The organism is Streptomyces sp. NPDC058525 (assembly GCF_042719495.1).
Lineage (GTDB): Bacteria > Actinomycetota > Actinomycetes > Streptomycetales > Streptomycetaceae > Streptomyces.
In genome coordinates, this window is record NZ_JBHXNP010000001.1 from 57,672 (window position 1) to 167,989 (window position 110,318).

At 72.9% G+C, this 110,318-nt stretch carries 104 protein-coding genes and 2 pseudogenes (2 of these 106 cut by a window edge); 52 read left to right on the top strand and 54 right to left on the bottom strand.

Annotated elements, in window-relative coordinates; translation table 11 throughout:
* From ACFWP3_RS00280 to ACFWP3_RS00290, 3 genes are all read left to right on the top strand, one after another.
* Positions 1-45: the final stretch of a DUF2252 domain-containing protein gene (locus ACFWP3_RS00280; RefSeq protein ID WP_384215155.1), read on the top strand. It extends 1,356 nt beyond the left edge of the window; 45 of the gene's 1,401 nt are visible here — the last part of the coding sequence; its start codon lies beyond the left edge, outside the window; the stop codon is at positions 43-45.
* A 152-nt stretch (positions 46-197) separates the two neighbouring features.
* Positions 198-1,013 carry a hypothetical protein gene (locus ACFWP3_RS00285; RefSeq protein ID WP_384215156.1) on the top strand — a complete coding sequence of 272 codons (816 nt, stop codon included), beginning with the start codon at positions 198-200 and terminating at the stop codon, positions 1,011-1,013.
* Positions 1,014-1,093: 80 nt separating this feature from the next.
* Positions 1,094-1,438, top strand: a complete 345-nt coding sequence (locus tag ACFWP3_RS00290; protein ID WP_384215157.1) for a rhodanese-like domain-containing protein — start codon at positions 1,094-1,096, stop codon at positions 1,436-1,438.
* 10 nt (positions 1,439-1,448) lie between these two features.
* Here ACFWP3_RS00290 and ACFWP3_RS00295 read toward each other — a convergent pair whose 3' ends face one another.
* The 6 genes from ACFWP3_RS00295 to paaA all read right to left on the bottom strand — a co-directional run bounded on the left by ACFWP3_RS00295 (position 1,449) and on the right by paaA (position 6,341).
* Positions 1,449-2,591, bottom strand: coding sequence for an acyl-CoA dehydrogenase family protein (locus tag ACFWP3_RS00295; protein WP_384215158.1), 1,143 nt, complete (start codon positions 2,589-2,591; stop codon positions 1,449-1,451).
* Positions 2,592-2,666: 75 nt separating this feature from the next.
* Complete coding sequence (gene paaE / locus ACFWP3_RS00300) at positions 2,667-3,767, bottom strand: 1,2-phenylacetyl-CoA epoxidase subunit PaaE (protein ID WP_384215159.1); 1,101 nt, start codon at positions 3,765-3,767, stop codon at positions 2,667-2,669.
* Complete coding sequence (gene paaD, locus ACFWP3_RS00305; RefSeq protein WP_384215160.1) at positions 3,768-4,274, bottom strand: 1,2-phenylacetyl-CoA epoxidase subunit PaaD; 507 nt, start codon at positions 4,272-4,274, stop codon at positions 3,768-3,770.
* Positions 4,268-5,029, bottom strand: a complete 762-nt coding sequence (paaC, locus tag ACFWP3_RS00310) for a 1,2-phenylacetyl-CoA epoxidase subunit PaaC (protein ID WP_384215161.1) — start codon at positions 5,027-5,029, stop codon at positions 4,268-4,270. The genes paaD and paaC overlap by 7 nt, the downstream gene beginning before the upstream one ends.
* Positions 5,026-5,310, bottom strand: a complete 285-nt coding sequence (gene paaB, locus ACFWP3_RS00315) for a 1,2-phenylacetyl-CoA epoxidase subunit PaaB (protein WP_030009045.1) — start codon at positions 5,308-5,310, stop codon at positions 5,026-5,028. The genes paaC and paaB overlap by 4 nt, the downstream gene beginning before the upstream one ends.
* Positions 5,307-6,341 carry a 1,2-phenylacetyl-CoA epoxidase subunit PaaA gene (paaA, locus tag ACFWP3_RS00320; RefSeq protein ID WP_384215162.1) on the bottom strand — a complete coding sequence of 345 codons (1,035 nt, stop codon included), beginning with the start codon at positions 6,339-6,341 and terminating at the stop codon, positions 5,307-5,309. Before paaA ends, paaB begins: the two co-directional genes overlap by 4 nt.
* A 147-nt stretch (positions 6,342-6,488) precedes the next feature.
* Between paaA and ACFWP3_RS00325 the strand changes: the two genes are divergently transcribed.
* The 3 genes from ACFWP3_RS00325 to ACFWP3_RS00335 all read left to right on the top strand — a co-directional run bounded on the left by ACFWP3_RS00325 (position 6,489) and on the right by ACFWP3_RS00335 (position 9,215).
* Complete coding sequence (locus ACFWP3_RS00325; protein WP_384215163.1) at positions 6,489-7,151, top strand: DUF5819 family protein; 663 nt, start codon at positions 6,489-6,491, stop codon at positions 7,149-7,151.
* A gap of 44 nt (positions 7,152-7,195) precedes the next feature.
* The gene (locus ACFWP3_RS00330) at positions 7,196-8,338 is read left to right on the top strand and encodes an HTTM domain-containing protein (protein ID WP_384215331.1); all 1,143 of its coding nucleotides are present in this window, start codon (positions 7,196-7,198) and stop codon (positions 8,336-8,338) included.
* A 106-nt stretch (positions 8,339-8,444) separates the two neighbouring features.
* The gene (locus ACFWP3_RS00335) at positions 8,445-9,215 is read left to right on the top strand and encodes a TrmH family RNA methyltransferase (RefSeq protein WP_384215164.1); all 771 of its coding nucleotides are present in this window, start codon (positions 8,445-8,447) and stop codon (positions 9,213-9,215) included.
* On the opposite strand, the pseudogene ACFWP3_RS00340 reads toward ACFWP3_RS00335, so the two are convergent.
* A pseudogene (locus ACFWP3_RS00340) lies at positions 9,171-10,052 on the bottom strand (hypothetical protein); the annotation flags it as partial. The gene ACFWP3_RS00335 and the pseudogene ACFWP3_RS00340 overlap by 45 nt on opposite strands.
* Positions 10,053-10,226: 174 nt before the next feature.
* Between ACFWP3_RS00340 and ACFWP3_RS00345 the strand changes: the two are divergent.
* Positions 10,227-10,883 (top strand): MerR family transcriptional regulator, encoded by a 657-nt coding sequence (locus ACFWP3_RS00345; protein WP_384215165.1) that lies wholly within the window; start codon positions 10,227-10,229, stop codon positions 10,881-10,883.
* Between the two features lie 47 nt (positions 10,884-10,930).
* Here ACFWP3_RS00345 and paaN read toward each other — a convergent pair whose 3' ends face one another.
* On the bottom strand, positions 10,931-12,613 hold the full coding sequence (gene paaN, locus ACFWP3_RS00350) for a phenylacetic acid degradation protein PaaN (RefSeq protein WP_384215166.1): 1,683 nt from the start codon (positions 12,611-12,613) through the stop codon (positions 10,931-10,933).
* A gap of 124 nt (positions 12,614-12,737) precedes the next feature.
* On the opposite strand from paaN, the gene ACFWP3_RS00355 reads away from it, so the two are divergent.
* From ACFWP3_RS00355 to ACFWP3_RS00365, 3 genes are all read left to right on the top strand, one after another.
* Entirely contained in the window at positions 12,738-14,297 is a 1,560-nt protein-coding gene (locus ACFWP3_RS00355) for a 3-hydroxyacyl-CoA dehydrogenase (protein WP_384215167.1), read from the top strand.
* Entirely contained in the window at positions 14,294-14,881 is a 588-nt protein-coding gene (locus ACFWP3_RS00360; RefSeq protein WP_069921026.1) for a TetR/AcrR family transcriptional regulator, read from the top strand. Before ACFWP3_RS00355 ends, ACFWP3_RS00360 begins: the two co-directional genes overlap by 4 nt.
* 147 nt (positions 14,882-15,028) lie before the next feature.
* Positions 15,029-16,675 carry a hypothetical protein gene (locus tag ACFWP3_RS00365; RefSeq protein WP_384215168.1) on the top strand — a complete coding sequence of 549 codons (1,647 nt, stop codon included), beginning with the start codon at positions 15,029-15,031 and terminating at the stop codon, positions 16,673-16,675.
* Positions 16,676-16,755: 80 nt separating this feature from the next.
* Here the strand turns inward: ACFWP3_RS00365 and ACFWP3_RS00370 are convergent, their stop codons facing one another.
* Positions 16,756-17,325, bottom strand: a complete 570-nt coding sequence (locus ACFWP3_RS00370) for an Lrp/AsnC family transcriptional regulator (protein ID WP_384215169.1) — start codon at positions 17,323-17,325, stop codon at positions 16,756-16,758.
* A gap of 179 nt (positions 17,326-17,504) precedes the next feature.
* On the opposite strand from ACFWP3_RS00370, the gene pdhA (ACFWP3_RS00375) reads away from it, so the two are divergent.
* Genes pdhA (ACFWP3_RS00375) through ACFWP3_RS00385 form a run of 3 tightly spaced genes read left to right on the top strand, consistent with a single transcriptional unit; the run spans position 17,505 to position 21,015 of the window.
* A complete protein-coding gene (gene pdhA, locus ACFWP3_RS00375; RefSeq protein ID WP_384215170.1) occupies positions 17,505-18,641 on the top strand; it encodes a pyruvate dehydrogenase (acetyl-transferring) E1 component subunit alpha in 1,137 nt (378 codons plus the stop codon).
* A complete protein-coding gene (locus ACFWP3_RS00380) occupies positions 18,638-19,657 on the top strand; it encodes an alpha-ketoacid dehydrogenase subunit beta (RefSeq protein ID WP_384215171.1) in 1,020 nt (339 codons plus the stop codon). Before pdhA (ACFWP3_RS00375) ends, ACFWP3_RS00380 begins: the two co-directional genes overlap by 4 nt.
* The gene (locus ACFWP3_RS00385) at positions 19,657-21,015 is read left to right on the top strand and encodes a dihydrolipoamide acetyltransferase family protein (protein ID WP_384215172.1); all 1,359 of its coding nucleotides are present in this window, start codon (positions 19,657-19,659) and stop codon (positions 21,013-21,015) included. Before ACFWP3_RS00380 ends, ACFWP3_RS00385 begins: the two co-directional genes overlap by 1 nt.
* 88 nt (positions 21,016-21,103) lie before the next feature.
* On the opposite strand, the gene ACFWP3_RS00390 is transcribed toward ACFWP3_RS00385, so the two are convergent.
* The 10 genes from ACFWP3_RS00390 to ACFWP3_RS00435 form a co-directional block, all read right to left on the bottom strand.
* The gene (locus ACFWP3_RS00390; RefSeq protein WP_384215173.1) at positions 21,104-22,081 is read right to left on the bottom strand and encodes an NAD(P)H-quinone oxidoreductase; all 978 of its coding nucleotides are present in this window, start codon (positions 22,079-22,081) and stop codon (positions 21,104-21,106) included.
* Between the two features lie 28 nt (positions 22,082-22,109).
* Positions 22,110-23,210, bottom strand: a complete 1,101-nt coding sequence (locus ACFWP3_RS00395) for a potassium channel family protein (RefSeq protein WP_384215174.1) — start codon at positions 23,208-23,210, stop codon at positions 22,110-22,112.
* A complete protein-coding gene (locus ACFWP3_RS00400) occupies positions 23,198-24,523 on the bottom strand; it encodes a molybdopterin molybdotransferase MoeA (RefSeq protein ID WP_384215175.1) in 1,326 nt (441 codons plus the stop codon). The genes ACFWP3_RS00395 and ACFWP3_RS00400 overlap by 13 nt, the downstream gene beginning before the upstream one ends.
* Complete coding sequence (locus ACFWP3_RS00405; RefSeq protein ID WP_384215176.1) at positions 24,520-25,407, bottom strand: NTP transferase domain-containing protein; 888 nt, start codon at positions 25,405-25,407, stop codon at positions 24,520-24,522. The genes ACFWP3_RS00400 and ACFWP3_RS00405 overlap by 4 nt, the downstream gene beginning before the upstream one ends.
* A 176-nt stretch (positions 25,408-25,583) precedes the next feature.
* On the bottom strand, positions 25,584-26,123 hold the full coding sequence (locus tag ACFWP3_RS00410; RefSeq protein WP_384215177.1) for a bacterial proteasome activator family protein: 540 nt from the start codon (positions 26,121-26,123) through the stop codon (positions 25,584-25,586).
* Positions 26,124-26,221: 98 nt separating this feature from the next.
* On the bottom strand, positions 26,222-29,062 hold the full coding sequence (locus ACFWP3_RS00415; RefSeq protein WP_384215178.1) for an FtsX-like permease family protein: 2,841 nt from the start codon (positions 29,060-29,062) through the stop codon (positions 26,222-26,224).
* Positions 29,059-29,802 (bottom strand): ABC transporter ATP-binding protein, encoded by a 744-nt coding sequence (locus ACFWP3_RS00420; protein ID WP_384215179.1) that lies wholly within the window; start codon positions 29,800-29,802, stop codon positions 29,059-29,061. The genes ACFWP3_RS00415 and ACFWP3_RS00420 overlap by 4 nt, the downstream gene beginning before the upstream one ends.
* 21 nt (positions 29,803-29,823) lie before the next feature.
* Positions 29,824-30,480, bottom strand: a complete 657-nt coding sequence (locus ACFWP3_RS00425) for a PadR family transcriptional regulator (RefSeq protein ID WP_384215180.1) — start codon at positions 30,478-30,480, stop codon at positions 29,824-29,826.
* A 97-nt stretch (positions 30,481-30,577) separates the two neighbouring features.
* Complete coding sequence (locus tag ACFWP3_RS00430) at positions 30,578-31,087, bottom strand: hypothetical protein (RefSeq protein WP_384215181.1); 510 nt, start codon at positions 31,085-31,087, stop codon at positions 30,578-30,580.
* A 202-nt stretch (positions 31,088-31,289) separates the two neighbouring features.
* Positions 31,290-32,954, bottom strand: a complete 1,665-nt coding sequence (locus tag ACFWP3_RS00435) for a protein kinase (RefSeq protein ID WP_384215182.1) — start codon at positions 32,952-32,954, stop codon at positions 31,290-31,292.
* Positions 32,955-33,215: 261 nt separating this feature from the next.
* Here ACFWP3_RS00435 and ACFWP3_RS00440 point away from each other — a divergent pair, with 261 nt between their 5' ends.
* On the top strand, positions 33,216-34,763 hold the full coding sequence (locus ACFWP3_RS00440; RefSeq protein WP_384215183.1) for a protein kinase: 1,548 nt from the start codon (positions 33,216-33,218) through the stop codon (positions 34,761-34,763).
* Positions 34,764-34,885: 122 nt separating this feature from the next.
* Here ACFWP3_RS00440 and ACFWP3_RS00445 read toward each other — a convergent pair whose 3' ends face one another.
* The gene (locus tag ACFWP3_RS00445; RefSeq protein WP_384215184.1) at positions 34,886-35,302 is read right to left on the bottom strand and encodes a pyridoxamine 5'-phosphate oxidase family protein; all 417 of its coding nucleotides are present in this window, start codon (positions 35,300-35,302) and stop codon (positions 34,886-34,888) included.
* 153 nt (positions 35,303-35,455) lie between these two features.
* Complete coding sequence (locus ACFWP3_RS00450) at positions 35,456-36,118, bottom strand: response regulator (protein ID WP_384215185.1); 663 nt, start codon at positions 36,116-36,118, stop codon at positions 35,456-35,458.
* Between the two features lie 325 nt (positions 36,119-36,443).
* Here ACFWP3_RS00450 and pdhA (ACFWP3_RS00455) point away from each other — a divergent pair, with 325 nt between their 5' ends.
* The 6 genes from pdhA (ACFWP3_RS00455) (at position 36,444) to ACFWP3_RS00480 (ending at position 44,975) form a co-directional block, all read left to right on the top strand.
* The gene (gene pdhA / locus ACFWP3_RS00455) at positions 36,444-37,643 is read left to right on the top strand and encodes a pyruvate dehydrogenase (acetyl-transferring) E1 component subunit alpha (RefSeq protein ID WP_384215186.1); all 1,200 of its coding nucleotides are present in this window, start codon (positions 36,444-36,446) and stop codon (positions 37,641-37,643) included.
* Between the two features lie 5 nt (positions 37,644-37,648).
* On the top strand, positions 37,649-38,644 hold the full coding sequence (locus tag ACFWP3_RS00460; protein WP_384215187.1) for an alpha-ketoacid dehydrogenase subunit beta: 996 nt from the start codon (positions 37,649-37,651) through the stop codon (positions 38,642-38,644).
* A 12-nt stretch (positions 38,645-38,656) separates the two neighbouring features.
* Positions 38,657-40,105 (top strand): dihydrolipoamide acetyltransferase family protein, encoded by a 1,449-nt coding sequence (locus ACFWP3_RS00465; protein ID WP_384215188.1) that lies wholly within the window; start codon positions 38,657-38,659, stop codon positions 40,103-40,105.
* A gap of 152 nt (positions 40,106-40,257) precedes the next feature.
* A complete protein-coding gene (locus tag ACFWP3_RS00470) occupies positions 40,258-41,229 on the top strand; it encodes a GNAT family N-acetyltransferase (protein WP_384215189.1) in 972 nt (323 codons plus the stop codon).
* Positions 41,230-41,255: 26 nt separating this feature from the next.
* Positions 41,256-42,020 (top strand): hypothetical protein, encoded by a 765-nt coding sequence (locus ACFWP3_RS00475; RefSeq protein WP_384215190.1) that lies wholly within the window; start codon positions 41,256-41,258, stop codon positions 42,018-42,020.
* Between the two features lie 171 nt (positions 42,021-42,191).
* Entirely contained in the window at positions 42,192-44,975 is a 2,784-nt protein-coding gene (locus ACFWP3_RS00480; protein WP_384215191.1) for a PKD domain-containing protein, read from the top strand.
* 78 nt (positions 44,976-45,053) lie between these two features.
* Here ACFWP3_RS00480 and ACFWP3_RS00485 read toward each other — a convergent pair whose 3' ends face one another.
* On the bottom strand, positions 45,054-45,473 hold the full coding sequence (locus tag ACFWP3_RS00485) for a PPOX class F420-dependent oxidoreductase (protein ID WP_384215192.1): 420 nt from the start codon (positions 45,471-45,473) through the stop codon (positions 45,054-45,056).
* A gap of 160 nt (positions 45,474-45,633) precedes the next feature.
* Here ACFWP3_RS00485 and ACFWP3_RS00490 point away from each other — a divergent pair, with 160 nt between their 5' ends.
* Positions 45,634-46,014, top strand: a complete 381-nt coding sequence (locus ACFWP3_RS00490; RefSeq protein ID WP_384215193.1) for a hypothetical protein — start codon at positions 45,634-45,636, stop codon at positions 46,012-46,014.
* 6 nt (positions 46,015-46,020) lie between these two features.
* Here ACFWP3_RS00490 and ACFWP3_RS00495 read toward each other — a convergent pair whose 3' ends face one another.
* On the bottom strand, positions 46,021-46,434 hold the full coding sequence (locus ACFWP3_RS00495; RefSeq protein WP_384215194.1) for an ATP-binding protein: 414 nt from the start codon (positions 46,432-46,434) through the stop codon (positions 46,021-46,023).
* Positions 46,435-46,648: 214 nt separating this feature from the next.
* On the opposite strand from ACFWP3_RS00495, the gene ACFWP3_RS00500 reads away from it, so the two are divergent.
* The 4 genes from ACFWP3_RS00500 to ACFWP3_RS00515 all read left to right on the top strand — a co-directional run bounded on the left by ACFWP3_RS00500 (position 46,649) and on the right by ACFWP3_RS00515 (position 50,106).
* Complete coding sequence (locus ACFWP3_RS00500) at positions 46,649-47,530, top strand: helix-turn-helix domain-containing protein (protein ID WP_384215195.1); 882 nt, start codon at positions 46,649-46,651, stop codon at positions 47,528-47,530.
* A 2-nt stretch (positions 47,531-47,532) separates the two neighbouring features.
* Positions 47,533-47,706, top strand: a complete 174-nt coding sequence (locus tag ACFWP3_RS00505) for a DUF397 domain-containing protein (RefSeq protein WP_384215196.1) — start codon at positions 47,533-47,535, stop codon at positions 47,704-47,706.
* Positions 47,707-47,886: 180 nt separating this feature from the next.
* Positions 47,887-49,767, top strand: coding sequence for a C1 family peptidase (locus ACFWP3_RS00510; RefSeq protein WP_384215197.1), 1,881 nt, complete (start codon positions 47,887-47,889; stop codon positions 49,765-49,767).
* A gap of 15 nt (positions 49,768-49,782) precedes the next feature.
* Positions 49,783-50,106, top strand: a complete 324-nt coding sequence (locus tag ACFWP3_RS00515; protein ID WP_384215198.1) for a protease inhibitor I42 family protein — start codon at positions 49,783-49,785, stop codon at positions 50,104-50,106.
* Here the strand turns inward: ACFWP3_RS00515 and ACFWP3_RS00520 are convergent.
* The gene (locus ACFWP3_RS00520) at positions 50,099-51,274 is read right to left on the bottom strand and encodes a DUF418 domain-containing protein (RefSeq protein ID WP_384215199.1); all 1,176 of its coding nucleotides are present in this window, start codon (positions 51,272-51,274) and stop codon (positions 50,099-50,101) included. The two genes, ACFWP3_RS00515 and ACFWP3_RS00520, sit on opposite strands and share 8 nt — an antisense overlap.
* A 130-nt stretch (positions 51,275-51,404) precedes the next feature.
* On the opposite strand from ACFWP3_RS00520, the gene ACFWP3_RS00525 reads away from it, so the two are divergent.
* The 3 genes from ACFWP3_RS00525 to ACFWP3_RS00535 all read left to right on the top strand — a co-directional run bounded on the left by ACFWP3_RS00525 (position 51,405) and on the right by ACFWP3_RS00535 (position 54,478).
* Entirely contained in the window at positions 51,405-52,055 is a 651-nt protein-coding gene (locus tag ACFWP3_RS00525; RefSeq protein ID WP_384215200.1) for a GntR family transcriptional regulator, read from the top strand.
* Complete coding sequence (locus ACFWP3_RS00530) at positions 52,052-53,410, top strand: nitrate/nitrite transporter (protein WP_384215201.1); 1,359 nt, start codon at positions 52,052-52,054, stop codon at positions 53,408-53,410. Before ACFWP3_RS00525 ends, ACFWP3_RS00530 begins: the two co-directional genes overlap by 4 nt.
* A gap of 81 nt (positions 53,411-53,491) precedes the next feature.
* A complete protein-coding gene (locus ACFWP3_RS00535) occupies positions 53,492-54,478 on the top strand; it encodes a helix-turn-helix domain-containing protein (RefSeq protein ID WP_384215202.1) in 987 nt (328 codons plus the stop codon).
* 142 nt (positions 54,479-54,620) lie between these two features.
* Here the strand turns inward: ACFWP3_RS00535 and ACFWP3_RS00540 are convergent, their stop codons facing one another.
* Positions 54,621-55,445: a maleylpyruvate isomerase family mycothiol-dependent enzyme gene (locus ACFWP3_RS00540; RefSeq protein ID WP_384215203.1), complete on the bottom strand. Its 825-nt coding sequence runs from the start codon at positions 55,443-55,445 to the stop codon at positions 54,621-54,623.
* 156 nt (positions 55,446-55,601) lie between these two features.
* On the opposite strand from ACFWP3_RS00540, the gene ACFWP3_RS00545 reads away from it, so the two are divergent.
* The 4 genes from ACFWP3_RS00545 (at position 55,602) to ACFWP3_RS00560 (ending at position 59,790) form a co-directional block, all read left to right on the top strand.
* Positions 55,602-56,399: a carbon-nitrogen family hydrolase gene (locus ACFWP3_RS00545; RefSeq protein ID WP_384215204.1), complete on the top strand. Its 798-nt coding sequence runs from the start codon at positions 55,602-55,604 to the stop codon at positions 56,397-56,399.
* A gap of 169 nt (positions 56,400-56,568) precedes the next feature.
* Entirely contained in the window at positions 56,569-57,369 is an 801-nt protein-coding gene (locus tag ACFWP3_RS00550; RefSeq protein WP_384215205.1) for a hypothetical protein, read from the top strand.
* A gap of 28 nt (positions 57,370-57,397) precedes the next feature.
* Positions 57,398-57,919 carry a DUF4240 domain-containing protein gene (locus ACFWP3_RS00555; RefSeq protein WP_384215206.1) on the top strand — a complete coding sequence of 174 codons (522 nt, stop codon included), beginning with the start codon at positions 57,398-57,400 and terminating at the stop codon, positions 57,917-57,919.
* A 47-nt stretch (positions 57,920-57,966) separates the two neighbouring features.
* On the top strand, positions 57,967-59,790 hold the full coding sequence (locus ACFWP3_RS00560) for an NHL domain-containing thioredoxin family protein (RefSeq protein ID WP_384215207.1): 1,824 nt from the start codon (positions 57,967-57,969) through the stop codon (positions 59,788-59,790).
* Between the two features lie 22 nt (positions 59,791-59,812).
* Here the strand turns inward: ACFWP3_RS00560 and ACFWP3_RS00565 are convergent, their stop codons facing one another.
* The 3 genes from ACFWP3_RS00565 to ACFWP3_RS00575 form a co-directional block, all read right to left on the bottom strand.
* A complete protein-coding gene (locus ACFWP3_RS00565) occupies positions 59,813-61,105 on the bottom strand; it encodes a M18 family aminopeptidase (RefSeq protein WP_384215208.1) in 1,293 nt (430 codons plus the stop codon).
* A gap of 102 nt (positions 61,106-61,207) precedes the next feature.
* On the bottom strand, positions 61,208-61,939 hold the full coding sequence (locus ACFWP3_RS00570) for a hypothetical protein (protein ID WP_384215209.1): 732 nt from the start codon (positions 61,937-61,939) through the stop codon (positions 61,208-61,210).
* A gap of 103 nt (positions 61,940-62,042) precedes the next feature.
* Positions 62,043-63,869 carry an acyl-CoA dehydrogenase gene (locus tag ACFWP3_RS00575; protein ID WP_384215210.1) on the bottom strand — a complete coding sequence of 609 codons (1,827 nt, stop codon included), beginning with the start codon at positions 63,867-63,869 and terminating at the stop codon, positions 62,043-62,045.
* 272 nt (positions 63,870-64,141) lie between these two features.
* On the opposite strand from ACFWP3_RS00575, the gene ACFWP3_RS00580 reads away from it, so the two are divergent.
* Both ACFWP3_RS00580 and ACFWP3_RS00585 read left to right on the top strand, forming a co-directional pair.
* Positions 64,142-64,600, top strand: coding sequence for an SseB family protein (locus ACFWP3_RS00580; protein ID WP_384215211.1), 459 nt, complete (start codon positions 64,142-64,144; stop codon positions 64,598-64,600).
* A 144-nt stretch (positions 64,601-64,744) separates the two neighbouring features.
* Positions 64,745-65,728, top strand: a complete 984-nt coding sequence (locus tag ACFWP3_RS00585; RefSeq protein WP_384215212.1) for a pirin family protein — start codon at positions 64,745-64,747, stop codon at positions 65,726-65,728.
* Positions 65,729-65,999: 271 nt separating this feature from the next.
* Here the strand turns inward: ACFWP3_RS00585 and ACFWP3_RS00590 are convergent, their stop codons facing one another.
* Complete coding sequence (locus tag ACFWP3_RS00590) at positions 66,000-67,058, bottom strand: AI-2E family transporter (RefSeq protein ID WP_384215213.1); 1,059 nt, start codon at positions 67,056-67,058, stop codon at positions 66,000-66,002.
* 123 nt (positions 67,059-67,181) lie between these two features.
* On the opposite strand from ACFWP3_RS00590, the gene ACFWP3_RS00595 reads away from it, so the two are divergent.
* The gene (locus ACFWP3_RS00595) at positions 67,182-68,168 is read left to right on the top strand and encodes a hypothetical protein (protein ID WP_384215214.1); all 987 of its coding nucleotides are present in this window, start codon (positions 67,182-67,184) and stop codon (positions 68,166-68,168) included.
* A gap of 20 nt (positions 68,169-68,188) precedes the next feature.
* On the opposite strand, the gene ACFWP3_RS00600 is transcribed toward ACFWP3_RS00595, so the two are convergent.
* A complete protein-coding gene (locus ACFWP3_RS00600; RefSeq protein ID WP_384215215.1) occupies positions 68,189-70,336 on the bottom strand; it encodes a SpoIIE family protein phosphatase in 2,148 nt (715 codons plus the stop codon).
* A 159-nt stretch (positions 70,337-70,495) separates the two neighbouring features.
* Here ACFWP3_RS00600 and aspS point away from each other — a divergent pair, with 159 nt between their 5' ends.
* Positions 70,496-72,313, top strand: a complete 1,818-nt coding sequence (gene aspS / locus ACFWP3_RS00605; RefSeq protein ID WP_384215216.1) for an aspartate--tRNA ligase — start codon at positions 70,496-70,498, stop codon at positions 72,311-72,313.
* A gap of 62 nt (positions 72,314-72,375) precedes the next feature.
* On the opposite strand, the gene ACFWP3_RS00610 is transcribed toward aspS, so the two are convergent.
* The gene (locus ACFWP3_RS00610; protein WP_384215217.1) at positions 72,376-73,806 is read right to left on the bottom strand and encodes a VWA domain-containing protein; all 1,431 of its coding nucleotides are present in this window, start codon (positions 73,804-73,806) and stop codon (positions 72,376-72,378) included.
* 295 nt (positions 73,807-74,101) lie between these two features.
* Here ACFWP3_RS00610 and ACFWP3_RS00615 point away from each other — a divergent pair, with 295 nt between their 5' ends.
* Entirely contained in the window at positions 74,102-76,189 is a 2,088-nt protein-coding gene (locus ACFWP3_RS00615; RefSeq protein WP_384215218.1) for a PhoX family protein, read from the top strand.
* Positions 76,190-76,207: 18 nt separating this feature from the next.
* Here ACFWP3_RS00615 and ACFWP3_RS00620 read toward each other — a convergent pair whose 3' ends face one another.
* The 4 genes from ACFWP3_RS00620 to ACFWP3_RS00635 form a co-directional block, all read right to left on the bottom strand.
* Positions 76,208-77,506, bottom strand: a complete 1,299-nt coding sequence (locus ACFWP3_RS00620) for a sensor histidine kinase (protein WP_384215219.1) — start codon at positions 77,504-77,506, stop codon at positions 76,208-76,210.
* Positions 77,494-78,204 (bottom strand): hypothetical protein, encoded by a 711-nt coding sequence (locus ACFWP3_RS00625; RefSeq protein ID WP_384215220.1) that lies wholly within the window; start codon positions 78,202-78,204, stop codon positions 77,494-77,496. The genes ACFWP3_RS00620 and ACFWP3_RS00625 overlap by 13 nt, the downstream gene beginning before the upstream one ends.
* A gap of 98 nt (positions 78,205-78,302) precedes the next feature.
* On the bottom strand, positions 78,303-80,291 hold the full coding sequence (locus ACFWP3_RS00630) for an FUSC family protein (protein WP_384215221.1): 1,989 nt from the start codon (positions 80,289-80,291) through the stop codon (positions 78,303-78,305).
* Positions 80,292-80,372: 81 nt separating this feature from the next.
* Positions 80,373-81,200 carry a hypothetical protein gene (locus tag ACFWP3_RS00635; protein ID WP_384215222.1) on the bottom strand — a complete coding sequence of 276 codons (828 nt, stop codon included), beginning with the start codon at positions 81,198-81,200 and terminating at the stop codon, positions 80,373-80,375.
* A 110-nt stretch (positions 81,201-81,310) separates the two neighbouring features.
* Between ACFWP3_RS00635 and ACFWP3_RS00640 the strand changes: the two genes are divergently transcribed.
* The 5 genes from ACFWP3_RS00640 to ACFWP3_RS00660 all read left to right on the top strand — a co-directional run bounded on the left by ACFWP3_RS00640 (position 81,311) and on the right by ACFWP3_RS00660 (position 84,623).
* A complete protein-coding gene (locus ACFWP3_RS00640) occupies positions 81,311-81,790 on the top strand; it encodes an RrF2 family transcriptional regulator (protein WP_384215332.1) in 480 nt (159 codons plus the stop codon).
* Positions 81,791-81,881: 91 nt separating this feature from the next.
* Positions 81,882-82,280, top strand: a complete 399-nt coding sequence (locus tag ACFWP3_RS00645; RefSeq protein WP_384215223.1) for a RidA family protein — start codon at positions 81,882-81,884, stop codon at positions 82,278-82,280.
* A 98-nt stretch (positions 82,281-82,378) separates the two neighbouring features.
* On the top strand, positions 82,379-82,792 hold the full coding sequence (locus ACFWP3_RS00650) for a hypothetical protein (protein ID WP_384215224.1): 414 nt from the start codon (positions 82,379-82,381) through the stop codon (positions 82,790-82,792).
* On the top strand, positions 82,789-83,751 hold the full coding sequence (locus ACFWP3_RS00655) for an ATP-binding cassette domain-containing protein (RefSeq protein ID WP_384215333.1): 963 nt from the start codon (positions 82,789-82,791) through the stop codon (positions 83,749-83,751). Before ACFWP3_RS00650 ends, ACFWP3_RS00655 begins: the two co-directional genes overlap by 4 nt.
* Positions 83,752-83,810: 59 nt before the next feature.
* Positions 83,811-84,623 carry an ABC transporter permease gene (locus ACFWP3_RS00660; RefSeq protein WP_384215334.1) on the top strand — a complete coding sequence of 271 codons (813 nt, stop codon included), beginning with the start codon at positions 83,811-83,813 and terminating at the stop codon, positions 84,621-84,623.
* A 157-nt stretch (positions 84,624-84,780) separates the two neighbouring features.
* On the opposite strand, the gene ACFWP3_RS00665 is transcribed toward ACFWP3_RS00660, so the two are convergent.
* The 6 genes from ACFWP3_RS00665 to ACFWP3_RS00690 all read right to left on the bottom strand — a co-directional run bounded on the left by ACFWP3_RS00665 (position 84,781) and on the right by ACFWP3_RS00690 (position 89,323).
* On the bottom strand, positions 84,781-84,954 hold the full coding sequence (locus ACFWP3_RS00665) for a hypothetical protein (RefSeq protein ID WP_384215225.1): 174 nt from the start codon (positions 84,952-84,954) through the stop codon (positions 84,781-84,783).
* A gap of 64 nt (positions 84,955-85,018) precedes the next feature.
* Positions 85,019-85,384, bottom strand: coding sequence for a hypothetical protein (locus tag ACFWP3_RS00670; protein ID WP_384215226.1), 366 nt, complete (start codon positions 85,382-85,384; stop codon positions 85,019-85,021).
* Positions 85,385-85,485: 101 nt separating this feature from the next.
* A complete protein-coding gene (locus ACFWP3_RS00675; protein WP_384215227.1) occupies positions 85,486-86,154 on the bottom strand; it encodes a hypothetical protein in 669 nt (222 codons plus the stop codon).
* A gap of 201 nt (positions 86,155-86,355) precedes the next feature.
* Positions 86,356-86,601, bottom strand: a complete 246-nt coding sequence (locus ACFWP3_RS00680; protein ID WP_384215228.1) for a hypothetical protein — start codon at positions 86,599-86,601, stop codon at positions 86,356-86,358.
* Positions 86,602-86,789: 188 nt separating this feature from the next.
* The gene (gene pucL, locus ACFWP3_RS00685) at positions 86,790-87,707 is read right to left on the bottom strand and encodes a factor-independent urate hydroxylase (RefSeq protein ID WP_384215229.1); all 918 of its coding nucleotides are present in this window, start codon (positions 87,705-87,707) and stop codon (positions 86,790-86,792) included.
* A gap of 254 nt (positions 87,708-87,961) precedes the next feature.
* Complete coding sequence (locus ACFWP3_RS00690) at positions 87,962-89,323, bottom strand: aspartate aminotransferase family protein (RefSeq protein WP_384215230.1); 1,362 nt, start codon at positions 89,321-89,323, stop codon at positions 87,962-87,964.
* 329 nt (positions 89,324-89,652) lie between these two features.
* On the opposite strand from ACFWP3_RS00690, the gene ACFWP3_RS00695 reads away from it, so the two are divergent.
* Positions 89,653-90,078, top strand: coding sequence for an ATP-binding protein (locus ACFWP3_RS00695; RefSeq protein WP_384215231.1), 426 nt, complete (start codon positions 89,653-89,655; stop codon positions 90,076-90,078).
* On the opposite strand, the gene ACFWP3_RS00700 is transcribed toward ACFWP3_RS00695, so the two are convergent.
* Positions 90,075-90,938 carry a SigB/SigF/SigG family RNA polymerase sigma factor gene (locus ACFWP3_RS00700; RefSeq protein ID WP_384215232.1) on the bottom strand — a complete coding sequence of 288 codons (864 nt, stop codon included), beginning with the start codon at positions 90,936-90,938 and terminating at the stop codon, positions 90,075-90,077. The two genes, ACFWP3_RS00695 and ACFWP3_RS00700, sit on opposite strands and share 4 nt — an antisense overlap.
* A 285-nt stretch (positions 90,939-91,223) precedes the next feature.
* On the opposite strand from ACFWP3_RS00700, the gene ACFWP3_RS00705 reads away from it, so the two are divergent.
* Together ACFWP3_RS00705 and ACFWP3_RS00710 are read left to right on the top strand one after the other, a co-directional pair.
* On the top strand, positions 91,224-92,201 hold the full coding sequence (locus ACFWP3_RS00705) for an ATP-binding cassette domain-containing protein (RefSeq protein WP_384215233.1): 978 nt from the start codon (positions 91,224-91,226) through the stop codon (positions 92,199-92,201).
* Positions 92,198-93,013, top strand: coding sequence for an ABC transporter permease (locus ACFWP3_RS00710; protein ID WP_384215234.1), 816 nt, complete (start codon positions 92,198-92,200; stop codon positions 93,011-93,013). Before ACFWP3_RS00705 ends, ACFWP3_RS00710 begins: the two co-directional genes overlap by 4 nt.
* On the opposite strand, the gene ACFWP3_RS00715 is transcribed toward ACFWP3_RS00710, so the two are convergent.
* The 3 genes from ACFWP3_RS00715 to ACFWP3_RS00725 form a co-directional block, all read right to left on the bottom strand.
* Positions 92,997-96,272 carry a BTAD domain-containing putative transcriptional regulator gene (locus tag ACFWP3_RS00715; protein ID WP_384215235.1) on the bottom strand — a complete coding sequence of 1,092 codons (3,276 nt, stop codon included), beginning with the start codon at positions 96,270-96,272 and terminating at the stop codon, positions 92,997-92,999. The genes ACFWP3_RS00710 and ACFWP3_RS00715 overlap by 17 nt on opposite strands.
* Positions 96,273-96,323: 51 nt before the next feature.
* On the bottom strand, positions 96,324-96,701 hold the full coding sequence (locus tag ACFWP3_RS00720; RefSeq protein WP_384215236.1) for a hypothetical protein: 378 nt from the start codon (positions 96,699-96,701) through the stop codon (positions 96,324-96,326).
* A gap of 105 nt (positions 96,702-96,806) precedes the next feature.
* Entirely contained in the window at positions 96,807-97,010 is a 204-nt protein-coding gene (locus ACFWP3_RS00725; RefSeq protein ID WP_030011983.1) for a cold-shock protein, read from the bottom strand.
* A 471-nt stretch (positions 97,011-97,481) separates the two neighbouring features.
* Between ACFWP3_RS00725 and ACFWP3_RS00730 the strand changes: the two genes are divergently transcribed.
* On the top strand, positions 97,482-97,907 hold the full coding sequence (locus ACFWP3_RS00730; protein ID WP_384215237.1) for a hypothetical protein: 426 nt from the start codon (positions 97,482-97,484) through the stop codon (positions 97,905-97,907).
* A gap of 56 nt (positions 97,908-97,963) precedes the next feature.
* Here the strand turns inward: ACFWP3_RS00730 and ACFWP3_RS00735 are convergent, their stop codons facing one another.
* The 3 genes from ACFWP3_RS00735 to ACFWP3_RS00745 all read right to left on the bottom strand — a co-directional run bounded on the left by ACFWP3_RS00735 (position 97,964) and on the right by ACFWP3_RS00745 (position 101,332).
* Positions 97,964-99,352, bottom strand: a complete 1,389-nt coding sequence (locus ACFWP3_RS00735) for a chloride channel protein (protein ID WP_384215238.1) — start codon at positions 99,350-99,352, stop codon at positions 97,964-97,966.
* Positions 99,349-99,888, bottom strand: coding sequence for a potassium channel family protein (locus tag ACFWP3_RS00740; RefSeq protein WP_384215239.1), 540 nt, complete (start codon positions 99,886-99,888; stop codon positions 99,349-99,351). The genes ACFWP3_RS00735 and ACFWP3_RS00740 overlap by 4 nt, the downstream gene beginning before the upstream one ends.
* 142 nt (positions 99,889-100,030) lie before the next feature.
* The gene (locus tag ACFWP3_RS00745) at positions 100,031-101,332 is read right to left on the bottom strand and encodes a hypothetical protein (RefSeq protein ID WP_384215240.1); all 1,302 of its coding nucleotides are present in this window, start codon (positions 101,330-101,332) and stop codon (positions 100,031-100,033) included.
* Between the two features lie 214 nt (positions 101,333-101,546).
* Here ACFWP3_RS00745 and ACFWP3_RS00750 point away from each other — a divergent pair, with 214 nt between their 5' ends.
* Both ACFWP3_RS00750 and ACFWP3_RS00755 read left to right on the top strand, forming a co-directional pair.
* Positions 101,547-101,822, top strand: coding sequence for an isoamylase early set domain-containing protein (locus ACFWP3_RS00750; RefSeq protein ID WP_069920970.1), 276 nt, complete (start codon positions 101,547-101,549; stop codon positions 101,820-101,822).
* Positions 101,823-101,829: 7 nt separating this feature from the next.
* Positions 101,830-102,357, top strand: coding sequence for a SixA phosphatase family protein (locus tag ACFWP3_RS00755; protein ID WP_384215241.1), 528 nt, complete (start codon positions 101,830-101,832; stop codon positions 102,355-102,357).
* Between the two features lie 75 nt (positions 102,358-102,432).
* Here ACFWP3_RS00755 and ACFWP3_RS00760 read toward each other — a convergent pair whose 3' ends face one another.
* Positions 102,433-103,173: a PP2C family protein-serine/threonine phosphatase gene (locus tag ACFWP3_RS00760; RefSeq protein ID WP_384215242.1), complete on the bottom strand. Its 741-nt coding sequence runs from the start codon at positions 103,171-103,173 to the stop codon at positions 102,433-102,435.
* An 85-nt stretch (positions 103,174-103,258) separates the two neighbouring features.
* Between ACFWP3_RS00760 and ACFWP3_RS00765 the strand changes: the two genes are divergently transcribed.
* Entirely contained in the window at positions 103,259-103,558 is a 300-nt protein-coding gene (locus ACFWP3_RS00765; RefSeq protein WP_384215243.1) for a hypothetical protein, read from the top strand.
* A 381-nt stretch (positions 103,559-103,939) separates the two neighbouring features.
* Here ACFWP3_RS00765 and ACFWP3_RS00770 read toward each other — a convergent pair whose 3' ends face one another.
* From ACFWP3_RS00770 to ACFWP3_RS00780, 3 genes are all read right to left on the bottom strand, one after another.
* Positions 103,940-104,674 (bottom strand): response regulator, encoded by a 735-nt coding sequence (locus ACFWP3_RS00770; RefSeq protein ID WP_384215335.1) that lies wholly within the window; start codon positions 104,672-104,674, stop codon positions 103,940-103,942.
* Between the two features lie 543 nt (positions 104,675-105,217).
* A complete protein-coding gene (locus ACFWP3_RS00775; protein ID WP_384215244.1) occupies positions 105,218-106,420 on the bottom strand; it encodes an NAD(P)/FAD-dependent oxidoreductase in 1,203 nt (400 codons plus the stop codon).
* 125 nt (positions 106,421-106,545) lie between these two features.
* On the bottom strand, positions 106,546-107,490 hold the full coding sequence (locus ACFWP3_RS00780) for an RNA polymerase sigma-70 factor (protein ID WP_384215245.1): 945 nt from the start codon (positions 107,488-107,490) through the stop codon (positions 106,546-106,548).
* 65 nt (positions 107,491-107,555) lie between these two features.
* Between ACFWP3_RS00780 and ACFWP3_RS00785 the strand changes: the two are divergent.
* Positions 107,556-107,825, top strand: a pseudogene (locus ACFWP3_RS00785) (methyltransferase); the annotation flags it as partial.
* Between the two features lie 215 nt (positions 107,826-108,040).
* Entirely contained in the window at positions 108,041-108,253 is a 213-nt protein-coding gene (locus ACFWP3_RS00790) for a DUF4287 domain-containing protein (RefSeq protein WP_384215246.1), read from the top strand.
* Between the two features lie 14 nt (positions 108,254-108,267).
* Here the strand turns inward: ACFWP3_RS00790 and ACFWP3_RS00795 are convergent, their stop codons facing one another.
* The gene (locus ACFWP3_RS00795; RefSeq protein ID WP_384215247.1) at positions 108,268-109,104 is read right to left on the bottom strand and encodes an alpha/beta fold hydrolase; all 837 of its coding nucleotides are present in this window, start codon (positions 109,102-109,104) and stop codon (positions 108,268-108,270) included.
* Positions 109,105-109,247: 143 nt separating this feature from the next.
* Between ACFWP3_RS00795 and ACFWP3_RS00800 the strand changes: the two genes are divergently transcribed.
* Positions 109,248-110,099 (top strand): helix-turn-helix transcriptional regulator, encoded by an 852-nt coding sequence (locus tag ACFWP3_RS00800; protein WP_384215248.1) that lies wholly within the window; start codon positions 109,248-109,250, stop codon positions 110,097-110,099.
* Here the strand turns inward: ACFWP3_RS00800 and ACFWP3_RS00805 are convergent.
* Positions 110,083-110,318 carry the final stretch of an NADPH-dependent FMN reductase gene (locus ACFWP3_RS00805; RefSeq protein ID WP_384215249.1) on the bottom strand. It continues 268 nt past the right edge of the window, so 236 of the gene's 504 nt are visible here — the last part of the coding sequence; its start codon lies off the right edge, out of view; the stop codon is at positions 110,083-110,085. The genes ACFWP3_RS00800 and ACFWP3_RS00805 overlap by 17 nt on opposite strands.

Sequence of the window (110,318 nt, forward strand, 5' to 3'; positions counted from 1 at the left end):
GCGGCGGTGCGGGCCGGGCGGATCGCGGCGGAGTCCGGGGTCTGAGGGGTCCGGCCGGCGGAGGGGATCCCGGGGCCGCCCGTGCCGTGCGGCCCGCGCGGGATGCCGGTGGCCGGGGCGCGTGCGGGGGTGCCGGTGGCCGGGGCCCGTGCGGCCCGTGCGGGGGTGTCCGGGGCGGCGGGCCGTAGGCTGGCCGGGTGAGCGAGCAGACCGGACACACAGTTTCCGACGACGAACGCCCCGAGGCACGCCTCGAGCGGGCCGTGCGGGCCGCCGAGCAGGCGCTGATCGAGTTCGAGATCGCGGTGGAGACCTTCCGGGTCGAGGTGGAGAACTTCTCCCGCCTGCACCACCAGAAGCTCGGCCCGATGTACACGCGGCTCGACGAGCTCGAGGCGCTGATCGCCGAGGCGAAGGCGGCGCGCACCGGGGATCCGGAGGACGTCCGGCGGGCGCGGGAGGCGCGTGCGCTGGTCATGCCGATGCCCGGGGTGGACGAGCTGTTCCACGACTGGCTGGACTCGGACGGGATCTCCGACGACGCGGGCGCGATGCTCACCGAGCGGCCCGTGCGGCCGCCGGAGCGGGTGCGGCCCTCGGAGGAGGTACGCCGCCTCTACCGCGAGCTGGTCCGCCAGGCCCACCCGGACCTCGCGCAGGACGAGACCGAGCGGGCGCGCCGCGACGCCTTCATCGTGCGGGTCAACGCCGCGTACGGGCGGGGCGAGGAGCAGCTGCTGCGCGAGCTGGCCGAGGAGTGGGCGGCGGGTCCGGAGCCGGAGCGTGCGGAGCCGGAGGAGAGCGGGGAGCTGTACGCCCGGCTGGAGTGGCTGGCGCGCCGCAAGGAGCTGCTGTCGCTGGTGGCCAAGGAGCTGGAGGACAGCGCCATCGGGTCGATGCTGAGGATGGCGCCCGACGACCCGGACCGGCTGCTGGAGGAGATCGCGGAGCAGCTGTTGGCGCAGGTCTCCGAGCGCGAGGCGGAACTGGCCGAGGCGCTCGCCGAGGGCTGAGCCGGCGCCGGATCGTCGCCCTGCGGGGCGGGGGCGTCGGATAGGTTGGAATTCGGATCTGTGATGAGAGAAGGCGACGCATGAACTTCGGACCGCTTCCCTCGGTGGACGCCGCCGCGGTGCCCTCCGAAGGCTTTGTCCTGGACGTCCGCGAGGACGACGAATGGGCGGCCGGTCACGTCGAGGGTGCCCTGCACATCCCGATGAGCGATTTCGTGGCCCGCTTCGGCGAGCTGACCGAGTCCGTCGAGGACGGCCGCCGGGTGCACGTGATGTGCCGGGTCGGCGGGCGCTCCGCGCAGGTGACCCAGTACCTGGTGCGCCAGGGCATCGACGCCGTGAACATCGACGGCGGCATGCAGGCGTGGGACGGGGCCGGGCGCCCGATGGTGACCGACAACGGGAACCCGGCCTTCGTGCTGTAGCCCGTCCCCGTCAGGCCAGCGGATGGGCGGCCAGCAGGTCGCCCAGGGCCTCCTCGTGCGCGGCGGCCGGGCCGAGCTGGAGCTCCAGCTGCTTCGCCCACGCGTGGTACCGGTGCAGCGGGTAGTCGGTGTCGGCGCCGAAGCCGCCGTGCAGGTGCTGGGCGGTCTGCACGACCCGGCGTACGCCCTCGGAGGCCCAGATCTTTGCGACTGCGACGTCTCCGGTGCTCGGCAGCGGGCCGCCCGCGCCGCCGGTCGCGGCGTCCAGGCGCCAGGCGGCCTGCCAGAGGGTGACCTCCATGGCGCGCAGGTCGATGTAGCGGTCGGCGGCCTGGACGGCGACGGCCTGGAAGGTGGCCACCGGGAAGCCGAACTGTTCGCGCTTGCTCGTGTACTGGCTGGTCATGGTGAGGACGCCCTCGCCGAGGCCGAGGGCCAGGGCGCAGGTTCCGGTGGCCAGGACCTGGCGCAGCCGCTCCCAGGCCTCCGGGGCGTCGATGAGGTGCGCCGGGGCCACCCGTACGCCGTCCAGGGCGAGTTCGGCGAGCCGCTCCCCGTTGGTGGAGACCTGCTCGGCGAGGGCGAGGCCCTCGGCGGCGCGCGGGACGAGGGCGAGCACGGCTTCACCCTCGCCGGTGTGGGCCGGTACGGCGATCCAGTCGGCGCTGTGCGCCCAGGGGACGGCCGTCTGCGTGCCGTCCAGGATCCAGCCGTCGCCTTCGCGGCGGGCGGTGACGGCGAGTTCGGCCGGGTCGTGGCCGGAGCGCCCGTGGGCGGCGGCGGTCAGGACGATGCTGCCGCGTCCGGCGCCGGGCAGCAGGGCGGCGGCCAGTTCGGGGCTGCCGTGGGCCTGTACGGCCATGGCCGTGGCGCAGTGCTCCAGCAGCGGCACCCGGGCCAGTACCTTCGCGGCCTCGCGCAGCACCAGGCACAGGGCGATGGTGTCGAGGCCGGCCCCGCCGTGCTCCTCGGCGAGGACCAGGCTCAGCAGGTCGGATCCGGCGAGCCTGGCCCACAGCGGGCGGTCGAAGTCGTCGGCGACGGCCCCGGGGGTGAGCGCGGGGCTGGGCACCCCGTCGGGCGCGACGTCCGCGAAGACGGCCTTCGCCGCCTCGACGGCCGCCTGCTGCTCCTCGGTGAAGGTGAAGTCCACTGCCGGTCCTCCCGTTCTGGTCTGACGGTGCGTCAAGATAGAACAGGTTCTGGAAAATGGACAGGGCGGCCGGGGCTACCGGTCGAAGTCGATCTCCACTTCCTCCGTCACCGGGTGCGACTGGCAGGCCAGCACGAATCCGGCGTCGGTCTCTTCGGCCTCCAGGGCGAAGTTCCGGTCCATCCGGACCTCGCCCGCCACCACGAACGCCCGGCAGGTGCCGCACACTCCGCCCTTGCAGGCGTACGGGGCGTCCGCGCGGTTGCGGAGCACCGCGTCCAGCAGGGACTCCCCGTCGCGGACCGGCCAGGTGCCGGAACGGCCGTCGAGGCGTGCGGTGACCCGGCTGTCGGAGGGGGCCGGGGCCGCCGCGGCGCGGGCCGGCGCCGCGGTGTCCTCGACGTGGAAGATCTCCTCGTGCACCCGGGTCCGGGCGATGCCGAGCGCGCCCAGGGTCCGCTCCGCACCCTGCACCAGGCCGTACGGTCCGCACAGGAACCAGCCCGTCACCTCGGCCACCGGCAGCAGCGCGGGCAGCAGGGCCGCCAGCCGCTCCTCGTCGAGGCGACCGGAGGGCAGCCCGGCCTCCTGCTCCTCCCGCGAGAGGACCGTGACCAGCTGGAACCGTGCCGGATACCGGTCCTTGAGGTCGGCGACCTCCTCGAGGAACATCGTCGAGGCCGCCGTGCGGTCGCTGCGCACGAGGCAGAAGCGGGCGTCGGGGCGGGCGGCCAGCAGGCTCGCGGCGATCGAGAGCACCGGGGTGATCCCGCTGCCGCCGACGATCGCCGCGTAGTGCCCGGCGGCCGGGGCGGCGGCCGGGTCCAGCACGAACCGGCCGGCCGGGACCATCACGTCCAGCACGTCACCGGCGGCGATCTCCTTGTGCGCGAAGGTGGAGAACTCCCCGCCCTCCACCAGCCGCACGCCGACGCGCAGTTGCGCCGGGCCCGGGCCGTCGGGCGCCGGGGCCGGGGAGCAGATCGAGTAGGTGCGCCGGACCTCCTCGCCCTCGGGGGCCGTGCGGCGCAGGGTGAGGTGCTGGCCCGGGGCGTGCCGGTACTCCTCGCGCAGCTCCTGCGGGACCCGGAGGGTCAGCGCCACCGAGTCGTCGGTGAGCCGGTCGACCGCAGCCACCGTCAGCGGGTGGAACGCGCCGTGGCGGGGTGCGGCCATCTACAGCTCCTTGAAGTGGTCGAACGGTTCGCGGCAGGCGGTGCAGCGGCGCAGCGCCTTGCAGGCGGTGGAGGAGAACCGGCTGAGCAGCTCGGTGTCGGTGGACCCGCAGTTCGGGCAGCGGACCGACAGGGTCAGCGGGACCGGCCCGCCGGCCGCGTGCGGGCGCGGCGGGGCGATGCCGAACTCGGCCAGCTTGCGGCGGCCTTCGGCGCTGATGTCGTCGGTGGACCAGGCGGGGGCCAGCACGGTGGTCACCCGGACCTCGGGTATGCCGTGGCCGGTCAGGACCCGCTCGATGTCGGCGGACATGGCCTCGATGGCCGGGCAGCCGGTGTAGGTGGGGGTGAGGGTGACCTCGGCGCGGCCCTCCTCGTCCACCCGCACCCCGCGCACCACGCCGAGCTCGCCCAGGGTGAGCACGGGCAGCTCGGGATCGGGGACGGAGCCGGCCAGCTCGGCCAGTTCCGCCTCCAGGCGGGTCGTCCCGGCGTGGGCGGTCACCATGACGCCCCCGGGTGGCTGCGGTGCAGGTGCTGCATCTCGGCGAGCAGCCGGCCGAAGGGCTCGGTGTGCAGGCCCTGGCGTCCGGCTCCGGCCGCCCAGGCGCCGGTGCGCGGCCCCTCGGGCAGCGCGAGCCCGGCCCGCTCCAGGACGGCGGTGACCGCGGCCAGCCAACGCCCTTCCAGCGCGGCCCAGTCCAGGCCGCCGAGGCCGTCCACCGGCTGGAACATCTCGCCGGTGTACTTCCACAGGGCGTCCAGGCCGGCGCGCATGCGGGCCCGGCTCTCCTCGGTGCCGTCGCCGAGCCGCAGGGTCCACTGCTCGGCGTGGTCGCGGTGGTACGCGGTCTCCTTGACGGCCTTGGCCGCCAGCGGCGCGAACGGGCCGTCCCCGAGGGCCAGTTCCCCGTACAGCTCGTGCTGGTAGAAGGAGAAGAAGAGCTGGCGGGCGATGGTGTGGGCGAAGTCGCCGTTGGGCTGCTCGACCAGCTGGAGGTTGCGGAAGGCGCGCTCCTCGCGCAGGAAGGCAAGCTCGTCCTCGTCACCGGCCATGGTCAGCAGGAGGCGGGCCTGGCCGAGCAGGTCGAGGGCGATGTTGGCGAGCGCGACCTCCTCCTCCAGGACGGGGGCGTGGCCCGCCCATTCGCCGAGGCGGTGGGAGAGGATCAGGGCGTCGTCACCGAGGGCGAGGGCCGCCGCCGTGGTGGTGTCCGTGGTGTCAGCGGTGTGGGTGGTGTCGGTGGTGTCGGCGCCGGTCACAGGTGGCTCACTCCCTCCGGGATGTCGTAGAACGTCGGGTGCCGGTAGGGCTTGTCGGCGGACGGGGCGAAGAAGGGGTCGCGCTCGTCCGGCGAGGAGGCGGTGATCTCGGTGGAGGGGACCACCCAGATCGAGATGCCCTCACCGCGCCGGGTGTAGAGGTCGCGGGCGTTGCGCAGGGCCATCTCCGCGTCGGGGGCGTGCAGGCTTCCCGCGTGCGTGTGCGAGAGGCCGCGCCGCGATCGCACGAACACCTCCCACAGGGGCCAGTTCTGCGTCATACCCGTGCCTCCTCGTTCTTCGCGGCGTGTGCCGCCTGCTTCTCCGCATACGCCGCGGCCGCGTCGCGCACCCAGGCGCCGTCCTCGTGGGCCTTGCGCCGCTGGCTCAGGCGCTGTTCGTTGCACGGGCCGTTGCCCTTGAGCACGTTCCAGAACTCGGTCCAGTCGATGGCGCCGAAGTCGTGGTGCCCGCGCTCCTCGTTCCACTTCAGGTCCGGGTCGGGCAGCGTCAGGCCGAGGGACTCGGCCTGCGGGACGGCGATGTCCACGAACCGCTGGCGCAGCTCGTCGTTCGAGTGGCGCTTGATCCGCCAGGCCATCGACTGCGCCGAGTGCGCCGACTCGGCGTCCGGCGGGCCGAACATCATCAGCGAGGGCCACCACCAGCGGTCCACCGCGTCCTGCGCCATCGCGTGCTGGGCCTCGGTGCCCTTCGAGAGGGCCAGGAGCAGCTCGTACCCCTGGCGCTGGTGGAAGGACTCCTCCTTGCAGATCCGGACCATGGCGCGGGCGTAGGGCCCGTAGGAGCAGCGGCAGATCGGCACCTGGTTGGTGATCGCGGCGCCGTCCACCAGCCAGCCGATGGCGCCGACGTCCGCCCAGGTCAGGGTGGGGTAGTTGAAGATCGAGGAGTACTTCTGCCTGCCCGAGTGCAGCTTGTCGAGCAGCTCGTCGCGGCTGGTGCCCAGGGTCTCGGCGGCGCTGTACAGATACAGCCCGTGGCCGGCCTCGTCCTGCACCTTGGCCATCAGGATCGCCTTGCGGCGCAGCGAGGGCGCCCGGGTGATCCAGTTGGCCTCGGGCTGCATGCCGATGATCTCGGAGTGGGCGTGCTGGGCCATCTGGCGCACGAGCGAGGCGCGGTACTCCTCGGGCATCCAGTCGCGCGGCTCCACGCGCTCCTCCGCCGCGACCGCCGCGTCGAAGGCCGCCGCGAGCTGCGCCTCCAGGTCGGCGGTCATGCCTGCGCCGTCCGTCCCGTCCGTCCCCAGGGCCGTCTCCGGCCCCGTCTCCGGGGTCACTGCCACCATCCCGGTCCCCTGTCCGCGTTTGCCGGCCGTCCGTCCACTCGCCCGACCGACCGATCGTTCGGTTCATCCTCTTCAATGGTGGGTCGGCGGCCCGTAGGGTGTCAACCTCTGAGGTCAACCCTGTGGATGCCGGACGATCGGGGCGGGATGGATTCGAACGAGCGGGAGCCCGCCGCGGCAGCCGCCCCGCCCTCCCCCCGGGCGCCCGGAATCGCCGGTCTGTCCACCCCGTACCGGGTGCTCGTCGCGCTCGCCCTCGGGGCCGTGGGCGTGGCCGCCTGCACGCATCTCGCGCTGGTGTTCCTGCACGTCGCCCCGTCCAACACGGTCAGCAAGCAGCACGCGCGCACGGTCGACGCCTGGATCTATCCCGAGTTCGAACAGAACTGGAAGCTCTTCGCCCCCAACCCGCTCCAGCAGAACATCGCCGTGGAGGTGCGCGCGCAGGTGCGGACGGCCGCCGGCGAGCTGGTCACCACGGACTGGCGCAACCTGAGCGCCGAGGACGGCGAGGCCATCCGGCACAGCCTGCTGCCGAGCCACACCGAGCAGAACGAGCTCCGCCGGGCCTGGGACTTCTTCACCGGCTCCCACGACGAGGAGAACAAGCCGAACGGCGAGCGCGGCGAGCTGTCCGAGCAGTACCTGCTGCGGATCGCGGTGAACCGGGTCACCCCCGCCCACCCGGGCGGGAACATCCTGCGGGTCCAGCTGCGCTCGGCGACGACGGCCGTGGCCGCGCCGAAGTGGAGCGACGAGACCACCGACACCGAGACGTACTACCGGGAGCTGCCGTGGTGGACGGTGTGAGAACCCGCCTGGCGGACGCCCTGGCGAAGGTCACCGGCCAGGCCATGGGCCCGTACCAGAGCGCCGTGATCCGCATCGGCTTCGCCGGGACCTGGCTCTTCTTCCTGCTGCGCGAGTTCCCGCACCGCCACGAGCTGTACGGCCCGGACGGGCCGTGGAGCTTCGCGCTGGCGGAGCGGCTGATCGCCTCGAACGGGGCCTTCTCGGTCCTGATGTGGTCGGACTCGACGGTGTGGTTCGAGATCCTCTACGCGGTGGCCGTGCTGGCGAGCGTGGGGCTGCTGCTGGGCTGGCGGACGCGGGCCACGTCCGTGCTGTTCATGGTCGGGGTGCTCTCGCTGCAGAACCGCAGCGTGTTCATGGGCGACGGCGGGGACAACGTCATCCACCTGATGGCCGTCTACCTGGTGCTGACCCGGTGCGCGCAGGTGTGGTCCCTGGACGCGCGGCGGGCCCGGCTGCGGGGGACGGCCTCGGCGGGGGCCGCCGGGCCGGCGCTGTGGGCCGTACTGGGCGCGGTGCTGGCCTACGGGGCGGTGACCGGGCGGTTCAGCACCGGCTGGCTGGTGGCCTTCGCGGCGGTGTGGGTGGTCTGCGGGCTGTGGTGGCTGGTCGACCGGCACGACCCGGAGGGCGAGGGCCGCGCGACGCTGGACGTGCTGGCGAACCTGCTGCACAACGCCGGGATGCTGGTGATCATGGCGGAGGTGTGCCTGATCTACGCGACGGCGGGCTGGTACAAGATCCAGGGGTCGCGGTGGCAGGACGGGACGGCCCTGTACTACCCGCTGGGGCTGGACTACTTCACCCCGTGGCCGGGGCTGTCCGCGCTGCTGGCGAGCAGCGGGACGCTGGTGATGCTGCTGTCGTACGGGACGGTGGCGGTGCAGGTGGCGTTTCCGTTCACGGTGTTCAACCGGCGGATCAAGAACGCGCTGCTGGCCCTGATGATGCTGGAGCACGTGGGGATCGCGGTGCTGCTGGGGCTGCCGTTCTTCTCGCTGGCGATGATCGCCGCCGATGCGGTGTTCCTGCCGACGGGGTTCCTGGTGTGGCTCGGTGCGCGGGTCGCCTGGCGGCGCCGCCGGGCGGAGCCGGAGCCGGTGCCGGTGGTCGGGCCGCGGGGGCCTGCGCCTCAAACGCCGGCGGGGCTGAAGGGTGCGGGGGCCGGCGCCGCCGTCGAGTAGCCGTCGCGGATCGGGGCTCCGCGCGTCATGCCCCGGCGGGGCTGGGTGGGTGTCGGGGGGAGCGGGCGTGGGCGGGGAGTGGGGGACGGGGTCGTAGGGTCGGGGTATGAGTGTGGAGTGGGGAGTCGGGGAGGAGTGGCGGGAGGCTGTCGGGCGGGGGGATCTCGTGCTGTTGGACGGGTTCCACGCGCTGAAGCACGCGCTGCGCTTCGGGGCCGAGGTGCGCATCGCCGTCGCAGATGATCCCGGGGCCGTCCGGGCGCTCGCCGCCGAGCTGGCGCCGGACGTCGAGGCCGAGGTGGCCCGGCTGGTGCGGCCGGCGGAGCTCAAGGGGCTGCTGCCGCGGGTGCACCCCACCGGTGTCGCGGCCCTGGCCGTACGCCCCGACCGGGCGGCCGGCCTCGCGGCCCTGGGGCGCCTCCCGCGGCCCGCGCCCGTCGTCGTGCTCGACAACCCCCGCAACCTCGGCAACGTCGGAGCCGTGGTCCGCCTCGCCGCGGGCTTCGGCGCCACCGGCGTGGTCACCCGCGGCGACCTCGACCCCTGGCATCCGAACGTGGTCCGGGCCGGCGCCGGGCTGCACTACGCCACCACCGTCGAGCGGGTCACGCTCGACGGCCTGCCGCCCGGGCCGCTCTACGCGCTCGACCCGGAGGGCGAGGACATCCGTGCCCTCACCCTCCCGGACGACGCGCTGCTCGCCTTCGGCTCGGAGCGCCACGGCATCTCACCGGAGCTGCGGGCCCGGGCCGACCACCTGGTGTCCCTGCCGATGCGCCCGCAGGTCTCCAGCTACAACCTGGCCACCAGCGTGGCCATGACCCTCTTCCACTGGGGAGGGCCCGCGGCCGGCGAAGAGGGCGGCGAGCACTCCTAGGACGCCCCCGGCCAGGATGGCCGCGGCCGCGCCCAGCGTGGTCCCGTCCGGATGGACCAGCGCTTCGCCGCGCAGGGCCTGCCAGGTCACCAGGGCGAACGTGGCCGCGTAGACCGCGGACGCGACCAGGGTCAGGTGCAGCCGCACGCGTTCCCGGCGCAGCAGGGCGAAGCGGCCGGCGAGGGCGGCGAGGAGGAGGACGAACAGGGGGAGCAGCTGCAGCGCGTGCATGCCGAAGAAGTGCGGGATGCGCAGGTCGCCGCCGGTCGTCGACCAGCCGGTGAGCGGCATCGAGGGCCCGCCGTCCGGCACTCCCACACTGTGGGCGCCCTGCACGGGTGAGTCCTCGACCGCCAGCTGCGCCTTCGTGGGGGTGGCCATCAGGAAGCCGAGTCCGGCGCCGGTGAGGGCGAGGACGGTCGAGATCCGGATCGACCAGGTGGTGGCCCGGTCGACCACGCTGGTGCGGAACAGCAGCACGGCGATGACCAGCGTCGCCGTCCACAGGACCACGACGGTGTTCGCCATGGCGCTGTAGATCTGCTCGTCGAGGGGCGTCCGCTGGTTGAAGTGGCTCTGCCGCCCCCGGACCACCTGGACCGTCATCAGCAGCATCTCCAGCAGGCTCGTCACGGCGACGACCGTCCCGGCCCACCAGGCGAGCCTGCGCAGGCGCGGGCGGGCCGCGACGGCCAGCGAGATCATCCAGGCCAGGCTGAGGGAGTAGCCGGTGAAGGAGACGGCGAACTTGAAGGGCTTGGCCCAGATGGGCGCACCCACCAGCATCCGGTCGTCGACGGCGAGGCCCACCGCCGAGCCGACGGCCCACACCGCCATCACTGCGGCGAAGAGGGTCAGTGGGCGGTGCCAGGTACGTAACGCGGACAGTGAAGCGGACTTCGGCGCGGACATGAGCCCCCCTGAGTATGGATAGCGACGCTCGCCGCTATCTGATAGTCACACTATCTATGATGGGCGGGGAACGGGCAAGGAGAAACGAGTGAACACGCCATGCGCATCGGAGAGTTGAGCCGCCGTACCGGGGTCCCGGTACCGACGATCAAGTACTACGTCCGGGAGGGCCTGCTCCCGCCGGGCGAGCTGAGCAGCCCCAACCAGGCGAGCTACGACGACGGGCACGAGCGGCGGCTACGCCTGGTCCGGGCTCTGCTGGAGGTGGGCGGGCTGTCGGTGGCGGCCATCGGGGACGTCCTCGCGGCCATCGACGACAAGGAGCGGCCGGTGCACAAGCTGCTCGGCACCGCGGCCCATCGGCTGGTGCCCGAGTACGGCGGCGGCGCGCCGGACGACGCCGAGCGGGTGCTGGCCCGGGAGCGGGTGGTGCGGCTGATCGAGGAGCGCGGTTGGCGCGTGCCTGCCGATCATCCGGCCGCCGAGGCGCTGGTGGCGGCCCTGGCCTCGCTCGGGCGGGTGGGTCACGGCTCCTTCGCCGACGTGCTCGACGAGTACGCCGAGGCGGCGCAGCGGGTGGGCCGGGCCGATCTCGACTACACCGCGCGCCGCCGGCTGGACCGCGAGGGCCTGGTGGAGGCGGTGGTCGTCGGCACGGTGGTGGGCGACGCGATGTTCGCGGCCTTGCGCCGGATGGCCCAGACGGACGCCTCCTCCCGCATCTTCGCTCAGGAGTCGCGGGAGATCCAGGAGTAGCGGGAGGAGGGGGCGGTCCGCCCGGGCCGGGGCGCCGTGTCAGGCGGTTACGCCTGGCGGCGGACCTCCACCACGCGGAAGCGGTTGGAGACGAACGCGCCGTCGCACAGCGCCGCGTTCGCCGCCGGGTTGCCGCCCGAGCCGTGGAAGTCCGAGAAGGCCGCGGTCTGGTTGACGTAGACCCCGCCGGTCAGGTTCAGGGAGAGCTGCGCGGACTCCTCCAGGCAGACCTCCTCGATCGCCCGCTCGGTGTCGGCGGACGTCGTGTACGCGCCCACCGTCATCGCGCCCTTGTCGCGGACCGTGCGGCGCAGCAGCTCCAGGGCGTCCGCCGTGGAGTCCACGGCCACCGCGAAGGAGACCGGGCCGAAGCACTCCGAGAGGTACGCGGCCTCCGGGTCGGGCTTGGACGCGTCCAGCTTGACCATCACCGGGGTGCGGACCACCGCGTCCGGGAACTCCGGGTTGACGACCTCGCGGGAGGCCAGCGCGACCTCGCCCAGTGCGGCCGCCGCCTCCAGCCTCGCCTTGACGCCCGGGTTGACCAGGGCGCCGAGCAGGGCGTTGGCCCGCGCGTCGTCGCCCAGCAGGCCGCCGACCGAGGCCGCGAGGTCGGCCACGACCTCGTCGTACGTCTTGTGCCCGGCGTCCGTCGCGATGCCGTCGCGCGGGATCAGCAGGTTCTGCGGGGTGGTGCACATCTGGCCGCTGTACAGGGAGAGGGAGAACGCGAGGTTCGACAGCATGCCCTTGTAGTCGTCGGTGGAGTCCACGACCACGGTGTTGACGCCGGCCTTCTCCGTGTAGACCTGCGCCTGGCGGGCATTCGCCTCGAGCCAGTCGCCGAACTCCGTGGAGCCGGTGTAGTCGATCAGCTTGATCTCGGGGCGCAGCGCCAGGGCCTTGGCGATGCCCTCGCCCGGCCGCTCCACCGCCAGGGCCACCAGGTTCGGGTCGAACCCGGCCTCGGCGAGGACCTCGCGGGCCACCTGGACCGTGAGCGCCAGCGGGAGGACGGCCCGCGGGTGCGGCTTGACCAGCACCGCGTTGCCGGTGGCCAGGGAGGCGAACAGGCCCGGGTAGCCGTTCCAGGTGGGGAAGGTGTTGCAGCCGATCATCAGGGAGATGCCGCGCGGGACCGCCGTGAAGGTCTTGCCGAGGTCCAGCGGGTCCCGCTTGCCCTGCGGCTTCGACCAGTCGGCCCGCCCCGGGACCCGGGTCTGCTCCTCGTACGCGTAGGCCACCGCCTCCAGGCCGCGGTCCTGCGCGTGGGGGCCGCCCGCCTGGAACGCCATCATGAACGCCTGGCCGCTGGTGTGCATGACCGCGTGCGCGAACTCGTGCGTCCGGGCGCTGATCCGGGCCAGGATCTCGATGCAGACCAGGGCGCGCGCCTCGGGGCCCGCGTCGCGCCAGGCGGCCATGCCCGCCTTCATCGCGGGCAGCAGCACGTCCGGGTCCACGTGCGGATACTCGACGCCCAGCTCCGGGCCGTACGGGGAGACCTCGCCGCCGGTCCAGCCGTCGGTGCCGGGCTGCCCCAGGTCCAGCCGGGTGCCGCGGACGGCCTCGAAGGCGGCGAGCCCGTCGGCCGGGGCGGTTTCGCCGTACGCCTTGGGGTGTTCGGGGTGCGGGGACCAGTAGGCGCGGCTGCGGATAGCCGACAGGGCCTGGTCCAGGGTGGGCCGGTGCTTGGCGGACAGCTGGGGGACGGTGAGCTCGGCGGCCATCAGGGACCAACTCCTCGTTGAGCCGGGCGAAGGAGAGCAGACTGGAGTTAGAGTAACCGAACGATCGGTCGGGACAAGAGGGCCCGGCGGACCTGTGGACAAGTCGGTGCGGGAGGATCAGGACATGACAGCAATCGAGCGGTCCCGCACTGTGGCGGTCGTCGGCGCGGGCACCATGGGCCAGGGCATCGCCCAGGTCGCCCTTCTCGCAGGTCACCGCGTGCTGATCTACGACATCGACGCCGCGCTCGCCGCCGACGGCGTCGGCATGGTGCAGGACCGCGTCGAGCGGATGGCCGCCAAGGGCCGCCTGGATCGCGCCGAGGCCGAGGACGCGATCGGCCGGATCGCTCCGGCGGGCGCCCTCGCGGACCTCGCAGGGGCCGCCCTGGTCATCGAGGCGGTGGTCGAGAACGTCAGCGTCAAGCAGACGCTCTTCGCCGCACTCGAAGAGGTGGTTTCGCCGGACGCGCTGCTGGCCACCAACACCTCCTCCCTCTCCGTGACCGAGCTCGCCGCGGGCCTCGCGCACCCCGGCCGCTTCCTCGGCCTGCACTTCTTCAACCCGGCCCCGCTGCTCCCCCTCGTCGAGGTGATCAGCGGTTTCGCGACCGAGCCGGTCGCCGCCGAGCGCGCGTACCGCACCGTCCTGGGCTGGGGGAAGACGCCGGTCCGCTGCGCCGACACCCCCGGCTTCATCGTCAACCGGATCGCCCGCCCCTTCTACGCCGAGGCCTTCTCGGTATACGAGGAGCAGGGCGCCGACCCGGCCACCGTCGACGCCGTGCTCCGCGAGAGCGGCGGCTTCAAGATGGGCCCGTTCCAGCTGACCGACCTGATCGGCCAGGACGTGAACGAGGCCGTGACCCGCTCGGTGTGGGAGTCCTTCTTCCGCAGCCCCAAATTCACCCCCTCCCTCGCGCAGCGCCGGCTGGTCCAGTCGGGCCGCCTCGGCCGCAAAACGGGGCACGGCTGGTTCCCGTACGGTCCCGACGCCGGCGCGCCGCAGCCGCACACGGCCGCCCCCGAGGAGGCCCCGGCCAAGGTGACCGTGGTCGGCGACCTCGGGCCCGCGGCCGAGCTGGCCGACCTGTTCGAGGAGGCCGGGATCGCGGTCACCGCCACCGAGCACGGCGGCCCGTACATCCAGCTGCCCGGGGAGGGCCAGCTGGTGCTCGCGGACGGGAAGACCTCCGTCGAGTTCGCCGACGTCGTCTACTTCGACCTCGCGCTGGACTACCGGGGAGCCACCCGGATCGCGCTCTCCGCCAGCGAGGACACGAGCGAGCGGACCCTCGCCGAGGCTGTCGGCCTGTTCCAGAAGCTCGGCAAGAAGGTCTCCGTCATCGGCGACGTCCCCGGCATGATCGTCGCCCGCACGGTCGCGATGCTGATCGACCTGACGGCCGACGCCGTCGCCCGCGGGGTGGCCACAGCCGAGGACATCGACACGGCGATGCGCCTGGGCGTCAACTACCCGCTGGGCCCGTCCGAATGGCACGAGCGCCTGGGCCGCGATTGGGCCTACGACCTGCTGCACCACCTCGACGAGCGCTGTCCCGGCGGCCGGTACGCGCCCTCGCTGGCGCTGTTCCGGCTGGGCTACGCCGCGGACGCGGACGCGGTGGAAGAGGAAGCGGAGTACGCCGCAGGCGAGGACGACACGACGGGGGAGAGCGCGTGACGACGGCGAAACGGGACACCTACACCCCCGAGACCCTGCTGTCGGTCGCCGTCCAGGTCTTCAACGAGCGCGGCTACGACGGCACCTCGATGGAGCACCTGTCCAAGGCCGCCGGCATCTCGAAGTCCTCGATCTACCACCACGTGGCCGGCAAGGAGGAGCTGCTGCGCCGGGCCGTGAGCCGCGCCCTCGACGGGCTCTTCGCCGTCCTGGAGGAGCCCGGCGCGGTCCGGGGGCGGGCGGTCGAGCGCGTCGAGTACGTCACGCGCCGCACGGTGGAGGTGCTCGTCGGCGAGCTGCCGTACGTGACCCTGCTGCTGCGCGTGCGCGGCAACACGCGGACCGAGCGCTGGGCCCTGGAGCGCCGCCGCGAGTTCGACCACCAGGTCGCGGACCTCCTCAAGGCGGCCGCCGCCGACGGGGACCTGCGGGCGGACGTGGACATCCGGCTCGCCACCCGCCTCCTGTTCGGGATGGTGAACTCCCTGGTGGAGTGGTACCGCCCGCACCCGGGCACGGGACCCGACCAACTCGCCGACGCGGTGGTGCACATGGCCCTCGACGGGCTGCGGACGGTCCGCTGACCGCCATGCGGGACCCCGCTGACCGGCCATCAGGGGGCTCTGTAATCTGAGCGGGATTCGATCTGGAGCGCGTTCAAGCCAACGCGTTCAGGACAGTTGTGCTCAGAAACGAATAACGGGGGAGGGCCGGTGCACAGTCGCCGTCTCATGGTTTCTGCTGCCGCCATCGCCGCGGCCGGCATCGCGTTCCTGCCGGGGGCGGCCCAGGCCGCGGATCCGTCCGCGCCCGCCGTCCACCGGGCGGCGAAGGGCCCGGACCTGAAGCAGGCCGCCGTGCCGAAGGCCAAGACCTTCACGAGCGCCGCCGACAAGACCGTCCGGAAGGGGGACTCCGCCGCGGCCCGGGCGGAGGGTGCCGTCACCGGCAATCCGGACCTGAAGATCGCTCTGACCGCGACGAACACCACCGCGCGCGGCATCCACCTGGAAACCGTCATCACCAGCGTGGACGCGAAGCTGAGCGTCGTCATCAACTGGGGCGACGGCGTCCTGGAGCGGATCCCCGCGGGCGGCTCCGTCACGCTGGAGAACCACCACGTCTACGAGAAGCCCGGCGCGTACGAGATCTCGGTCGGCGTGGACGACCCGGCGAACAAGGTCTACCGCGAGAACGAGGTCACGATCACGACCCTGGGCTCCGAGTTCACCCCGCACGACCCCACGCGCCTGCTGGACACCCGGGACGGCTTCCGCGCGCCGAAGGCCAAGGTCGCCCCGCGGAGCAGTGCCCGGGTGCAGGTCAGCGGGTACGGCTGGATCCCGGAGAAGGTCACCGCCGTGGCCCTCAACGTGACCGTCACCAACACCACGAGCGGCGGGCACATCACCGCCCACCCCTCGGGCACCCACCGGCCGGACGCCTCGAACGTGAACTTCGAGGCCGGACAGACCGTCCCGAACCTGGTCATCGTGCCGGTCGGCGAGGACGGTTACGTGGAGCTGTTCAACGGCGGCTGGGAGTCGGTCGACCTGATCGCCGACATCACCGGCTACTTCACGCAGACGGCGGCCAACGGCTACACGCCGATGGCCCCGTCCCGCTTCGTCGACACCCGTTCGGGCCTCGGCAGCGCCAAGGGCCAGGTCCCCGGCCAGACCGGTTTCGCCACGCAGATCGCCGGCCTGCGCGGGGTGCCTCAGAACGCCAAGGCCGTGGCGCTCAACGTGACGGTGACCAACCCGAAGGAAGCCGGCCACCTGGTCGTCTACCCGAGCGGCGGCCGGATCCCGCTCGCGTCCAGCGTGAACTTCACCGCCGGCCAGACGGTCGCCAACTCGGTGATCGTGCCGGTCGGCCCCGACGGGACGATCGGCATCCGCAACAGCGCCTGGGCCGGGACCGACGTCGTGGTGGACGTCGTCGGCCACTACAGCCCCGAGGGCAAGGGCGCCCTCATGTCCTCCCTGCCGGTGCGCTGGCTGGACACGCGCGACCCCGACGGCGCGTTCGGCCGGATGGATGCCCGCAGCTACCTGGCCGTCCAGCTGGCCGGCTGGGAGCCGGGTGACACCGGCGTGTCCGGTTTCGTGCTGAACACCACCGTCACCGACACGGCCGGCGACGGCTTCCTGTCGGTGGCCCCGGACCCGAACTCGCCGGAGCAGTACGAGAACGGCACCCAGGTCCGGCCCGAGCGGCCCACGTCCTCCGCCCTGAACTGGACGAAGGGCAAGACCGTCGCGAACCTGGTGCAGGCCACGTCGGGCCCGCACGGCATCGTCGACTTCTGGAACCAGGGCTGGGAGGAGACCGACCTCGTCGTCGACCTCTTCGGCTACTACGACACCCAGTGATCCTGGGATAGCCGGCCTCGCGCGCAGCGCCCCGGGACAGGGCTTCCGAGCCCGTCCCGGGGCGCTGTCACGCGTACGGCCTACTCCTCGGTGAGCGCCGGGGGTCCGGACGGGCCCGGGCCCGGATCCAGCAGGTCCGTTTCCTCGAACACCAGCAGGGTGCGCGTGGACAGCACCTCCGGGATGGACTGGAGGCGGGTCAGGACCAGCTCGCGCAGGGTCCGGTTGTCCGGCGTGTGGACCAGCAGGAGGACGTCGAAGTCCCCGCTGACCAGGGCGATGTGCGCGGCCCCCGGCAGCTCGCGGAGCTTCTCGCGGACCGTCCGCCAGGAGTTCTGGACGATCTTCAGGGTGATGTAGGCGGAGGCGCCCTGACCGGCCCGTTCGTGGTTGACGCGGGCCGTGAACCCCCGGATCACCCCGTCGTCGATGAGCCGGTTGATGCGGGCGTAGGCGTTGGCGCGGGACACGTGGACCTGTTCGGCGACCGAGCGTATCGACGCGCGGCCGTCCGCCTGGAGCAGCCGCATGATCGACCGGTCGATCGGGTCCAGGGGGCGGGGCGGAACGGAAGGTACCGGTGGGACTCCGGGGGTGGCCCCCGGCGGGACCGCCGCGGCACCCGCTCCGGCCATTTGTTCATCCGGCATTGCCCGATGCCTCCCTCTCCTGGACGTCCTGCATCCATCCCAGGGCCCCGGCGCCAGTTTGTCCACAGCCTGGAGCCGCCTGTAGCCAAATTGCGCGGACAACCGAACAATCGGTAGGTGAGGCGCCTCACACCCGAGCCGTCGCCCTGCCCGCTTCCCACGAGGAGGTGTACGCCGCCATGACGGTCCAAGAGCTGCCCGGTGCCGGTGCGTCCCACCGACCCACCCCGCCGCCCGCCTGGAGGCCCCGTACGGACGCCGCTCCGCTGCTCCCGGACGCCGAGCCCTACCGGGTCCTCGGCACGCCGGCGGCGGACCGGCTCGACCCCGCGCTGATGCGCCGCTGCTACGCCGAGCTGGTGCGCGGCCGCCGCTACAACGCGCAGGCCACCGCGCTGACCAAGCAGGGGCGGCTCGCCGTCTACCCGTCCACCGTCGGCCAGGAGGCCTGCGAGATCGCGGCCGCCCTCGTCCTCGAGGACCAGGACTGGCTCTTCCCGAGCTACCGCGACACCCTGGCGGCCGTGGCCCGCGGACTGGACCCCGTACAGGCCCTGACCCTCCTGCGCGGCGACTGGCACACCGGATACGACCCGCGCGAGCACCGGATCGCCCCGCTGTGCACCCCGCTCGCCACCCAGCTGCCGCACGCGGTGGGACTGGCGCACGCGGCCCGGCTGCGCGGCGACGACGTCGTGGCCCTGGCCATGGTCGGCGACGGCGGCACCAGCGAGGGCGACTTCCACGAGGCCCTGAACTTCGCCGCCGTCTGGCAGGCACCGGTCGTCTTCCTCGTGCAGAACAACGGCTTCGCGATATCCGTTCCGCTCGCCAAGCAGACCGCCGCCCCGACGCTGGCCCACAAGGCCGTGGGCTACGGGATGCCCGGCCGGCTGGTCGACGGCAACGACGTGGCCGCCATGCACGAGGTGCTCACCGAGGCCGTCCGGCGGGCCCGGGCCGGCGGCGGTCCGACCCTGATCGAGGCCGTCACCTACCGGATGGAGGCCCACACGAACGCCGACGACGCCACCCGCTACCGCGGCGACGCCGAGGTCGAGGCCTGGAAGGCGCACGACCCGGTCGAGCTGCTGGAGCGCGAGCTGACCGCGCGCGGGATCCTCGACGAGGCGGGCATCCAGGAGGCGCGCGACGCGGCGGAGACGATGGCCGCCTCGCTGCGCGAGGGGATGAACGCGGACCCGGTGCTGGACCCGATGGACCTCTTCGCGCACGTCTACGCGGAGCAGACCGGCAGGCTGCGCGAACAGGCCGCCCTGCTGCGCGCCGAGCTGGACGCGGAGGGAGACGCATGACCACGGTGGCGGCGAAGGCGGCCAAGGCGGGGGCCAAGCCCGCGACGATGGCGCAGGCCCTGACGCGCGCGATGCGCGACGCGATGGCCGAGGACCCGACGGTCCACGTCATGGGGGAGGACGTCGGCACGCTCGGCGGGGTCTTCCGGATCACGGACGGGCTGGCGAAGGAGTTCGGCGAGGACCGCTGTACGGACACCCCGCTCGCGGAGGCCGGGATCCTGGGCGCGGCGGTCGGCATGGCCATGTACGGGCTGCGGCCCGTCGTGGAGATGCAGTTCGACGCGTTCGCCTACCCGGCCTTCGAGCAGCTGATCTCGCACGTGGCCAAGATGCGCAACCGCACGCGCGGCGCGATGCCGCTGCCGATCACCATCCGGGTGCCGTACGGCGGCGGGATCGGCGGGGTGGAGCACCACTGCGACTCCTCCGAGGCGTACTACGTGGCCACGCCCGGCCTGCACGTGGTGACCCCGGCGACGGTCGAGGACGCGTACGGGCTGCTGCGCGCGTCCATCGCGAGCGACGACCCGGTGGTCTTCCTGGAGCCCAAGCGGCTTTACTGGTCGAAGGCGGACTGGTCGCCGCAGGCTCCGGCGGCGGTGCCGGGGATCGGCAAGGCCCTGGTCCGGCGGACGGGCACGAGCGCGACGCTGATCACCTACGGGCCTTCGCTGCCCGTGTGCCTGGAGGCGGCCGAGGCGGCCCGCGAGGAGGGCTGGGACCTGGAGGTCGTGGACCTGCGCTCGCTGGTCCCCTTCGACGAGGACACGGTCGTGGCGTCCGTACGCCGGACCGGGCGCGCGGTGGTCGTCCACGAGGCCGCGGGCTTCGGCGGACCGGGCGCGGAGATCGCCGCCCGGGTGACGGAGCGCTGCTTCCACCACCTGGAGGCGCCGGTGCTGCGGGTGACGGGCTTCGACATCCCCTACCCGCCGCCGATGCTGGAGAAGCACCACCTGCCGGGAGTGGACCGGATCCTGGACGCCGTCGCCCGCCTGCAGTGGGAGAACTGATGCCGCAGGTCATGGAATTCAAGCTGCCGGATCTCGGCGAGGGCCTGACGGAGGCCGAGATCGTGCGCTGGCTGGTGGCGGTGGGCGATGTCGTCGCCGTCGACCAGCCGGTCGTCGAGGTCGAGACGGCCAAGGCGATGGTGGAGGTGCCCTGCCCGTACGGGGGCGTGGTCACGGCCCGCTTCGGCGAGGAGGGGCAGGAGCTCCCGGTCGGGGCCCCGCTGATCACCGTGGCGGTGGGTGCGCAGTCGGTGCCCTCCGGGGCCGTGGCGGCTCCGGAGCCAGGAGCCGAGGGTTCCGGCAATGTGCCGCGGCCCCTGATCGGGTACGGCGCGGACGACTCGCGTCCGGCGCGTCGGCGACGGGTGCGACCCGTCACCGCCGCGGTCTCGGCGCCCGTCGCCACGGCTCCGGCGCCCGTCGCCACGGCTCCGGTGGCTCCCGCGGCTCCGGTGGCTCCGGTTCCGGTGGCTCCCGCCGGGCCGGTCGCCGTCATCTCGCCGCTGGTGCGCAAGCTGGCCAAGGACCACGGGGTCGACCTGCGCGCGCTGCACGGGTCGGGTCCCGAGGGCCTGATCCTGCGGGCGGACGTCGAAGCGGCGCTGGCCGCTCTGCGGGCGCCCGAGCCGGCCCGCGCCCCCGCCTCCGCCGCCGCGGCGGTGGCGGTGCAGGGCGAGCGGATCCCGCTCAAGGGGGTCCGCGGGGCGGTGGCCGAGAAGCTGTCGCGCAGCCGGCGGGAGATTCCGGACGCGACCTGCTGGGTCGACGCGGACGCCACCGAGCTGATGGCGGCCCGGGCGGCGATGAACGCCGTCGGCGGGCCCAAGATCTCGGTGCTCGCGCTGCTGGCGCGGATCTGCACGGCCGCGCTGGCCCGCCATCCGGAGCTCAACTCCACGGTGGACCTGGCGTCGGGCGAGATCGTCCGGCTGCCGGCCGTGCACCTGGGCTTCGCCGCGCAGACCGAGCGCGGCCTGATGGTCCCGGTGGTCCGGGACGCGCAGGGCCGGAGCCCCGAGTCGCTGTCGGCGGAGTTCGCCCGGCTGACGGAGCTGGCGCGGGCCGGGAAGCTGGCTCCGGCGGACCTGACGGGCGGGACGTTCACCCTGAACAACTACGGGGTGTTCGGGGTCGACGGCTCCACGCCGATCATCAACCACCCGGAGGCGGCGATGCTCGGGGTCGGCCGGATCATCGCCAAGCCGTGGGTGCACGGCGGGGAGCTGGCCGTCCGTCAGGTCGTGCAGCTGTCGCTGACGTTCGACCACCGGGTCTGCGACGGGGGCACGGCGGGCGGGTTCCTCCGCTACGTGGCCGACTGCGTCGAGTCCCCGGCGGTCCTGCTGCGCAGCCTGTAGCCGTCCGGCGGGGGAGAGGCTGCTTCGCGGCCCCTCCCCCGCCCCGCTCCCCCCGGCCACCGCCGGGAGGTGCCCGCGGGAGCCGGGCTCAGACGGTGAGCAGGAGCTTGCCCACGTGGCTGCCCGACTCCAGGACCCGGTGGGCCTCGGCGGCCTGGGCGATCGGGAACGTCGCGTGCACCACCGGGTGCACGCGGCCCGCCGCGACCAGCGGCCACACGTGCTCCCGGACCGCCGCGATGATCGCCGCCTTCTCCTCCAGCGGACGCGCCCGCAGCGAGGTGGCGGTGATGGCGGCGCGCTTCGACAGCAGCGCGCCCAGGTTCAGTTCGGCCTTCACCCCGCCTTGGAGGCCGATGACGGCCAGCCGGCCGTTCACCGCGAGGGCGTCCACGTTCCGGGAGAGGTACTTGGCGCCCATGATGTCCAGGATGACGTCCGCGCCGGCTCCGCCCGTCGCCGCCCGCAGCTCGGCCACGAAGTCCTGCTCGCGGTAGTCGATCAGGATGTCGGCGCCGAGCTCCTTGCAGCGGGCCAGCTTCTCGGGGCCGCCGGCCGTCACCGCGACCGTCGCGCCCACCGCCTTCGCCAGCTGGACGGCCATCGTCCCGATCCCGCTGGCTCCGCCGTGCACCAGCAGGGTCTCGCCGGGCCGCAGGCCCGCCACCATGAACACGTTCGACCACACGGTCGCGACGACCTCGGGCAGCGCGGCCGCCGTCACCAGGTCCACGCCCGCCGGTACGGGCAGCAGCTGGCCCACCGGCACGGCCACCTTCTGCGCGTACCCGCCGCCCGCCAGCAGGGCGCACACCTCGTCGCCCACCGACCAGCCCGACACCCCCGGCCCCACCGCCGAGATCCGGCCGGAGCACTCCAGGCCGGGGTGGCGCGAGGCACCGGGCGGTGGATCGTAGAAGCCCTGGCGCTGGAGGACGTCGGCACGGTTCACGGCGCTCGCCGCGACCTCGACGAGGACCTCGCCCTCGCCCGCCACCGGATCGGGTACATCGCTCCACACCAGGGCCTCGGGGCCGCCCGGCTGCTCGATCGTGATCGCATGCATGGCCCGGAGGCTACGCGATCCGGGGCCTCTAGTCAGGAGACGGCAGCGTCACCGGCGGTGAAGTCGGCGGAGCCGCCCGGACGATGGTGATGAGACGGTCCGTCAGCTGGATCGGGCTCGCGTGCGGATCGTGGTACGGAAGCAGCCGGTGGCCGCGCAGCACGCTCACGACCAGGTCCTCCGTCTCGCGCACCGATTTGCCGACCTCGGACCGGTTGGCGGGCCGCTCGATGATGTCGAGGCCGCTGCCCTGCTGGATCAGGTCCTCCATCACGGTTCCCGCGCTCGGGCTGAGGACCGACAGGCCCAGCAGCCGGCCCGCCGCGCTCGCGCTCGTGATGACCGCGTCCGCGCCCGACTGGCGCAGCAGCGGGGCGTTCTCCTCCTCGCGCACCGCCGCGACGATCTTCGCGCCCCGGTTGAGCTGCCGCGCCGTCAGCGTGACCAGTACCGCAGTGTCGTCGCGCTGTGTGGCGATGATGATCCGCCGGGCCTTCTGCACTTCGGCCCGCAGCAGCACGTCGGAGCGCGTGGCGTCGCCGACCACGCCGGTGAAGCCCTCGGCGTTGGCCGTGTCGATCACCTTGGCGCTCGGGTCGACGATGACGACCTGATCTCGGGAGAGGCCGGTGGCCAGCAGGGTCTGGAGGGCCGAGCGGCCCTTGGTGCCGAAGCCGACGACCACCGTGTGCTCGCGCAAGTTCTTCCTCCAGCGGCTCAGCCGCCACTCTTCCCTCGTGCGCTCCGTGAGCACTTCCAGGGTGGTGCCGACCAGGATGATCAGGAACAGGATGCGCAGCGGGGTGATCAGCAGGATGTTCACCAGCCGCGCGCTGTCGCTGTACGGGACGATGTCGCCGTAGCCGGTCGTCGACAGGGTCACGGTCGCGTAGTAGACGCAGTCGAGGAAGTCGACCGACTCGTTGGCGTTGTCGTGGTAGCCCTTGCGGTCCAGCCACACGATCATGACCGTCAGGAACAGCACGAACAGCGCCATCAGCAGGCGTTTGGCGACCTGTTGCAGCGGCTTCTCGACGATCCGCCGGGGGAGCTTGATGCGCCGGGAGACGAGTTTCTCGTCGGCGCCGCGGGCCATGGCGTCGCGGGCGTGGAGTTTCACGTGAAACATCCCCCGGAGGCCCACGGCAGGTCGAGGATCTCCAGCTCCTGCCCGGACCGCGCGCCGTGCGGCGGTACGACGGCCAGCGCGTCGGCGGCGGCCACGCCGCGCAGCATCGCGGGACCGTTGTAGCGCAGCGGCTGCGCGTGCTCGCCGCTCAGCAGGACCGGGACCAGCCGGGTGTCGTGCGGGTGGCCCGGTACCTCGCCCTGCACCGCGGCCGTGTAGCGGGGGCGCGGGCGGCGGCCGGCGAGGGCGCGCAGCAGCGGTTCGGCCAGCGTCAGCAGCCCGGAGACGGCGGCGAGCGGGTTCCCGGGCAGCCCCACCAGGTGCCGGCCCTCGCCCGGGGCGCCGATCCTGGCGAGCAGCATCGGATGGCCGGGGCGCACCGCGACGCCGTCGACCAGGAGTTCGGCTTCGGCGCGGGCCAGTACGGGGTGCACGTGGTCGACGGGGCCGGAGGCGGTGCCGCCGGTGGTGACGACGACATCGGCGTCGGAGGTGGTGACGGCCTTGAGCAGGGCCTCGGCGCCGGCGGGGTCGTCGCCGAGCCGGCGCGTGCCGATGACCTCGGCTCCCAGGCGGGTGAGCCACGGGCCGAGCATCGGGCTCAGCGCGTCCCGGATCAGCCCGTCCTGCGGGAGGCCCTCGGTCAGCAGCTCGTCGCCGAGCACCAGGATCTCCACGCGCGGGCGGGGCCGGGTGGTCAGCTCGTCGTACCCGGCGGCCGCGGCCAGGCCCAGCACGGCGGGGGTGACCAGCGATCCCGCGGGCAGCAGCAGGTCGCCGGAGCGGCACTCCTGGCCGCGCGGGCGGATGTCCTGGCCGGTGAGGACGCGCCGGTCCGCGAAGAGCTGGCTGCCGCTCTCGCGGCAGTGCTCGCTGCGCACGACGGCGGTGGTGTCGGCGGGGATCCGGGCTCCGGTGGCGATCCGTACGGCCTCGCCGTCCGCGAGCGGCTCGGGCCGGTCGGAGCCGGCGAGCACTCCCGCGCCGGCGCGGACGCTCCACGGGCCTGGACCGGCGACGGCCCAGCCGTCCATGGCGGAGGTGTCGAAGGACGGCAGGTCGGTCAGGGCTTCCAGGGGCGCGGCGAGCACCTCGCCGAGGGCGTCGGCCAGGGGGACCCGGTGGGTGCGGTCCGCCGTGCGCCGGGCGCCGCCCGCGCGGGCGGCCGTGTCCCGGGCCCGCGGCCAGGGGCAGGCGCGATGGCCGCCGCCGGGGCCGCCGCCCGGTCCGCCGCCCTCCGGGGTGCGGCTGACCAGGGCCAGGGCCTCGTCGAGGGCCTGTTCGGCGGGGGTCGCCGGGGTTGCGGGGGTCATCCGGAGCCGTTCTCTCGGGTGGCGTCGGGGGAGTCGGCGGAGTCGGCGGCCTTCGCCTCGGCGGCCCAGCGCAGCGCCAGATCGGCCGCCTTGCGGGAGGCCTCGGCGACGGCTTGGGCGGGGTCCGCCCCGGCGGCCTCGGCCCGCGCCGCCGCGTAGCCGACCAGGAAGGTGGTCAGCGGGGCGGCGGGACGGTCGACGCCGTGGGCGGCGTCACGGGCGAGGTCGAGCAGGGCCTTGACATCGACGGGGAGGTCGATGCCGAGCTCGGTCTTGACGGCGGTGATCCATTGGTCCAGCACGGTTCCATGCTCCCTGATCCGGGCCCGGGCTGCGGCGAGATCGTCCCAGGTGTCGCAGTCGAACGAGGCGAACGGCGGCGCCGCGACACGGGTGAGGTCCAGTTCGGCGGTGAGCGCGCGCAGCGGGAGCCCGGCGAGGCTGCCGTGTTCGGTGGCGAGGAGGGCCAGCTCGCGGCGGAGCGGCTCGCCGCGGTAGGCGGCGACGAGGGGCTGGTCCCGGCCGTCCGGGTCGCGCAGCAGGGCGCCCTCCTGCCCGCCGGGCGCGGTCAGCAGGTCCCGTACGGTCTGCCGGTCCAGGAAGGGCAGGTCGGCGGAGAGGACGAGGACCAGCTCGGCGGTGGTCTGCCGCAGTCCGGCGTCCAGCGCGGCCAGGGGGCCGCCGCCGGGCGGATCCTCCCTGGTCCAGCGCACCGGGCGGGCGGTGGGGCGGCGGCCGCCGACCACGATCGTGGTCGCGGCGTCGGCGCACGCGTCGAGGACGCGGTCGAGGAGGGGGCGGCCGCCGACGCTCAGGGCGGGCTTGTCTGCCCCGCCGAGGCGCCGCGCCGCGCCGCCGGCCAGGACGATGGCGTCGTAGCTCATGCCCTCGAGTATGCGGGGGGTGCGGCTCTGGCGGGGGGCGCCGTTTACCTGCGGCTTATGCGGGTCGAGGTCCAGGCCTCGGGGCTCCGCCCCGGACCCGCGCCGGCTGCCGCAGGGAGGTACCCGCGGGCGGGGCCGGAATCGCCCTTCGGGCATCCGGCCCCGCCTGCGGGGACTTACAGGTACGGGCCCGAGCGGATCGCTCCGTGGTGGCCGTCATCGTCGTCGTCGGTGGGGGCGCCCGCCGGGAGGGCGCGGCGCATCTGCTCGAGCTGGGCCCGCGCCGCCATCTGCTGCGCGAACAGGGCCGTCTGGATGCCGTGGAACAGGCCTTCCAGCCAGCCAACCAACTGCGCCTGTGCGATGCGCAGTTCTGCCTCCGAGGGGATGGCCTCCTCGGTGAACGGGAGGGACAGGCGCTCCAGTTCCTCCACGAGCTCGGGGGCCAGGCCGTCCTCCAGCTCCTTCACCGAGGCGGCATGGATGTCCTTGAGCCGGACCCGGCTCGCCTCGTCCAGAGGCGCGGCGCGTACCTCTTCCAGGAGTTGCTTGATCATGCTGCCGATGCGCATGACCTTGGCGGGCTGTTCGACCATCTCCGTCACCGGGACCTCGCGCGACTCGTCATCGGCGCCGCCGACCGCCATCCCGTCCTGTCCCACGATCAGGACGTGCGGGGGACTGTCCTGCGACCGTTCACTCCTCGGCATCTCCATGCCGTCATTCTCTCGCACACCTCCGTACTCACACGGTGTGCCCCCGTACAGGCGTGATCCAACCTGTACGGAGGCACGGGGTTACCGCGTGTGTCCGGCTAGCCGGCTGCGCGCCGGGCCAGTGCCCCGCTGGAGCGGGTGACCAGGGCCGCCAGCAGCGCGGCGCCCAGCGGGACCGCGACGAGCAGCAGGCCGAGGGTCTCCCACGGCACGGCGATCGGCACGTAGACCTCCTTGCTCGTGGAGCCCAGTACGAGCGAGTACCCATCCTCCAGGCGCTTGCGCATCTCGTGGGCCTCGGTGAGCCGGAGTCCGACCGCGGGCAGGATGCCCGCCACCGACCCCAGCACCACTCCCATCAGGGCGACCACGCCGCACTGGAAGCCGCTCAGCGTGCGCCGCACGCGCGGGGCGGCGCCGACGGCGGCCAGCGTCTTCAGGTCGGCCTCGGCGTCGGCCTGGGCCAGCCCGGTGGCGATGCCGGCGGCGCCGATGGTGACCAGGCCCGCGAAGATGGCCAGCGCGAGCATGATGACGGAGTTGTCGCCCTGGTAGCCCTGCTCGATCTTGAGCTCGGCGTCCACGCCCATCGTGTCGAAGAACCCGTCCAGCGCCTGGCGCTGCTCGCTGGTCGGCAGTCCGTCCAGGGCGAAGTACGAGCCGAAGGGGGCGGTGGTCAGACCGGCGGTCTTGGCCGCGGCCGGCGGCAGCAAGAGCTCGACGCCCCAGCCTTCGACGCCCTCGGGGGCCTGGTGCACGGCCAGCACCTTGTCCTCGCCCGGCTCGTCCTCACCCTTGCTGCGGGCGGCGTCGGCCGCCTCGTTGTCGGTGATGATCCGCAGGGTGACCTTGTCGTCCTTCACGTTCTGCTTCGAGAAGGAGACGGGCTTGCCCGCCTTCAGCGCGGCGACGGTGCCGGGGTCGGTGACGGCCAGCGCGGTCAGCAGCTTCTCGTCGGCGACGACCACCGAGTTCGGCGCGTAGTGGCCCGCGTACTGGCAGCGCCAGTCCTTGCGGAGCTCCTTGCGCTGCGCGTCGGTGAACTCGGTCGACCGGTTCGCCGGGTCGAAGAGCGGGCAGCGGTTCTCCTTGGGCTGGACGAGCTCGGCGCGCCCGCAGCCCGCTTCGGACGAGTACGAGTCGCAGCCGGGCCGGCCGACCACGACACGGTCCGCGTCGGCCCGTACGGACAGCGAGAACTCCTTGGACAGAGCCTCGCGCACGGCGGGCACTTCCTTGTGGGCGCTGTTGTCGGAGACGCTGATCAGGCCGTGCCGGCTGGGCAGTTCGGCGACGTACTCGTGCCGGTTCTGCAGGTCCTGGCTGTTCTGGTAGGTGGCCACCGCCACGGTGCCGGCCACGGCGGCCAGCACGGCCGCGACGGCGGGCGCCGTACGGCCCCGGTTGCGCACGGAGTCGCGCAGCGCGAGCCGCGGCGACAGCGGCAGCCAGCGGCCGATCCGCCCGAAGAGGCCGACCAGGACCGGGGTGAGGGCGACGACGCCGAGCTCGGCGAGGGCGCTGCCGCCGGCGACGACCAGGCTGCCCATGTCGGACACGGCCCCGTACAGGGCGATGGCGGCGCCGGCCGCGACGGCGATCAGGCCGATGACGGGCAGCACCCGGTTGGCGCGGCGCACGCCGCGGCGCCCGGTGAGCGAGGCCAGCACGGTCTGCCGGGAGGCCGTGATCGCGGGGGCGATGGCGGCCAGCAGGCCGGTCACGACCGCGAGCAGGGCGATGCCCAGCAGCTCCAGCGGCCGGACCTCGAACCCGCCCCAGCGCACCCCCATGTAGCCCTCGAGGAGCGGCCGCAGGGCGAGGGTGAGGGCGATGCCGATGGCGGTGCCGACGACGGCGGCCGCGGCGCCGATGACCAGGCCGCCGGAGAGCACGATGGCCCGGATGTGGCGGCGGTCGCCGCCGTTGGCGCCGACCAGTCCGAGCTGGCGGCGCGAGCGCCGGGCGCCGACCGCGAAGGCGGGTCCGGCGAGCAGGCAGATCTCCAGCATGGCCAGGCCCACGACGGTGGCCAGGACGGCCATTTCGGCGGCGTTGCCGTCGTCCATGCCGTACGGGTCCTTGGACTCCTGCGCGTACAGCGGCACATCGGAGTCGGCGGGCGGGTTCAGGCCCGCCGCGCGGGAGATGACCAGCAGGCCCTTGGCGTTGGCCTCCTTGACCATGTTCCACGTGAAACCATCGCCGCCGACCTTGACGAAGTACTTGCTGTCGGCCCGCACCCCGGGCACGTCGACGGCGCGCAGGGCCTTGTCGACGGGGGTGAGCAGGGTGTCCGGCCGGGCGATGACCTCGACCGCCCCCAGCGTGCTGGGCAGTTCGTAGGCGCCCACGATCCGGTACGAGAGGTCCGTGCCGCGCGGGGTGACGGTGGAGCCGACGAAGAAGCCGGACTGCTCCAGGAAGGCGGTGCTGGCGATGATCTCGCCGGCCTCGCGGGGCAGCCGGCCCCGGTCGAGGGTGATCCGCCCCTTCACCATCGGGTCGTCGGTGTCGACCTCCCGCAGGTCCGTGGTGAGCAGCCCGTGGGTGGTGCGGATCTTGGCCTGGCCGACGGTGTCCTTGACCACCTCGGCGCCGGCCGGGAGGGCCTTCAGCGGATCGGCCTGGTCGGCCTTCTCGCCCGGTACGTACTTCTCGTAGCCGCCGACCGGCGCGTAGCGGTCGCCCTTGGGGTTCTGGTAGATCGGCGCGTTGATCGGGGAGGCCCCGATCTCCGCGTCCGCGCCGCCCAGCCTGCGGTCGAGTTCCTGCGCGACGGTCAGTTCGGAGCTGCGCACGGTGAGGTCGACGGCGCTGACACCGACGATGGGCAGGGCGATCATCGCGAGGACGAGGATGCTGCGGCCCTTGGCGCGCCAGGCGTCGCGGCGGGCTATGCGGATGGCCGCGATCCAGGAGTGGTACCAGGAGATCACTGTGCGGCCTGCCCCGAGAGCAGGGAGTCGGCGTGGCTGCGCAGGGTCTCGTCGACGACGCTGCCGTCGCGCAGGAAGACGACGCGGTCGGCCCAGGCGGCGAACCGCGGTTCGTGCGTGACCAGGACCCCGGCCGCGCCCGCGTCGCAGCGGGAGCGCAGCAGGGCGAGGACGGACTCGCCGGTCTCGGAGTCGAGGGCGCCGGTGGGCTCGTCGGCGAGGACGAGGCGGCGGTCGCCGACGAGGGCGCGGGCGATGGCCACGCGCTGCTGCTGGCCGCCGGACATCTCGTCGGGGAAGCGGTCGGCGAGCTGGCCCAGGCCCATCTCCTCCAGCGCGGCGAGGGCGGAGACCCGGGCCTTGCGGGCGGAGACGCCGTCGAGTTCGCGGGGCAGGGCCACGTTCTCGGCGGCGGTCAGGGCGGGTATCAGGTTGTAGTCCTGGAAGACGTAGCCGATGCTGCGGCGGCGCAGGGCGGCCAGCTGCTTGCGGTTCGCCGTGGTGATGTCGGTGCCCTCGACGACGACCCGGCCGCTGGTCGGGGTGTCGAGGCCGCCGGCCAGGGTGAGCAGCGTGGACTTGCCGGAGCCGGACGGGCCCATGACGGCGACGAGTTCGCCGGGGTGTACCGAGAGGTTGATCCCGCGCAGGGCGTGCACCTCGGTGGCGCCGCTGCCGTGGGTGCGTACGAGTTGGTCCAACTGGAGCACGGGCTGCTGGTTCTGACGCTGGTCAGGCATGAGAGGTCTCCGGACGGTGGTTCAGCCCCGCCGCGTGCGGGCGGTGTGGGGCCGGTTGGTGGTGGTCGGGGCGGGAGACTCGGCTCCGGCGGCGGCCTGGGGTGGCTGGGGCTCGGAGGCTCCCCCGTCGGCCGGCCGGGAGAGCCGGACGAGCCGGGCTTCGCAGTGGTCGAGCCAGCGGGCCTCGGCCTCGGTCTGGAAGATCAGCTGTTCCAGTACCAGCAGCCAGGCCACGTCGTCACGTTCGTGGGACTGTCCGCTCTCGACGGCGGCCAGCGCGGTGGCCTTGAGCCGGGTGTAGTCCTGCATCGCCTTGATCGTGGCGTGCCGCTGGGACTGGATGACGGCGCGGATGTCCACGCCGGGCGCGCCCACGGCCATGGCGAGCTTGATCGACAGCTCGTCGCGGGGCGGGTTGGTGCGGTCGACGGGGCGTTCGTACCACTGGCGCAGTTCGGCCCGTCCGTCATCGGTGATGGCGTAGAGCGTGTGCCCGGCGGTGTCCTCGCCGCCGGGGGCGACCAGTCCGTCGCGCTCCAGGCGGGCGAGGGTGGTGTACACCTGCCCGACGTTGAGCGGCCAGGTGGAGCCGGTCCGGGATTCGAACTCGGTGCGCAGCTGCGAGCCGTACCGAGGACCCCGTTCTAGCAGGGCGAGAAGCCCGTGGCGGATCGACATACCGAGTATGTATACCGAGTATGTTCACTCCCGGCAACCACCCCCGGGCGTACGCCGCCAGGGGGAGGCCGCTGCCGGTGTCGTACCCGCGGTGGGCCTACAGGCCCTTGCGCAGCCGCATGCCCAGGTAGCCCAGGCCGACTCCCATCAGGGCGAATCCGGTGCCCAGCGGCAGTATGTGGGCGGCCAGGTCGGCGGCCCGGTCGTTCGTTCCGGTGCCGATCGCGCCGACCACCGCGGTCGGGGTCGGCGCGACCCGCGGCGGCTCGGGGGGATCGGGGCGCTCGGGCCGTTCGGGACGCGGCCGTGCGGGGAGCAGGGGGCGGGAGGCCACCAGCATCTCCGGGTTGGCGGGCTCGGTGACGGGCCTGCCGGGCCGCGGCCGCCCGGCCCCGGCGGCGCTGCCGGCCAGCCCGTCGCGGGGCCGTTCCGGTGCGGCGTCGGGCGCCCCGGGGTGCGGCTCCCAGGCGCGCGGCGCGGGGGCGCGTGCGGCGGTGCCCGGGGCCGGTGCGAGGGCCAGGGCGTGTGCGGGGGCGAGGGAGGCGAGCGCGGCGGCGGCCAGTGCGGCGCAGGCCAGCAGGCGCGGCGGACGGAAGCCTTGGATCACGGGGTGCCCCTCCCGTCCCGCGGGGGTCCCCCGGACGCGGGGTCCGGGGAGGCCAGGATGTCTCGCTCAGATTTACATAGTGGGGCAAAACCGGCATCCCGGGCTCCTCATCGAGGTGCCCGGGATGCCGGTGTGTTGCGCGCGAGCTGCGCGGGGAGCTGCGCCGGGGGTGCGCCGGGAGCGGGGCGGCGGCGCGGTGGGATCAGCCCGGGTTGCCGCTGGACACGGTCAGCGTGTACTCCGTGCCCTCCTTCTCGATCTTGTCGTCGGGCTGCGGGCTCTGCTCCAGCACCATGTCCTGGCCGTACACGGCCTCGTCCTTGTAGACGATCTTGTACTTGCCGCCCGAGGCCTGGATGCACTCCTTCACGGAGAGCAGGTTCTTGTAGCGCAGGTCCGGCGCCTGGTACTTGCCCGCCTCGCTGTAGTGCTTCGTGGGCTCCTTGCACTTCTTCGGGTCGATCGTGCGCGTGGGGTCCGGCCCCTTGAACCCGGGCTTGGCGGACGCGGACGTCGAGGAGCCGGGCTTGGCCTCGTCGCCGCCGCCCTTCTCCTTGTCGCCGCTGTTCGCCACGATCACGGCGATCAGGCCGCCGACCGCCAGCAGGGCCACCGCGACCGCGCCCACGACCACCGGCCTGTTCCGCTTGCCGCCGTTCCCGGCCTGGGCCGCGGAGCCCGTCGGGGAGATCGTGTACGGCGGCGGGGTCGACGGCGCGTACTGCTGCTGCGGCGGGGGCGTGTGCGGGTACGCATAGCCGCCCTGGGCGTGCGCCTGCGGCTGCGGGGCGGGCGTGGGGGCGTACGGGGAGGGGGCGGGCGTGTGGGGCGCCTGGTACGGGTGCTGTAGCGATTGCTGAGGCGCCTGGAAGCCGGAGTCCACCGGCGGGAACACGGCCGAGGCCACGCCGGCGCCGCTGCCGCCGGTCGTGGCGCCCGGGACGATGGCCGGAGCACCGGTCTGGCCCGCCCCCAGGATGCGCGCGATCTCGTCACCCATGGCCGCGGCCGTGGGGAAGCGCTCGTTCGGGTTCTTCTTCAGGGCCCGCGCCACCAGCGCGTCCATCGCCGGGGTCACCGACCGGTTGATGGAGGACGGGGCGACCGGCTCCTCCTGCACGTGGGCGTACGCGATGGCCAGCGGCGAGTCCGCGTCGAAGGGGATCCGGCCGGTCAGCAGCTGGAACAGCATGATGCCGACCGAGTACAGGTCGGAGCGGGCGTCGACCGCGCGCCCCAGCGCCTGCTCGGGCGACAGGTACTGCGGGGTGCCGACGACCATGCCGGTCTGCGTCATCGAGGTGACCCCCGACTGCATGGCCCGGGCGATGCCGAAGTCCATCACCTTGACCACGCCGCGCTTGGTCATCATCACGTTGCCGGGCTTGATGTCGCGGTGGACCAGGCCCATCTCGTGGCTGGTCTCCAGCGCGGCCAGCACGTCGGCCGTCACCTTCAGCGCCTTGTCCGCGGGCATCGCCCCGTACTGCCGGATGTCCGCGTCGAGCACCGAGCCGAGCGGCTGCCCCTCCACGTACTCCATGACGATGTAGGGCATCACGCTGCCGTCGGCCGCGCCGGAGCCGGCGAACGTCACCTCGCCCTCGCCGGTGTCGAAGACCGAGACGATGTTCGTGTGCGACAGTTTGGCAACAGCCTGGGCCTCGCGGCGGAATCGCTCGCGGAAGGACTGCTCGCGGCCGAGATCGCTGTGCAGCGTCTTGATGGCGACCTGCCGGTCGAGCGCCGAGTCGTACGCGAGGTACACCGAGGCCATGCCTCCCGCACCCAGCAAGTCCCTTAGCTGGTAACGGCCACCGGCCAGAGAGCCGCCCGCGTACTGGCCCTGAGTGCCGTCCTGGCTCATGACTGTTGCTTCCCCTCGGGATGTGTCCCTACGCCTCTGGCTGAGCGCATGTCGCGCCCAGTCTGCCGGAGGGCAAGCACACGTCAAGCCAGGTGCCCGTTCCGTGACCACACGGCCACGGTCGCCCTTGTCCGAACGGTGACCGGTTCCGAGGCTGTAGCGTTCATCGGAGCACCAGGGCAGAGGACACCGCTGAGCGGCGGCCGATAGAGACGACGGCGAGGACTGATGGCACCCGAACCCGAGGGAAACGGCGCCGGGATGGCCGATGGTCCTGAGCACTGGGGCGCCGGCGGCCTGGTCGGAGACGGCCGGTACCGGCTGACCCACCGGCTCGGACGCGGCGGCATGGCCGAGGTGTTCGCCGCCGAGGACGTGCGCCTGGGGCGCACCGTCGCGGTGAAGCTGCTCCGCGCCGACCTCGCCGAAGACCCGGTCTCCAAGGCCCGTTTCACGCGCGAGGCGCAGTCCGTCGCCGGGCTCAACCACCACGCCGTCGTCGCCGTGTACGACTCGGGCGAGGACCGGGTCGGCCCGAACACCGTCCCGTACATCGTGATGGAGCTCGTCGAGGGCCGCACCATCCGCGACCTGCTGATCAGTGCCGAGGCCCCGGGCCCCGAGCAGGCCCTCATCATCACCTCGGGCGTGCTCGAGGCGCTCGCGTACTCGCACCAGCACGGAATCGTGCACCGCGACATCAAACCGGCGAACGTCATCATCACGGACACCGGTGCGGTGAAGGTGATGGACTTCGGCATCGCCCGTGCCCTGCACGGCGCCCAGTCGACGATGACCCAGACCGGCATGGTCATGGGCACCCCGCAGTACCTGTCGCCCGAGCAGGCCCTCGGCAAGGCCGTGGACCACCGCTCCGACCTGTACGCGACCGGCTGTCTGCTGTACGAACTGCTCGCGCTGCGGCCCCCGTTCACCGGCGAGACCCCGCTGTCGGTGGTCTACCAGCACGTGCAGGACGCGCCCGTGCCGCCCTCGCAGCTGCCGGAGGGGCGCCACCTCCCGCAGGAGCTCGACGGCCTGGTGATGCGGTCGCTGGCCAAGGACCCGGACGACCGGTTCCAGAGCGCCGAGGAGATGCGCGGGCTGGTCCAGTACGCGCTCCAGATGCTGCACGACCAGGGGCCGAACACCGGCACCTGGAATACCGGCCCGGTCACCATGGCGCTGCCGCACGGGCGGGGCGGGGCGGCGGCCACCACGGCCATGCCCGTGGGCGGCGGGAACGGCGGGCAGCCGAACTACTCCGCGCACGCCTCGACCTCGCAGTTCCAGCAGCCGATGGTGCCGCCGCTGAACCCCGACGACGGCTCGGCCTTCCCGGGCGGCGGCGGTGGCAACGGCCAGGGCGGCCACGGCGGCGGCTACGACGGCTACGAGGACCGCGGCGGGAGCCGCTGGAAGATGTGGCTGTTCGCGGTGCTCGCGATCATCGCGGTGGCCGGCGGTGTGGCGTACGCCGTGAACAGCGTGAGCGGCAAGGGCGGCGGCGGCAATCCGTCGACGCCCGTGACGAGCTCCTCCGGCCAGCCGAGCACGCAGAACACGCCGTCCCCGACGCCGTCGCAGCAGACCCAGGACAACACCCCCTCGCACAGCGAGCCCACGTACACCCCGAGCACCCGCCCGTCGCAGACCTACAAGCCGTCGCCCACGCCGTCGACCTCCCCCTCGACGTCCCCGTCGACCTCGCCCTCGACGTCGAAGAGCCCCTCTTCCAGCCCGTCGAAGAGCCCGTCCTCCTCGCCGTCCAAGCCGGTGGAGACGGGCGGAGGCCGCTCGGAGGAATGACCCGGGGCGCGACCCGCGCACGCGGACGGGCCCGGCGGAATCAATTCCGCCGGGCCCGTTCCCGTGTGGTCCGTTCCCGTGTGGTCCGCTCCCGTGTGTCCGTTCCCGTACCGGTCCCGGTATCAGAGCGCGTGCTGGAACTGCCGGTCCGGATTTCCGGCAAGGGCGTGCACGGTGACGAACTGCGGTTCGATCCGCATGTAGACCGGGTCGAAGACCGCCCCGTCGACGAAATGCGGACCCGGACCGAAAAGTTCCAGTTCCGCGTTGGTCGGTTCGACGATCTGTGCGGTTCCGGTGAACTGGACGGACCACAGCCGGGGGTCCCGGGAATTGAAGTTGTCGGCCCCGTAGGCGACCACGCTCCCGTTGCACGCCTGGTGGTAGCCGAAGCCGGAGTGCATTCTCAGGACGACCTTGCCGTCCACCACGATGTGGCGGGCGAGGGCGAGGAAGGGCAGCGCGCGCATGCTGGTGGCCACCCTGCCGTACGGCACCCGGCGCAGCAGTTCGATGGCGTGGAGTTCCTCTGGGGACATGCAGTCCACTCTCCGATACCGGCAATCGGTCGGAAAAGAGGAGCCCGCCCCGATGATCGGGGACGTTGGTCCCGAATGAAACCATGTGCCCCGTGGAATCATGCGACCACGGGGCGTCACCGTACGTCACCGGTCGCCCGGCGCCGGTTACCGTCAGTTGCGCTTCTCGGCCTGCAGTCGGGCAACGTACGCGGCGGCCTGCGAGCGGCGCTCCATGCCCAGCTTGGAGAGCAGGCTCGACACGTAGTTCTTGATCGTCTTCTCGGCCAGGTGCAGCCGCTCGCCGATGACGCGGTTGGTCAGGCCCTCGCCGATCAGGTCGAGGATCTTCCGCTCCTGCTCGGTGAGGTTGGAGAGGCGGTCGTCCCCCTTTCCGTTCTTGCCGTCGCGCAGCCGCTCCAGCACCCGCGCGGTGGCCACGGGGTCCAGCAGCGACTTGCCCGCCGCCACGTCCCGTACGGCGCTGAGCAGCTCATTGCCGCGGATCGCCTTGAGGACGTAGCCCGAGGCGCCGGCCATGATCGCATCGAACAGCGCCTCGTCGTCGGCGAACGAGGTCAGCATCAGGCACTTGATGTCCTCGTTCTGGGAGCGCACCTCGCGGCACACCTCGACGCCGCTGCCGTCGGGCAGGCGGACGTCGAGGACGGCGACGTCGGGGCGGGTGGCCGGAATGCGGACCAGGGCGTCGGCGGCCGTGCCGGCCTCGCCGACGATCTCGATGTCCTCTTCGACCGACAACAGCTCATGGACACCCCGGCGTACCACTTCGTGGTCGTCCAGGAGGAATACCTTGATTTTTCCGTCTTCGCGCACGAAGTCAGTTTCACACACTCACCCCTTCCCTGCCGGAGTTACCCGGGATAACGTGCCGTTGTTCCCGGCCCCTGCAAGGCTGTGACCAGTGGTTGTTCCCGCGCCGGCGGATTTACTTGGAAATCCAAGCAAAATCCCAGGTCAAACGGGGTTTCGCAGATATGCGGCGCACTGGGTAACGTGCATTGCGCAGGGCACTCGCCGGGGCACCTGTCACGCCTGAATCCCGTACGCAGCGCGCACCCACCCCGTGCGCGGGTACAGGTTCAGGTGAGCCGCACTGGACCCCGGAGAACCCGGGTGCCGGACCGACGGAGGAGCACACGTGACCGTGGAGAGCACTGCCGCGCGCAAGCCGCGACGCAGCAGCGGCACCAAGCGGGCGGCAGGAGCGGCCAACGCCGCCAAGCCCGCCGCTGCCACCGCGCAGACGCAGAACGCCGAACCTCAGCTCGTACAGCTGCTGACGCCCGAAGGGGACAGGGTCGACAACGCGGAGAACGCGGAGTTCGCCCCCTTCGTCGCCGACATCACCACCGAGGACCTGCGCGGGCTCTACCGCGACATGGTCATGACCCGCCGATTCGACGGGGAGGCGACCGCCCTGCAGCGCCAGGGCGAGCTGGGCCTGTGGGCCTCGCTGCTCGGGCAGGAGGCCGCCCAGATCGGCTCCGGCCGCGCCCTGAACGACGAGGACTACGTCTTCCCGACCTACCGCGAGCACGGCGTGGCCTGGTGCCGCGGGGTCGACCCGACCAACCTGCTCGGCATGTTCCGCGGTGTGAACCACGGTGGCTGGGACCCCACCACCAACAACTTCCACCTCTACACGATCGTCATCGGCTCGCAGACGCTCCACGCGACCGGCTACGCGATGGGCGTGGCCAAGGACGGCGCGGACTCCGCGGTCATCGCCTACTTCGGCGACGGCGCGTCCAGCCAGGGCGACGTGATGGAGGCCTTCAACTTCTCCGCCGTCTACAACTCGCCCGTGGTGTTCTTCTGCCAGAACAACCAGTGGGCGATCTCCGAGCCGACCGAGCGCCAGATGCGCGTGCCGCTCTACCAGCGCGCGCAGGGCTTCGGCTTCCCGGGCGTCCGTGTCGACGGCAACGACGTCCTCGCCTGCCTCGCGGTCACCCGCTGGGCCCTGGACCGGGCCCGTCGGGGAGAGGGCCCGACCCTGGTCGAGGCGTTCACGTACCGGATGGGCGCGCACACCACCTCCGACGACCCGACCAAGTACCGCCGGGACGAGGAGACCGTGGCCTGGGAGGCCAAGGACCCGATCCTGCGCCTGAAGGCCCACCTGCTGGCCACCGGCGGCGCCGACGAGGCCTTCTTCGAGGGCCTGGAGGCGGAGAGCGAGGCGCTGGGCAAGCGGGTGCGCGAGGTCGTGCGCGCCATGCCCGACCCGGACACCATGGCGATCTTCGAGAACGTCTACGCGGACGGGCACGCGCTCGTCGACGAGGAGCGCGCGCAGTTCGCCGCCTACCTCGCGTCCTTCGAGGGTGGGGAGTGACCACCATGGCCATCGAGACCGCGACACTCAAAAGCATGTCGATCGCGAAGGCGCTCAACGAGTCGCTGCGCAAGGCCCTGGAGACGGACCCCAAGGTCCTGATCATGGGTGAGGACGTCGGCAAGCTGGGCGGCGTCTTCCGGATCACCGACGGACTGCAGAAGGACTTCGGCGAGGAGCGGGTCATCGACACCCCGCTCGCCGAGTCGGGCATCGTCGGCACGGCCATCGGCCTCGCGCTGCGCGGCTACCGGCCGGTCGTCGAGATCCAGTTCGACGGGTTCGTGTTCCCGGCGTACGACCAGATCGTCACGCAGCTCGCCAAGATGCACGCGCGCGCCCTGGGCAAGATCAAGATGCCGGTCGTCATCCGCATCCCGTACGCGGGCGGCATCGGCGCGGTCGAGCACCACAGCGAGTCCCCGGAGGCGCTCTTCGCGCACGTCCCGGGCCTCAAGGTGGTCTCCCCGTCCAACGCGAGCGACGCCTACTGGATGCTCCAGCAGGCCATCCTCAGCGACGACCCGGTGATCTTCTTCGAGCCGAAGCGCCGCTACTGGGACAAGGGCGAGGTCGACACCGAGGCCATCCCGTACCAGCTGCACAAGGCGCGCGTGGCCCGCGAGGGCTCCGACCTCACCCTGGCCGCCTACGGTCCGATGGTGAAGGTCTGCCTGGAGGCGGCGGCCGCGGCCGCCGAGGAGGGCAAGTCGGTGGAGGTCGTCGACCTGCGGTCGATGTCCCCGGTCGACTTCGACGGGATCCAGGCCTCGGTGGAGAAGACCCGCCGGCTCGTGGTCGTCCACGAGGCGCCGGTGTTCCTGGGCGTGGGCGCGGAGATCGCGGCCCGCATCACGGAGCGGTGCTTCTACCACCTGGAGGCGCCGGTCCTGCGCGTGGGCGGCTTCCACGCCCCTTACCCGCCGGCCCGCCTGGAGGACGAGTACCTGCCGGGCCTGGACAGGGTGCTCGACGCCGTCGACCGCTCGCTGGCGTTCTGAGGAGCCACGTTCATGACGATCCGCGAATTCAAGATGCCCGACGTGGGCGAGGGCCTCACCGAGGCCGAGATCCTCAAGTGGTACGTCCAGCCGGGTGACACGGTCACCGACGGCCAGGTCGTCTGCGAGGTGGAGACCGCCAAGGCCGCCGTGGAACTGCCGATCCCGTTCGACGGTGTCGTGCACGCGCTCCTCTTCGAGGAGGGCACCACGGTCGACGTCGGCCAGGTGATCATCTCGGTGCAGACCGGCCCGGCCGAGGCCGCCGAGGCCCCGGTCCAGGAGGCGGCCCCGGCCGCCGCGGCGGAGGAGGCGGCCCCCGCGGCGCGCCAGCCCGTCCTGGTCGGCTACGGCGTCTCCACCGCCTCGACCAAGCGCCGCCCGCGCAAGGCCCCGGCGGGCGCGCCCGCGCAGAACGGCACCGCTCCGGCGGCTGCCGCGGCTCCGGCGGCTCCGACGGTTCCCGCCCCCGCGGCCCCGGCGGCTCCGGCCGCCCCGGCCGTGAACGGCAACGGCAACGGGCACGCGGCCGCCGAGCGCCCGCTGGCCAAGCCGCCGGTGCGCAAGCTGGCCAAGGACCTCGGCATCGACCTGGCCGCCGTCGTCCCCACCGGCGACGGCGGGGTCGTGACCCGGGAGGACGTCCACGCGGCGGCCGCCGCGGCGATCGCCCCGCAGGCCGCTCCGGCCCCGGTGGCGGCGCAGGCCCCGGCTCCGGCCGTGACCGCCGCGGCCCCGGCCCCGGCCGTCCCGGCCTCGGCCCGGGAGACCCGGATCCCGGTCAAGGGCGTCCGCAAGGTCACCGCCCAGGCGATGGTCGGCTCCGCCTTCACCGCGCCGCACGTCACCGAGTTCATCACGCTCGACGTGACCCGCACGATGAAGCTGGTCCAGGAGCTCAAGGACGACCCGGACCTGGCGGGACTGCGGATCAACCCGCTGCTCCTCATCGCCAAGGCGGTGCTGATCGCCATCCGCCGCAACCCGGACGTCAACGCGTCCTGGGACGAGGCGGCCCAGGAGATCGTGCTCAAGCACTACGTCAACCTGGGCATCGCGGCGGCCACCCCCCGCGGGCTGATCGTCCCGAACATCAAGGACGCCCACGCCAAGTCGCTCGGCGAGCTGTCGACGTCCCTGTCCGAGCTGGTCGCCACGGCCCGCGAGGGCAAGACCTCCCCGGCCGACATGCAGAACGGCACCATCACCATCACCAACGTCGGCGTCTTCGGCGTCGACACCGGTACGCCGATCCTGAACCCGGGCGAGTCCGCGATCCTCGCGGTCGGCGCGATCAAGCTCCAGCCGTGGGTCCACAAGGGCAAGGTGAAGCCCCGCCAGGTCACCACCCTGGCGCTGTCGTTCGACCACCGGCTCATCGACGGCGAGCTCGGCTCCAAGTTCCTCGCGGACATCGCGGCGGTCCTGGAGCACCCCCGCCGCCTGATCACCTGGGCGTGACCGGGTAGTCGACACACCCCGCCGCGCGCGGGCAGCCGGTCCCCCGCCGCGTGCGGGGGACCGGCTCCCGCGTATCCGGGACCGATGGCGGAGAGACCGACCGCGGCCCGAAACCCCTGGCCGGAGCGGTGTTGCGGTGTGATCATCGGTCCATGCTCCTCCGCTCTGTCACCGCAGACCCCGCCGACCTCGACCGCGCCGTCGCCTACCCGGCCGACGCCCCCGTCTCCCCGGTCGCCGCCCTGACCGCCGAACGCGTCCGCGAGGAACTCGCCGAGAACCGCTGCCGCCCCGAATGGACCTGGATCGCCGAGGACGAGGACGGCCGGATCCTGGCCCGCGCCCTGTGGTGGGGCCGCGCCGACAGCGAGCGGCCCGTCGCCCTCGACTGCCTCCAGGTCCACGAGGACGTCCCGGACCCGGCCGCCGTCGCCGCCGCGCTCCTGGAGGCCGGCCGCACCGCCTTCGGCGCGCACCCCGGCTACAACCTGTCCCTGCCCCGCGACTGGCGCGCGGACCCGGCCCTCGCCGCGGCCGTGGCCTGGCGACGGGAGGCCGCCCGGCGCGCCGGTCTGACGAGCGAGATCGAGCGCCTGCGCTACGAGTGGACCCTCCCCCAGCTACCGCCGGGGGTACCCCCGGCCGCCGTGATCGCCGAGCCCACCGGCCGGCTCGTCTTCCGCGAGGGCACCGACGAGGAGTTCCTCGACGTGTTCGGCCGGCTCTCGCGCGGCAGCCTCGACGTGAACACCCGGCAGGAGCTGGCCGGCATGACCGAGGAGGAGTTCGCCCGCGAGGACTTCGCGTTCTACTCCGACTGCCCCGGCGAACGCTCCTGGTGGCGCCTCGCCCACCTGCCCGACGGCACGCTCGCCGGGATGGCCATCCCCTCGGCCACGCCCTACCACCGCAACGTGGGCTACCTGGGCGTCGTACCGGAACAGCGCGGCCGGGGCCTGATCGACGAGATCCTGGCCGAGATCACCCGCTTCCACGCCGCCGCGGGCGCCGAGCGCATCACCGCGACCACCGACACCGTCAACGTCCCGATGGCCGCCGCCTTCGACCGGGCCGGATACGAGGTGACGGAGATCCGCCTGGTCCTGGAAGCCCCGTCACGCTGACGGGACGGACCCGGTAGCCTCCCGGCGTGCCGATAGCCGAGTTGCAGGTGTATTCCGTCGAGGAGGCCGACGTCACGGGCGGCGTGTGCCTGGTCCGCTGCGTCGGCGGGGTGGCGCGGGCCGGCCAGGTCTACGCCGTGGGCGAGCTGCGCCTCGTCCTGCGCCGCATCGAGCGGTACGGCCGCCCCGTCGGCTTCTTCGACGCCGGACACGTCGCGAAGGTCCACCTCACGGGCGCCGTGGTCGCGCTGCTCAGCCGGGGCCAGGTGCTGACCTCGGTCCCGCCGGACGGGCACTCGCTGGACGCGCTCGAGGAGTGGCTGGCCACCGGCCCGCCACTGGGCGACGAGCCCCGTCCGCGGGCGCTGCGCAGCCTGGCGGTGGGGTGGATGCAGGACGAGACGGTGCCGGAGGCCGTCCGGCTGCGGTGGGGCCGGGTGGCGCTGGCCGCGACCTACCGCTGCGCGGAGGCCGAGGGGACGGCCGGGCCGGCCCGCGGGGCCGAGCCTGCGGCCGTACGGGGCTACCTGATCCGGGAGTTCGGCCCGGACCGCGGCGGCGACCCGGCGGCCCTGTGCCGGGAGCTGCTGGAACTGATCGACCTGACCCCGGAGCGGGCGGCCGAGGAGGCCCGCACTTGGCGCGACCTGCCGCGCCCGCGGATCGTGCACCTGCGCACCATCAAGATCCTGATCACCCGGATGGCCCTCGTACGCCCGTACCTGGCGGACGGCGATCCCGTGGCGGAGACGGTCGACGCGTGGGTGGCGGTGCGGCCGCGGCTGCCGTAGGGCGGGGCGCCAAAGGGGGTGACATCGGGTTTCGGCCAATGGATGATGATCCTGGTCATCGCGGGTTTGCGTGCGCCCGACTGCCACTGGGGGAAACAGACGTCTACCAGTCGTGCGGCGCCGCGCCCGCAATGGCCGGAAATGACCTCTTCGATGAAGGAAACCCTTCTGGTGCGTCCCACTCGCGCGACGACCCTGCTGACCGCAGGCCTCGTCACTCTCCTCGGTGTTCCGGCCGGCGCCGCGGCCGCCGCCGAGACCCCGGTCTCCCTCTACGTGAACAACCAGGACGGCTCGAACTGCTCCGACGCCGGGGCGGGTACGCAGGCCGCCCCGTACTGCACGGTCTCGGCCGCGGCCAAGGCCGTCGCGCCGGGCCAGACGGTCCGCATCAAGCCGGGCAAGGCGTACACCGAGGCCGTCACCATCACCCGCTCCGGCGAGCCCGGCAAGCCGATCAGCTTCGTGTCCGACGTACAAGGGGACCAGAACCCGGCGCTTCTGAGCTCGGGCAAGGGCCCGGTCGTGATCAGCGGCGCCTCCCATGTGGTGCTGCGCAACCTGCACTTCGGCACCGGAATCCGGATCAACGGCTCCCACGGGGTGGAGGTGGACCGCGTCCAGACCAGGAGGACGCCCGCCGCCGCCTCCGTGCGGATCGGCGAGGGAAGCACGGACGTCCGCCTCACCCGCAGCCTGTTCGCCGGCGTCCGGATCGACGGCGGGGCCCGGAACACGGTGCTCGGCCGCAACGAGATCTCGGGCGCGACCGTCCCGGCGGTCGCCGCGGTGGACGCACCCGGCACGGTCGTCACCAACAACACGGTCTACGGGTCCTGCGCGGCGAGCCTGTCGGTCACGGGGGGCACGACCGGAGCCGCGCTCTTCAACAACGTGATCTGGACCGCGGGCGGCGCCGCCGAGTGCACGGCCGCCGCCGATCCGCGCAACGCCGTCCTGGTGTCGCAGAGCGCCACGCAGGGCATCCGCGCCGACTACAACCTCGTCGTCGGCAACAAGAACACGGCCGACCCGGTGCCCTACAGCTGGTCCGGCACCACGTACAAGGACCTCGCGTCCTTCCGGGCCGCCACCGGCCAGGGCGCGCACGACATCCTCACCCCGACGTCCGACGACGTCCACCTGGGTGAGGGCTCCCCCGTCATCGACTCCGCCGACGCGACGGCGCCGGGTGTGCCGCCCACCGACTTCGAGGGCCTGCCGGCCCTGGACGACCCGCACACGCCCAACTCCGGGAAGAACGGCGGCTACCTCGACCGCGGTGCCTACGAGGTCCACGACGAGATGACCGCGACCTGGATGACGGTCGACCAGCCCTGGGCACCGGTCGGGACCGAGGTCGGGTTCCAGGCGGTGTCGGACAGCCGCTGGCCCACCACGATGAGCTACCGCGTCGACTTCGGCGACGGCTCGGCGCCGGTCGACACCCGGCAGGGCGACGGCCTGAACGGTGCGGCCAAGCACGTCTACGGCACGCCGGGCGACTACGTCGTGAAGGTGACGGCGGTCAGCGTCTCGGGCCGGACCGCCACCACGCAGAAGACGGTCAAGGCGACCCCGGCGGGCCCCGGCACGGCCACCTTCACCGCGACGCAGGTCCTGCCGCCCGCGGGTGACACGCAGGAGCACGTCCCTCCGCTGACCTACGAGTTCGACGCCTCGGCGTCGGTGACGACGTGGCCGGTGGAGAACATGGAAGTGGACTTCGGCGAAGGCTGGTCCTCGAACCACGGGGCCACGACCGTCGCCCGGCGCACCTACGAGAAGCCGGGCGAGTACAAGGTGAAGGTCAAGCTCGTCGACACCAAGGGCGGCACCGCCACGGCCACCCAGACCGTGCGGGTGGACTACGCGCCGTCCGGCTACGTGGCCGTCACCCCCTACCGCTTGCAGGACACCCGCGGCTGGGGCGGCGGCGGCGCCCTGAAGGGCGGCGAACCCACCGTCGTCGGCATGCCGCTGGACCTCAAGACGGGGAACTCGACCGCGGCCGGCATGGCCGCGGTGGTCCTCAACGTCACCCTCACCGACGCCTCGCAGGACACGCACCTCACCGTGTCGCCGAACCGCGAGGACCGTCCGACCACGTCGAACGTCAACGTCCGCAAGGGCGGCACCTCGTCGAACACGGTGACCGTCCCCGTCAACGACATCGGCTGGGTGTGGATGCGGCTCAACTCCGGCCAGGCCCACATGATCGTGGACCTCGTCGGCTACTACCGGCCCAACGCGGGCGAGAAGTTCAGCCCCGTCACCCCGGCCCGCCTCTCCGACACCCGTACCTCGGGCGGCGCGCTGGGCTCCGGCGCCACCCGGACCGTCAAGGTCGCGGGCGTCGGCGGCATCCCGGCCGACGCCAAGGCCGTCGCGCTGAACCTGACCGGTACCGGGGCGACGACGGACACGCACGTCATCGCCTACCCGGACCCGGCCAACCGTCCGACGACCTCGAACCTGAACCCCGAGCCGGGCAAGGACAAGTCCAACCAGGCCATCGTCCCCGTCGGGCCGGACGGGACGATCACCCTCTACAACAACGCCGGTTCCACGCACCTGGTCGTCGACGCGGTCGGCTTCTACGGCAAGGCCGGCAAGACCCTGTTCACCCCGGTCCCGGCCAAGCGCCTCGCCGACACCCGCACCACGGGCAAGGTCGCGCCCGGCGCGACCACGACCGTGGCGGGCCTGCCGGCCGGCGCGGTCGGCGCGGTGCTGAACGTGACCGCGACCGACACCACCGGTCCGGGCTTCCTGACCGTCCACGGGTTCGGTACGCCGCGCACGGACGCGAGCAGCCTCAACACGCTGCCCGGCCTGACCGTCCCGAACCACGTCACGACCCCGGTCGGGGACGGCAAGGTCAGCGTCTTCAACAGCTGGGGCGGCAGCAACCACGTGATCGCCGACCTGCTCGGCTACTTCACCCAGGGCTAGCCGGCCGTACCGGCGCCACACACCGGAGCCCCGGCCCCGCACCCGCGAGGCCGGGGCTCCGGTGCGTTTCCCGGCGCCTCAGCCGTCGGCGCGCGCCGCGTTGCCGAGGACCCTGGTCGGGGTGACGCGGACGACCACGCGGACCGCGTCGGCCGGGGCGTCCTGGTACTCCTTGCCGGCGCCCGGGCCGAGGTACTCCTCCGCGATGCGGACGGCGACCGCGCGGCCGGCGTCCTCGGCGATGGTGGCCGTGCCGCGGATCTCGGCGTAGAGGAAGGGGTTGGCCAGGTCGAAGACCGTCAGGCCGACCCGCCCGTCGCGGGCGATGTTGCGCTCCTTGCGGCGGCCCTGCTCGGTGGAGATCAGCAGATCGCCGCCGTCGCGGGACACCCAGACCACGGAACTCTGCGGGCTCCCGTCGGGGTTGATGGTCGACAGGACGGCGGGATGCGGCGCGTCCAGCAGTCCGCGCACGGTCTCGTTCAGTTCAGCAGTCATGCCGCTCACGCTAGTTGGCGGTGTTCCTATCCGCTCGCCGACTACACGAAGTCGAGGCGCGGCTACGTCGCATCCGCCGCGTCGGGAACATTGCCCACCCTTCGGGGGCACTGTCACTCTTGCGTGGACATGCCAATCCCGTCCATCGGAGGGACCCCCCATGCACAGACGCAAGGCCGCCGCCGCCCTGGCGACCCTAGCCCTGACCGCGACCGGCCTGTTCTCCGTATCCACCGGCACGGCCCAGGCCGCCGCCCTGGCCTGTAACGACACCGCCCGGAACTACGTGACCGACGAGGTCAACAGCTGGCCGCACGCCTCGGTGGCCGTGACCACGTCGAACTGCTACGACATCAACGTCAGGCCCAACGCGGGGACGAAGGTGCGCACCTGCTTCTTCCCGTCCAGCGCTCCCTCCTACTGCAACGGCTGGCGCTGGCTCAACGGCGGGGTCTGGGGGCTGGCCGCGACCGACGTGAAGGACGGGACGAAGTTCTACCTGGAATTCGACCGGTACTCCACCGGCCGCGTCTCCTACTGACCGACCTCAGGGGTGGGGTGCTGTTTCCCGGACCGCCAGTTCGGCCCAGACGGTCTTGCCGACGACGCGGTCGCAGGCGCCCCACCGCTGCGAGAGTGTGCTCACGATCTGCAACCCCCGCCCGTACTGCTCGTCGCCCCCCGCCGTTCGCAGTTCGGGCCGCCGCTCTCCCTTCGGATCAGTGACCGCGATGCGGAGCACTGCTCCGGAGAGCCCCACCTCGACCCGGAGGTACCGGTCCCACACGGAGCCGTGCAGCAACGCGTTGGTGGTCAACTCGCTGGTCAGCAGCGCCAGGTCGGCGGCCAATTGGGGTTGCCCCCACGCCACGGCCAGCCATGCGGCCCGCCGCCGGGCGGCGGGTACCGAGTCCTGCCGGGGCGGGTAGTTCCGTACGTCGTACCGGATGGGTTCGACCATGTCCGTGCACCTCCTGTGAGGGCGGTGGCTCTGCCGACACTGGGCGCAGGTCGGTGCCTTCCGCCAACTCCCCTTGTTGGGTAAGCGGTTACGTACACACCGTAGCGAGTTGATTTCTCGGGCAGCAATCGAACGGGCCAGAAATTTCTACCGCTGAGTTGATTGGAGGTTGCCCGTACGAGCACACTGGGGCGCACCAGGGAGGGAGAACGGGATGCCGAACAGGGACCCGGACCGTGGAATCTCGGTGTCCACCGTCCTCGGGCGGAGGCTCGGCGGCGAGTTGCTCCGCCTGCGGGAGGGGTGTGGGCTTCGCCAATCGCATGCCGCCGAAGCGCTCACCGCGTCTGTGGCCAAAGTGGCGAAGATGGAGCGGGGACTCGTCCCCATGCGCGACCCGGACGTGCGCGCCCTGTGTCACCTCTACGGAGTGGACGACGAGGGCGTGATCGGTGGGCTGTTCCACTTGGCGCGCCTGGACCGTGAGCGGCGCAAGGCGCGAGGCTGGTGGCGTCACGATCCTGACGTGGGAAGTCTCGCCGAGTACATCGCCATGGAGGATGTAGCCACCCAGGTCCGTACGTGGCAGATGGCGCTGATCCCCGGCTTGCTTCAGACCGCCGACTACGTCCGGGCAATGTGCGTCGTGTCCGAGACTTGGCGAGAGCCGGACGAGATCGAACCCATCGTGACGGTACGCATGAAGCGCCAGGTCAGGCTGTCAGGAGAAACGCCTCTGCGTTTTCACGCCGTCATTTCGGAGGCGGCACTCCGGCAGGAGATCGGGGGCCCCGCCGTGATGCGCGGCCAGCTCGACCACCTGATCGAGGCAGCGGAACTCCCTCATATCCATGTGCAGGTACTGCCGTTCCGGACGGGCGCTCATCCTGGACTCTCCGGCGCGTTCAGCGTCATCTCCTTTGCCGAGCCCGGCGCGGTGGACGTCGGCTACAACGAGAGCATCTCGTCTACCGTGTGGGTGGAGGCCAAGGAGGGAACTGCTGTCTACACCCGGACGTTCGACCGGCTCGCCCGACTGAGCCTCGCACCGCGTGACTCCGTGAACTTGATCGCCAGTATCAGCAAGGGGTTGTGAGTATGCCGGAGTTCGACTTCGTGAAGTCCACGCACAGCGGTCAGGATATGAACGAGTGCGTCGAGGTGGCCACCAACGTGGTGGGGACGGTGGCCGTCCGGGACAGCAAGCAGACGGCCGGCCCGGTCATCCAGGTCACCGACACCGCGTGGGCGGCCTTCGCCGAGGCGCAGTAACGGCCGGGATCACCGCCTCCGGCGCCACGCCGCCCGGATCAGGCAGTGAGAGCTGCCGGCGCAGCGCCCGGCGAGCCCCCTCGTGCCACCGCGCGACCTTGCCGCCCCCCTTGACGGGGCCCGGGCGCGGGGAGACGCTCCCACGTCGGGGATCCGCACGGGTGCAGCTGGGGGGCCGCCATGCCGGAGGAATCTGTCCAGACCGCGGGGGAGTTGCGGGCACGGCTCGCGGAGCGCGGGGCGCGGTGGTCGGTCCTGGAGCACCTGGCCGACGAGGAGCCCGTGCCGCGGCCCTCGCTCGGTCTGGAGCCCGGGGTGAACCTGACCCCCGCCGAGGCCGTCCGCGGCGTCGACCTGCGGGCGCTCATCGGGCACGAGAGCGGCAATCCGCACCTCAGCCGGCGCCGGGCCGCCCACGGGCTGCTGCCCGGCACGCGGGCGGGCGCGCGGCCGGCCGCCGTCGACTGGCGCGGCCGCTGGGGCCGGACCTGGATCACCAAGGTGAAGGACCAGAACCCGTGCGGCTCCTGCTGGGCCTTCGGCGCGGCCGGCCTGGTGGAGTCCATGGCCCGCATCGAGCACTGCGTGTGGGCGGAGCGCTCGGAGGGCGACGTCCACGACGGGCTCAGGTTCAGCTGCGGGCAGGGCAGCAACCCCGAGACGGCCCTGGACTGGATCAGGACCAACGGCGGGCTCGCCGACCCGGCCTGCTGGCCGTACAGCATCCCGCCCGCGGGGCTGCCCGCCGCCCGGCGGGAGGCCTGGCGCGCCGAGTACACGCCCAGCTGGGACCGTTCGGGCCGGACCGTCCGCATCACCGACTACGTCCGCCTCGGCGATGTCGAGCAGCAGAAGGTCTGGCTGGACACCGTCGGCCCGCTGACCGCCTGCTTCGACGTGTACGACGACTTCTTCGCCCTCGGCGCCGGGGTGTACCACCGCACGAGCGACCGGCTCGCGGGCGGCCACTGCGTGCTGGTCGTCGGGTACGACGACGCGGCCGGCTGCTGGCTGTTCAAGAACTCCTGGGGCACCGGCTACCACGTCGGCGGCTACGGCCGGATCGCCTACGGCGAGGTCAACATCGACTACTGGGCCAAGTGCGGCCTGCGCGGCACCAACATCGACCCGTGGAGCAAGCGCCGCCTGCACACCGGCAGCGTCTACGAGAGCGGCAACGGCCGTGCCCACCGCAACTTCGAGCTGCTCGCGCGGGCCGGCGGCGGCCGCCTCCAGCACTGGTGGCGCGAGGGCGACGCCCCCTTCGCGTGGACCCGCGCCGGCACCTTCGCGAACGACGCCTCCGGCCCGCCCGCGTTCACCGGCACCACCTACAACCGGAACATGGAGTCCCTGCACGTGACCACCGGCGGCCGGCTGCGCCACTGGTACTACGAGCAGTCCGCCGGCGTCTGGCGCGACGGCGGCGCGTTCGGCCCGGGCGACGCGTCCGTCGGCTCGACCCCGGCCTTCATCCAGAGCGACTACGGCAGGCCGGGCAACTTCGAGGTGGTCGTGCGGACCGCGGACGGCCGCCTGAACCACTGGTGGCGGATCAACGGCGCACCCTGGACCTGGAACGACGGCGGCCGCTTCGCCTCCGGCATCGCCCACTACGGCCCCGCCCTCGTCCAGACCCGCTCCCGCCGCCTCGACCTCGTCGCCGCCCGCGACGACGGCGCGATGCAGCTGTGGTGGCGGGACGACGCGAACGGCTTCGTCTGGCGGGCCGGCGAGGTCTTCGGCGCCGGGGCGGCCTCCGCGCCCTGCCTGATCGAGGCCCAGTACGGGGCCGTGGACGAGGACACCGCCGGGAACTACGAGCTGTGCGTGGCCGTTGCCGACGGGCGCGTCGAGCACTGGTGGCGGGGCAACGCGAGCGGCTCGGGATGGCGCCGCAGCGCGGTCTTCGGGCACGACGTCCGGGCCGTCACCGGGATGCTCCAGGGCAGTTTCGGGTTCAACCTGGAAGTGATCGTCCTGCGCACCGACCGTCTGCTCCAGCACTACTGGCGGGACGGGGACGGCTGGCACGAGGGCGCGGTGATCGGCCCCGGCTGAGAGGACCTGACGCGCGTGGAGGTACGGAGCGTCGTGCTGAGCCCCGGTGAGACGTACGAGCTGCGGCTGACCGGGCGCGGGGCGCGCGGCTATGTGTGGACCTGGCAGGTCACCGGGGACGCGGACGTGGTGGCGGTGTCGGCGGCGCAGGCGCCTCCGGGCGGTCCGGCGGGGCCGGGGGAAGGCCCGGTCCCGGGGGCGGCGGTGGAGCGCGCGTACGCCGTACGGGGCCTTCCCCCGGGCGGCGGCCGGGCCCGGATCCGCTTCGCGCAGATCCGGCCGCCCTACCCGGACGAGGCCCCGTACGACGAGTTCGTGCTGGAGGTGCGGGTCACCTGAGCACGAACCGCTGTACGGACTCCAGCGGACCCCGGTCGAAGCGGCGCAGCCACAGCCACGACCCGGCGGCGAGGGTCAGCCCGACGCCCGCCCACAGCCCCATCACCCACCAGGGGCCGGTCCCGGCGAATTCGGCGGCCAGCCCCAGCCCGAAGCCGTAGCAGAGCAGCATGCACAGCAGGTTCTGGGCGACGTAGCAGGTCAGGGCGGTGCGGCCGATGGAGCCGAGGGCGGTGGTGACGGGCCGCGGGATCCACAGCCGGTCCAGGGCGATGCCGATCAGGCCCATGTAGCCGACGGCGAGGAGCGGCGCGGCCCCGTAGCGGCCCAGGAGGAAGAAGGCGTCGCCGCCGAGGGCGGTCGCGGCGTTCAGGGGCAGCCCCAGGCCCAGGCCCCAGGCGGCCATCCGGGCCCGGATGCGGCGGCCCGCGCCGGTGTCGGTGAAGGCGCCCGCGCGGTGCAGCCGGACGCCGAGCAGGAAGAGGAACACGAGCAGGGCGAAGGAGAAGACGGGCTCGATGCGCAGGACGGCCAGGTTCTCCAGCCGGAAGGCGATCTGCTCGCCGTAGCTGCCTCGCGCGTACAGCTCGACGGCGGCCGGGTCGGGCCCCTTCGACGGGCCGCCCGCGGTGCTCAGGGCGGCGAGCGTCAGCAGGGCGAGCAGGGCCAGGTGCACGGCGGCGGCCGTCCACATCGCGCGCCGGCGGACCTTCTCGGAGCGGGCGAGCAGCCAGGCGACGAGGAGGGCGGTGACGGCGTACCCCATCAGCACGTCCCAGGCGAAGACCAGCACGAAGTGCACGGTGCCCTCGACGAAGAGGAACGCGGCGCGCCGCGGGTATCGGCCGGGCCACGGCTCGCCGCGGCGGGCGGCGGAGTCGTACTGGATGGCCAGGCCCACCCCGAACAGGACCGTCAGCAGGGCCAGGAACTTGCCGTCCGCCAGGAAGCGGAAGACGCTCTCGGCGATGTTCGCGACCGTGGGGTCGGCGACGGGATCCGGGGTGGTCAGCCCGCCCTGGAGCACGGCCCACTCGGAGCCGGGCGAGGCGAAGATCCACACGTTGGTCATGAGCGTGCCGAGGATGGCGGCGCCGCGCAGGACGTCGAGGAGGGGGAGCCGGGCGGAGGTACGGCTCACCGGGACGGTGGTCAGGGTGTCGGCCATGGATCCAGCGTCCCGGCGTACGGGGCCCGTTGCGTCGTGCCGGTGGACGAACCCGGGCTACATCCTTCGATGCAGTCTCGGATGCCGAGACGCGACAAGGCTGTACGCATCATGTATCTATGCTGTGCGCATGTCAGCACCCGCTCCCGCGGCGCCCGCCGCCGACCGCGTCTACCGGCACATCAAACAAGGCGTCCTCGACCGCCGGTACGAGGGCGGCACGCTCCTCACCGAGGGCGAGGTCGCCGAGGCCGTCGGCGTCTCCCGCACACCGGTGCGCGAGGCACTGCTGCGCCTGGAGACCGAGGGGCTGATCCGGCTCTACCCCAAGAAGGGCGCGCTGGTCCTGCCCGTGTCGGCGCAGGAGATCGCGGACGTGGTCGAAACCAGGCTGCTGGTCGAGGAGTTCACCGTACGGCGGGCCGTCCCCGCCCCGGCCGCGCTCCTCGAGCGGCTGGAGGAGCTGCTGCGCGCGCAGCAGCGGCACGCGGACAGCGGGGACCTGGCGGCCTTCGCGGCCGAGGACCGCTGCTTCCACGCCGAGATCGTCCGGCACGCGGGCAACCAGATCCTCTCCCGCCTCTACGACCAGCTGCGCGACCGGCAGCTGCGGATGGGCGTCGCGGTGATGCACGCGCACCCGGACCGGGTCGCGCAGAACCTCGTCGAGCACCGCGAGGTCCTGGAGGCGCTGCGGGCCGGCGACGCCGAGCGTGCGGCGGCCTGCGTACGGGCGCACCTGGGCCGGGTCGGAACCCTGATGCGCGGGGACGCCCGGTGAGCGCGCTCGATCCTCCCGGCGGGCGGAAGGCCGTCGCCGTCTGGTCCATAGGCGTCGCCGTCTACTTCGTGGCGGTGATCTTCCGTACCAGCCTGGGCGTCGCCGGACTCGATGCCGCCGACCGCTTCCACGTCAACGCCTCGGCGCTGGCGACCTTCTCGCTGCTCCAGCTGCTGGTGTACGCGGGGATGCAGATACCGGTGGGGCTGATGGTGGACCGGCTCGGCACCAAGCGGGTGCTGACGCTCGGAGCCGTCCTGTTCACCGCCGGACAGCTCGGCTTCGCGCTGTCCCCCTCGTACGAGATGGCGCTGGCGGCCCGGGCCCTGCTGGGCTGCGGCGACGCCATGACCTTCATCTCCGTGCTGCGGCTCGGCACCCGGTGGTTCCCGGCCCGGCGAGGGCCGCTGATGGCGCAGCTGGCCGGGCTGGTCGGCATGGCCGGCAACCTCGTCTCCACGCTGGTCCTCGCGCCCGTCCTGCACGGGGTCGGCTGGGTGCCGGCCTTCGCCGGGAGCGCGGTGGCGGGGCTGGTCGTCCTGGTCCCGCTGGTGCTGTTCCTGCGCGACCACCCCGAGGGGCACGCGGCGCCGCCGGCCGCCCGGGGCGCGGGCGGGGGCTTCGTACGCCGCCAGATCCGCGACTCGTGGAGCGAACCGGGCACCAGGCTCGGCCTGTGGGTGCACTTCACCACCCAGTTCCCGGCGATGGTGTTCCTGCTGCTGTGGGGCATGCCCTTCCTGGTCGAGGCGCAGGGGCTGTCCCGGACCACCGCGGGCGGCCTGCTCACGCTGGTGGTCGCCTCCAACATGGCGCTCGGCCTGGTCTACGGCCAGGTCGTCGGCCGCCGGCAGTCCGCGCGGATACCGCTCGCGCTGGGCACGGTGGGCCTGACCGCGCTGCTCTGGGCCGCGGTCCTGGTCTACCCGGGCGACCGGGCCCCGATGTGGCTGCTGATCACCCTGTGCCTGGTGCTGGGCTCCTGCGGACCGGCGTCGATGATCGGCTTCGACTTCGCCCGCCCGGCGAACCCGGCGGACCGTCAGGGCACCGCCTCCGGAATCACCAACATGGGCGGTTTCATCGCCTCGATGACCACTCTGCTGGCCGTGGGCATCCTGCTGGACGCCACCGGCGACAACTACCGCATCGCGTTCTCCACGGTGTTCGCCGTGGAGGCGCTCGGCCTCAGCCAGATCCTGCGGCTGCGCGGCCGGGCCCTGTCGCGCGAAGCCGCGAGCGCCCGCGCCGTGATCGCGGCGCCGCAGCCCGCGCAGCCCCCGCAGCCCCTGCAACCGGATCAGCCCGCTCGGGCGTGTCCCCTTCCGGAGCCGTCGGGGCGCAGGTCACCGTAGGTCCGCCGCCCGCGCCCGCGGGCACCGCGCAGCGCGTACCGCGTACCGGGCATGTGCACTGCCAGAGGGGGTTCTGCCGGAATGTGGACCAGTGTGTCCGCCGACGCCGTGCCGGCGGCTGACCGGTTCGAGTGGTTCCACGACCTCGTCGCCTCCGCCCTGATCCCGACGGCCCTCAGGATCGAGCGGTCCACCGACTTCCGGGCCGAGGCGGCGATGCTGGACCTCGGCGCGGTCCAGGTGTCCGCCTTCGCCCATTCGCCGCTGAGCTCGCGCCGCACCCCCGCCCTGATCCGCCGCGGGGACCCGGAGCAGTACCAGCTGGCGCTGATCACCGGCGGCCGGTGGTGGATGTCCCACCAGGGCGGCGACGAGGAGATCGACGTCGGCGACATGATCCTCTGGGACACCTCCCGCCCCCAGCAGACCGTCGCCCACCCCGGGGACGGCCAGAACCGGTCGATCATCCTGCACCTGCCGAAGGACGCCCTGCCCCTGCGGTCCGGCAGGGTCGACCGGCTGCTCGGCCGGCGCATCGCCGCGGACAGCGGCATGGCGGCCGTCCTGGCCCGGTTCGTCTCCTCGCTCGGCGAGCACGGCTCCCAGTGCGAGCCGCAGGAGCTGCGCCGGCTGGGGTCCGTGGCCGCAGATCTGGCCGCGGCCTGCCTCGCCCAGCGGCTCGACGCGTACGGGGAGCTCCCCGCCGAGGCCCGCGCACGGGCCCTGCGCGAGCGGATCGACGCGTTCGTCGAGCACCACCTCGGCGATCCGGAACTCACCCCGGCACTGATCGCCGCCGCGCACGGCATCTCCGTACGGAGCCTGCACGCGCTGCTGCGCGAGCGGGGCGAGAGCATCTCGGCCGCCGTCCGGCGCCGCCGCCTGGAGCGCGCCCGCGCCGACCTGGCCCGCCCGGGGCCGGCCGCCCGGCCCGTCCACGAGATCGCGGCCCGGTGGTGCTTCACCAGCGCCCCGGCCTTCAGCCGCGCCTTCCGCGCGGCGTACGGGCTCAGCCCCACCGAGTTCCGGCAGTCGGCCGCGCGCGGGGCCGACGGCGCGGCTCGCTGAATCCTGCGCCCCGGGCGGGGCGAACCCCCGTCCCTCCCCGCCCGGACGCGCTGGGCGAGGTCGACACTATGGACGGGCGGCGGCGGGCCGTGTGCCGTGCGCGCAGAATCCCTTGATCTTGCGCGCAGACGGGGCTACGGGGCTACGGGGTCACCGCGAACCCGGCCAGGATGGCCTCGGCCAGCTTCGCGTCGCCCTCCACCTTCACCCGGTCGGCGACGGCGTGCGCCCGGACCCGGCCCGCGGCGAGGCGTACGTACGTCTCCCAGTCCAGCGTGAGCGTCACGGCCGGACCCAGCGACGGGGCCTTGTCCACGGTCCCCCGCCCGTCCGCGTCCACCCGCACCGTCCGCATGAACTCCAGCGCACCGTGCACGTCGATGACCACCGCGGAGTTCGCCGGCGCCCCCGCCTGCTTCGCGACCACCTTCGGCAGCCCGGCGAGCAGCAGGTCCCGTGCCACGTACGCGCCCGGCGAGTCCCAGTTCCCCGGCACGCCCAGCGCCGCCCGCAGGTCCTGCTCGTGGACCCACACGTCGAACGCCCGCAGCCGCAGCGCCTGCTCCAGCGTCACCTGGTCGCCCAGCGGCCCCCGCACCATCGTGTCCGGATCCCGCTTCTCGTTGCGCAGCTGCCGCGAGCGCCGGATGACGGTGTATTCGAGCTCCGAGGTCATCTCCGGCGCGGTGTGGTGGCGCCGCACGTCGACCTGCACCTCCATGTACCGGCTGAACTCGTCCACCACGTGCCGCAGGTCGCGGGCCACGGTGTGGATGGGCCGGGGGTCTCCGAGCTGCTCGCATTCGATGCCGATGATGTGTGACACGACGTCACGGACCGACCATCCCGGGCACGGCGTCGCCCGGTTCCACTCGCCCTCCGCCAACGGAAGGACCAGCTCGGATATCGCCTCGATGGAGTGCGTCCACGCGTCGGCATAGGGCTGAAGGCTGGGATGGACGGTCAACGGGACCCCTCGCGGTGCTGTTCAGTGGCGCGTTCTGGAAGCTCTGGACGTCAGACTCGGTTTCCAAAACTACGCTGCCGGTGAGCACCCCGGCAGTGCTTTCGTGTGACGATCGTGGGCCCGAGTTGACGGCCGGAAGGCCAGGACGGTGGTAATGTGCGCGCCTCGCTGATTCAAATCGCAGTGAACGAGGGCGAGTCGGTGGATTCCCGGCGCGCCCGTGTGGCCGAACTCGTACGGGAACAGGCCGACGCCGACCTCGTCGTCCTTCCCGAACTGTGGACGGTCGGCGCCTTCGCCTACGAGCGGTTCGAGACCGAGGCGGAACCGCTGGACGGCCCCACCTACGCGGCCATGGCCGGGGCCGCCCGCGATGCCGGGGTCTGGCTGCACGCCGGCTCGGTCGTGGAGCGGGCCGGCGACGGCTCGCTGTACAACACCACCCTCGTCCTCTCCCCGCAGGGCGAGCTGGCCGCCACCTACCGGAAGATCCACCGGTTCGGCTTCGACCAGGGCGAAGCCGTGCTGATGGCGCCCGGCGACTCCCTGACCACGGTGGAGCTCCCGGAACAGACCCTCGGCATCGCCACCTGCTACGACCTGCGCTTCCCCGAACTGTTCCGCGGCCTGGTCGACGCCGGGGCCACCACGATGGTCGTCGCGGCCGGCTGGCCCGCACGGCGCCGCTCACACTGGACGCTGCTGAGCCGGGCGCGCGCGGTCGAGGACCAGTCGTACGTCCTCGCGTGCGGGCTGGCCGGCACCCACGCGGGCGTCGAACAAGCGGGACACAGCCTGGTGGTGGACCCCTGGGGCGAGGTCCTGGCCGAGGCGGGCCCCGGCGAGGACGTCCTCACCGTCGACCTCGACCCGGCCAAGGTCCCCGACACCCGCGCCCAGTTCCCGGCCCTCAAGGACCGCGTGCTGGGGCTGCGCCCACCGGCCGGCAGCTGACCGCGGACCGCGAACCGCCGACGACCGTCCCGCCCGGGAGGCCGCCACCGCCCTACCCGTCCTCGCGCTCCTTCTCGGCCATCCGGATCACGCACACCGCCACCGCGACCTGCAGCGCCGCGTCGGCGTCCTTTCATGGGCTGATCCGTGCGCGCGATAGGTTGCCCCCATGCCCCTCCTCTACGTCACCGACCTGGCCTACCCGGCGCGTGGCCGCCGCTACGGCGACGAGGACACCTTCCTCACCGCCCGGCTGCGCGAGCAGTTCCCGCTGGCCCTGTGCCATCCGCTCGACGCGGAACGCCTGATGCCCGGCTTCGACGCCGTCGTCGTCCGCAACAGCGGGCCGGTGCTGCACTACCAGGAGGCCTACGACTCCTTCCGCGCCGCCGCGCTCGCCTCCGGCACCCGGGTGTACAACCCGCTCTCGGGCCGCGGCGACATGGCGGGCAAGCAGTACCTGCTCGACCTCACGGCCGCCGGGTACCCGGTCATCCCGACGATCGACGACCCGGCGCGGCTGGCCGAGCTGCCGCAGGTCCCCTCGTACGCGGTCAAGCCCAAGCAGGGCGCCGACTCCATAGGCCTGACCTTCACCGCGGAACCGTCCGGCCCGGCGGGCGAGATCCTCATCCAGCCGCGCATCGACTTCGCGTACGAGGTGTCCTTCTACTTCGTCGACGACGCCTTCCAGTACGCCCTGTACGCCCCGGACCCGGACCGCCGCTGGGAGCTGCGGCCCTACGAACCCACCGGCGCGGACCTGGCGTTCGCCCGCGCCTTCGTCGAGTGGAACACCCTCGACCACGGCATCCAGCGCGTGGACGCCTGCCGGGCGCCGTCCGGCGAACTCCTCCTCGTCGAACTGGAGGACCTGAACCCGTACCTGTCCCTCGACCTGCTCCCGCCCGCGGTCCGGGACGCGTTCGTCACATCACTCACGGGATCTCTCCACTCCTTCCTCACCTGATGTCAGACCCGGGTGCGAGGCTCTGTCCATGGACAAGCAGACGTTCTGGAAGCTGATCGGCACGGCCCGCGCGGAGGCGGCGCAGGACCTGGTGGCGGAGCGTGCGGCGGCGTTGCTCGCACGGCTCCCGGAGGCGGAGATAGCCGGGGCCCAGCAGGTGCTGTGGGACCTGCTGGCGGAGTCCTACCGCAGCCCCCTCTGGGCCGCGGCCTACGTGATCAACGGCGGCTGCTCGGACGACGGCTTCGACTACTTCCGCGGCTGGCTCCTCACCCAGGGCCAGGAGGCCTTCGAGGCGGCCCTGGCCGACCCCGACTCGCTGGCCGCGCACCCGGCGGTCCGCGAGGCCGCGCGGGAGGGCCTGGAGCTGGCCGACGAGGAGGCCCTGTCCATCGCCTGGACCGCCTACGAGACGGCCACGGGCCGCGAGCTCCCGGCGGACTCCTTCACGATCAGCTACCCGCCCCTGGACCCGGCCTGGGACTTCGACTTCGACGACACCGCCGAAACCACCTCCCGCCTCCCCCGCCTGAGCGCCCTCTTCGACTAGCCCCACCACCGCCGGGGCGGCGCCGGGCGGGGTGGCACCCTTGAGCCATGAACTCTGCCGCGTCCGCACCCCGACGTGCCCGTGTCCGTGCCCCCGAGCTGATCGGCAAGGGAGGCTGGCTGAACACCGGTGGCAAGCAATACACCCTCGCCGACCTGCGCGGGCGCATTGTGATCTTGGATTTTTGGACCTTCTGCTGCATCAACTGCCTGCACGTCCTCGACGAGCTGCGCGAGCTGGAGGAGAAGCACCGCGACACCGTCGTGATCATCGGGGTGCACTCGCCGAAGTTCGTGCACGAGGCCGACCACGCCGCCGTCGTCGACGCCGTCGAGCGGTACGAGGTGCACCACCCCGTGCTGGACGATCCGGAGCTGGCGACCTGGAAGCAGTACGCGGTCCGGGCCTGGCCCACGCTCGTCGTGATCGACCCCGAGGGGTACGTCGTCGCGCAGCACGCCGGTGAGGGGCACGCGCACGCCATCGAGCGGCTCGTCGAGGAGCTGGAGGCCGCGCACGAGGCCAAGGGGACGCTGCGGCGCGGGGACGGGCCGTACGTGGCTCCCGAGCCCGTCGCCGGGGCCCTGCGGTTCCCGGGGAAGGCGCTGGTGCTGCCCGGCGGCACCTTCCTGGTGTCCGACTCGACCCGGCACCAGCTCGTGGAGCTGGCCGCCGACGCGGAGAGCGTCGTACGGCGCTTCGGGAGCGGCGAGCGCGGGTTCACGGCCGGGAGCTTCAGCGAGCCGCAGGGTCTGGCGCTGCTGCCCGACGGGCGGGTCGTCGTCGCCGACACCGTCAACCACGCCCTGCGCGTCCTCGACCCGCGGAGCGGGGCCGTGGAGACCGTGGCCGGCACCGGCCGGCAGTGGTGGCAGGGCTCGGCCGCCTCCGGGCCCGCGCTCGAGGTGGACCTGTCCTCGCCGTGGGACGTGGCCTGGTGGCAGGACAAGGTCTGGATCGCCATGGCGGGCGTGCACCAGCTGTGGACCTGGGACCCGGCCGAGGGGACCGTCGAGGTCGCCGCCGGGACCACCAACGAAGGGCTGCACGACGGGCCGGCCGCCGAGGCCTGGTTCGCCCAGCCCTCCGGGCTCGCGGCCGCCGGGGACCGGCTGTGGGTCGCCGACTCCGAGACGAGCGCGCTCAGGTACGTGCAGGACACCCCCGACGGGTACGTCGTCACGACCGCCGTCGGGACCGGCCTGTTCGACTTCGGGCACCGGGACGGGGCCGCCGGCCAGGCGCTGCTCCAGCACCCGCTCGGGGTCACCGCCCTGCCCGACGGCTCGGTCGCCGTGTGCGACACGTACAACCACGCGCTGCGCCGCTACGACCCCGCCTCCGGCGAGGTCTCCACGCTCGCCACCGACTTGCGCGAGCCCAGCGCCGCCGTGCTGGCCGGCGAGGACATCGTGGTCGTCGAGTCCGCCCGGCACCGGCTGACCCGGCTGCGGCTCCCGGAGGACGCGGTACGGGTGGACGCGGTGGCCCACCGCACGCAGCGCGCCGCCACCGACGTGGCGCCCGGCACGCTCCGCCTCGACGTGGTGTTCCAGGCTCCCGCCGGGCAGAAGCTCGACACCCGCTACGGGCCGTCGACCCGGCTGCTGGTCTCCTCGACCCCGCCCGAGCTGCTCACGGCGGGCGAGGGCGCCGACACCGACCTGTTCCGGGAGCTGGCGCTGAACCCGGAGGTCACCGAGGGCGTGCTGCACGTCTCCGCGATGGCGGCGTCCTGCGACGACGCCCCTGACAACGAGTACCCGGCCTGCCACGTCCACCAGCAGGACTGGGGCGTGCCCGTCCGCGTCACCGCCGACGGGGTCGCCCGGCTGCCCCTCGTCCTCGCCGGGATGGACGACGAGGGGTAGCGCGCGCCGCCTTCCTGGGGGGTCAGCCCTCCAGGAAGGCCACCAAGGCGTTGGCGAGCAGGTACGGGTCGTCGGCGCCGCACAGCTCGCGGGCGCTGTGCATCGAGAGGATCGCGACGCCGATGTCGACGGTCTGGATGCCGTGGCGGGCCGCCGTGATCGGGCCGATCGTCGTGCCGCAGGGCATGGAGTTGTTGGAGACGAAGGTCTGCCACGGCACCCCGGCCCGCTCGCAGGCGCTCGCGAACACCGCGCGCCCGCTGCCGTCCGTCGCGTACCGCTGGTTGACGTTGACCTTCAGGATGGGGCCGCCGTTGGCCCGCGGGTGGTGCGTCGGGTCGTGCCGCTCACCGTAGTTGGGGTGCACGGCGTGGCCGGTGTCGGAGGACAGGCAGATGGTGCCGGCGAAGGCCCGCGCGCGGTCCTCGTACGAGCCGCCGCGGGCGAAGACTGAACGTTCCAGCACATTGCCCAGCAGCGGTCCGTCCGCGCCGGTGTCCGACTGCGAGCCGTTCTCCTCGTGGTCGAAGGCGGCCAGCACAGGGATGTAGTCCAGCTTCCCGGCGGTGGAGACGGCCGCCAGCGCCGCGACGCCCGCGTGCACCGACAGCAGGTTGTCCATGCGCGGTCCGGCCAGCAGTTCGCGGTCGCGGCCGAGGTAGGCGGGCGGTTCGATCGAGTGGACCATCAGGTCCCAGCCGGCCACCGAGCCCTGTTCCAGGCCCTCTTCCTCCTCCAGGAAGGCGATCAGGTCGCCCTCCTGGACGTCGCCCAGGCCCCAGATCGGCTGCATGTGCCGCTGCTTGTCGAGCTTGAGCCCGTCGGTGTTCACCGACCGGTCGAGGTGCACGGCGAGTTGGGGTACGCGCAGCAGTGCGCGGTCCACGTTCACCAGGCGCTCGGAGCCGTCGCGCAGGGTCAGCCGCCCGGCCAGGCCGAGGTCGCGGTCGAGCCAGGTGTTGAGCAGGGTCCCGCCGTAGATCTCGACGGCGATCTGCCGCCAGCCCTGGGAGCCGGTGTCCGGCAGCGGCTTGACCCGCAGGTTGGGGGAGTCGGTGTGCGCGCCGATGATCCGGAAGGGGGTGTGGGCGCTCGCGCCCTCCGGGACGAACCAGGCGATGAGCGCGCCGCCGCGGAGCACGAACTTGCCCCCGGTGCCCGCGTCCCAGGCGTCCGTTTCCGACAACTGGCTGAAGCCTGCCTTCTCCAGCCGCTCGGCCGCGTTGGCCACGGCGTGGTACGGCGACGGACTGGCCGTCAAAAAGGTCATCAGATCGTCGGTGTGGCCGCGGTCGAAGCGGGCGGGAGAGCTCATGTGGTTCACCTTAACGACGGTCGTGTACGCCATGGCCGGACTGCGGCGGATAGCCGAGGGACCCGGGACCGCGGGGTGGGTGATCTGCGGTCCCGGCGGTTCTCAGCCCGGCGGACGCTCGAATCGGCGCTGCAGCTGTCTGCGCTCGCCCCGGCGGATGCGCGGGAGCATCTCCGGGGTCTGCGCGGAGCGCTGCGCGCGTCTCTTGCGTCCGGCGCAGAAGATACAGCCCTCACCGGGCGGCGCGTCGGGGTCGATGGGTGCCCCGGGGTGTTCGGAGCATCCGGAGGCATTGCGCGGCCGGGACAGTTCGCGGGCGACGATGAAGGCGCGGTGCAGGTCGTCGGCGATGCGGACGAAGTCCTCCGCGGGCGAGGACAGGGCGAGGTGGAAGCGCTGGTCCTCGACCGTGCGCAGGTGGGCGCGGAGCGTTTCGAGGGTGTACGGGCCCTCCGGCACGGGGTAGCCGAGGCGCCGCTGCTCGGCCGCGGGCGCGGGGCCGGCGGGCCGGCCGCCCTGGAGCCGCCGTCCGAGCCGGCGCCGGTCGTTGCAGATGAGGCAGCGGCCCCAGCCGTCGGGGGCCTCGGGGTCGAGGGCGCCGTTGGGGTGTTCGGGGCAGCCGGTGTAGCTCTTGGCGGGGGCCAGGCCGGCGGCGGTCTGGAAGGCCACGTACAGCGCGTCGGCGATGCCGTCGTACTCGGCGGGGTGCGCGCCGTCGTACAGCTCGCGGAGGTGGTCGCCGAGGCTGCCCAGGCTCGCCTGCAGCTCCTTGAGGGCGTACGGCCGCCCGGTCGGGACGGAGTACCCCCTGCTGTGCTGCTCCTGTGGACTCATACGTATGAGCGTCCCATGAACGACCGACAACGGAAGAACGTGCTGGTAAGCGAGCGGCCGGGCCCCCGTGGAAGGGGACCCGGCCGGTGGTGCGCGGGATCGGCTAGAACGCGGCCTCGTCGAGCTCCATCAGGGAGTTGTCGACGCTCTCGGCGAGCGAGCGGGCGACCGAGACGCCGGGCAGGACCTGCGACGCGAAGAACTTCGCGGCGGCGATCTTGCCGGTGTAGAAGGCCACGTCCTTGGCGGAGGCGGTGGCGAGCTTCTCGGCGGCCACGGCCGCGCCCTTGAGCAGCAGGTATCCGACGACGACGTCGCCGGAGGCCATGAGCAGGCGGGTGGTGTTCTGGCCGACCTTGTAGATGTTCTTGACGTCCTCGCCGGTGGCGGTGAGGTCGACGATCATCTGGCCGACGATGGCCTCGAGGTCGACGGCGGCCTTGGCGAGCGCGTCGCGGGCGCCGGCCAGCTCCTCGCCGCCGACGGCCTCGGCCAGGAACTTCTTGATCGTCTCGGAGAGGACGTTCAGGGAGGCGCCCTGGTCGCGGACGATCTTGCGGAAGAAGAAGTCCTGGCCCTGGATCGCCGTGGTGCCCTCGTAGAGGGTGTCGATCTTGGCGTCCCGGATGTACTGCTCGATCGGGTATTCCTGGAGGTAACCGGAACCGCCGAAGGTCTGCAGCGACTGGGCGAGCTGCTCGTAGGACTTCTCCGAGCCGTAGCCCTTGACGATCGGCAGGAGCAGGTCGTTCAGGCCGATCTCGGCGGAGGCGTCCTCGCCGGCGGACTGCTTGAGCTGGATCGCGTCCTGGACGGAGGCGGTGTACAGCACGAGGGCGCGCATGCCCTCGGCGTACGCCTTCTGCGTCATGAGCGAGCGGCGCACGTCGGGGTGGTGCGTGATGGTGACCTTGGGCGCGGTCTTGTCCATGAAGTTGGCCAGGTCCGGGCCCTGCACGCGCTCCTTGGCGTACTCCAGCGCGTTGAGGTAGCCGGTGGAGAGGGTGGCGATGGCCTTCGTGCCGACCATCATCCGGGCGAACTCGATGATCATGAACATCTGGCGGATGCCGTCGTGCTTGTCGCCGATCAGCCAGCCCTTGGCGGGGTGCTGGTCGCCGAAGGTCATCTCGCACGTGTTGGAGGCCTTGAGGCCCATCTTGTGCTCGACGTTCGTGGCGTAGACGCCGTTGCGCTCGCCCAGCTCGCCGGTCTCCCAGTCGAAGTGGAACTTCGGAACGAGGAAGAGCGACAGGCCCTTGGTGCCCGGGCCGTGGCCCTCGGGGCGGGCGAGGACGTAGTGGAGGATGTTCTCCTCCATGTCGTGCTCACCGGACGTGATGAACCGCTTCACGCCCTCGATGTGCCAGGAGCCGTCGGCCTGCTGGATCGCCTTGGTGCGGCCGGCGCCGACGTCCGAGCCGGCGTCCGGCTCGGTGAGGACCATGGTGGAGCCCCAGCGCTTCTCGACGGCGAGCTGCGCGACCTTCTTCTGCGCCTCGTTGCCCTCTTCGAAGAGGATGCCGGCGAAGGCCGGGCCGGAGGAGTACATCCAGATGGCCGGGTTCGAGCCGAGCAGCAGCTCCGCGTACGCCCATATGAGTGAACGGGGCGAGGTGGTGCCGCCGATCTCCTCGGGCAGGCCCAGGCGCCAGTACTCCGAGTCCATGAAGGCTTCGTAGCTCTTCTTGAAGGAGGCCGGGACCGGCGCGGTGTTGGTGGCCGGGTCGAAGACCGGCGGGTTGCGGTCGGCGTCCTCGAAGGAGGCGGCCAGCTCGTTCTCGGCGAGGCGGGTGAGCTCGGAGAGGACGCTCTTGGCGGTCTCGGTGTCCATCTCCTCGAACGGACCGGTGCCGTACAGCTTGTCGCGGCCGAGCACCTCGAAGAGGTTGAACTCGATGTCGCGGAGATTCGACTTGTAGTGCCCCATGGCGACGGCTCCGTTAAGGCTCGGGGAGACAGGTTCCTCGTACATACCAATCGGTAACGTCATGATGCTACCCGTCGGTAATAAGAATCAACCCTTCTGGGACGACTGTGACCAGGGTCAAGCGGGAAGCGCTCGACGATCACTGGAGCGGGGTCCGGCCGTCCTCCGCTCCGGAGCCCTGGGCGGCCCCGCGGCACCCCGGGACGCGGTCCGCGGTCCGCTGGCCGGAACTCGGCGGCCCGGCGGGCCTCCGCCTCGGTAGGCTTCGCCCCATGTACGGCTACGACCAGACCCCGGGCGCCCAGCAGCAGTACGCCCCGCAGCAGCCCCCGCAGGGCTACGCGCAGCAGCCGCCGCTGTACCCGGAGCCGTCCCCGCCCTCCCTCGCGGACGCGGTCCGGGCCTTCACCACCGGGTCGCTGTCCGCCGAGGACTTCCAGCAGATCTTCGCCACCTCGAAGGTCTACTGCCCGCGCGGCGAGACCCCGGGCTTCCTGGCACTGCACAACACGCAGCAGCCGGTCATCCCGATGTTCACCACGCTCAAGGAGCTGCGCCGGTACGCGGGCAAGGAGTCCAAGTACTTCGTGATCACCGGGGCCGAGGTGATCGACCTGCTGCCGACCGGCTACGGCTTCGTCCTCGACATGGAGGGCGACCACCGGATGGTCTTCGACGCGAAGGCCGTCGAGCAGATGGTCGACTTCGCGATGCGCCGGATGTATGGCTAGACGCCATTGCCGCGCAGACGGCTGGATGCCAGGTCAGAGCACCTGAAGGCCCCGGGGGAATGCCCCCGGGGCCTTCTCTGTTCTGTGGGGTGTGGCAGAAAGTTCGAGTTTCAACTAAACTCGACGCAGAAGGAGGTCCTGACCATGCCCGCAGTGACTGTTGAGAACCCGTTGACGCTCCCGCGCGTGGCCGAGCCGACCGCGGTCGTCCCGCGCAAGGTGCTGGCCGTCACCACCGCTCCCGGTGGGTTCGAGGGCGAGGGATTCCCGGTGCGCCGCGCGTTCGCGGGGATCAACTACCAGTACCTCGACCCGTTCATCATGATGGACCAGATGGGCGAGGTGGAGTACGCCCCGGGCGAGCCCAAGGGCACCCCGTGGCACCCGCACCGCGGCTTCGAGACCGTCACCTACCTGATCGACGGAACCTTCGTCCACCAGGACAGCAACGGCGGCGGCGGAGTCATCAACGGCGGCGACACGCAGTGGATGACCGCCGGGGCGGGCCTGCTGCACATCGAGGCCCCGCCGGAGTCCCTCGTCGTGTCCGGCGGGCTGTTCCACGGCCTCCAGCTGTGGGTCAACCTCCCGGCGTCCGACAAGATGATGCCCCCGCGCTACCAGGACATCGGCGGCGGCCAGGTGCAGCTGCTGACCACCCCGGACGGCGGCTCCCTGCTCCGCGTGATCGCGGGCGAGCTCGACGGCAACGCGGGCCCGGGCATCACCCACACCCCGATCACGATGATCCACGCGACCATCACCCCGGGCGCGCAGATCACCCTGCCGTGGCGCGAGGACTTCAACGCCCTGGCGTACGTCCTGGCCGGGCGCGGCTCGGTCGGCGAGGAGCGCCGGCCGCTGCACACCGGGCAGACGGCCGTCTTCGGCGAGGGCGGCTCGCTCACGGTGCGGGCGGACGAGTCCCAGGACTCCAACGCCCCGGCCCTCGAGGTGGTCCTCCTCGGCGGGCGCCCGATCCGCGAACCGATGGCGCACTACGGGCCGTTCGTCATGAACAGCCGGCACGAGCTCCAGCAGGCCTTCGACGACTTCCAGGCCGGCCGACTCGGCACCATCCCGACCACCGCCCGCGAGCGGACCAAGTCCGCGGAGCAGCACTCCTAGGCCCCGTCCCGGGACCCGACGGCCCCACCGCCTCCCCTTGGGCGGTGGGCCCTTCGCGCGCCGGGCCTTCGCGCGCCGGGCCTGTCGGGCCGCCGCACCTTCGCGGCCGGGCGCGCGGGCTTCCCGCGATGCGCCCTTGCCCGGGCGTGCGGGGCACTTGCGACGAGCCCCTGCCCACGGCGCGCGGGCTTGCTGCGACGTGCCCTTGGGGCGGCTGGCGCGACTCGATCGTCTACGGCGTCCTGAAGGAGGAACACCGGCCCGCCCTGGCCTAGGCCGGCTCCGCGGGCCCGGCCGGCTCCGCGTACCGGGCGCGCAGCTCCGAGACCACCCCGAAGGCGGCCGCGGTCAGCGGGACGGCGAGCAGCATCCCCAGGATCCCGGCGACGCTCGCCCCCGCGGTGATGGCCAGCATGACCACGGCCGGGTGCATCTGCACCGTCCGGCTCTGCACCATCGGCTGGAGCACGTACCCCTCGATCATCTGCACCGCCAGCACCAGGCCGAGCGCCCACAGGCCGATGATCCAGCCCCGGTCGGCGAGGGCGACGAGCACCGCCACCGCGCCCGACAGGAAGGCGCCGAGGTACGGGATGTAGGCGGTCACGAACACCAGGGCCGCCAGGCCCAATGCGCCCGGTACGTCCAGCACCAGCAGCCCCGCGCCGATCAGCACCGCGTCGACCAGGGCCACGAGGGTGGTGCCGCGCATGAAGCCCTCGACGGCCTCGAAGGCGCGCCGCCCCATGGCCTCCATCAGGTCGCCCGAACGGGTCGGGACCAGCGAGCGCAGCGTCCCCACGGCCCGGTCGGAGTCGCGCAGGAAGAAGAAGATCAGCACCAGGGCCAGCAGGGCCGTGGCGATCATCGTGCCCACCACGCTCAGCCCCGCGACCACGCCCGAGGCGGCCGTGCCGCCGAACTTCGCGAGCAGGTCCTTGGAGTTCTCCGCGACGTCCTCGAGCGAGGTGCCGACCGCCCCGAAGTGCTCCGCGAGGCTCTGGCCGGCCCGCCGGAGAGCGTCGACGATCTGGTCGCCGGTCTCGACCAGCGCGAGGACGACGACGTACGAGGCCCCGCCGACGACGGCGACCACGGCGAGGCAGGTCAGGGCCGCCGCGAGCGAGCGGTTCACCTTCATGCCGACCAGCCGCCGGTGCACGGGCCCGAGCAGGGCCGTGCCGAGCACCGCGAGCAGCAGGGGGGTGACGACCGTACGGAACACCCCGCACAGCCAGACGACGACGGCGAGCACGGCGGTCGCGACGAGGACCACGGCGCACCAGGCGGCGAATCGCCGCACCGGCTCGGGCAGCAGGGGGGTCGGCACGCCGTCATCCAACCACGGCCATGTCCCGCCGTCTTGACGGAACGGCTGCGTCCGGTGGTGTGGCCGAGCCACAATCCGAGGAGACCCGTACGTCCGGCACGCCCAGGCCCCGAGGAGCAGTTGGTGTCGTCGCATGAAGTCGACGTAACGATCACTCCGCAGCAGGCGGCCCACGGGGTGATCCTCACGGTCACGCTCCCGACCGGGCCGGCCCGTCTGCGCATCCCGTCCGGCACCCGGGACGGCGACCTGGTCCGGGTGCGGGTCGGCAGCGACGAGGTGCCCGTACGGGTCAGCGTGTCGGCGCCCGCCCCGCCCCCGCCCGCGACGCCGGCCGCCCAGCCCCGGCCGGGCGGCGGCAACCCCTTCGCGACGCCGACCCCGACGCCGACCCCGTCACCGCAGGCCCGGCCCGGGGACGGCAACCCCTTCGCGACGCCGACCCCGACGCCGTCACCGCAGCCCCCGCCCGGCGGCGGCAACCCCTTCGCGGCGCGGACGCAGCAGATGCCGGCCCAGCCCGGTGGCGGCAACCCGTTCGCCGCGGCTCCGGTCCCGGCGCGCAGGGCCGGCGGCGGCAGGCGCGGGTCCGTGGGCTTCCTGGTGGCGGGCTTGATCATCGCGGCCGTGCTCGTCAGCCTCGTCGGGCCGGGCACCGGCGACAGCGGCGACGGCAAGGCGTCCGGCTCCGCGACGGCGAGCGAGTCATCCGGCCCCGAGCCCTCGTACTCGTCGTCCTACAGCCCCTCCTACAGCCCCTCCGGAGCCCCGGCCTCGCCCGGCTACACCGCCACGGCCGAGCCGGCCCCGGTCCCCGAGCCGACGGAGGAGGCCGCCCCCACCCCGTACGACAAGGGCACCTGCCTCAACGGCACCCTGCCCGACTCGACGACGGCGCAGCGCGTCGACGACGTGGAGGAGGTGCCCTGCTCGGCCGCCGACGCGCACTACCGGGTGATCGGAAGCATCCCGATGACCTCCGACATGGACCGCTGCGAGGACTATCCGAAGACGCAGTACGCCTTCTCCCACCGCTACACCCTCAACGGCGCCGTCATCAACCAGTACGTGTACTGCCTGGTCGGCCTCGGTTCCTACGCACGGGACTAGAGGCCCGCGGCGCGAACCCGTCAGGAGTCGGGCCGCTTCGAGCGCTCGTAGAGCTCGAACCAGATCGACTTGCCCTCGCCGCGCGGGTCCACGCCCCAGGCGTCGGCCAGCATCTCCGTCAGCAGCACCCCGCGGCCGCTGGAGGCCATCTCGCCCGGGTGCCGCTTGTGCGGGAGCTCGTCGCTGCCGTCCGCGACCTCGACGCGCAGCCGGCGTTCGCCCAGCTCGCCCACGGCCTCGGCGACCAGCAGGGCGTCGCCGTCGGTGTGCATGAGCACGTTCGTCACCATCTCGGAGACCATCAGCACCGCCGAGTCCACCTGCTCCTCGTCGGCCCAGTCGTGCAGCAGCTCCCGGATCTGCCGCCGGGCGCCCGCGATCCGTTCCGGTTCGGCCTGGGCCACGGTCAGCATCGTGCGCCGGGACGGGCGGACCGGGGGCCGCGGTGCGGCGCCGCAGCCGCAGCCCTCGCCCTCGCGGCACAGCAGGACGACGGCTATGTCGTCCTCGCGGCGGTCGGCCAGCGGGCCGGTGGTGTGGTGCGAGGACGGCCCGTGCACGGCTTGGACCAGCAGGTCGGCGAGCTTCTCCAGGGACTCCGACCCGTGCGTGTCGGACTCCAGGATCGCGCGCAGCCGCGCCCAGCCGGTGTCGAGGTCGTGGCCGCCGGTCTCGATGAGCCCGTCGGTGCACAGCATCATCGTCTCGCCCGGCTCCAGGGTGAACCGGGTCGTCGGGTAGTCGGTGTCGGGGACGATGCCGAGCGGGAGCCCGCCCGCAGTGGGCCGCATCAGGACGGTGCCGTCGGGCATCCGGATCGCGGGGTCGGGGTGGCCGGCGCGGGCCACCTCCAGCAGGCCGGTCCGCGGATCGCACTCCACGTACAGGCAGGTCGCGAACCGGGGGCTCTGGAAGTCCGGGTCCTCGTCCCCGTCGGCATCCTGCGGGGAGCCCAGCCCGGCGAGGAAGCGGGAGGCGCGGGAGAGCACCGCGTCGGGCCGGTGGCCCTCCGAGGCGTATGCCCGCACCGCGATCCGCAGCTGGCCCATCAGCCCGGCGGCGCGCACGTCGTGGCCCTGGACATCGCCGATGACCAGCGCGAACCGTCCCGAGGGCAGCGGGATCATGTCGTACCAGTCGCCGCCGACCTGGAGCCCGCCGCCGGTCGGGACGTACCGCGCGGCGATCTGCATGCCCGGGATCTCGGGGCCGAGCTGCGGCATCATCGACCGCTGGAGGCCGGTGGTGAGTTCCCGCTCGGATTCGGCCACCCCGGCGCGCTGGAGGGCCTGGGCGAGCATCCGGGCCACGGTGGTCAGGACCGACCGCTCGTCGGGCGAGAAGGACACCGGGTGCTTGAAGGCGGCCATCCAGGCGCCCATGGTGCGTCCGGCGACGATCAGGGGCAGGAAGGCCCAGGACACCCGTCCGAAGCGCTGGGCGAGCGGCCAGGTGGCCGGGAAGCGCCGTTTGTACTCCTCCGGGCTGGGCAGGTAGATCGCCCGCCCGGTACGGACCACCTCGGCGGCCGGGTAGTCGGTGTCCAGCCGCATGTCCGCGAAGGGGGCCTCGTCCCCGACGTCGTGCCCGTGGTGCCCGATGATCGACAGCCGCTCGCCGGCCACGCCGAAGACGGCCAGTCCGTCGGGGCTGAAGCCGGGCATGGACAGGGAGGCGGCGACCCGCAGCACCTCCGCGGTGGAGCGGGCCTCGGCCAGCGCGCGGCCCGCGTCCAGCAGGAAGGCCTCGCGGGAGCGCCGCCAGTCGCCGGTGATCGGGGTGTGCACGGCGGTGGTGCCGGGCTGCGGCTCGGCGATCTCCTGGATGGTGCCGATCAGCTCGTAGTCGACGCGGCCCTCGGCGGTCCGGTTCTCCACCGGTTTGGAGCGGCTGCGCACGGTCCGCAGGACCCGCCCGTCCTCGTCCATGATCCGCAGCCGGGCCTCGGCGAGCGTGCCCTCGGCGACGGCCAGCGTGACGATGCCGTTGATCTCGTTCCAGTCCACCGGGTGGAACCGCGACCGCACGGTGACCTCCGGCAGCGCCACCGGCTCCGCGGGCAGCCCGAGGAGCCGGGCGGCCTCGCCGTCGAGGGTGACCGTCCCGGAGGCGTTGTCCCATCGCCACAGACCGGTCGCGATGGCGGCCAGGACGTCCTCGGTGCGCACCCGGTCATCTTTACAGGTCATCCGTCCCACGTGCCTGTTCGCCCCGGTGCGCCGGGCGCGTGCCGGGGGCCCGGCGGGCGTGCCCGACCGGCCCCCCGCCCGGACGGTAACCTTGTGAGGGTTGAATCCACCCTGGTATCGCGAAGAACTGGATGACTGATGCATCGGTACAGGTCCCACACCTGCGGCGAGCTCCGCGCCTCTGACGTCAACGCCGACGTCCGGCTGAGCGGCTGGCTGCACAACCGTCGAGACCTGGGCGGCATCCTCTTCATCGATCTGCGTGACCACTACGGCATCACGCAGCTCGTGGCCCGTCCCGGCACCGCCGCCGCCGCGGCCTTGGACAAGCTCTCCAAGGAGACCGTGGTCCGGGTCGACGGCAAAGTCGTCTCCCGCGGCGCCGAGAACATCAACCCCGAGCTGCCCACCGGCGAGATCGAGATCGAGGCCGTCGAGGTCGAGGTGCTCGGCGCGGCCGCCCCGCTGCCCTTCACCATCAACACCGACGACGGGGTGAACGAGGAGCGGCGCCTGGAGTACCGCTTCCTCGACCTGCGCCGCGAGCGCATGCACCGCAACATCATGCTGCGCTCGGCGGTCATCGCCGCGATCCGCCACAAGATGGTGGCCCTCGGCTTCAACGAGATGGCGACGCCGATCCTCACCGCGACCTCCCCCGAGGGCGCCCGCGACTTCGTCGTCCCGTCCCGTCTGAACCCGGGCAAGTTCTACGCCCTGCCGCAGGCGCCGCAGCAGTTCAAGCAGCTGCTGATGATCTCCGGCTTCGACCGGTACTTCCAGATCGCGCCCTGCTTCCGCGACGAGGACGCCCGCGCCGACCGCTCGCCGGGCGAGTTCTACCAGCTCGACGTGGAGATGTCCTTCGTCGAGCAGGAGGACGTCTTCCAGCCGATCGAGCGCCTGATGACCGAGCTCTTCACCGAGTTCGGCGGCGGCCGCGAGGTCACCTCCCCCTTCCCGCGCATCCCGTTCCGCGAGTCGATGCTGAAGTACGGCAACGACAAGCCCGACCTGCGCGCCAAGCTGGAACTCGTCGACATCACCGACGTGTTCGAGGACTCGGAGTTCAAGGCGTTCGCCGGCAAGCACGTGCGCGCCCTGGCCGTCCCGGACACCGCCGCGCAGCCGCGCAAGTTCTTCGACGGCCTCGGCGAGTACGCGATCTCGCTCGGCGCCAAGGGCCTGGCCTGGGTCCGCGTCGGCGAGGACGGTGCCCTGACCGGCCCGATCGCCAAGTTCCTCACCGAGGAGAACATCAAGGTCCTCACCGAGCGCCTGGGGCTGGCCGCCGGCCACGCGGTGTTCTTCGGCGCGGGCGAGTTCGACGAGGTCTCCAAGATCATGTCCGGCGTCCGCGTCGAGGCCGCCAAGCGTGCCGGGCAGTTCGAGGAGAACGTCTTCCGCTTCTGCTGGATCGTCGACTTCCCGATGTACGAGAAGGACGAGGAGACCGGCAAGATCGACTTCTCCCACAACCCCTTCTCCATGCCGCAGGGCGGGATGAAGGACCTCGAGGAGAAGGACCCGCTGGACATCCTGGCGTGGCAGTACGACATCGTCTGCAACGGCATCGAGCTGTCCTCCGGCGCCATCCGCAACCACGAGCCCGAGGTCATGCTGAAGGCCTTCGAGATCGCGGGCTACGAGGCCGAGACCGTCGAGCGCGAGTTCGCCGGCATGCTGCGCGCCTTCCGGCTCGGCGCCCCGCCGCACGGCGGCATCGCCCCGGGCGTGGACCGCATCGTGATGCTGCTGGCCGACGAGCCGAACATCCGCGAGACCATCGCCTTCCCGCTGAACGGCAACGCGCAGGACCTGATGATGGGCGCGCCGACGGTGCTGGAGGAGGCCCGCCTGCGCGAGCTGAACATCGCGCTGCGCAAGCCCGTGGAGACCAAGGCGGCCGACGCCAAGCCGATCGCCGAGGCCGTCCACCCGGACGCCGCACGGTAGTTGGACCAGGTGTGACGAAGGGCCCGGGATCGGCTGATCCCGGGCCCTTCGGCTCGTTCCGGCTAGAAACGCTCCAGGATGCCCTTGAGGAGGGCGGCGGAGGTCAGTTCGCGCGGGGCGGGGCCGGCGTGGAAGAAGCCGGCGTTCTCGGCGTCCAGCTTGCGCAGGAAGTCGAAGGCCTTGTTGTCGTGGTCGCCGAACGCGACGAACTGCCAGTGCAGGCCGGGGGCGGTGGCGGCGGCCTCGGTCAGGGCGGCCTTGGCGGGCTGCCGGTTGTCCGGGGCGCCGTCGGTCTGGAAGACGACCAGGGCCGGGCCCTCGCCGCCGTCCTTCTGGTAGCGCTCGACGACGGCCTCTACGGCCACGTGGTAGCTGGTGCGGCCCATCCGGCCGAGCTCGGCGTGGCGGGCCTCGACCCAGGCCTCGTCGTGGCCGTCGAGGGCGAGGTCGGCGGTGCCGTCGAGCTCGGTGGAGAAGAACACCGTGTGCACGGTGGCCTCCTCGTCGAGGTGCGCGGCGAGGGCGAGGGCGTGGTCGGCGAGGTACTGGGCGCTGCCGTCCTTGTAGAAGCCGCGCATGGATCCGGACCGGTCCAGGACGAGGTACACCTTGGCGCGCGCCCCGGCCTTGCCCTTGCTCCGGAGCACCTGCCCGGCCGCCTTGTACGCCCCGGCCACCCCGGGCGCCCGCCGCCGCACCACGGCGGCGGCGTACGCGGGCCCGCCGACCTCGGCCTCGACCTCGGCCTCGACGGCCAGGGGCTCGGCTTCCGCGACGGCCTCGACCACGACGGGCTCGGCGACGACCTCGGCCTCCGCGGCGACGACCTCGGCCTCGACCGCGACGGGCTCGGCGACGGGCTCGGGCACGACCTCGGCGGCCACAGGCTCCGCTTCGGCGACGGGCTCGGGCACGACCTCGGCGGCCACAGGCTCCGCTTCGGCGACGGGCTCGGGCACGACCTCGGCGGCCACAGGCTCCGCGACGGGTTCGGCCACGGGCTCCGCTTCAGCGGCGACGGCCACCGGCTCGGCATCCGCGACGGGTTCGGCCTCGGCCTTCGCGGCCACCGGCTCGGCATCCGCGACGGGTTCGGCCTCGGCCTTAACCACCGGCTCAGCCTCGGCCACCGGCTCAGCCTCAGCCTCGGCCACCGGCGCGGCCTCCGCCACAGGCTCCGCCTCGACGGTCACCGGCTCCGACTGCTGAACCGCCGGAGGCGACGGGCGGCGTGCCTCCGGGACGGTGGGGTCCGCGACCGGGGACGGGTCCGGGGCCGGAGCCGTCAGGACCGTGCCCGGCTCGCGGTCCCGCGGTGCGGACTGCGGCGGCACGGTGGGGTTGTCGAAGGAGGCGGCGACCAGCTCGGCCGCCGCGTCCAGGGGAGTGCGTTCCGACTGGCTCGGGAGGGCCGCCGAGGGCGTGCCCGACGATTCCGGTACCGGTTCCGCAGACCGTCCGAACACCTTGCGCAACAAGCTCCGAATACCCATGGGCCAGGCCTTTCGCATGAGATGCGTGCGTCATTTGTCCGTGCTGCGCGGATGATCCCTGCCCAGAGTGGACACGTAAGGTTATCGGCCGCCTGGCTGGATCTTCGTGAGGGGCGCCTTTCGTGGCGTCCGGCTCCCAGTCACGCGCATCCTCCGCCCGAACTCCCGCCCCGACGTGCCGGGTTCACCGATCGTTCATCCGCGCGCCGCCGCCTCGGCGCCACCCGGGCCTAGCCTCACCGCTGGATTGTTCCGACACGTTGTCGGCGCCCACGCAGCTACTCGGAGGACACTCGTGCGCAAGCTCCTGCCGCTCATCGGCAACCCGCATGGGGGCGGCCGTTCCGCCCTCACCTGCCGCTACCGCTGTGGCGACGCATGCTTCCACGAGGTGCCCAACACCAGCGACAACGAGTACGCCGGCGATGTCATAGCCCGCGCGTACTCCCGCCGCTCGATGCTGCGGACCGCCGCCGTCGTGACGGTCGCCACCGCCGCCGGCACCGCGATCACCCTCAGCGGCCCCGGCCAGTCCGCCAACGCCACCCCGGCCGGCGAGGCCGGAGCCGCCGGTGCGGGCAAGGGCGGCGAGGCCGCCCGCGGCCTGCGCTTCAAGTCCGTCGCGCCGAACACCGCCGACCAGGTCACCATCCCCGAGGGCCACGAGCAGAACGTGGTCATACGCTGGGGCGACCCGATCATCAAGGGTGCCCCGGGCTTCAACGCCGACAAGCAGACCGCCGCCGCGCAGGCCGGTCAGTTCGGCTACAACAACGACTTCCTGAGCCTGCTCCCGCTCGGCGACAAGTACGAGCGCCGGCAGCTCCTCGTGGCCAACCACGAGTACACCGACGAGCACCTCATGTTCAAGGCGTACGACCCGGCCAACCCGACCCGCGAGCAGGTCGAGATCGCCTGGGCCGCGCACGGCCTGTCCGTGGTCGTCGTCCAGGAGGACCACCGCAGCGGCAAGCTGACGGCCGTCTCCCGCCACCAGCTGAACCGCCGCCTGACCACCACCAGCGAGTTCCGGATGACCGGCCCGGCCGCGGGCGGCGCCCTGCTGAAGACCTCGGTCGACCCCTCCGGCACCAAGGTGTTCGGCACCCTCAACAACTGCGCCGGCGGCACCACCCCGTGGGGCACCACCCTCCACGGCGAGGAGAACTTCAACCAGTACTTCGCCAACGCCGGCCAGGTCACCGACGCCGTCCAGGCCGCCCGCCTGAAGCGCTACGGCATGACCACCGGCGCCACCGAGCGCAAGTGGGAGCGCTTCGACAAGCGCTTCGACGTGGCCCAGGAGCCCAACGAGTCGCACCGCTTCGGCTGGGTCGTCGAGCTGGACCCGTACGACCCCGACTCCGTCCCGCGCAAGCGCACCGCGCTCGGCCGCTTCAAGCACGAGGCCGCGCAGCCCCGCCTGACCGAGGACGGCCGCCCGGTCGTGTACATGGGCGACGACGAGCGCTTCGACTACTTCTACAAGTTCGTCTCGTCGAAGCAGATGAAGAAGGGCAACTCGCGCGCGGCGAAGGAGCACAACCTCACGCTGCTCGACGAGGGCACCCTCTACGTCGCCAAGCTGACCGGCGACACCCCGGCCGCCGAGCTCGACGGCTCCGGCAAGCTCCCCTCCGACGGCGAGTTCGACGGCTCCGGCGTCTGGATCAAGCTCGCCACCGGCAACGTCTCGCACGTCGAGGGCATGACCGCCGAGGAGGTGTACGTCTTCACGCGCCAGGCCGCCGACAAGGCGGGCGCCACGAAGATGGACCGCCCCGAGGACGTCGAGCCCTCCCCGCGCACCGGCCGCGTCTACGTCGCGCTGACCAACAACACCGACCGCGGCAAGGCCGGCAAGGAAGGCGCCACCGAGGCCAACCCGCGCAACCTGAACAAGCACGGCCAGATCCTGGAGCTCGCCGAGAACTTCGACGACCCGGCCGGCGACGGCTTCGCCTGGCGGCTGTTCCTGGTCGCCGGTGACCCGAACGACCCGGCGACCTACTTCGCGGGCTTCCCGAAGGAGAAGGTCAGCCCGATCTCCTGCCCGGACAACGTGGCCTTCGACCCGCACGGCAACCTGTGGATCTCCACCGACGGCAACCAGCTCGGCTCCCACGACGGCCTGTTCGGCGTCGCGACGGCCGGTGACCGCCGCGGTGAGCTGAAGCAGTTCCTGACCGTTCCGCGCGGCGCCGAGACCTGCGGCCCGATCATCCAGGACAAGCGCGTCCTGGTGGCCGTGCAGCACCCGGGCGAGCTGGACGGCGCGTCCGTCGAGAAGCCGCAGTCCGTGTGGCCCGACGGCCCCGGCAAGATCGTCCGCCCGGCCGTCGTCTCGGTCTGGCGCAAGGACGGCAAGAACATCGGCGTCTGAGCCGACCGGTGACCACCCTCAGCCCGCCTCGGGCAGCCGTCCGACCGGCAGCCTGAGGGTGGTCACCGCGCCCCCGTCGGGGGCGTTGGAGAAAGTGAGCGCGATCTCCAGCACGGCCGCCTGGCCGACCACGATCGTCAGCCCCAGCCCGTGGCCCCGCCCGCGCCCGGGGTCCCCGGTGCGGAACCGCTTCGGGCCGTGCTCGATCAGCTCGGGCGGATAGCCGGGGCCGTGGTCGCGGACCACCACCACCGGGCCCTCCACGGTCACTTCGACCGGCGGCCGGCCGTGCTTGTGGGAGTTGACCAGCAGGTTGGCCAGGATCCGGTCCAGGCGGCGCCGGTCGGTGAGCACCACCGTGTCCCGCAGGACCCGTACGGTCGCCTCCCGCCCGCTGCCGGTGACCGCCCGCCGCACCGCCCGGCCCAGCTCCACCCGCGCCAGTTCGGCGCGTTCGACGCCCGAGTCCAGCCGGGAGATCTCCAGCAGGTCCTCGGTGAGCAGGTGCAGGGCCCTGAGCCGGTCGTTGATCATCTCCTTGGGGCGGCCCTCCGGCAGCAGCGCCGCCGCGGCCAGCGAGCCCGTGAGCGGGGTGCGCAGTTCGTGCGCGACGTCCGCGGTGAACCGCTTCTCCGCCTCCAGCCGGTCCTGGAGCGAGCCGGCCATCGAGTCGAGGGCCTGCGCCACGTCCCGCACCTCGTCCCGGGAGCGGGCCGGACGCCGGCCGTCGCCCTCCCCGCCGTCGCCGTCGCCGTCGTCCACTCCGTCGCCGTCGGCCGGGAAGCCCACCCGCGCGTCCAGGTCCCCGGAGCTGATCCGGCGGGCCACGGCGGCCGTGGTGGCCAGCCGCCGGCTGATCCGGCCGGCGAGGAAGAGGCCGGCCAGCGCGACCACCCCGGCGGCGAGGGCGGCGGAGGCCAGGATCGCCGTGTCGACGTCCCGCAGCCGGTCGCGGGTGTTGCCGAACGGGACCCAGATCGCGAGGGCGTGCTCGTCGGCGGGACCGGCCGCCCACATCACCGGCTCGTCCCCGCGCCGGCCGACCATGCTGCCGGTGTCCCCGCGGGCGACCAGTGCGCGCAGCGGCTCCGGCAGGCCGGGCGGGTCCAGGGCGATGTCCACGTCGCCGTGGGAGGTGCCGTACTCGTAGTGGCCGAGGGCGTGGTCGAGGTCCGCCTCCGCCTTCGCGCGGACCTCTCCGACGATCTGCCGGGCGACGACGTTGTGCACCAGGATCCCGAGGGCGGCGGCGACCATGCAGCACACGGCCGTGGTGGTCAGGGCGATCTTCCAGCGCAGGCTGCTCAGCGCGCGCATCGCGACCCGTCCTCGCTCAGCGGAAGGTCCGTCAGGGCCGGGCAGTCGTCGAGGGTCAGCTGCGCGAGGTTCATGACCCCGGCCTTGGGGTCCCACTCGTAGTCGGAGACCGCCACGTACTTCGGGTTCGAGGTGGGCTCGCGCACCGCCAGGTGCTCGGCGGCGACCTCCACGCCCTCCAGCACCGCCCGGCGGGCCAGCACCCGGGCGATGGAGCCGTCGTCCTGGACGGTGTAGACGCGCAGTTCGCTGAGCCGGCCGTCGATGTCCAGGGCGGTGATCAGCTCCTCCCGGCCGTTGCCCGTCAGGTCGTGCAGTACGCCGGGGCGCACCGGGCAGTCGGGGCCGCCGCCCGGGGCGTCGGTGCAGAGCGCGAGCCGCTGCACGGCCCGGGGGTCGACGAGCCGGCCCGTCCCGCCGTCCTGCGCGATGGCGGAGGTGATGTCGGCGCGTACGACGTCCAGCGCGTCCACGCCCCGCATGCCGGTCCCAGAGGCCTTGGGCAGCCCGGGCACCACGGCGGCCGTTCCCGGCTTCTGGTCGGGGTCGGGCGGGGCGGGGCGCAGGTCCTTCCACAGGCTCTTCGGGGCGCGCACGGTGCCCAGGTCGCCCTGGCTCTTCAGCCCCTCGGCGTCGGCGCACCCGGCCAGGGCCGCCAGGGCGGCGGCGAGGACCATCACGGCCGGGGCGCGGTGCATGTACCGATGCTCTCCCGCCGCCGCCCCGGAGGCCCGGGCACGGGGCCATCCGGGCGACCGGTCTCCCGGAGGGAGAGAGGCGAGAGAGCCGCGGCCCGTCAGGGCCGGGCGAGGGCGCGGGCCGCGGCGACCTCCTGGCGGACCGGGGCCAGGACGCTCGACTCCCCGCCCCCGGGCTCCGCCTCGGCCCGTACCGGGGTGGTGCTGCTGCGCACCCGTTCGGCCAGTTCGCGCAGCTGGCGCGCGAGGGACTCGACCTCGTCCGGCGACGGCGGCGCGGCCCCGTGGTTGACGCGGACGCGGGCGGCGGTGGTCGCGTCCACGATGCGTTCGACGGCCACCACCAGCGGCCACCAGGCGGCGGCCCGGGCCCCCGTCGGCGGCGGCTCGGTCAGGGCGCGCTGGAACTCGCTGCGGACGCCCGACAGGTCCCGGTAGATCCGCCGCCTGGCCTGGACGCGGATGGTGCGCGCCTCGGCGAGCGCGGCCTCGTCGGGGGCCGGGGCGAAGGCTCGTTCGAGGTAGCGGGCCGCGTCGTAGACGGTGTCGGCGAGCCGGTCCCCGATCCGGGCGTGCCAGCTCTCGGGCCACAGCAGGTAGCCCGCGACGAGGACGATGGCGCAGCCGATCAGACTGTCCAGCAGGCGTGGCCGGATCAGGTCGAAGCCCTGGTGGTTGAGCTGGTCCGAGAGCAGCAGGATCACCGGGGTGATCGCGGCGGTCTGGAAGGCGTACCCCTTGGCGGAGAAGGCGGGGATCAGCGCGGCGAGCACCACCATCACCGGTACGTCCCACCAGCCGCGCGGCACCTCGGCCAGCACCGCGGCGGCGACCACCAGCCCGACCGCGGTGCCCAGCGCGCGCAGTACGGCCCGCGAGAACACCGAGCCGAAGTCGGGCTTGAGGACGAAGGTGACGGTCAGCGCGACCCAGTACGAGCGCTCGACCTCGACCAGCGAGACGAGCGACTGGGCGAGCCCGATGCACAGCGCGAGCCGCAGTCCGTACCGCCAGGAGGCCCCGGAGAGCATCACGTCGCGCACCGTGCGCCGGACCCGGACCCGCAGGGCGGCGGGCCGGCCGAGCCGGTCGTCGACGTTGTGCAGGTCCGGTTCGGCGAGGTACACGACGTCCGCGGCGTGCCGCAGGGCCGAGTCGACGGCCCGCTCGGCGGGGGTGTGCGGCGGGGGCAGGTCGAGTACGGGGGTTCCGGTGCGGCCCTCTTCGACGGCGTCGGCCAGGTCCCGTACGGCCGCCGGGACCTCGGGCGGCAGCGGGCGGCCGCGCAGGTGAGCGGCGGGGGCGGCCTCCACGAGCGGGATCACCACATTGAGCTGGGCCAGCATCCGCACCAGGGAGGGGCTGCGCCCGTGCACCCGGGCCCGTCGGCCCAGGACCAGGTCGTAGGCCTGGTTCAGGGCCTGGGTGACCTGCCGGCGGCGCTCGTCGTAGACGGCGGCGGGACCGCCGGCCGCCTCGAGCGAGTCCGCGAGCGCCCGGTAGGTGGTGGCGACGGCCGTGCGCTCGGGGAGGCGGCCGCGCAGCGGCCAGCCCAGCAGGCTGAGCACGAGCACGAACAGTCCGCCGGCGGTCAGCAGCAGGGGGGCCGTCCACCAGGGCTGCGGCAGCGGCAGTCCGGCGCCGATCACGGCGTTGAGCAGGAGCAGCAGCCCGGAGACGGAGGCGACCGTGCCGATCGAGGAGATCATTCCGGAGACCAGGGCGACGAGGGTGAGGGCGCCGACGGCCAGCCAGCCGTGGCCGAAGACCAGGGTGCCCAGCGTGACGCCCACGGCGCCGAAGAGCTGCGGTACGGCGATGTTGAGGACGCGCATCCGGTAGGCGTCGGCGGTGTCGCCGATGACCCCGGACAGGGCGCCCATGGAGACGAGCGCGCCGTACTCGGGCTCGTCGAGGGCGAATCCGACGGCGAGCGGGACGGACAGCGCGATCGCCGCGCGTGCCGCGGCGGCCCACGGGATCGGTGCGGAGCTCGGCCGCAGTCCGCCCAGCAGCCAGGCGGGTGGGGCCAGTGGATGGGGCCGGCCTCGCCCGGACGATATGTGTTCGGTGCGTTCGGTGCTCATTCCGCTTCCGTGCCGCCGCTCGAGAATCGGTTCTTCTGGGCTCTTCTGCGTGGTTCTGCGTACGTTGGGTACCTTCCGAGCTTATGGGGTGCGGCGTAGCCGGCCGGTCACCCAGGCGCCCAGCGCGGCGGCGAGCCCGACCGCCAGCACTACCCAGGCGGTGGTGCGCAGGAACGCGGTGAGGGCGTCGTACACCGCGCCGGCGGCCTGCCGGTCGATGTCGGCCGGCAGATCGTCCAGGGTGAGCCGGCGGCAGAGGTCCACGGCGATCCACAGCAGGGCCGCCCCGACCGCGAGTCCGAGCCCGGTGGCGATCACGGCCCGCCGGCGGCGCACGGCGACGGCGATGGCCGCGGCGGCCAGCACCACGGTGAGCACGGGGAGCCAGACGCCCGCGATCTGGAGCATGCGGAAGCCCTTCCGGAGCGCGCCGAGGTTGTCGTACTCCATGACCTTGACGGATACGTGCGTCACCGGGATGCGGTCGGCGAACGGCACGCCGTCGGCGACGAGTTCCTCCTTGACCTGGGCGATGACGGGTGCCAGGTCGATGGTGACGGCGTCGCCGTGGCCGGTGGTGAGCGCCTCGAGGAAGGCGGCGTGGGCGGCCCGGTTGGCCGCGTCCCACGCGGTCCGGTAGGCCTCGGTGCCGGCGAAGGAGCGCAGCGCCTCGCCGAGCAGGGCGTCGACCCCGCTCTGGAAGGGGCCCGCGTCGATCTGCCCGGCGAGGGCGCGGGTGGCCTGGGTGACGACGACGCCCTGGACGGCGGGGTCCTCGGCGAGCGGGGACATGGCGGCGGTGTAGCGGTCGGCGTTGCCCAGATCGCGGTCGGCCCAGTACGCGACGGCGCTCGCGGGCACCAGCAGGGCCACGAGCGCGATCAGTACCGCCGACAGGATGGTGCGCACGTCACCAGGGAATGCCGCGGCGGTACCGGGCGCGAGCGGTATTGCTGCGGGCGGGTGGCGCGGCACCCTTGCGGCCGAGATCCTGGACATTTAATATCCAGGTTATGAGGATGAGCGAGGGCGTCGAGTGGGCGCTGCACAGCTGCGTCAACCTGGCGTGGAGCGGGCCGGACCGGGCCGTGTCGGCGGCCCGCCTGGCCGCGTGGCACGACCTGCCCGCGGCCTACCTGAACAAGCAGCTCCAGGCGCTGGCCCGGGCGGGCATCGTCACCTCCGCCCCCGGCCCCCGCGGCGGCTTCCGGCTGGCCCGTCCGCTCGCCGAGATCTCGCTCATGGACGTGGTCGCCGCCGTCGAGGGTCCCGAGGAGGCCTTCCGGTGCACGGAGATCCGGCAGCAGGGGCCCGGGGGGCTGGACCGGGGTGCGGCGGCCGGCGCCCCCGCCTGCGCCATCGCGCACGCCATGGGCCGTGCCGAACTGGCCTGGCGCGAGGCCCTGGCGGCCCAGGACCTCGACGAGGTCCGGCGGCAGGCCGAACGGCAGGCCCCCGAGGCCCCCGAGCGGCTCCGCGCCTGGCTCGCCGCGCAGTAGCCGCGCCGGGCCGCACCGCATCGCAACGAAGCGCACCGCGTCGCACCACACGTACGGAAACGGAAACGGAAACGGAACCAGGGAGCTCGGCATGACGCGCAGCATCATCAACCCCGCAGGACTCCACACCCCGACCGCCTACGGCTACAGCCACATCGTGTCCGCCCCCGGCGAGCAGGTGTTCATAGCCGGCCAGTACGGCTCCGACGAGAACGGGCACGTGGTCTCCGGGGAGTTCGCCGACCAGGTCGCGCAGGCCTTCGCCAACCTGCGCACGGCACTGGCCGCCGCCGGCCTCGGCCCCGCCGACGTGGTCCGCATCGGCACGTACGTCGTCGGCCACGACGAGGACAAGCTGGCCGTCCTCCTCAAGGAACTGCACGCCACCTGGGACACCGAACTGCCCGCGCAGACCCTGATCGGAGTGGCCGCACTGGCCCTGCCCGGCATGCTCTTCGAGATCGACGCGGTGGCGGTGCGCCCCGCCTGACCCGCCCGGCCCGTCCGCCCGGCCCGTCCGCGCGGTTGATCCACTTGCCGGTCGGGGGCGGCGGGTGTGCCCTGGATGATGGGAGAGAGGAGCCCGTCATGGCACATGCGGCACCCACCGCCTCCCGGCGGCACCACTTCCGTCCGACCGCGACGGCCAACGACCACACCGCCAGGAACGCCCTCACACGGGCCCTGCTCGCCGGACTCGTCTACGGGGTCTGGGCCGCTTTCATCAAGCGCCAGATGGGCCCGGTGGACGCGGGCAACGTCTTCTACGGCATCCTGTGCGGCGCGATCTTCGCCGGCATCATGTTCGCCCTGAACCGGGTCGGGCCGCGCCTCAAGCGCGAGCTCCACGCCGCCGCGTACGGAGTCTTCACGGGCGTCGCGGCGGGCTACCTGCACAGCCTGACCAACTCCAGCGTCCTCAGGGCGACCGTCATCGGTCTCTTCGTCGGCATCGGCGTCGGTGCCGCCGCGTTCTACCGCTACTACACGCGCGAGGACTGAGTCCCACGGGTTCCGCCGGCCATGCCATCGAGACAGCCGGCCTCGTCAAGGTGTTCGGGGAGACCCGGGCCGTCGACGGGGTCGACCTGACCGTGTCGGCGGGAACCGTCTACGGGCTGCTCGGCCCCAACGGGGCCGGCAAGACCACCGTGGTGAAGATGCTGGCCACCCTGCTGCGCCCGGACGGCGGGGAGGCCCGCGTCTTCGGCAAGGACGTCACCCGCGAGGCGGACGCCGTGCGCGGCCGGGTCAGCCTCACCGGCCAGTACGCCTCGGTCGACGAGGACCTGACCGGCACCGAGAACCTGGTGCTGCTCGCGCGGCTGCTCGGGCACTCCCGGCCCGCCTCCCGGGAGCGCGCCGCCCAGCTCCTGGAGGCCTTCGGGCTCTCGGCCGCGGCCGGCCGCCAGGTCAAGCAGTACTCCGGCGGCATGCGGCGGCGCATCGACATCGCCGCCTCCATCCTCAACACCCCCGACCTGCTCTTCCTCGACGAGCCGACCACCGGCCTCGACCCGCGCAGCCGCAACCAGGTCTGGGAGATCGTCCGCGCCGTCGTCGCGCAGGGCACCACCGTGCTGCTCACCACCCAGTACCTCGACGAGGCCGACCACCTGGCCTCCCGGATCGCCGTCATCGACCACGGCAAGGTGATCGCCGAGGGCACCAAGGGCGAGCTGAAGGCCTCCGTCGGCTCGGGCAGCGTGCACGTCCGGCTGCGCGACCCGGCCCAGCGGGCCGAAGCCGTGCGCCTGCTGGCCGCCGTACTCGACGAGTCCGTCCTGCCCGACCCGGATCCCGTCGCGCTGACCGCCCGCGTCGACGACGCCCGGTCCGCCGCGGCCGCCCTGGCCGAACTGGCCCGGGCCGGGATCGTGGTCGACACCTTCGCCCTCGGCCAGCCCAGTCTCGACGAGGTCTTCCTCGCACTCACCGACGACAAGGGGGTGACGACGTGAGCGTCCCCGCCACCGACGAGACGGCCACCACGGCCGCCGGAACGGCCGATACGGAGTTCGTGGCCCCGCACGCCGACCAGCTCGCCGCACTGCTGGTCTCCGGCCGGCGCCCGCCGCGCCCGAGCGCGCTCTCGACCTCGCTGACCTTCGGCTGGCGGGCCGTCCTGAAGATCAAGCACGTCCCCGAGCAGCTCTTCGACGTGACCGCCTTCCCGATCATGATGGTGCTGATGTACACGTACCTCTTCGGCGGTGCGCTGGCCGGCTCCCCGGGGACGTACATCCAGACCCTGCTGCCCGGCATCCTCGTCATGTCCATCGTGATGATCACGATGTACACGGGCGTCTCCGTCAACACCGACATCGAGAAGGGCGTCTTCGACCGCTTCCGCACGCTGCCCATCTGGCGGCCGTCGACGATGGTCGGCTACCTGCTCGGCGACATGCTGCGCTACGCCATCGCGTCCGCCGTGATGCTGGCCGTGGGCCTGCTCCTCGGCTTCCGCCCGGCGGGCGGGGTCATGGGGGTGCTGGCCGGAGTGGCGCTGCTGATCGTCTTCTCGTTCGCCTTCTCCTGGGTGTGGACGATGTTCGGGCTGCTGCTCCGCAGCGAGAAGTCCGTCATGGGCGTGAGCATGATGGTGCTGTTCCCGCTCACGTTCCTCAGCAACATCTTCGTGGACCCGAGCACGATGCCGGGCTGGCTGCAGGCCTTCGTCAACAACAGCCCGGTCACCCACCTCACCACCGCCGTGCGCGGTCTGATGGCGGGCCAGTGGCCCGCCACCGAGATCGCCTGGTCACTGGGGTGGGCGGGACTTCTGGTCCTGGTCTTCGGGCCCGTCACGATGCGGCTCTACAACCGCAAGTAGCCGTCCTTTCGGCCGGGTCCGGTCGGTACCTCTGCCCGAGGCGGCCGGACGGCCGCCCGGCGCAGACTGGTCGTGGCGCCGGTTCCCGTGCCCGTGGTCGAACCTCACGTGACCACTCTCCGTTGCCGAGGGCGTGGGAACCGGCGCCCCTCCATCTCTACGCGGCGGAGTCCGCGGGGGCCGTCTGCTGGGGTTCGCTCTCGGGCTCGGGTGCCGAGCCCGCGGTCTTCTGCGCCGCGGCCGGGTCGGTGCTCTGGCGCACCGGCGGCGTGAACCGGGTGACTTCGGCACGGAGCATGGCGTTCAGGGCGGCGTACGCGTCGATGGGCATGGCGGAACCTCACGGTGATCAGGGGGGTGTGGGGGGACTGCGCTGCTCCGGAGCCTCGGCCGGCTCAGCAGCGCAGGACCACACTCCGCACCGTCCGCGAGGACAGCGCCGGCCCGGCCGTCCTCCACACGGGCGCGGCCACGGGCCGGTCCTCGGCATGTTTCACGTGAAACACCGGCAGCGGAGTCCGCCGTACGGCGGGATTCGCGCGCGACGCGGATCGTACGGCGGCCCGCGCCTCGGGTTCGGCGGCCGGATCGGACTGGCCCTCGGTGGGTTCGGCGGGGGCGGTGGAGGAGGGCCGGGACTCGGCGACCGTCGCCGCGGCCGGACCGGCACCGAACACGCACAGCAGCACGACGCAGGCCGCCGTCAGGACCTTGGTCAGGGCCCCGATCAGCGCCGCGCGCACGTGCTGCCTCCCGCTCATGCGAGGGGTGTGCCCCGACACGCCGGGTAACTCCCGTCCTGGTTGCCAGAAGCGCCCGACCGGCGGAACGAAGAGCGCCCCCAAGGCTGACAGCGGCCCGGTCAGCGGCCCCGGCGCTGTCCCGTCAGCCGGGCCAGTACAGCGGTTTCGTCGCCGACCAGCCGAAGTTGGGGCCGGCCGGCCCAGCCCTCGTGGCCGCCGGACGGGCCGGGGGAGAGCCGGACGACCGTGAACACGGCCGTGCGGCCGTCGGCACGGGCGATCTCGACGGTCCGGCCCCGCTGGAGCCCGGCGAGGTCCAGCCCCGGCCCGCTGATCACGGCGGTACCGGCCGACCCGGGCGCCGGACCGCCGCCCTGCCAGGAAGCTCCGTCCCGCCGGTCCCGTCCGCCATGCCCATCCCGTTCGGTCCGGCCGGCCCCCTCGGGCGCCCCCGCCGACCCGGGAACCCGGAACACCGGCACGTCGATGCCCAGGCTCGGCACCCGCAGCCGCAGCGGCCGCGCCGCCCGCAGGGGCCCCGTGACCGGCCGCAGCGGTCCCGCCGCCGTCCTCGGCGACCGCACGCCGTGCCCGGGCACGTGCCCGCCGGGCAGCTCCCGCTGCCGGGCCAGGCGCCGGTGGTCGGACAGTCCCAGCGCCCGCGAGGGCAGGGCGTCGTCGGTGGTCGAGACCGAGGGGTCGGCACCCTCGGTGCGCTGCAGCACACCGATGCCGGTGGCCAGCAGAACCACCGTCAGCGCGGTGACGACCGACTTGGCGCGGGGCATGCGGGTCCCTCCGGTCCGGCTCGGGCGGCCGGGTCATGTGAGCAGTGGATACCTCCTCTGCCCTCCGGCACCCGGTGAAACACGGGAGACTGACGGAACGTCACGGGCGTGTCGCGTCCGGGATCCCGGTGTTTTCCCAGTTGGCGGCAGGTCCGGCCGGGCCGCCCCGGGCACGGAACGCCCTGCACCCGAACGGGTGATTCAGGTCGTCACCAGCGTCGCCGTCGCCGCACCCATCAGGACCGCGGCGAGGTGGACCGCCGGGTGGCCGTAGTCCCCGCACCACAGGTGGCGGGCCAGGCCGCCCAGTGCGGCCAGGGCGGCGATCACACCGAGCTGGCCGAAGAGCGTGACGGCGGTGAAAGGGGCCAGGAGCAGCAGGAAGGAGTTCAGCCAGAAGGGGGCCGCGCCCGTCCAGCCCCGCCATTCCCTGATCGCCGTCGGCATGGAACTACCGGCCCCCTCGCCCATTCGTGGTCAACTCGTCGGCTGCACAGCCTCCTTGGGTGCGGCGATCGGCACAAGGGTCTGTTTCGGCTACCGAACCGGAACCGCGGCTGGAACTCGTCCACCCAGCGGAACGGCCCGGACCCCGCAGCGGGGTCCGGGCCGAACGGAGCGGCAAACGGAAGGCGTCAGGCGACGATCCAGTCGGAGGTCGCGATCACCGGCTGGACGCCGTCGCGGTGGATGGTGCCCTCGATGAGGCCGTACATCCGGTCCGCCGCGAAGTAGACCTCGTTGTCGTTCTTGAGGCCGAAGGGCTCCAGGTCGACGAGGAAGTGGTGCTTGTTGGGGAGGTTGAGCCGCACCTCGTTGACCTTGGGGCAGTTGTCGAGCACGCGCTCGGCCATCTGGTTCAGGGTCTGCTGCAGCGAGTACGAGTAGGTCTCCGCGAAGGCTTCCAGCATGTTCTTGCGGACCTTCTTGTACGCCTGGTCCCAGTCGTAGGAGGCGTCGTCGGCGGCCAGCGCTGAGTGAGCCCAGCGCGCGGTGACCTTGGTCGCCAGGATGCGGTCGTACGCCTCCTGGAGAGTCGTGTACTTGTCCTTGATGTAGCCGTGGAACTCGGAGTTCGTCGAGTTCATCACCGTCAGGTCCTTCAGCCCCGAGATGACCTGGAGGCCCGTCGTCTCGCTGTAGGTGATCTGCGCGGTGCGCACCTCCTGGCCCTTGCGGACGAAGGAGTGCTGCTCCTTGCGCGTCGGGACCGGGATGCGGTCCCACACGTACTCCTCGATGCGGATCTGCGCCTCGCGGATCGGCTGCTGCGAGGAGACGAAGTGCTTGGCGAGCAGGATGCCGAAGGCCTCGGGGGACTCGATGCCGTGTTCCTTGCCGAAGGCGTACACCGTGTTCTTGGTGGTGTCGGTCGGCAGGCAGTTGGCGTTGTCACCGGTCAGGTGGACGTCGCGGAACTCGCCGCGGAGCGCGACCGACACGTTGAGGTCGCGGATCTCGTGCCACGAGCCGTCGCCGCCCTTGCGGGTCACCTTGACGATGCGGTTCTCGGCCTTGCCGTACTGGTTCTGCGCGAGGACGTGCTTGCTCATGCTTGTCTTCCTTCGGATTCGGGAACACGGAGTCCGGTCGTCTGGATCCCGTACGCCCGGCGTCCAGCGGCGCCTGAAGACGTCCCGCTCCCCGCCGTTCGGCCCCGCAGGACCGCCCCGGGACTGACGTGCATCCCGGTCCGTAGGTGCTTTTTCGTACTCACGGATTGCAGCATGTGTACGGCGCGTTAACCACCGTACCGATCATCCGAACACCAGCACCCGCGTTTTGGGCGACCCCACAGATCCGCAGCTCAGACCATGTGTGCGTCCGCGACCGAGAGGGCCTCGCCGAGGATTTCCAGCCCCTTCGCGACGTCCGCGGCCGAGATGTTGCAGGGCGGTGCGACGTGGACGCGGTTGCCGGCGAGGAGCGGCCAGAGCCCGCCCTTCTTGCAGGCGGCGCCGAAGGCGGCCATCGGCGCGTTGTCCGCTCCGGAGGCGTTGTACGGCACGAGCGGTTCGCGCGTGGCCGCGTCCCGGACGAGTTCCAGGGCCCAGAAGGTGCCCAGGCCCCGGACCTCGCCGACCGAGGGGTGCCGCTCGGCGAGCGCGCGCAGCCCGGGGCCGAGCAGCTCGGCGCCGGTGCGGGCGGACCGCTCGACGATGCCCTCCTCCTCCATGACGTTCATCGTCGCGACGGCGGCGGCGCAGGCCAGCACGTGCCCGGAGTACGTCAGCCCGCCCGGGTAGGGCCGGCGGGCGAAGGTCTCGGCGATGGCGGCCGAGATGGCGACCCCGCCGAGCGGTACGTATCCGCTGGTCACGCCCTTGGCGAAGCAGAGCAGGTCGGGGACGACGTCCCAGTGCTCGGCGGCGAACCACCGGCCGGTGCGCCCGAAGCCGACCATGACCTCGTCGAGGATGAAGACGATGCCGTAGCGGTCGCAGAGCGCGCGCACGCCGGGCAGGTAGCCGGGCGGGGGCACGAGGACGCCGGGGGCACCGCCGACGGTCTCCAGGATGATCGCGGCGATGGACTGCGGGCCCTCGAACACGATGGTGTCCTCGAGGTGGCGCAGAGCCCGCTCGCACTCCTCGGCCTCGGTGGCCGCGTAGAACGGCGACCGGTAGGCGAAGGGGCCCCAGAAGTGCACGACGCCGGCGGTCGCGGTGTCGTTGCCGAAGCGGCGGGCGTCGCCGGTCAGGTTGATCGCGGTGGACGTGGCCCCGTGGTACGAGCGGTACGCGGACAGCACCTTGGGCCGGCCGGTGTGCAGCCGGGCCATGCGGACGGCGTTCTCGACGGCCTCGGCCCCGGCGTTCGTGAAGAAGATCTTGTCCAGGTCGCCCGGGGTGCGCTCGGCGATCAGCCGCGCGGCCTCGGAGCGGACGTCGACGGCGAAGCCGGGCGCGACGGTGCACAGCCGCGCCGCCTGCTCCTGCACGGCCGCGGTGACCTTCGGGTGCTGGTAGCCGATGTTGGTGTAGACGAGGGCGCTGGAGAAGTCGAGGTAGCGGTTGCCCTCGTAGTCCCAGAAGTACGAACCCTCGGCCCCGGCGACGGGGAGCGGGTCGATGAGCTCCTGTGCCGACCATGAGTGGAAGACGTGCTTCCGGTCGGCGTCCTTCACAGCGTCCCTCGCGGCGGCGGGGTCGTGGGCTTCTGCGTTCATGAAACGAGAGTAGTTGTCCACGATGTGGAATACCCGGGCCGTCCAGGTCTCGGGACGGCCCGGGCCGGGGTCACGGGACTCAGACGACGTGGCGGCCGCCGTCGACCGTGAGGACGTCCCCCGTGGTGTAGGCGGCGTCCACCAGGTAGACCGCGGCCTCGGCCACGTCTGGGCGCACAGCGAAATTGGATCTTAGATTATCGTATGGCGGAATTCTGTTTCCGATATGTGAAATTCATGGCGAGGGGGGCCGGCACCGCCCGCCCTAGGATTGGCAGCCCCGGGTAGGGGTACATGCGGCGCGGAGAGGCGCGGAGACGGGAGGCCCTGTGGCCGAGCAGACGCGGAGGCTCGTTCTCGGCGGCGCCACGACCGGTGTCGTGGGCCGGTGCCGGGACTTCACCCGCAAGGCGCTGGCCGACTGGCAGTGGCCGGGCGAGGCGGAGTCCGTGGAGGACGTGCTGCTCCTGGTCTCCGAGGTGGTCACCAACGCCTGTCTGCACGGGGGCGGCCCCCGGGAGCTGGTCCTGCGGCACACCCCCGAGGGGCTGCGCGTCGAGGTCAGCGACGACAGCCCCGAGATCCCGAAGCGGCGGCCGCCCGGCGACCGCGCACTGCCCGGGGGACACGGGCTGATCGTGCTGGAACGGCTCGCGCGCGGCTGGGGCGCGGTCCCCTCGCCCGACGGGCACCCGGGCAAGACCGTCTGGCTGGAGGTCCCGGTCCCCGGGGGCCACCGGGACCTGCGGGGCTAGGCCGCCTCGGGGTCGGACCGGGCCCGGGGCGGGGCCGTCGCCACGAGCTCGTCCTCGTGCACCGGGTCGTCGGTGAGCAGCCCGGTGCGCAGCCGCTCCAGGGTGCGGGTCAGCAGGCGGGACACGTGCATCTGGGACAGGCCCAGCCGGTCGCCGATCTCGGACTGCGTCAGCTCCTGCCCGAACCGCAGGGAGAGCAGCATGCGCTCGCGCTCCGGCAGGCAGGCCAGGATCGGCTTGAGCGACTCCAGGCACTCGATCCGGTCGTACGCCGCCTCCTCCTCGCCGAGGGAGGGCCGGTCGGCGCCCGAGTCGCGCTCGCCCTCCTCCTGGGCGGGTGCGTCCAGGGAGCGCGCCGAGTACGCGGAGGCGGCCTTGCGGCCCTCCACCATCTCCTCGGGCGTCACGTGCAGCCGCTCCGCGAGCTCGGCGTCCGTGGGCTCGCGGCCCAGCGACTGCTCCAGCGCGTCGTGCGCCTTGGCCGCGTCGATCCGCAGCTCCTGGAGCCTGCGCGGCACCTTGACGGCCCAGCTGGTGTCCCGGAAGAACCGCTTGATCTCCCCGGTGATCGTCGGCATCGCGAACGAGGTGAACTCCACCCCGCGCTCCGGGTCGAACCGGTTGATGGCCTTGATCAGGCCGATCGTGCCGACCTGGACGATGTCCTCCATCGGCTCGCTGCGGCCGCGGAAGCGCCGGGCGGCGAACTTGACCAGGCTGAGGTTCAGCTCGACCAGGGTGTTGCGGACGTAGCTGAACTCGGCGCTGCCCTCCTCCAGCTCGGCCAGCCTCCGGAACAGGGCCACGGACAGGGCTCTGGCCTCGTGGGTCGCGACGTCTGTGAGTTCTGTGTGGTGCATGGCGCTGCGCTCCTCCGGCGGGCGGCCCCCGCTGGATCCGGGGGACGCGTCACCGTGGTGTCCCGAGCTCTCTCGTGCCGCCCTCAGGTGATATACCCGCCCGAATCGGTGCGTACCCCACCCGGATGTCCGTACGCGGCCGCCTACCGGATGTCCGTACGCGGCCGCCTATCAGCGATCTGTCAGCGGCTCTCAGCGCCTCTCAGCGGTCTCTCCGCGGGCTGTCAGCGCCCCCGGCCATGGTGACGCCATCACCACGCAGCGCAAGCGAAACGAGGGGACACGATGAACCGGATTCCGACCTCCGAGACCCGGCCGGCGGCCATCACCGCCACCGGGCTCCGCAAGTCCTACGGGGACAAGACCGTCCTCGACGGCATCGACCTGCACGTCCCGGCGGGCACGGTCTTCTCGCTGCTCGGCCCGAACGGCGCCGGCAAGACCACCACCGTGCAGATCCTCTCGACCCTCGTCTCCGCCGACGCCGGCCAGGTGCGCGTCGCCGGCCACGACCTGGCCGCGGCCCCCGACTCCGTACGCTCCGCCATCGGCGTCACCGGCCAGTTCTCGGCCGTCGACAAGCTGCTCACCGCCGAGGAGAACCTCCACCTGATGGCGGACCTGCGCCACCTCGGCAAGCGGGCCGGCCGGCGCCGCGCCACCGAGCTGCTGGAGGCCTTCGACCTGGCCGACGTGGCCGGGAAGGTGGCGATGACCTTCTCCGGCGGCATGCTGCGCCGCCTCGACCTGGCGATGACCCTGATGGGCGGCCCGCAGATCATCTTCCTCGACGAGCCGACCACCGGCCTCGACCCGCGCAGCCGCCGCGCGATGTGGCAGATCATCCGCGACCTCGTCGCCGGCGGGGTCACCATCTTCCTGACCACCCAGTACCTGGAGGAGGCCGACCAGCTCGCCGACCGCATCGCCGTCCTGGACGGCGGCAAGCTCGTCGCCGAGGGCACCGCGCACGAGCTGAAGCGGCTGGTACCGGGCGGGCACATCCGGCTGGAGTTCACCGACCCGGCCGGCTTCGAGCGGGCCGCCCGCACCCTCGGCGAGGTCTCCCGGGACGAGGAGACCCTCACCCTCCGCGTGCCCAGCGACGGCGGCGTGCGCTCGCTGCGCTCCCTGCTCGACCGGCTCGACGCCCAGGCGATCGAGGTCGGCGGCCTCACCGTGCACACCCCCGACCTCGACGACGTGTTCCTCGCCCTGACCGGGCAGACCATCCCGACCCAGGACAAGGAGTCCGTGCGATGACCACCACCGCCCCCCTCACCAGCCCCGCCGCCCCCGCCCCGGCCCCCGCGAAGCACCTGTTCCGCGACTGCGCCACCATGCTGCGCCGCCAGCTCAAGCACGCCCTGCGCTACCCCGGGCTCTCCATCGGCACCATCGCCGTCCCGATCGTCTTCCTGCTGCTCTTCGTCTACGTCCTGGGCCGGCCCCTCGCCGCGGGCATCGGCACGGGAACGGACTACATCAACTACCTGGCCCCCGGCATCCTCCTGATGACGGTCACCGCTGCGTCGATGACCACCGCGGTCTCCGTCTCCACCGACCTGACCGAGGGCATCGTCGCCCGCTTCCGCACCATGGCGATCTCCCGCTCCTCGATCCTCGTCGGACACGTGCTCGGCAGCATCATCCAGACCATGATCAGCGTCGGCCTCGTCATCGGGCTCGCCCTGCTGATGGGCTTCCGCCCGAACGCCGGCCTCACCGGCTGGCTCGCCGCACTCGGCCTGATCGCCCTGCTCGCCGTCGCCGTGACCTGGCTGTCCGTCGCCCTCGGCACGCTCAGCAAGTCCCCCGAAGGCGCCAGTAACATCGTCATGCCGCTGGCCTTCCTGCCCTTCATCGGCAGCGCCTTCGTCCCCACCGACTCGATGCCCGCCGTCGTCCGCGTCTTCGCCGAGCACCAGCCCTTCACCCCGGTCATCGAGACCATCCGGGCCCTGCTCATGGACACCCCGGTCGGCAGCGAGGGCATCGCGGCCGTCGCCTGGTGCACCGGGATCGCCGTGGCCGCCTGCCTCTGGGCGAACAAGCTGTTCAACCGCCAAGCGTGACCCGCGCCAGCTCCCGTACGTCCTCCATGGCCCCAGCGCTCCCGCGACGCGCCGCCTCGGCGAAGTACTCCTCGTACTTCTCCCCGAGCGCGGCGCGCGCCGCGTTCTCCACCCGGTCCGCGTCCGGGCGCGAACGGTCCGGCCCGCCCCGCACTGCCAGGGCCGCCGCCAGCAGCCGCGCCGCCTCCTCCGGCCGGCCGGCCCGCGCCGCCTGGTCCGCCACGCCGACCAGCACCTGGGCGACCGTCGGGGCGTGCAGGGAGCCGATCGCCAGCTCCAGGGCCTCGGCCCGGTGTGCGCGGGCCGCCTCCAACTCGCCGTCGGCGGAGTCCAGATGGCCGAGGGTGTCGAGCAGCAGCGCATGGAACACCTGGTGGACGGCGACCCCCCGGACCTCCTCCCGGGCCCGCGCCACCCCGGCGCGCGCCTGCGCCGGCTCCCCGTTCCAGCGCGCCAGGTCCGCCCGGCCGTGCGCGGTGGTGGCCAGCGCCTCCGGCCAGCCCGCGGCCCGGGCGTCCCGCTCGGCCCGCGCCATGGCCGCGGCGGCCGCCGCCGGATCCCCGGCCAGCCAGTGCAACTGGGCCTGCTTGACCCGCGCGTGCAGCTGGTCCTGGACGGCCCCCATCTCGCCGATCACCGCGATGGCCTCGTCGTAGTGGCCCAGCGCCGTCTCGAAGTCACCGCGCTGGGCGACCAGTTCGGCCAGCACCGTCAGCGCGAAGGAGATCCCCCAGCGCTCCCCGAGCCCCCGGAACCCGGCCAGCGCCTCCTCGATCTCCGCCTCGGCCTCGGCCGGCGGGCCGCCCGCCGAGAGCCGGGTGCGCGCGCCGCCCAGCAGCGCCTGCGCCCGCACCCACGGGTCCTCGTCGGCCAGCAGCGCCGACCAGGCGTCCAGCGGCGGGCCGCTCGCGCCGTCGGCCCGCAGCAGCCGGTCCAGCGGCTCCATGAACCGCACCACAGGGTGCCGGACGCCCGTCCGCTCCGCGAGCAGCAGTCCCCGGCGCAGCAGCTCCGCGGTCTGCCGGTCGTCACCGAGCCCGGACGTCGCGAACAGCACGGCCAGCGCGCAGGCCAGCGCCCGGTCCTCCTCGTCCCGGGCCGACTCCGCCTCCCCAGCGGGCAGCGGCAACGCCAGGGCCTGCGCGGACAGTTCGCCGCCCTCCGCCTTGCGGCCGCTGAGCCACCAGTACCACCCGGCCGCCGCGACCAGTCGTACGGCCTCCCGCGCCTCGCCCGCCGCGATCGCGCCGCGCAGCGCCGCGTTGAGGTTGTCGTGCTCCTCGCCGAGCCGCGCGAGCCACTCCAGCTGCTCGGCCCGGCGCAGGTACGGGTCCGCCGTCGACGCCAGCCGCGTGAAGTACGCGGTGTGCGCCCGCCGGATCCGCTCCTGCTCCCCGGCCTCGGCGAGCCGCTCCAGGCCGTAGGCGCGGATCGTCTCGAGCATCCGGTAGCGCCCGTCGCCCGCCGTCACCAACAGCGACTTGTCGGCGAGCGAGGCGAGCAGGTCCAGTACCCCGTACGCCTCCACCGGGCCGCCCGCGCACACCCCCTCGGCCGCGTCCACCGTGGCGCCGCCCGGGAAGGCCGCCAGCCGGCGCAGCAGCGCCCGCTCCGCCTCCGTGAGCAGCTCCCAGCTCCAGTCGACCACCGCGCGCAGGGTCTGGTGCTGGCGCGGGGCGGTCCGTGCGCCGCCGGTCAGCAGCCGGAACCGGTCGTCGAGCCGGGCGGCCAGCTGCTCGGCGCTCATCGTGCGCAGCCGGGCCGCGGCCAGCTCGATGGCGAGCGGCATCCCGTCCAGCGCCCGGCAGATCCGGATCACCGTGGAGGCCGTCTCCTCGGTCACCGCGAAGTCCGAACGGGCCGCCGCGGCACGGTCGTTCAGCAGCCGGACGGCCGCGTACGACATGGCCCGCGCGGCATCGGCGCCCTGCGGCGGCAGGGCCAGCGGGCGCACCGGCCACAGGGCCTCGCCGGTGAGGCCGAGCGGCTCGCGGCTGGTCGCCAGGACGTGCAGTCCGGGGCATTCGCCGAGGAGCCGGTCGGCCATCGCTGCGGCCGCCCCGATCAGGTGCTCGCAGTTGTCCAGGACCAGCAGGGCGCTGCGCGTGCGCAGCGCCGAGGCGAGGCGGTCCAGCGGGTCGCCCGCGGCCGGCGCGTGCTCGCGCAGGCCCAGCGCGGTCAGGACGGCCTGCGGTACGTCGGCCTCCGCGCTCAGCGGTGCCAGCTCCACGAGCCAGACGCCGTCGGGGAACCGGCCGAGCAGCGGACGGGCGCTCTGCAGGGCCAGCCGGGTCTTGCCGGCGCCGCCCGGCCCGGTGAGCGTGGTGAGCCGGAACCGGCCGATCAGGTCCTCCACCCCGGCGAGGTCCTCGTCGCGGCCCACGAAACTGGCCAGCGGGGCCCGCAGGTTGGTCGGCGGCGCGTCGGCTTCCGGTGCGGCGGGGGCGGGGGCGGGGGCCGGTATGGGTATGGGCTCGGGTGTCGGTGCGGGCACGGGCACGGGCACGGCGGGGGCGGCGGGCGGCGCGGTCAGCTCGCCGCGCAGGACGGCGGTGTGCAGCGCCGACAGCTCAGGTGACGGGTCGGCGCCGAGCTCCTCGGCGAGCACCTCGCGGGCCCTGCCGTAGGCGGCGAGCGCCTCGGCGGGCCGACCGGCCGCGACGAGGGCCCGCATCAGCGCGCCGACGAGCCCTTCCCGCAAGGGGTGTTCGGCCACCAGCGAGGTCAGCTCGCCGGTCAGTTCCCGGCCGCGCCCCACCCGCAGGTCGGCCTCGATGCGGTCCTCCAGGACCGCCATGCGCAGTTCGCCGAGCCGGGCCACGGGCGCCCGGAAGAAGTCGGAGGCGGCCACGTCGAGCAGCGCGGGCCCGCGCCACAGCCCGAGCGCCTGGCGCAGCAGCGCCGCCGCCTCGCCGGGGTCGGCGGCCAGGGCGCCGCGGCCGGCCGAGGCCAGCCGCTCGAAGCGCACCACGTCCACCTCGTCCGGATCGAGGAGGAGGCGGTAGCCGGCCGGATGCGATTCGACCTCCACGCCGGGCAGTGCCCGGCGCAGCCGGGACACCAGGGCCTGCAGGGCGTTCGAGGCGCCCATCGGCGGGTCGTTCTCCCAGATCCCGTCGATGAGCAGCTCGGAAGCCACCACCCGGCCCGGTTCCAGTGCCAGCAGGATGAGCAGGGTCCGCAACCGCGCCCCGCCGACCCCGACGCCGCCCCCGTCTTCGCCCCGTACCTCCAGGGCCCCCAGCATCGAAATGCGCATGACGTCATTCTGCGGGAGGCCTTGGGGCAGGCGGGTGTGGTGGGTGGGGAGTTACTTGTCCGAGTAGCTGAAGTCTCCGACGGTCCAGGCGCTGACGTCCTTGACCGCGATCCGGTACATGCCTCCGGTCTCGGGGATGCCCAGGGTGCCCTGGAGGATGCGTGCCACATGGAAGTGCAGGTGGGAGGGGGTCCCGGTGTCGGGCGGGGTACGGCCGGCCGGTCCGGATCCTCTGAAGACCCCGGCGAACGGGGCCAGTTGGTCGGAGTCCTGGAGGACCTCGGCGACGCGCTGGCGCCAGACGCTTTCGGGGGCGAGGCGGCCGGTGATGACGGCGCCGTGGACCACGACGGTCAGGGACATCTGATTGGTTTGCTCCGACTCGACCATGGCGGCGAGATCGATGAGCAGGTCGTCAGGGGTCGACATGGGCGGGACTCTAGCAAGCGCGGACGCCGTGGAAGCCGTGGAAGACGACAAAGCCGGGGCCCGCACCTCTCGGTGCGGGCCCCGGCCCGACTGTGTGTGTCGACGTCAGGCGGGAACGATGTTCTCGGCCTGCGGGCCCTTCTGGCCCTGCGTGACGTCGAAGGTGACCTTCTGGCCTTCCTGGAGCTCACGGAAGCCGGAGGAGGCGATGTTCGAGTAGTGCGCGAAGACGTCGGCGCCGCCGCCCTCCTGCTCGATGAAGCCGAAGCCCTTTTCCGCGTTGAACCACTTAACGGTGCCGGATGCCATCTGAATTCTCCTTTGGGGCAGTGCCCGGAATCGCACTGTGCGAAAACCGGTCGTCGCTGTGATGATTGCCCCGCCGGAAAGAACACCGGTAATAAGAAGTATTTTGGGAACCACAACTGCAACTGACATCACCGTAACACAGAAAGGTGCTGTGAGCAGGGCGACTTCCCCTTCTGGGCCAGCCTAAACGAATTTCTGCCGGGGAAATTCATATAATTAATTTCCTGGCGTGCGGCAGACCCGCCGTCCGCCGATCTAGCGGACGGCGAACCCGGCGCCCGAGGGCGCCGATCGGGCCGGCGCGAGCGGCCCGATCGGCGCGCACCGGGCGCCCCCGCCCGCCCTCCGCCTCCCCCGAACGGTGCGGATGTGGATGCGGAATGCGGCTATTCATGCCTAATTTGGCGAGGTGCGGTCAGGGCCCCCGGGCCCTGCGCGACCGCTCCCGTCTCCTTGAGGAAGGCCCCACCCATGAAGCGATTCCCGGTGATCGGCGTGCTCTGCGTCGGCGCGGCGTTCGGTCTCGCCGCGTGTTCCGACGACAGCTCGCCCTCCGAGGAGGCCACCAAGGCCGCGGCCGATGTCTGCAGCGGCCTGACCGAGCTCAGGGCGGACAACGCCAAGCTCAAGGCCCTGGACCCGGCGTCCGCGACCAAGGACCAGGTCAAGGACGCCTACGAGGCCGTACGCGAGGACTGGGACGGGGTGAAGGACAACCTCGGCAAGCTGCGGGAGGCGGAGCGCGCCGCCGTGCAGTCGGCCTCCGACGACCTCAAGAAGGCCTACGAGGACCTGCCCGGGGACACGACCGGCAAGGACGCGCTCACCAAGCTCCAGCCGCAGATCCAGAAGCTGGACGAAACCTCCGCGGCCGCCGCCACCGGCCTCCAGTGCTGACGGAACGCCGGGGCGCATGACGGCGTACCGACGAGGGAATGACGGGGTGATTCCCGCTACGCCGCCACCGGACGCCCGGCGGGCAGCAGTTCGGTGACGGCGAAGGCGACCACGGCCGCCAGGATCACCACGGGCATCATCGCGGTACTGCCGAGCACCAGGACCACCAGCACCACGCTGCTCACCGGCAGCCGCAGGGTCGCGACGGTGGCCGCCGCCATCCCGGCCGCCATCGCGGGGATGACGCCCAGGCCCGGCAGGGGCCCGAGGAGCACGCCCGCGGCGGCTCCGAGGAAGAGCGCCGGGAACACCGGGCCGCCGCGCAGGCTGCCGAGGCACAGCGCGTAGCCGGCGCCCTTGAAGGCCAGCACGGCGACCAGCGCGCCGATGCCCCAGGCCTGCGGGTCGGCGGCGAGGGTGGCGAGGGAGGCCTGGCCGGAGGAGGCCACCTCGGCGGGCGACCGCCCGGTGGCCAGCGCGTACACGGCGGCGCAGGCCGCGGCGCCCAGGGCGCACGGCACGGTCCGTACGAGGGGCCGCGCCCGCACGTACGCGGCGACCGCCCGGGCCCCGGTCCGTACGGGGTGCATCGCGACGGCCACGGCCACCGCGACGGCCAGCGCCCACAGCACGTCCGCCACGTCCAGGCGGGGGAAGGGCGCGGACAGCTTCAGGGACAGCTCCCCGGTCCCCAGCCCGGTCCAGCGCCCGAGGCCCGTGAACACCAGGGACCCGACCCCGCTCGACAGCAGGGCGGGCAGCATGACCGCGAAGAGCTGCGGCCCGCCCACACCCGCCACCTCGATCAGCAGCACCGCGGCGACCAGCGGATTGCCGAAGATCGCGGAGATGGCCGCCGCCGCTCCGGCCGCGCCCAGCAGCGCGGTGTTCTGCGGGGTCGCCGGGGCCTGCGTCAGGTCGCGGAAGAGCAGGGCGAGCCCGCCGCCCAGCGCGATGAGCGGGGCCTCCGGGCCCAGGACGGCGCCGAGCGGCAGACTGGCCGCCGCGGCGAGCAGCACCCCGGGCAGCGCGGCCGGCGAGGAGCCCCCGACCTGCATTCCGGCGGCGGGCACGTGGCCGCCGGCGCCGGGCAGGTGCGTGACGATCAGGCCGACCAGCAGGCCCGCGACGAGCAGCAGCGGGAACGGCCACCACCAGGGCGGGGCGTCATGGCCCAGCGCCCGCGGGAGATCGGCCCACATCACGTGCTCGAGCTGGTGGAGCCCGACGAGGAACCAGAAGGCGGCGAGGGACACCGGTATGCCGATGAGCGCGCAGAAGACGAGCAGCTTCGGATAGCCGGGGCTGCGCAGCAGGTGCCGCAGGACGTCCGGCTCCTGCTGCCCGGCCCCGGCCCCGGCCGCGCCGCCCGCGCCACTGCCACTGCCGCCGCCGGCGCCGGCGCCGCCCGCGTTCCCGGTCCCGCTGGAGCGCGACTCCGTCATCGGTCACTCCCTTCCGCCGTCCCCCGCCTGCGCACCCCGATCCGTACCGCCCCGAAGAGCACCTTGGCGATCACTCCCACCACGACCAGATCGGCGACCATCTGCACGGTGGTCAGCGCGCGGCTGAGCTCGCTGGTGGGCACGATGTCGCCGAACCCCACGGTGGCGAACACCGTGACGGAGAAGTAGAGCGAGTCGGTCCGGTTCAGCGGCTCCGAGAACGACTCCGGCACCTGCCCGGAGAGCAGGAAGTACGTGACGGAGAACAGCACCAGGAACAGCGGCACGGCGGTGGCCAGCGCCTCCATGGCCCGCAGCCGCGGATACTCCGCGTGGGTGATGGCCCGGACCTGCCAGGCGACCAGCCACCCGAACAGCCCCAGCCCGGCCACGAGCGTGACGACGGTGAGGGTCCCGAACCCGCGGTCCAGGGGGGCCAGGTAGAACAGCGCGGTGATCAGGACCACCCAGGTCACGGACCGGAGCGTGTGACCGGCCAGGACGCGTCGGCGGCGCTGGGCTGCGTTGCCTTCCATGGCTTCAGGAGAACGGGCCGGAGCCCATCCCGCGACCGGAGCGGACTCGGGATGCGGGGTCCGCGGATGCGGCGTATGCGGCGTATACGGTGACCGCCGTCGGCCCGCGAGCCCGTGCCGGCGCGCTGGCTGCGCACTGCGCTCAACTCTCCCCGGGAGTCCCGGTCCGGCCGCCCGGCCGGTCACCCGCCGGGCCACCTGCCCGACCGCTGACCCGGCCGCTGACCTGGCCGCTGACCCGGCCGTCCGCGGCCAGCAGCGCCAGTACGGCGAGCACCGCCAGCAGGATCAGCACCAGCAGCAGCACCGTCAGCACCGTCGGGTGGTTCCACAGCGCGAACCCGAGCGCGACCAGCAGCACCACACCCACCGTCAGCGGGCGCCGCCGGGCCTCCACCCAGACCCCGGCCCGGCCCGTGCCGACGCCGTGCGCGGCGGCCCGGCGCGCGGCCGAGTCGGCCGTCCGGTCGGCGCCGCCGCGCAGGCCGCGCGGCAGCCGGCCGCCGCCGGACAGGTAGGCGCCGAGCGCCACCACCACCCCGAGGACCAGCGCGGTCCGCAGGCTCACCCGCAGGAACCGCACCAGCGTGTCGAAGACCGCCGCCGCGGCCGCCGGGGACTGGACCTGGGCCGGCAGGTGGTCGAGGTAGTAACGGCGGGCGGGCGCCAGGCCGATGCCGACCAGGAGGCAGGCGGCGGCCGCGCACAGCGCCGTGGTCACCAGGGCCCGGCGGCGGCGCCGCGCGAGCAGGACACCGGCCGTGCCGAGGAGGACGGTGAGCACGGGCAGCCAGTTGCCGAGGGCGTCGAGCAGGCGGACCGCGCCCCTGATCTTCCCCAGCTCCTCGGACTGGAACAGCACCATCTGCCGGTCGACCTCGGGGATCCGCTCGGCCGGCGCGAGACCGGCCTTCACGAGCTCCTCCTTGACGGTCTCCACCGCGCTGCCGACGTCGAGGGTGACGGTGCCGCCGTCGATGCCGACGGCGCCCCGTCCCCGGCCGGTCAGGGCGTGCACCACGGCCGTGTGGGCGGCCCGGTTGGCCCGGGTCCACAGCGCCTCGAACCGGTCGCTCTCCACGAACCGGGTCGCCACCTTGGAAACGGCCTGGTCGGCGGCCTCGTCCAGGGCCGGGCCGAGCGCCTTGACCGCAGTGCCTACGCGCGGCGGCAGCCCCTGGGCCTCGAGCCACCGCGCCAGGTCCGCCGTGACCCGGGCGCCGTCCACCCGGACATCCGCGGCCCCGCCGATGCGGCGGACGGCGGCCTCCTCGATCGCCGGGTCCGAGGCGAGCGGGGCGACCGTGGCCACGTACCGGTCGTTGTCCAGCACGATGTCGTGCACCCAGACGGTGAGCAGGGAGACCGGTACGAGCAGGCAGGTCAGGGCGATCAGGACGGCCGAGCAGGCGCTCATCGCGGTCCGTCCGGCTCGCTGGCTCATGGCACTCCCGGGGACGCACGCCGCAAGAACCGCTTCCCGCCCATTCGACACGCGCCGCCCGCGGAGCGGCGCGTTCGGTTGGGCCCACCGTGTCGCACACGTGGTGGACGGGTGATCCCTGCGCGCGCGGCGGAGGCGTCGGCGCGCGGGCCGCCCGCCCGACCCCGAGGATGGGCGCCATCCCGTCCGCCTCCGCAGTCAGGAGCTGTTTCCCATGCTGGAGCGCAAGCTGCGCAAGGACCGCACCGAGGTCACCTTCGTCCTTCCGGCGGACACGCCGCCCGGGCCGGTGAGCGTGGTCGGCGACTTCAACGACTGGCAGCCCGGCGCGCACACCCTGAAGCCGCGCAAGGACGGGAAGCGGGCCGTCACGGTCGAGCTGCCGTCCGAGAGCGCCCACTCCTTCCGCTATCTGGCCGCCGGTGACTACTGGTTCAATGACGACAGCGCCGGCGACCGGGACGGCCCCAACAGCCGCCTGCACACGTGAGGCACCCATGACAGCGGGTACGGTCCGGCGGCTCGTCGTCCTGCGGCACGCCAAGTCCGCCTGGCCGCCGGACGTGCCCGACGCCGAGCGCCCGCTCGGCCCGCGCGGTCTGCGCGACGCCCCGGCCGCGGGCCGCTGGCTGCGCGAGGCGGACCGCGTACCCGACCGCGTCGTGTGCTCGCCCGCCCGCCGTACCCGCCGGACCTGGGACCTCGCCGCGGCCGAAGCCGGGCTCGGCGCGCCGGTGGAGTACGAGGAACGCGCCTACGGGGCGACCGCCAGGGAACTGCTGGACCTCGTACGGGAGACCCCCGCGCGGGTGCGGACGCTGCTGCTCGTCGGGCACAATCCGGGCGCCCAGGAGCTGGTCCTGCTGCTCGCGGGCGACGGGGACGCGCCCGCGCTGGAACAGGCCCGCACGAAGTTCCCGACCTCCGCCATCGCGGTGCTGGACCTGCCCGGCCCCTGGTCCACGCTCGCACCGGGCACCGCCCGGCTGACAGCCCTCGCCGTGCCCCGGGGCGTCAAGTCCTGAGGCGCTTCGGGCTGGGGACTGCGGGCTGGGGACTGCGGGCTGGGGCTTCGGGCTGGGGACTGCGGGCTGCGGGCCTCAGTCGCCGATGCGTACGAGCGCGAGCGTGATGTTGTCCGGGCCCCCGGCCTCGATGGCCGCCTTCCACAGCTCGAAGGCCGCCTTGCCGTCGTCGTGCACCCGCAGCAGGCCGTCGATGGTCTCCTCGGGCACCGGGTCGGTCAGCCCGTCGCTGCACACCAGGTAGCGGTCGCCGGTGGTCAGCGGGAAGTCCGCCACGTGCGGGGTGACCGGGGACTGCCCGCGGGTGCCGCCGAGCACCTGGGTGACGGCCGAGGTGGTGCGGTGCCCCGGCGCCGGGGGCGGGCTGTCGTCCACGCTGAGCTGGCGCAGCCCATCCGGGGTCGCCTGGAACACCTTGCTGTCACCGACGTTGAAGGACAGCAGCGACTCCTCCAGTACCAGGGCCCCGGCGACCGTGGTCCCCATGGAGGTCAGGTCCGGACGGCCTTCGGCGGCCTCGTACACCGCGCGGTTGCAGACCTCCAGCGCGCCGCGGACGGCCTCGCCGCCGTCCAGCGACGGGCCGAGCAGGGACAGCTGGCGGACGACCAGCTCGCTGGCGACCTCGCCGGCCGGCTGACCGCCGAGCCCGTCCGCGACGGCGACGACGAGCGGCCTGCCGAGCGGGAACACGAGCGTCTGGGGGCTCTCGGTCGCGGTCCCGCACAGCGTCCACGGGCCGATGACCAGGCTGTCCTCGTTGTGCTCGCGCACCAGCCCGGTATGGCTCAGGGCGGTCACGGCGATGTACGGCACCCCACCATTGTCGCGCCGCTCGGCATGCGGCGCGTGACCTGCCGGAGCAGGCTGGTCGTGGGGCCCGAGGAAAGGACTGCGGCAGATGTTCGCGAGGCTGAGCACCTACCAGGGATCACCGGTTCCCGCGGAGGGAGACCTGACCGCGCATTCGGAGGAGATCGTCCGGCAGGTCGAGGACCTTCCCGGCTTCCGGGGCGCCTACTACCTCGTCGACCGTGCCTCGGGGAAGGCCACCTCGCTGACCTTGTGGGACGACGAGCGGACCATGCGGGAGAGCGAGGAGCAGGCCGCCCGGATCCGCGAGGAGACGGCGGTGCGCGAAGGCCAGCGGATCGTCTCGGTCGAACGCTTCGAGGTCGGCTTCAGCCGGCTCCGGCCGTAGCGCGGGCCGCGCCCGTCCGCGTGCCGCGGCCGCGGCACGCGGCAGCGGCCTCCGGGCCGTTGCGACCGCTTGGCCGCGGTGCGAGCCCTGCCGCGGTGCGGGCCCCTGCCGTGGCGCGGGCCCCTGCCGTGGCGCGGGCCCCTGCCGCGGTGCCGGCCCGGCCGCGGTGCCGGCCCGGCCGTACGAACCCACGGGAGTCCCCATGACGCATCAGAAGCCCGCCCCGCCGGCCACGCCCTTCCCCCCGGACCCGGCCGGCCGGCCCCCGGACCCCGGCCGCCCCGGGCACCCCTTCCCGGCCGACCCGCAGGCGCCGCGGCCGGCCCGCGGTCCCGCCCCGGAGCCCCCGCGGCCGAGGCCCGAGGGACGCGGTCCGCGCGGTTAGGCCGTCCGGGGAGGGTGCCCGAGGTCGGCTTCGTGGACGAGGATCGCGATCTGCACCCGGTTGGTGAGGCCGAGCTTCGCCATCGCCGCGGAGACGTGTGACTTCACGGTGGGGACGCTCAGGTAGAGGGCCGCCGCGATCTCGGCGTTGGTGCGCCCTTGGGCCACGGCGAGCGCCACCTCGTGCTCGCGGGGAGCCAGGGTCCGCAGCCGCTCCCGGGCACTGGTCCGGCCGGGGTCGGGCCGGGGCGCGGGAGCAGGCGCGGTGGCCCTGGTGATGACCTGGTGGGTGACGGCCGGGGACAGTACCGGCTCGCCCGCGGCGACGCGGCGTACCGCCGTGATGATGTCCGCGGGCGGGGTGTCCTTGAGGAGGAAGCCGGCGGCGCCCGCCCGCAGCGCCGCCAGGACGTATTCGTCGGGGTTGAAGGTCGTCAGGATCACGACCTTCGGCGGCAGGGGCAGGGCGTGGAGCGCGACGGTCGCGGCCAGGCCGTCCATGACGGGCATGCGGATGTCGAGGAGGATCAGGTCGGGGGCGTGCTCGGCGGCGAGGGCGACGGCCTCGGTGCCGTCGGCGCCTTCCGCGACGACGGCGATGCCCCCGGCGCCGTCGAGGACCATCCGCAAGCCCATCCGGACGAGCGGGTCGTCGTCGACGACCAGTACGCGGATCACTGGTGCCGCTGCTGCCGCTTGTGCCACTCGTATCACTCCGACCACGGTATCCATGCCCGCAGCACCCACGCCCCGGCGCTCACCCCGTGGTGGAGTTTCGCCGCCGGCGAGGGCCGTGCGCTCGGCGAGGCCGATCAGCCCGAAGCCGCCCGCCGGTTCCCCGGACGGGCGGGCGGGGAGGGGGTTGCGGACGACGACGTCGATACCGCCGTCCCGGTCGCCGCTGACCTCGGCGCGGACGGGCTCGCCGGGGGCGTGCTTGCGCGCGTTGGTGAGGCCTTCCTGGACGACGCGGTACGCGGTCCGGCCGGCGGTGCCGGGGACCAGCCCGGGAGCGTCGACGGCCAGGTCGAGGGTCAGCTCCATCCCGGCCGCCCGGGACCGCGACGGCATCATCCTGCTCCACGAGCGCTACGCCGGCACGATCCCCGCGGTGGCCGAGCTCATCCCCGAACTCCGCGACCGCGGCTACACCTTCGTCACCACGTCCCAACTCCTCGCCCCGGCCCACCCGGAACCGGGCCGGGTCTACCGCCCGTAGCCCCGCAGGGTCCGTACCGGCCCGCCGCGAGCGGCAGTTCGGCCGTGGTCGGGCGGTCAGGCCGTGGCCCGGGCCCGTCCGCGGCTCGCGGGCTCCTGTCGTACGATCCGCCGGCGGCGGGCCGGCATGCCCACGGTCGGGTTGGCGACGCCCCAGGCCGCGCCCTTGCAGATCAGCTCCTTGTAGCGGGCGGCCATGCGGCCCGTCAGGGCGCGCTCGACCGCGCGGTCGTCGGCGGTGACGAACTGGATCAGGCCGTCCTCGCGGCCCAGGGAGATGCACTGCTGGACGTAACGGATCGCGATGTGGGGGACCTTGGTGCCGGCGAGCCGGGCGGCGAGGGCGTCGGCGGCCTGCCAGGTCATGGGGACGCCCGAGGCGCAGGACATGCGCAGGGGCTTGTCGCCCGGGCCGATCGCCATCGCCGCGTCGCCCACGGCGTACACGTCGGGGTGCGAGACCGAGCGCATCGTGCCGTCGACCACGATCCGGCCGTCGTCGGCGAGCTCCAGGGCGGTGGCCCCGGCGATGGGGTGGACGGCGAACCCGGTGGTCCAGACGGTGACGTCGGCGGGGAGGGTCCGGCCGTCCTCGGTCGTCACGCGGTCCGCCTCCACGGCGTTGACCGCGGTGTGTTCGTGGACGGTGATGCCGAGCCTGCCCACCACCTTCCACAGGTGGGCGCGGCCCTTCTCCGAGAGCCAGTCGCCGAGGGCGCCATGGGCGGCGAGCGCGACATCGAGGTCCGGTCGGGCCTCGGCGATCTCGGTCGCGGCCTCCAGACCGGTCAGACCGCCGCCGACCACGACCACGGGCCGGCCGGCGTCCAGGGCGGCCAGGCGGTCGCGCAGGCGCAGTGCGCCGGGGCGGCCGGCGATCTCGTGGGCGTGCTCGGCGGCGCCGGGGACACCCCCGTCGTTCCAGCCGCTGCCGAGGGCGTAGACCAGGGAGTCGTACGCGAGTTCCTCCAGCTCGGGGCCGTTCGGGGCGGCGAGCGTGACCGTCTTGCGGTCCACGTCCACGGCGCTGACCTTCGCGAGCTTCAGTTCCACGCCCGTGCCGGCGAACATCTCGCCGAACGGCCGGGGCCTGAGCTCCTGGCCGGCCGCGAGCTGGTGCAGCCGGACGCGCTCGACGAAGTCGGGCTCGGGGTTGACGAGGGTGATGCGGACGTCCTCGCGGTGCAGCCGCTTGGCGAGGCGGCCGGCGGCGATGGCTCCGGTGTAGCCGGCTCCGAGGACGACGATGCGGTGCTGCATGTCCGTGCTCCTGTCTGGACGGGGGCCGCCGTTGTCCGGCGTGGTGACGCCCCTTGAACCGGACAGCCCTCCCGTCCCTGACAGCCGCGGACTGTGACCTGCGCCACATCGCCTCGGGGGGGGTGTCAGAGGGTGTGGAGCGGGACCTCCCCGCGGCCCGCTTCGGCCCACCGTCCGGTCGCCCGCACGAGCTTGTCGGGGTTGACCTGGCTGCGGATCGCGACGATGCCCTCCGCGGTGGCCTCCAGGCAGATGATCCCGGCGACCCGCCCGTCCACGAGCGCCACGATGGCGGGCCCGCCGTTCGCGGTCGTGGCGAAGATCTCCGGCACGCCGCCGATGTGGGCCCGCTTGGCCGCGCTGGGCTTGAACAGGCCGCGCATGAAGGTCGCGACCGCGAGCGCGCCCTCGAACGCCTTCGCGCGGGCCGGCACCTTCCCGCCGCCGTCGCCGACCGCGACGGCGTCCTGGGTGAGCAGCCGGATGAGCGGCTCCGTACGTCCGCTGGTCGCCGCGGCCAGGAACTCCTCGACGATCCTCCGGGCGGCGGCCCCGTCGATCTCGGTGCGCGCCCTGCCGTCCGCGATGTGCTTCTTGGCCCGGTGGTAGATCTGCTGGCAGGCGGCCTCGGTGAGGTCCAGGATCTCGGCGATCTCCCGGTGCGGGTACGCGAAGGCCTCGCGCAGCACGTACACCGCACGCTCGCCCGGCGACAGGCGCTCCAGCAGGACGAGGACCGCGTACGACACGGACTCGCGCTGCTCGGCGGTGTCGGCCGGACCGAGCATCGGGTCCCCGGCGAGCAGCGGCTCGGGCAGCCACTGCCCGACGTACGTCTCGCGCCGGGCGCGTGCCGAAGTGAGCATGTTGAGGCACCAGTTGGTGAGCACCTTCGTCAGCCAGGCCTCAGGCACCTCGATCCGCCCGACGTCGGCCGCCTGCCAGCGCAGGTACGTCTCCTGCACGGCGTCCTCGGCCTCGCTCGCCGACCCGAGCATCCGGTAGGCGATGGCCTCCAGCCGCGGCCTGGCGGCCTCGAACCGGTCCACGTCACTCATGATCAGCGCCATGCCCGCGATCCTAGGCGCCCCCGACCGGAACGTCAGGGGGTAAGGGGCGCGTTTGCGGTGCGTTTGTCGCCACCGACCGGGAAGCCCGCGCCGTCGACTGCGCCCGCGACAACGCCGCCCGCTTCGGCCTGTCCCACCGGATCGCCGTACGGCACACCGACCTGTTCCCGGCGGGCCGTGCCGACCTGATCGTCTGCAACCCGCCCTGGCTGCCGGGCCGCCCCCGCACGCCCCTCGACCACGCGGTGTACGACCCCGACGGCCGGATGCTGCGAGGCTTCCTCACCGGCCTCCCGGACCATCTGGAGCCGGGCGGCGAAGGCTGGCTGATCGTCATGACTCCCGACTGCCCGGTGAGGATCGGCCAGGGAGAGCCCGTGTGACGCAGGCCACGCGAATGAGTCGATTACTTCGCCTTCCAGCACCGGTCAAAGGTGCAACACCGCGACGAGGAAGGCACGTCATGGCCCAGATGCCGCCAGCCGGCCGGTCATCGGTTGGGCATCATCCACACCACCAAGATCACTTCACTCGGGAAGAAGGACACCACATGACCGACACCGTTAAGGGCCCTGCCAGCTACTTCCCCTCGATCGAGAAGAAGTACGGCCGCCCGATCACGGAGTGGAAGGACCTCATCCGCTCCTCGCCGCTGACCAAGCACATGGAGCTCGTCTCCTGGCTCAAGTCCGAGCACGGCCTCGGACATGGGCACGCCAACGCCCTGGTCGCGCACACCCTCGCCGAGAACAGCGGCCAGTGAACAAGAGGTTGACCTCACCGTCCGCTTCGGACCCGACCTTCATGGGCTGACCGGCCCGCCGGAGCGGGGTCCTCGATGAAGTCGGTCACAAGCTTGACGAAGGCGTCCTCCTGCTCGAAGAGCATGACGTGGCCCGCATCGATCTCCGCGTACGAGCTGTTGGCGATGGCGGCGTGGAGGGCTCGGCTGTGCTCGACGGGGACCGTGATGTCCTGGGTGCCTCCGATCACGAGGGTGGGCGCCTCGATGCGGGGCAGAAACGACCGGATGTCCACCCGGAGGTCGTAGGCGATGTGGCGCAGGGTGCCGGGGGTGGGCGGCATGTTGGGGATGAGGGCCTCGAACTGTTCGCGGCGGATGGAGTTGAGGAAGCCGCGGCTGAAGCCGGTCATCGCCACCGCGCGGCCGAAGGAGGCGGGGTCGGAGCTGCCGAGGTCCTGCCAGAGGGTGAAGAGGCTGCGCAGGTACTCGTCGCTGTCGGTGTGGGCCCAGCCGGCGACCAGGATCAGTCGCCGCACCAGGTCGGGGCGCAGGGCTGCGACCGTGGCGGCGACGGTGGAGCCCATGGAGAAGCCCAGCAGGTCGACCGGCCCGCCCGCCGCGTCCTCGATGACGGCGATGACCTGGGCAGCGAGCCCTTCGGCGGTCAGCGGGGCGCCGTCGTCGACGGTTGCCTCGGTGCCGGAGAGGTCGGGAGTGATCACCGTGCGGTGCGGGGCGAACCGGGGCGCGGTCTGGCCCCAGTTGAGGGCGGCGCCCGCCGATCCGGTGCCGTGGACGAGAACGAGCGCGGGGCCGGAGCCGGTCTTCTCGTAGTGGACGTGCGCGCCGTCGACGGTAACTGTGGCCATGGAGTGCTCCCTGATCTCGTGGTGGCCGGGGCTTTCGTGCTCCGGCCCGACCCACAGTGCCGCCGCCCGGCCGCGGCCGGGAGAGCCCTCCTTACCCTGGGATCGGCAGTCCCTGGTTGGGACCCGTCCGGCAGGATGACCGTATGAAGATCGACCGTGAGGCACTCGCCGATTTCCTGCGCCGCTCCCGCGACCGGGTACGTCCCCAGGACGCGGGCCTGCCCGTCGGCCCTCGGCGGCGGACGCCGGGCCTGCGCCGCGAGGAGGTCGCCCAGCTCGCCGGCATGTCGGCCGACTATTACATCCGCCTCGAACAGGCTCGCGGTCCGCAGCCCTCGCCGGAGATGCTCGCCGCCCTGGCGCGCGCCCTGCGCCTGTCCGACGACGAACGCGATCACCTCCACCTCCTCGCCGGCCGGCGACCGCCCGCCGCCCGGACCGCGGGTGACCACGTCGGCCCGGGGCTGCTGCACCTGCTGGACCAACTGCCCGCCACCCCGGTCCAGGTGCTCGGCGACCTCGGTGACGTCCTGGCGCAGAACGCGATGGCCGAGGCGCTGCTGGGCGGTGTGTGCACGGTGTCCGAGCATGGCCGCAACGTGGTCTGGCGCTGGTTCGCCGACCCGGCCCAGCGCGCCGCGTACCCGGCGGAAGAGCACGACTACTACAGCCGGCTGCACGTGGCGGACCTGCGGGCGGCCGTGGGCCGGCGCGCCGGCGACCCGGCCGCGACGCGCCTGGTGGAGCGGCTCCTGGGGCTCGGCGAGGAGTTCGCCGCCCTGTGGGAGCTGCACGAGGTCTCCGTGCGCCGGGCCTCGCGCATGCGCGTCGTGCACCCGCTGATCGGTCCGGTCGAGTTGGACTGCCAGGTCCTGCTCGCCCCGGAGGGAGATCAGCGCGTGGTCCTGTACACCCCGCCCGTCGCCAGTGACACCGCCGAACGCCTCGCCCTCCTCCAGGTCGTGGGCACCGGCCAGTTCACCGCGTCCGGCTGACGTCGGCGGACCCTTCTGCCAGCAGGGCAAGCACGTTGCCTATCTGCTCGCGCACATCCGGATCGGTGACGAGTCCGTCCGCGCCGACCATGTGAGGGGCCACCGGAATCCTGGCGCAGGCCGATTCCACGATGGCTGCGCCGGTGTAGCCGAGCACGAGTCGCAGCGTGGCCTCCGCACCCTGGCCCCGCCCGGCGACGGCGGCGTTCACCCAGGCCA

Bases quoted from the DNA above. Each gene is read 5' to 3' on its own strand.
- ACFWP3_RS00290 (WP_384215157.1), top strand. From the start codon at position 1,094: ATGAACTTCGGACCGCTTCCCTCGGTGGACGCCGCCGCGGTGCCCTCC.
- paaE (WP_384215159.1), bottom strand. From the start codon at position 3,767: ATGGCCGCACCCCGCCACGGCGCGTTCCACCCGCTGACGGTGGCTGCG.
- paaD (WP_384215160.1), bottom strand. From the start codon at position 4,274: ATGGTGACCGCCCACGCCGGGACGACCCGCCTGGAGGCGGAACTGGCC.
- paaB (WP_030009045.1), bottom strand. From the start codon at position 5,310: ATGACGCAGAACTGGCCCCTGTGGGAGGTGTTCGTGCGATCGCGGCGC.
- paaA (WP_384215162.1), bottom strand. From the start codon at position 6,341: ATGGTGGCAGTGACCCCGGAGACGGGGCCGGAGACGGCCCTGGGGACG.
- ACFWP3_RS00325 (WP_384215163.1), top strand. From the start codon at position 6,489: ATGGATTCGAACGAGCGGGAGCCCGCCGCGGCAGCCGCCCCGCCCTCC.
- ACFWP3_RS00330 (WP_384215331.1), top strand. From the start codon at position 7,196: ATGGGCCCGTACCAGAGCGCCGTGATCCGCATCGGCTTCGCCGGGACC.
- ACFWP3_RS00335 (WP_384215164.1), top strand. From the start codon at position 8,445: ATGAGTGTGGAGTGGGGAGTCGGGGAGGAGTGGCGGGAGGCTGTCGGG.
- ACFWP3_RS00345 (WP_384215165.1), top strand. From the start codon at position 10,227: ATGCGCATCGGAGAGTTGAGCCGCCGTACCGGGGTCCCGGTACCGACG.
- paaN (WP_384215166.1), bottom strand. From the start codon at position 12,613: ATGGCCGCCGAGCTCACCGTCCCCCAGCTGTCCGCCAAGCACCGGCCC.
- ACFWP3_RS00355 (WP_384215167.1), top strand. From the start codon at position 12,738: ATGACAGCAATCGAGCGGTCCCGCACTGTGGCGGTCGTCGGCGCGGGC.
- ACFWP3_RS00365 (WP_384215168.1), top strand. From the start codon at position 15,029: ATGGTTTCTGCTGCCGCCATCGCCGCGGCCGGCATCGCGTTCCTGCCG.
- ACFWP3_RS00370 (WP_384215169.1), bottom strand. From the start codon at position 17,325: ATGCCGGATGAACAAATGGCCGGAGCGGGTGCCGCGGCGGTCCCGCCG.
- pdhA (WP_384215170.1), top strand. From the start codon at position 17,505: ATGACGGTCCAAGAGCTGCCCGGTGCCGGTGCGTCCCACCGACCCACC.
- ACFWP3_RS00380 (WP_384215171.1), top strand. From the start codon at position 18,638: ATGACCACGGTGGCGGCGAAGGCGGCCAAGGCGGGGGCCAAGCCCGCG.
- ACFWP3_RS00385 (WP_384215172.1), top strand. From the start codon at position 19,657: ATGCCGCAGGTCATGGAATTCAAGCTGCCGGATCTCGGCGAGGGCCTG.
- ACFWP3_RS00390 (WP_384215173.1), bottom strand. From the start codon at position 22,081: ATGCATGCGATCACGATCGAGCAGCCGGGCGGCCCCGAGGCCCTGGTG.
- ACFWP3_RS00395 (WP_384215174.1), bottom strand. From the start codon at position 23,210: ATGTTTCACGTGAAACTCCACGCCCGCGACGCCATGGCCCGCGGCGCC.
- ACFWP3_RS00400 (WP_384215175.1), bottom strand. From the start codon at position 24,523: ATGACCCCCGCAACCCCGGCGACCCCCGCCGAACAGGCCCTCGACGAG.
- ACFWP3_RS00405 (WP_384215176.1), bottom strand. From the start codon at position 25,407: ATGAGCTACGACGCCATCGTCCTGGCCGGCGGCGCGGCGCGGCGCCTC.
- ACFWP3_RS00410 (WP_384215177.1), bottom strand. From the start codon at position 26,123: ATGGAGATGCCGAGGAGTGAACGGTCGCAGGACAGTCCCCCGCACGTC.
- ACFWP3_RS00420 (WP_384215179.1), bottom strand. From the start codon at position 29,802: ATGCCTGACCAGCGTCAGAACCAGCAGCCCGTGCTCCAGTTGGACCAA.
- ACFWP3_RS00425 (WP_384215180.1), bottom strand. From the start codon at position 30,480: ATGTCGATCCGCCACGGGCTTCTCGCCCTGCTAGAACGGGGTCCTCGG.
- ACFWP3_RS00435 (WP_384215182.1), bottom strand. From the start codon at position 32,954: ATGAGCCAGGACGGCACTCAGGGCCAGTACGCGGGCGGCTCTCTGGCC.
- ACFWP3_RS00440 (WP_384215183.1), top strand. From the start codon at position 33,216: ATGGCCGATGGTCCTGAGCACTGGGGCGCCGGCGGCCTGGTCGGAGAC.
- ACFWP3_RS00445 (WP_384215184.1), bottom strand. From the start codon at position 35,302: ATGTCCCCAGAGGAACTCCACGCCATCGAACTGCTGCGCCGGGTGCCG.
- ACFWP3_RS00460 (WP_384215187.1), top strand. From the start codon at position 37,649: ATGGCCATCGAGACCGCGACACTCAAAAGCATGTCGATCGCGAAGGCG.
- ACFWP3_RS00465 (WP_384215188.1), top strand. From the start codon at position 38,657: ATGACGATCCGCGAATTCAAGATGCCCGACGTGGGCGAGGGCCTCACC.
- ACFWP3_RS00470 (WP_384215189.1), top strand. From the start codon at position 40,258: ATGCTCCTCCGCTCTGTCACCGCAGACCCCGCCGACCTCGACCGCGCC.
- ACFWP3_RS00485 (WP_384215192.1), bottom strand. From the start codon at position 45,473: ATGACTGCTGAACTGAACGAGACCGTGCGCGGACTGCTGGACGCGCCG.
- ACFWP3_RS00490 (WP_384215193.1), top strand. From the start codon at position 45,634: ATGCACAGACGCAAGGCCGCCGCCGCCCTGGCGACCCTAGCCCTGACC.
- ACFWP3_RS00495 (WP_384215194.1), bottom strand. From the start codon at position 46,434: ATGGTCGAACCCATCCGGTACGACGTACGGAACTACCCGCCCCGGCAG.
- ACFWP3_RS00500 (WP_384215195.1), top strand. From the start codon at position 46,649: ATGCCGAACAGGGACCCGGACCGTGGAATCTCGGTGTCCACCGTCCTC.
- ACFWP3_RS00505 (WP_384215196.1), top strand. From the start codon at position 47,533: ATGCCGGAGTTCGACTTCGTGAAGTCCACGCACAGCGGTCAGGATATG.
- ACFWP3_RS00510 (WP_384215197.1), top strand. From the start codon at position 47,887: ATGCCGGAGGAATCTGTCCAGACCGCGGGGGAGTTGCGGGCACGGCTC.
- ACFWP3_RS00520 (WP_384215199.1), bottom strand. From the start codon at position 51,274: ATGGCCGACACCCTGACCACCGTCCCGGTGAGCCGTACCTCCGCCCGG.
- ACFWP3_RS00525 (WP_384215200.1), top strand. From the start codon at position 51,405: ATGTCAGCACCCGCTCCCGCGGCGCCCGCCGCCGACCGCGTCTACCGG.
- ACFWP3_RS00535 (WP_384215202.1), top strand. From the start codon at position 53,492: ATGTGGACCAGTGTGTCCGCCGACGCCGTGCCGGCGGCTGACCGGTTC.
- ACFWP3_RS00550 (WP_384215205.1), top strand. From the start codon at position 56,569: ATGCCCCTCCTCTACGTCACCGACCTGGCCTACCCGGCGCGTGGCCGC.
- ACFWP3_RS00555 (WP_384215206.1), top strand. From the start codon at position 57,398: ATGGACAAGCAGACGTTCTGGAAGCTGATCGGCACGGCCCGCGCGGAG.
- ACFWP3_RS00560 (WP_384215207.1), top strand. From the start codon at position 57,967: ATGAACTCTGCCGCGTCCGCACCCCGACGTGCCCGTGTCCGTGCCCCC.
- ACFWP3_RS00565 (WP_384215208.1), bottom strand. From the start codon at position 61,105: ATGAGCTCTCCCGCCCGCTTCGACCGCGGCCACACCGACGATCTGATG.
- ACFWP3_RS00570 (WP_384215209.1), bottom strand. From the start codon at position 61,939: ATGAGTCCACAGGAGCAGCACAGCAGGGGGTACTCCGTCCCGACCGGG.
- ACFWP3_RS00575 (WP_384215210.1), bottom strand. From the start codon at position 63,869: ATGGGGCACTACAAGTCGAATCTCCGCGACATCGAGTTCAACCTCTTC.
- ACFWP3_RS00580 (WP_384215211.1), top strand. From the start codon at position 64,142: ATGTACGGCTACGACCAGACCCCGGGCGCCCAGCAGCAGTACGCCCCG.
- ACFWP3_RS00585 (WP_384215212.1), top strand. From the start codon at position 64,745: ATGCCCGCAGTGACTGTTGAGAACCCGTTGACGCTCCCGCGCGTGGCC.
- aspS (WP_384215216.1), top strand. From the start codon at position 70,496: ATGCATCGGTACAGGTCCCACACCTGCGGCGAGCTCCGCGCCTCTGAC.
- ACFWP3_RS00610 (WP_384215217.1), bottom strand. From the start codon at position 73,806: ATGGGTATTCGGAGCTTGTTGCGCAAGGTGTTCGGACGGTCTGCGGAA.
- ACFWP3_RS00620 (WP_384215219.1), bottom strand. From the start codon at position 77,506: ATGCGCGCGCTGAGCAGCCTGCGCTGGAAGATCGCCCTGACCACCACG.
- ACFWP3_RS00625 (WP_384215220.1), bottom strand. From the start codon at position 78,204: ATGCACCGCGCCCCGGCCGTGATGGTCCTCGCCGCCGCCCTGGCGGCC.
- ACFWP3_RS00630 (WP_384215221.1), bottom strand. From the start codon at position 80,291: ATGAGCACCGAACGCACCGAACACATATCGTCCGGGCGAGGCCGGCCC.
- ACFWP3_RS00640 (WP_384215332.1), top strand. From the start codon at position 81,311: ATGAGCGAGGGCGTCGAGTGGGCGCTGCACAGCTGCGTCAACCTGGCG.
- ACFWP3_RS00645 (WP_384215223.1), top strand. From the start codon at position 81,882: ATGACGCGCAGCATCATCAACCCCGCAGGACTCCACACCCCGACCGCC.
- ACFWP3_RS00650 (WP_384215224.1), top strand. From the start codon at position 82,379: ATGGCACATGCGGCACCCACCGCCTCCCGGCGGCACCACTTCCGTCCG.
- ACFWP3_RS00665 (WP_384215225.1), bottom strand. From the start codon at position 84,954: ATGCCCATCGACGCGTACGCCGCCCTGAACGCCATGCTCCGTGCCGAA.
- ACFWP3_RS00670 (WP_384215226.1), bottom strand. From the start codon at position 85,384: ATGAGCGGGAGGCAGCACGTGCGCGCGGCGCTGATCGGGGCCCTGACC.
- ACFWP3_RS00675 (WP_384215227.1), bottom strand. From the start codon at position 86,154: ATGCCCCGCGCCAAGTCGGTCGTCACCGCGCTGACGGTGGTTCTGCTG.
- ACFWP3_RS00680 (WP_384215228.1), bottom strand. From the start codon at position 86,601: ATGCCGACGGCGATCAGGGAATGGCGGGGCTGGACGGGCGCGGCCCCC.
- pucL (WP_384215229.1), bottom strand. From the start codon at position 87,707: ATGAGCAAGCACGTCCTCGCGCAGAACCAGTACGGCAAGGCCGAGAAC.
- ACFWP3_RS00690 (WP_384215230.1), bottom strand. From the start codon at position 89,323: ATGAACGCAGAAGCCCACGACCCCGCCGCCGCGAGGGACGCTGTGAAG.
- ACFWP3_RS00700 (WP_384215232.1), bottom strand. From the start codon at position 90,938: ATGCACCACACAGAACTCACAGACGTCGCGACCCACGAGGCCAGAGCC.
- ACFWP3_RS00705 (WP_384215233.1), top strand. From the start codon at position 91,224: ATGAACCGGATTCCGACCTCCGAGACCCGGCCGGCGGCCATCACCGCC.
- ACFWP3_RS00710 (WP_384215234.1), top strand. From the start codon at position 92,198: ATGACCACCACCGCCCCCCTCACCAGCCCCGCCGCCCCCGCCCCGGCC.
- ACFWP3_RS00715 (WP_384215235.1), bottom strand. From the start codon at position 96,272: ATGCGCATTTCGATGCTGGGGGCCCTGGAGGTACGGGGCGAAGACGGG.
- ACFWP3_RS00720 (WP_384215236.1), bottom strand. From the start codon at position 96,701: ATGTCGACCCCTGACGACCTGCTCATCGATCTCGCCGCCATGGTCGAG.
- ACFWP3_RS00725 (WP_030011983.1), bottom strand. From the start codon at position 97,010: ATGGCATCCGGCACCGTTAAGTGGTTCAACGCGGAAAAGGGCTTCGGC.
- ACFWP3_RS00730 (WP_384215237.1), top strand. From the start codon at position 97,482: ATGAAGCGATTCCCGGTGATCGGCGTGCTCTGCGTCGGCGCGGCGTTC.
- ACFWP3_RS00735 (WP_384215238.1), bottom strand. From the start codon at position 99,352: ATGACGGAGTCGCGCTCCAGCGGGACCGGGAACGCGGGCGGCGCCGGC.
- ACFWP3_RS00740 (WP_384215239.1), bottom strand. From the start codon at position 99,888: ATGGAAGGCAACGCAGCCCAGCGCCGCCGACGCGTCCTGGCCGGTCAC.
- ACFWP3_RS00745 (WP_384215240.1), bottom strand. From the start codon at position 101,332: ATGAGCCAGCGAGCCGGACGGACCGCGATGAGCGCCTGCTCGGCCGTC.
- ACFWP3_RS00750 (WP_069920970.1), top strand. From the start codon at position 101,547: ATGCTGGAGCGCAAGCTGCGCAAGGACCGCACCGAGGTCACCTTCGTC.
- ACFWP3_RS00755 (WP_384215241.1), top strand. From the start codon at position 101,830: ATGACAGCGGGTACGGTCCGGCGGCTCGTCGTCCTGCGGCACGCCAAG.
- ACFWP3_RS00765 (WP_384215243.1), top strand. From the start codon at position 103,259: ATGTTCGCGAGGCTGAGCACCTACCAGGGATCACCGGTTCCCGCGGAG.
- ACFWP3_RS00770 (WP_384215335.1), bottom strand. From the start codon at position 104,674: ATGGATACCGTGGTCGGAGTGATACGAGTGGCACAAGCGGCAGCAGCG.
- ACFWP3_RS00775 (WP_384215244.1), bottom strand. From the start codon at position 106,420: ATGCAGCACCGCATCGTCGTCCTCGGAGCCGGCTACACCGGAGCCATC.
- ACFWP3_RS00780 (WP_384215245.1), bottom strand. From the start codon at position 107,490: ATGGCGCTGATCATGAGTGACGTGGACCGGTTCGAGGCCGCCAGGCCG.
- ACFWP3_RS00790 (WP_384215246.1), top strand. From the start codon at position 108,041: ATGACCGACACCGTTAAGGGCCCTGCCAGCTACTTCCCCTCGATCGAG.
- ACFWP3_RS00795 (WP_384215247.1), bottom strand. From the start codon at position 109,104: ATGGCCACAGTTACCGTCGACGGCGCGCACGTCCACTACGAGAAGACC.
- ACFWP3_RS00800 (WP_384215248.1), top strand. From the start codon at position 109,248: ATGAAGATCGACCGTGAGGCACTCGCCGATTTCCTGCGCCGCTCCCGC.